Origin of the sequence: Ruminococcus sp. 1001136sp1, assembly GCF_039841815.1 — a bacterium.
Classification (GTDB): Bacteria; Bacillota; Clostridia; order Lachnospirales; family Lachnospiraceae; genus Blautia_A; species Blautia_A faecis.
In genome coordinates, this window is sequence record NZ_JBDPGY010000013.1 from 57,672 (window position 1) to 144,172 (window position 86,501).

The 86,501-nt window shown below is 43.8% G+C and carries 78 protein-coding genes and 2 pseudogenes; 72 read left to right on the top strand and 8 right to left on the bottom strand.

Annotated elements, in window-relative coordinates; translation table 11 throughout:
- The first annotated feature begins 36 nt into the window (after window positions 1–36).
- From ylqF to pgeF, 5 genes and pseudogenes are all read left to right on the top strand, one after another.
- Window positions 37–891, top strand: coding sequence for a ribosome biogenesis GTPase YlqF (ylqF, locus tag ABHC48_RS12865; RefSeq protein ID WP_195699324.1), 855 nt, complete (start codon window positions 37–39; stop codon window positions 889–891).
- 1 nt (window position 892) lies between these two features.
- Window positions 893–1,651 carry a ribonuclease HII gene (locus ABHC48_RS12870; RefSeq protein ID WP_173715523.1) on the top strand — a complete coding sequence of 253 codons (759 nt, stop codon included), beginning with the start codon at window positions 893–895 and terminating at the stop codon, window positions 1,649–1,651.
- A gap of 96 nt (window positions 1,652–1,747) precedes the next feature.
- A complete protein-coding gene (locus ABHC48_RS12875; RefSeq protein ID WP_118578485.1) occupies window positions 1,748–2,110 on the top strand; it encodes a YraN family protein in 363 nt (120 codons plus the stop codon).
- A 12-nt stretch (window positions 2,111–2,122) separates the two neighbouring features.
- Window positions 2,123–2,221: pseudogene (locus tag ABHC48_RS12880) on the top strand (DUF6783 domain-containing protein); the annotation flags it as partial.
- Between the two features lie 115 nt (window positions 2,222–2,336).
- Complete coding sequence (pgeF, locus tag ABHC48_RS12885; protein ID WP_187565687.1) at window positions 2,337–3,194, top strand: peptidoglycan editing factor PgeF; 858 nt, start codon at window positions 2,337–2,339, stop codon at window positions 3,192–3,194.
- 113 nt (window positions 3,195–3,307) lie between these two features.
- Here the strand turns inward: pgeF and ABHC48_RS12890 are convergent, their stop codons facing one another.
- Window positions 3,308–4,477: a ribose-phosphate pyrophosphokinase gene (locus ABHC48_RS12890; protein ID WP_148462606.1), complete on the bottom strand. Its 1,170-nt coding sequence runs from the start codon at window positions 4,475–4,477 to the stop codon at window positions 3,308–3,310.
- Between the two features lie 361 nt (window positions 4,478–4,838).
- Here ABHC48_RS12890 and ABHC48_RS12895 point away from each other — a divergent pair, with 361 nt between their 5' ends.
- The 4 genes from ABHC48_RS12895 to ABHC48_RS12910 are packed head-to-tail and all read left to right on the top strand — an operon-like array spanning window position 4,839 to window position 9,193.
- Window positions 4,839–6,236 carry a DUF512 domain-containing protein gene (locus ABHC48_RS12895; RefSeq protein WP_195699325.1) on the top strand — a complete coding sequence of 466 codons (1,398 nt, stop codon included), beginning with the start codon at window positions 4,839–4,841 and terminating at the stop codon, window positions 6,234–6,236.
- Window positions 6,199–7,524: a ribosome biogenesis GTPase Der gene (der, locus tag ABHC48_RS12900; protein ID WP_195699326.1), complete on the top strand. Its 1,326-nt coding sequence runs from the start codon at window positions 6,199–6,201 to the stop codon at window positions 7,522–7,524. The genes ABHC48_RS12895 and der overlap by 38 nt, the downstream gene beginning before the upstream one ends.
- A gap of 2 nt (window positions 7,525–7,526) precedes the next feature.
- Complete coding sequence (gene plsY, locus ABHC48_RS12905; RefSeq protein WP_195699327.1) at window positions 7,527–8,174, top strand: glycerol-3-phosphate 1-O-acyltransferase PlsY; 648 nt, start codon at window positions 7,527–7,529, stop codon at window positions 8,172–8,174.
- Window positions 8,175–8,188: 14 nt separating this feature from the next.
- Window positions 8,189–9,193, top strand: coding sequence for an NAD(P)H-dependent glycerol-3-phosphate dehydrogenase (locus ABHC48_RS12910; protein WP_195409957.1), 1,005 nt, complete (start codon window positions 8,189–8,191; stop codon window positions 9,191–9,193).
- 155 nt (window positions 9,194–9,348) lie between these two features.
- Here the strand turns inward: ABHC48_RS12910 and ABHC48_RS12915 are convergent, their stop codons facing one another.
- Entirely contained in the window at window positions 9,349–10,173 is an 825-nt protein-coding gene (locus ABHC48_RS12915; RefSeq protein ID WP_270413826.1) for an aldo/keto reductase, read from the bottom strand.
- A gap of 503 nt (window positions 10,174–10,676) precedes the next feature.
- On the opposite strand from ABHC48_RS12915, the gene ABHC48_RS12920 reads away from it, so the two are divergent.
- The 21 genes from ABHC48_RS12920 to spoIVA all read left to right on the top strand — a co-directional run bounded on the left by ABHC48_RS12920 (window position 10,677) and on the right by spoIVA (window position 35,775).
- Window positions 10,677–11,072 carry a cobalt transporter gene (locus ABHC48_RS12920; protein ID WP_118578445.1) on the top strand — a complete coding sequence of 132 codons (396 nt, stop codon included), beginning with the start codon at window positions 10,677–10,679 and terminating at the stop codon, window positions 11,070–11,072.
- Between the two features lie 12 nt (window positions 11,073–11,084).
- Window positions 11,085–11,267, top strand: a complete 183-nt coding sequence (locus tag ABHC48_RS12925) for a CooT family nickel-binding protein (protein ID WP_118578444.1) — start codon at window positions 11,085–11,087, stop codon at window positions 11,265–11,267.
- Window positions 11,268–11,457: 190 nt separating this feature from the next.
- Window positions 11,458–12,390 (top strand): methylenetetrahydrofolate reductase, encoded by a 933-nt coding sequence (locus tag ABHC48_RS12930; RefSeq protein WP_118578443.1) that lies wholly within the window; start codon window positions 11,458–11,460, stop codon window positions 12,388–12,390.
- Window positions 12,391–12,432: 42 nt separating this feature from the next.
- Window positions 12,433–13,203: an AAA family ATPase gene (locus ABHC48_RS12935; protein ID WP_195477514.1), complete on the top strand. Its 771-nt coding sequence runs from the start codon at window positions 12,433–12,435 to the stop codon at window positions 13,201–13,203.
- Window positions 13,204–13,389: 186 nt separating this feature from the next.
- Window positions 13,390–15,282, top strand: a complete 1,893-nt coding sequence (gene cooS, locus ABHC48_RS12940; protein WP_195477524.1) for an anaerobic carbon-monoxide dehydrogenase catalytic subunit — start codon at window positions 13,390–13,392, stop codon at window positions 15,280–15,282.
- A gap of 24 nt (window positions 15,283–15,306) precedes the next feature.
- A complete protein-coding gene (locus tag ABHC48_RS12945; RefSeq protein ID WP_195477526.1) occupies window positions 15,307–16,080 on the top strand; it encodes a carbon monoxide dehydrogenase accessory protein CooC in 774 nt (257 codons plus the stop codon).
- A gap of 18 nt (window positions 16,081–16,098) precedes the next feature.
- A complete protein-coding gene (gene acsB / locus ABHC48_RS12950) occupies window positions 16,099–18,228 on the top strand; it encodes an acetyl-CoA decarbonylase/synthase complex subunit alpha/beta (protein ID WP_195477528.1) in 2,130 nt (709 codons plus the stop codon).
- A gap of 253 nt (window positions 18,229–18,481) precedes the next feature.
- Window positions 18,482–19,423 carry an acetyl-CoA decarbonylase/synthase complex subunit delta gene (gene acsD, locus ABHC48_RS12955; protein WP_195477530.1) on the top strand — a complete coding sequence of 314 codons (942 nt, stop codon included), beginning with the start codon at window positions 18,482–18,484 and terminating at the stop codon, window positions 19,421–19,423.
- A gap of 24 nt (window positions 19,424–19,447) precedes the next feature.
- Complete coding sequence (acsC, locus tag ABHC48_RS12960; RefSeq protein WP_195477532.1) at window positions 19,448–20,794, top strand: acetyl-CoA decarbonylase/synthase complex subunit gamma; 1,347 nt, start codon at window positions 19,448–19,450, stop codon at window positions 20,792–20,794.
- A gap of 67 nt (window positions 20,795–20,861) precedes the next feature.
- Window positions 20,862–21,647: a carbon monoxide dehydrogenase/acetyl-CoA synthase methytransferase subunit gene (acsE, locus tag ABHC48_RS12965; protein WP_021926205.1), complete on the top strand. Its 786-nt coding sequence runs from the start codon at window positions 20,862–20,864 to the stop codon at window positions 21,645–21,647.
- Window positions 21,648–21,821: 174 nt separating this feature from the next.
- Entirely contained in the window at window positions 21,822–23,765 is a 1,944-nt protein-coding gene (gene acsV / locus ABHC48_RS12970) for a corrinoid activation/regeneration protein AcsV (RefSeq protein ID WP_195699328.1), read from the top strand.
- An 8-nt stretch (window positions 23,766–23,773) separates the two neighbouring features.
- Window positions 23,774–24,445, top strand: coding sequence for a DUF3786 domain-containing protein (locus ABHC48_RS12975; protein WP_195699329.1), 672 nt, complete (start codon window positions 23,774–23,776; stop codon window positions 24,443–24,445).
- Between the two features lie 209 nt (window positions 24,446–24,654).
- Window positions 24,655–26,340 carry a formate--tetrahydrofolate ligase gene (locus ABHC48_RS12980; protein WP_195699330.1) on the top strand — a complete coding sequence of 562 codons (1,686 nt, stop codon included), beginning with the start codon at window positions 24,655–24,657 and terminating at the stop codon, window positions 26,338–26,340.
- A 110-nt stretch (window positions 26,341–26,450) separates the two neighbouring features.
- Window positions 26,451–27,080 carry a cyclodeaminase/cyclohydrolase family protein gene (locus ABHC48_RS12985; RefSeq protein WP_118578433.1) on the top strand — a complete coding sequence of 210 codons (630 nt, stop codon included), beginning with the start codon at window positions 26,451–26,453 and terminating at the stop codon, window positions 27,078–27,080.
- A 125-nt stretch (window positions 27,081–27,205) separates the two neighbouring features.
- A complete protein-coding gene (locus tag ABHC48_RS12990; RefSeq protein WP_195699331.1) occupies window positions 27,206–28,060 on the top strand; it encodes a tetrahydrofolate dehydrogenase/cyclohydrolase catalytic domain-containing protein in 855 nt (284 codons plus the stop codon).
- 223 nt (window positions 28,061–28,283) lie between these two features.
- Entirely contained in the window at window positions 28,284–28,712 is a 429-nt protein-coding gene (locus tag ABHC48_RS12995; RefSeq protein ID WP_118578431.1) for an MOSC domain-containing protein, read from the top strand.
- Window positions 28,705–29,679 carry a GTP 3',8-cyclase MoaA gene (moaA, locus tag ABHC48_RS13000; protein ID WP_195699332.1) on the top strand — a complete coding sequence of 325 codons (975 nt, stop codon included), beginning with the start codon at window positions 28,705–28,707 and terminating at the stop codon, window positions 29,677–29,679. Before ABHC48_RS12995 ends, moaA begins: the two co-directional genes overlap by 8 nt.
- A 294-nt stretch (window positions 29,680–29,973) precedes the next feature.
- Entirely contained in the window at window positions 29,974–30,453 is a 480-nt protein-coding gene (locus ABHC48_RS13005; RefSeq protein ID WP_148462597.1) for an NAD(P)H-dependent oxidoreductase subunit E, read from the top strand.
- On the top strand, window positions 30,450–32,321 hold the full coding sequence (locus tag ABHC48_RS13010; RefSeq protein ID WP_118578429.1) for an NADH-quinone oxidoreductase subunit NuoF: 1,872 nt from the start codon (window positions 30,450–30,452) through the stop codon (window positions 32,319–32,321). The genes ABHC48_RS13005 and ABHC48_RS13010 overlap by 4 nt, the downstream gene beginning before the upstream one ends.
- A 12-nt stretch (window positions 32,322–32,333) precedes the next feature.
- Window positions 32,334–34,022, top strand: coding sequence for a [FeFe] hydrogenase, group A (locus ABHC48_RS13015; protein ID WP_118578428.1), 1,689 nt, complete (start codon window positions 32,334–32,336; stop codon window positions 34,020–34,022).
- Window positions 34,023–34,305: 283 nt separating this feature from the next.
- On the top strand, window positions 34,306–35,775 hold the full coding sequence (spoIVA, locus tag ABHC48_RS13020; protein WP_173718664.1) for a stage IV sporulation protein A: 1,470 nt from the start codon (window positions 34,306–34,308) through the stop codon (window positions 35,773–35,775).
- A 121-nt stretch (window positions 35,776–35,896) separates the two neighbouring features.
- On the opposite strand, the gene ABHC48_RS13025 is transcribed toward spoIVA, so the two are convergent.
- The gene (locus ABHC48_RS13025) at window positions 35,897–36,058 is read right to left on the bottom strand and encodes a hypothetical protein (RefSeq protein ID WP_195699333.1); all 162 of its coding nucleotides are present in this window, start codon (window positions 36,056–36,058) and stop codon (window positions 35,897–35,899) included.
- Between the two features lie 171 nt (window positions 36,059–36,229).
- Between ABHC48_RS13025 and ABHC48_RS13030 the strand changes: the two genes are divergently transcribed.
- The 12 genes from ABHC48_RS13030 (at window position 36,230) to ABHC48_RS13085 (ending at window position 47,676) form a co-directional block, all read left to right on the top strand.
- Entirely contained in the window at window positions 36,230–37,288 is a 1,059-nt protein-coding gene (locus ABHC48_RS13030; RefSeq protein ID WP_347505666.1) for a hypothetical protein, read from the top strand.
- A gap of 109 nt (window positions 37,289–37,397) precedes the next feature.
- Window positions 37,398–38,054 (top strand): hypothetical protein, encoded by a 657-nt coding sequence (locus ABHC48_RS13035; protein WP_237963486.1) that lies wholly within the window; start codon window positions 37,398–37,400, stop codon window positions 38,052–38,054.
- A gap of 49 nt (window positions 38,055–38,103) precedes the next feature.
- A complete protein-coding gene (locus ABHC48_RS13040) occupies window positions 38,104–38,856 on the top strand; it encodes a transglutaminase domain-containing protein (RefSeq protein WP_237963490.1) in 753 nt (250 codons plus the stop codon).
- A 38-nt stretch (window positions 38,857–38,894) separates the two neighbouring features.
- On the top strand, window positions 38,895–39,731 hold the full coding sequence (locus tag ABHC48_RS13045) for a hypothetical protein (protein WP_195699379.1): 837 nt from the start codon (window positions 38,895–38,897) through the stop codon (window positions 39,729–39,731).
- Window positions 39,732–39,859: 128 nt separating this feature from the next.
- Window positions 39,860–41,371 carry an MBOAT family protein gene (locus tag ABHC48_RS13050; RefSeq protein ID WP_195699380.1) on the top strand — a complete coding sequence of 504 codons (1,512 nt, stop codon included), beginning with the start codon at window positions 39,860–39,862 and terminating at the stop codon, window positions 41,369–41,371.
- On the top strand, window positions 41,358–42,332 hold the full coding sequence (locus ABHC48_RS13055) for a hypothetical protein (RefSeq protein WP_173769107.1): 975 nt from the start codon (window positions 41,358–41,360) through the stop codon (window positions 42,330–42,332). The genes ABHC48_RS13050 and ABHC48_RS13055 overlap by 14 nt, the downstream gene beginning before the upstream one ends.
- Window positions 42,329–43,846 carry an amino acid adenylation domain-containing protein gene (locus ABHC48_RS13060; protein ID WP_195699381.1) on the top strand — a complete coding sequence of 506 codons (1,518 nt, stop codon included), beginning with the start codon at window positions 42,329–42,331 and terminating at the stop codon, window positions 43,844–43,846. The genes ABHC48_RS13055 and ABHC48_RS13060 overlap by 4 nt, the downstream gene beginning before the upstream one ends.
- Entirely contained in the window at window positions 43,847–45,067 is a 1,221-nt protein-coding gene (locus ABHC48_RS13065; RefSeq protein WP_195699382.1) for an alanine racemase, read from the top strand.
- Complete coding sequence (locus ABHC48_RS13070) at window positions 45,051–45,275, top strand: acyl carrier protein (protein WP_118578418.1); 225 nt, start codon at window positions 45,051–45,053, stop codon at window positions 45,273–45,275. The genes ABHC48_RS13065 and ABHC48_RS13070 overlap by 17 nt, the downstream gene beginning before the upstream one ends.
- Window positions 45,276–45,309: 34 nt before the next feature.
- Complete coding sequence (locus tag ABHC48_RS13075) at window positions 45,310–46,293, top strand: transglutaminase domain-containing protein (protein WP_195699383.1); 984 nt, start codon at window positions 45,310–45,312, stop codon at window positions 46,291–46,293.
- Between the two features lie 254 nt (window positions 46,294–46,547).
- Complete coding sequence (locus ABHC48_RS13080; protein WP_173715567.1) at window positions 46,548–47,429, top strand: serine hydrolase; 882 nt, start codon at window positions 46,548–46,550, stop codon at window positions 47,427–47,429.
- Window positions 47,430–47,442: 13 nt separating this feature from the next.
- Window positions 47,443–47,676 (top strand): serine hydrolase, encoded by a 234-nt coding sequence (locus tag ABHC48_RS13085; RefSeq protein ID WP_118578415.1) that lies wholly within the window; start codon window positions 47,443–47,445, stop codon window positions 47,674–47,676.
- A 21-nt stretch (window positions 47,677–47,697) separates the two neighbouring features.
- On the opposite strand, the gene ABHC48_RS13090 is transcribed toward ABHC48_RS13085, so the two are convergent.
- Window positions 47,698–48,366, bottom strand: coding sequence for a DUF6198 family protein (locus ABHC48_RS13090; protein WP_118578414.1), 669 nt, complete (start codon window positions 48,364–48,366; stop codon window positions 47,698–47,700).
- A 151-nt stretch (window positions 48,367–48,517) separates the two neighbouring features.
- Here ABHC48_RS13090 and ABHC48_RS13095 point away from each other — a divergent pair, with 151 nt between their 5' ends.
- On the top strand, window positions 48,518–48,847 hold the full coding sequence (locus ABHC48_RS13095; protein ID WP_173769113.1) for a cupin domain-containing protein: 330 nt from the start codon (window positions 48,518–48,520) through the stop codon (window positions 48,845–48,847).
- Between the two features lie 212 nt (window positions 48,848–49,059).
- The gene (gene eno / locus ABHC48_RS13100; RefSeq protein ID WP_195699384.1) at window positions 49,060–50,358 is read left to right on the top strand and encodes a phosphopyruvate hydratase; all 1,299 of its coding nucleotides are present in this window, start codon (window positions 49,060–49,062) and stop codon (window positions 50,356–50,358) included.
- Between the two features lie 228 nt (window positions 50,359–50,586).
- Here eno and ABHC48_RS13105 read toward each other — a convergent pair whose 3' ends face one another.
- Window positions 50,587–51,963: an NCS2 family permease gene (locus tag ABHC48_RS13105; protein ID WP_173773234.1), complete on the bottom strand. Its 1,377-nt coding sequence runs from the start codon at window positions 51,961–51,963 to the stop codon at window positions 50,587–50,589.
- Window positions 51,964–52,147: 184 nt separating this feature from the next.
- Window positions 52,148–53,434 (bottom strand): chloride channel protein, encoded by a 1,287-nt coding sequence (locus tag ABHC48_RS13110; protein WP_187565678.1) that lies wholly within the window; start codon window positions 53,432–53,434, stop codon window positions 52,148–52,150.
- Window positions 53,435–53,675: 241 nt separating this feature from the next.
- Here ABHC48_RS13110 and ABHC48_RS13115 point away from each other — a divergent pair, with 241 nt between their 5' ends.
- The 3 genes from ABHC48_RS13115 to ABHC48_RS13125 all read left to right on the top strand — a co-directional run bounded on the left by ABHC48_RS13115 (window position 53,676) and on the right by ABHC48_RS13125 (window position 57,340).
- Window positions 53,676–54,512, top strand: a complete 837-nt coding sequence (locus ABHC48_RS13115) for a S8 family peptidase (protein WP_195699385.1) — start codon at window positions 53,676–53,678, stop codon at window positions 54,510–54,512.
- Between the two features lie 176 nt (window positions 54,513–54,688).
- Window positions 54,689–56,080, top strand: coding sequence for a 2-isopropylmalate synthase (locus ABHC48_RS13120; RefSeq protein WP_118578409.1), 1,392 nt, complete (start codon window positions 54,689–54,691; stop codon window positions 56,078–56,080).
- A 54-nt stretch (window positions 56,081–56,134) separates the two neighbouring features.
- Entirely contained in the window at window positions 56,135–57,340 is a 1,206-nt protein-coding gene (locus ABHC48_RS13125) for an NADP-dependent isocitrate dehydrogenase (RefSeq protein WP_118578408.1), read from the top strand.
- Between the two features lie 152 nt (window positions 57,341–57,492).
- Here the strand turns inward: ABHC48_RS13125 and ABHC48_RS13130 are convergent, their stop codons facing one another.
- The gene (locus ABHC48_RS13130) at window positions 57,493–59,406 is read right to left on the bottom strand and encodes an ABC-F family ATP-binding cassette domain-containing protein (protein ID WP_118578407.1); all 1,914 of its coding nucleotides are present in this window, start codon (window positions 59,404–59,406) and stop codon (window positions 57,493–57,495) included.
- Window positions 59,407–59,684: 278 nt separating this feature from the next.
- Here ABHC48_RS13130 and ABHC48_RS13135 point away from each other — a divergent pair, with 278 nt between their 5' ends.
- The 13 genes from ABHC48_RS13135 (at window position 59,685) to rlmH (ending at window position 74,571) form a co-directional block, all read left to right on the top strand.
- The gene (locus tag ABHC48_RS13135) at window positions 59,685–60,338 is read left to right on the top strand and encodes a redox-sensing transcriptional repressor Rex (RefSeq protein WP_173715574.1); all 654 of its coding nucleotides are present in this window, start codon (window positions 59,685–59,687) and stop codon (window positions 60,336–60,338) included.
- A 79-nt stretch (window positions 60,339–60,417) separates the two neighbouring features.
- A complete protein-coding gene (locus ABHC48_RS13140; protein WP_195699386.1) occupies window positions 60,418–61,974 on the top strand; it encodes an NAD(P)H-hydrate dehydratase in 1,557 nt (518 codons plus the stop codon).
- Window positions 61,975–62,048: 74 nt separating this feature from the next.
- A complete protein-coding gene (gene alr / locus ABHC48_RS13145) occupies window positions 62,049–63,215 on the top strand; it encodes an alanine racemase (RefSeq protein ID WP_195699387.1) in 1,167 nt (388 codons plus the stop codon).
- 211 nt (window positions 63,216–63,426) lie between these two features.
- Window positions 63,427–63,777: a type II toxin-antitoxin system PemK/MazF family toxin gene (locus tag ABHC48_RS13150; protein ID WP_021926628.1), complete on the top strand. Its 351-nt coding sequence runs from the start codon at window positions 63,427–63,429 to the stop codon at window positions 63,775–63,777.
- 159 nt (window positions 63,778–63,936) lie between these two features.
- On the top strand, window positions 63,937–65,292 hold the full coding sequence (locus ABHC48_RS13155) for a hemolysin family protein (protein ID WP_195699388.1): 1,356 nt from the start codon (window positions 63,937–63,939) through the stop codon (window positions 65,290–65,292).
- Window positions 65,262–65,990, top strand: a complete 729-nt coding sequence (locus tag ABHC48_RS13160) for a YebC/PmpR family DNA-binding transcriptional regulator (protein WP_118578401.1) — start codon at window positions 65,262–65,264, stop codon at window positions 65,988–65,990. The genes ABHC48_RS13155 and ABHC48_RS13160 overlap by 31 nt, the downstream gene beginning before the upstream one ends.
- Window positions 65,991–66,043: 53 nt before the next feature.
- A complete protein-coding gene (locus tag ABHC48_RS13165; protein ID WP_118578400.1) occupies window positions 66,044–66,778 on the top strand; it encodes an ATP-dependent Clp protease proteolytic subunit in 735 nt (244 codons plus the stop codon).
- Window positions 66,779–66,977: 199 nt separating this feature from the next.
- Complete coding sequence (locus tag ABHC48_RS13170; protein WP_118578399.1) at window positions 66,978–67,865, top strand: sulfide/dihydroorotate dehydrogenase-like FAD/NAD-binding protein; 888 nt, start codon at window positions 66,978–66,980, stop codon at window positions 67,863–67,865.
- Entirely contained in the window at window positions 67,865–69,262 is a 1,398-nt protein-coding gene (gene gltA / locus ABHC48_RS13175; RefSeq protein WP_148462574.1) for an NADPH-dependent glutamate synthase, read from the top strand. Before ABHC48_RS13170 ends, gltA begins: the two co-directional genes overlap by 1 nt.
- 267 nt (window positions 69,263–69,529) lie before the next feature.
- Window positions 69,530–70,405, top strand: coding sequence for an undecaprenyl-diphosphate phosphatase (locus ABHC48_RS13180; protein WP_118578397.1), 876 nt, complete (start codon window positions 69,530–69,532; stop codon window positions 70,403–70,405).
- Between the two features lie 70 nt (window positions 70,406–70,475).
- Window positions 70,476–73,637 carry a DNA translocase FtsK gene (locus tag ABHC48_RS13185; protein WP_195699389.1) on the top strand — a complete coding sequence of 1,054 codons (3,162 nt, stop codon included), beginning with the start codon at window positions 70,476–70,478 and terminating at the stop codon, window positions 73,635–73,637.
- Between the two features lie 151 nt (window positions 73,638–73,788).
- Complete coding sequence (locus ABHC48_RS13190) at window positions 73,789–74,091, top strand: Dabb family protein (protein WP_118578395.1); 303 nt, start codon at window positions 73,789–73,791, stop codon at window positions 74,089–74,091.
- Complete coding sequence (gene rlmH / locus ABHC48_RS13195) at window positions 74,092–74,571, top strand: 23S rRNA (pseudouridine(1915)-N(3))-methyltransferase RlmH (RefSeq protein WP_195699390.1); 480 nt, start codon at window positions 74,092–74,094, stop codon at window positions 74,569–74,571.
- Between the two features lie 241 nt (window positions 74,572–74,812).
- Here the strand turns inward: rlmH and ABHC48_RS13200 are convergent, their stop codons facing one another.
- Window positions 74,813–75,970 (bottom strand): aminotransferase class I/II-fold pyridoxal phosphate-dependent enzyme, encoded by a 1,158-nt coding sequence (locus ABHC48_RS13200; protein ID WP_195699391.1) that lies wholly within the window; start codon window positions 75,968–75,970, stop codon window positions 74,813–74,815.
- Window positions 75,971–76,380: 410 nt separating this feature from the next.
- On the opposite strand from ABHC48_RS13200, the gene ABHC48_RS13205 reads away from it, so the two are divergent.
- From ABHC48_RS13205 to ABHC48_RS13260, 12 genes and pseudogenes are all read left to right on the top strand, one after another.
- Window positions 76,381–77,322: a tRNA-dihydrouridine synthase family protein gene (locus tag ABHC48_RS13205; protein WP_195699392.1), complete on the top strand. Its 942-nt coding sequence runs from the start codon at window positions 76,381–76,383 to the stop codon at window positions 77,320–77,322.
- A gap of 79 nt (window positions 77,323–77,401) precedes the next feature.
- Entirely contained in the window at window positions 77,402–77,950 is a 549-nt protein-coding gene (locus ABHC48_RS13210) for a DUF2284 domain-containing protein (protein ID WP_118578391.1), read from the top strand.
- Window positions 77,951–78,024: 74 nt separating this feature from the next.
- Entirely contained in the window at window positions 78,025–78,291 is a 267-nt protein-coding gene (locus ABHC48_RS13215) for a YabP/YqfC family sporulation protein (RefSeq protein WP_195590208.1), read from the top strand.
- A 109-nt stretch (window positions 78,292–78,400) separates the two neighbouring features.
- Complete coding sequence (locus ABHC48_RS13220) at window positions 78,401–79,600, top strand: sporulation protein YqfD (protein WP_195699393.1); 1,200 nt, start codon at window positions 78,401–78,403, stop codon at window positions 79,598–79,600.
- 76 nt (window positions 79,601–79,676) lie between these two features.
- Window positions 79,677–80,696, top strand: a complete 1,020-nt coding sequence (locus tag ABHC48_RS13225; protein ID WP_118578388.1) for a PhoH family protein — start codon at window positions 79,677–79,679, stop codon at window positions 80,694–80,696.
- A gap of 171 nt (window positions 80,697–80,867) precedes the next feature.
- The gene (gene ybeY, locus ABHC48_RS13230) at window positions 80,868–81,365 is read left to right on the top strand and encodes an rRNA maturation RNase YbeY (RefSeq protein WP_243284495.1); all 498 of its coding nucleotides are present in this window, start codon (window positions 80,868–80,870) and stop codon (window positions 81,363–81,365) included.
- 220 nt (window positions 81,366–81,585) lie between these two features.
- Entirely contained in the window at window positions 81,586–82,599 is a 1,014-nt protein-coding gene (locus ABHC48_RS13235) for a DUF3048 domain-containing protein (protein WP_226814800.1), read from the top strand.
- 343 nt (window positions 82,600–82,942) lie between these two features.
- On the top strand, window positions 82,943–83,800 hold the full coding sequence (proB, locus tag ABHC48_RS13240) for a glutamate 5-kinase (protein ID WP_118578387.1): 858 nt from the start codon (window positions 82,943–82,945) through the stop codon (window positions 83,798–83,800).
- An 84-nt stretch (window positions 83,801–83,884) separates the two neighbouring features.
- Window positions 83,885–84,106, top strand: coding sequence for a DUF896 domain-containing protein (locus tag ABHC48_RS13245; protein WP_118578386.1), 222 nt, complete (start codon window positions 83,885–83,887; stop codon window positions 84,104–84,106).
- The gene (locus ABHC48_RS13250; protein ID WP_118578385.1) at window positions 84,084–84,644 is read left to right on the top strand and encodes a 5-formyltetrahydrofolate cyclo-ligase; all 561 of its coding nucleotides are present in this window, start codon (window positions 84,084–84,086) and stop codon (window positions 84,642–84,644) included. Before ABHC48_RS13245 ends, ABHC48_RS13250 begins: the two co-directional genes overlap by 23 nt.
- Window positions 84,645–85,895 carry a glutamate-5-semialdehyde dehydrogenase gene (locus tag ABHC48_RS13255; RefSeq protein ID WP_195699394.1) on the top strand — a complete coding sequence of 417 codons (1,251 nt, stop codon included), beginning with the start codon at window positions 84,645–84,647 and terminating at the stop codon, window positions 85,893–85,895.
- Between the two features lie 88 nt (window positions 85,896–85,983).
- Window positions 85,984–86,501 (top strand): annotated as a pseudogene (locus ABHC48_RS13260) (hypothetical protein); the annotation flags it as partial.

An 86,501-nucleotide genomic window follows, 5' to 3' on the forward strand; every position in this document is an offset into this window, starting at 1 on the left:
CGGTATCTGCTGAACAGCTGTAAGAATGAGGTAAATATGAACGTACAATGGTATCCTGGTCATATGACCAAAGCGAAAAGACAGATGCAGGAGGACATTAAGCTGATCGACCTGATCATTGAGCTTGTGGACTCCAGAGTTCCCCTTGCAAGCCGGAATCCGGATATTGACGAGCTTGGGAAAAATAAAGCAAGGCTGATTCTTTTGAATAAATCAGACCTTGGAGATGAACGCCAGAATGAAGCATGGAAAGCTTATTTTCAGGGGAAGGGGTTCTATGTGGTAAAAGTAGATTCCCGTAGCGGCTCTGGTATGAAAGCAATTCAGGCGGCTATTCAGGAAGCCTGCAAGGAGAAAACGGAGAGGGACAGAAGAAGAGGAATCAAAAACCGCCCGATCCGTGCTATGGTAGTAGGAATTCCTAACGTTGGTAAGTCTACTTTTATCAATACTTTTGCTGGAAGAGCATGCGCCAAGACGGGAAACAAGCCAGGTGTAACCAAGGGCAAACAGTGGATCCGCCTGAATAAGAATGTGGAGCTTCTGGATACTCCTGGGATTCTCTGGCCCAAGTTTGAAGATGAGGCAGTGGGAATGCGCCTTGCCTATATTGGCTCTATCAAGGATGATATTCTGAATATGGAGGAGCTTTCCCTTACGCTTATTGATTTTCTTCGGGAAAAATATTCTGGTGTATTGGAAAAACGCTATCAGATTCAGGAGGAAGGTACAGCTGTGCAGATATTAGAAGCAATCGCGCGTTCCAGAGGATGTCTGAAGAAGGGGGAGGAGCTGGACTATGCCAAGGCTTCTCTGATTCTGTTCGATGACTTCCGCTCTGGAAAGATTGGAAGAATCACTTTGGAGTGGGTGCTGGAAGAAGGTAAATAATATGCAGAAAATCGGAGAAATAAAGTGTGAAATCCAGGCTGCTGAACCGGGAGAATATGCCACTCTTTTTGAAAAATACAAAGAGGATACAAGAAGTGGAGTCAGGAAGCTTCTGGAGCAGCTTCATAAGAAAGAAGAGGCTTACCAGAAGGAACTTCTGCGCACAGAAAAGATGAAGGAATTTGAGCGCAAATACGAAGATTTGGGCTATGTGTGCGGAATTGATGAAGTTGGAAGAGGCCCGCTGGCAGGTCCTGTTGTAGCGGGGGCTGTTATTTTGCCAAGAGACTGCAAAATCCTGTATCTGAATGATTCCAAACAGTTGAGCGCTAAAAAAAGGGATGAATTGTATGATGTGATCATGGAGAATGCGGTAGCTGTTGGAATCGGAATGGCAAGTCCCCGGAGAATTGATGAGATCAATATTCTTCAGGCTACCTATGAGGCAATGCGTGAGGCTGTCAGCAAGCTGGAGCCGGTGCCGCAGATTCTTCTCAATGACGCAGTAACCATTCCCGACGTGACCATACCTCAGGTGCCGATCATAAAAGGGGATGCCAAGAGTATTTCCATTGCAGCTGCCAGCATTGTAGCTAAGGTCACAAGAGATCGGATGATGGTAGAGTACGATAAAGTGATGCCGGAATATGGCTTTGCCTCAAATAAGGGGTATGGAGCTGCAGCACATATTGAAGCCTTGAAAAAATATGGTCCAAGTCCGATTCACAGGGCAACTTTTATAAAGAATTTTATAGGATAATGTGAAATTTTGAAAAGGCTGATGGTCCGGATATGAATATGTTCTGCGGTTATGAATACAAAAGATACCTACACAGAAGTATATATGGGAGTTTTTATGCAGAAAAACAAGCGAAAAGTAGGTGCTTTTTATGAAGAAATCGCTGCAGATTATCTGGTTTCCCAGGGCGTGATGATTCTGGAGCGAAATTACAGGAACTGGCTGGGGGAAATCGACCTGATCGGAATGACTGCTGATGGATGGTTGATTTTTGTGGAGGTTAAGTACAGAAGTTCGGAACGCTCAGGAAGTCCGCTGGCAGCAGTGAACGGCAGAAAGCAGCTGGTGATTTCCAAGGTGGCAGTGGAATATTTGAAGAATCATTACAGAAGCATGGATGTGAGATGCAGGTTTGATGTGGTGGGAATCAACGGCGATAAGATTTGTTGGATAAAAAATGCCTTTGATTTCTGTCAGTGAGCCAGAGCCTGTTTGAAAAAATATTCCTGCAATCTGTATGCCTCACTTTGCGGTATACTATGCCAGAATTCTGTTGACGTAGCTCGCTGCGGCGCCCTTATCCGGACAAAATCTCCCACAAATTGTGACGCACATCTTGCAGAAAGCCTTTTTCAAACACGCTCTAGAGAATGAATTCTTAACAGGTTCGAGAAGAACTGTGAGATCAGAAGAAGAGGAGAATCAGATGAAGATTAAATGGCATAACGAAAATAAACTTCATATGCAAGTAAAAGAAAATAATGGAGTCACCTATCTTACTTATCCCTCTTTTGAACAGTTCCCGGATATTGTGCATTGTTTCAGTACAAGACTTGGCGGTGTAAGCCAGGGAATTTTTTCATCTATGAATCTTAGCTTTACAAGAGGTGATGAAGAAAACGCGGTAAAAGACAATTATCGCAGACTTAGTGCAGCGGTAGGCTTTTCTTTGGAAGATATTGTCACATCTGATCAGACACACACTACAAACGTGCAGCTGGTGGGGGCAGAAGACAGGGGGAAAGGTGTAACGCGTCCAAGAACATATAAAGATGTGGATGGAATGATCACCAATGTTCCAGGTGTTGTTTTATGCACCTTTTATGCAGATTGTGTGCCGCTGTATTTCGTAGATCCGGTTCACAAAGCCATAGGCTTGTCTCATTCCGGATGGCGTGGGACAGTTGGGAAAATCGGTAAGGTGACTATAGAGAAAATGGCAGAGCAGTTTGGCTCAGATCCGGAGGAGATTTTTACGGCAATTGGTCCCTCCATCTGTCAGGACTGCTATGAAGTAAGCGAAGATGTGATTCTGGAATTTCAGAAAGCTTTTGAAGAGAAATACTGGGAAAAGCTTTTTTATAAAAAGAAGAATGGTAAGTACCAGCTGGATCTTTGGGAAGCAAACCACATTATTTTTCTGGAGGCAGGAATAAAAGAAGAGCATATTTCCATGCCTGGAATTTGCACCTGCTGCAATCCGGAATTCCTCTTTTCCCACAGGGCATCCCATGGAAGGAGAGGAAATCTGGCAGCTTTTCTGGGCATTCGTCGGGAAAAATGATGTTACAGACAAGTGCAGATGCGTTTTACTGCCCATGTGAATAAGTAAATATAAAGAAGCCCTGTACCACAAACGAGATAATGTGGAACAGGGCTTTGTTTGCTTATTGTCTATTACTGATTTACACGCTTCATCAGATCCATGATCTTTTCATTGCTGGAACGAACCTTCTCAACAGAAACATCGTGGTTGATGATATCCATAATACTTGCAAGATATTTGCTCATATTTGCTTCCACATAGTAAGGTCTGGTAAGAAGCTCCGGAATACGGTAGTTCAGGTTGGTTGTGATAACCTTGTCAATCCAGCCTTTCTCATAGTAAGCGTCAAATTTATCCATACCTTCTGTGAACAGACCGTAAGTAGTGCAGATGAATACACGGTTGGCGTGACGTTCTTTGATCTGTTTGGCAACGTCAAGCATACTTTCTCCAGAAGAAATCATGTCGTCGATGATAACAACGTCTTTACCTTCTACAGAGTCGCCAAGGAACTCATGAGCTACGATGGGGTTCTTGCCATTTACCACTGTGGAATAATCACGTCTCTTATAGAACATGCCCATATCAACGCCCAGAATATTGGAAAAATATACGGCTCTGGACATAGCACCCTCATCCGGACTGATGATCATGAGATGATCATTGTCAACCTGGAAATTGTCAACGTTCTTTATCAGAGCTTTCAGGAACTGATAGGTTGGGAAAAAGTTGTCAAAACCATTTAACGGAATGGAGTTCTGCACACGCGGGTCATGAGCATCAAACGTGATGATATTGGATACGCCCATATCACTTAATTCACGAAGTGCCAGTGCGCAGTCAAGAGATTCTCTCTTCTTACGTCTGTGCTGACGGCCTTCATAAAGGAATGGCATGATTACATTGATACGATGTGCCTTACCTGTAGCTGCGGAAATAATTCTCTTCAGATCCTGAAAGTGGTTATCCGGAGACATGTGATTCTCGTGACCGCAGACAGTGTATGTGGAACTGTAGTTGGTAACGTCTACCATAATGTAAAGGTCGGTTCCTCGGACAGATTCCTTAATGATTCCCTTACCTTCACCGGTACCGAAACGCGGACATTCGCACTCCACGATAAAAGAGTCTTCGCTGTATCCCTGTGGAACATTGTCAAGGCCCTTCTTTTCTACAAGTTCCTTACGGAATTTTACCAGGTTTCTGTCTACCTCCTCTGCAAGTTCGCGGCAGCCCTCCAGCGCAGCGATACGAATAGGTGCGACAGGCATAGATTTCTCAAGCAATTCTATGTTCGGCATGATATTCCTCCTAAGTAGTATGCTAATTATCGATTCGATTATCTGCAAAAAAATGGGGACACATGTCCTTTACCTTTGCAGATCTCTTCTTTATATTTATAACATTTGCCCTAAATGCCGTCAAGGAATTTATTGATTTTTACTTGAAAAATTACCCGGACGTGAGCAGGAAATGAAAGTTTTTGTTGTGTTTTTCGGGAAAACTTGTTATATTAAAAATAATGGCTTTATTATGCTGAGCCAGAGATGGACGATCTGTGATGTTGTATTCGGGTCTCTGAATCTAAAAATGTATTTGAAAAATGATTTTTCAAACAGATTCTGGAACAGAGCTGACGCGACAGATCGCATTTGACTTATAATGGAGATAAATGTGAAGAAACAAAATAAACACGTGATTGCAATTGTGCAGGATGGAAGTATCGCACAGGAACTGGAGCTTGTGCCGGGAGATATACTGCTCACTGTAAACGGTCAGCCTGTGGAAGATATATTTGACTACCGATATCTGATGAATGAAGAATTCGTTGTTCTGGAAGTGGAAAAGGCAAACGGAGAGATCTGGGAGCTGGAGGTGGAGAAGGAATATGAAGAAGACCTTGGGATTACCTTTGAGAAGGATCTGATGGATGATTATCGTTCCTGTTCCAATCACTGCATTTTCTGTTTTATTGACCAGATGCCGCCTGGAATGAGAGATACTCTTTATTTTAAAGATGATGATTCCAGATTGTCCTTCATACAGGGAAATTATGTGACCCTGACCAATATGAGTGATCATGATATAGACCGGATCATCCGGTACCATCTGGAGCCCATTAATATTTCCATCCAGACCATGAATCCGGAACTGAGATGTAAAATGCTCCATAACCGCTTCGCCGGGGATGCATTGAAGAAGCTTCAGAAACTGTATGATGCAGGAATCACTATGAATGGGCAGATTGTTTTGTGCAAAGGAGTTAATGACGGTAAGGAACTGGATGACAGTATTCGCAAGATGTCTGCCTATGCACCAGTACTTCAGAGCGTTTCAGTAGTTCCGGTTGGTCTGACTAAGTTTCGTGAGGGGTTGTATCCGATGGAACAGTTTCAGAAGGAAGATGCATTAGAAGTTCTGGAGATTATTCATTCCTGGCAGAAGAAAATGATGGACCAGTATGGCATTCATTTTATCCATGCTTCAGATGAATGGTACATTCTGGCAGGGAAGGATCTGCCTCTGGAAGAGTCCTACGATGGCTATCTTCAGCTGGAAAACGGTGTGGGAATGCTTCGGCTCCTTGGCGAAGAAGTGAAAGAAGCTGTTGCAGGCAGGACAGGAGATGACCGAAGGATAAAGGCTGTCAGTGCTACAGGAGCTTTGGCGGCACCATTTATTAAGAAATATATGGAGATGATCCATGAGAAATTTCCAAAAGTAGAAGTGGATGTGATCTCCATAAGAAACGAATTTTTCGGAGAAACGATTACGGTGTCTGGTTTGATCACGGGACAGGATCTGATCAGACAATTAAGCGGCAGAGACCTTGGAGAGAAGCTTTTGCTTCCCTGCAACATGCTGAAAAATGAAGAAGATATTTTTCTGGATGATATCTCTGTGGAAGAGCTTTCCAGGAAACTGAACGTAGAAATTGTAATTGTGGATGAAGGTGGTTCAGACCTTGTGTCTGCAGTCCTTGATCCGATTGAACATAAGAAACAGAAAAGGAGACAAATGTATGAGCAAACCGGTAGTAGCAATTGTGGGCAGGCCTAATGTAGGAAAATCCACATTGTTTAATGTACTGGCAGGAGATAAGATTTCCATTGTTAAAGATACGCCAGGTGTAACCAGAGACAGAATTTATGCAGATGTATCATGGCTGGACAATGATTTTACTATTATTGACACAGGTGGTATTGAACCGGATAGCGGCGATGTGATTCTTTCTCAGATGAGGGAGCAGGCTCAGATCGCTATTGATACTGCGGATGTCATTATCTTTATTACAGATGTACATCAGGGACTTGTGGATTCTGATGCGAAAGTTGCAGATATGCTTCGCCGCAGCGGCAAACCAGTGGTACTTGCAGTGAATAAGGTGGACAGCATTCAGAAATATATGATGGATGTTTATGAATTTTATAATCTGGGAATCGGAGAGCCATTTGCCATTTCTGCAGCTAACCGTCAGGGACTTGGAGATATGCTTGACGAGGTCGTAAAACATTTCCCGGAGGATGCGAGAGAGGATGAGGATTCCGATATTCCGAAGATTGCTATTGTAGGTAAACCTAATGTTGGTAAGTCCTCTCTGATCAATAAGCTGCTGGGGGAAGACCGTGTAATCGTTTCAGATATTGCTGGAACCACTCGTGATGCAGTTGATACGAAGGTTACCTGGAACGAAAAAGATTATATTTTTATCGATACAGCCGGACTCCGCCGTAAAGCAAAAGTAAAAGAAGAAATTGAGCGCTTCAGTGTGATCCGTACTGTAACAGCTGTAGAACGTGCAGATGTTGTAGTTGTAATGATCGATGCATCAGAAGGCGTTACAGAGCAGGATGCAAAAATTGCCGGAATTGCCCATGAGAAAGGCAAGGGCGTGATCATTGCAGTGAATAAATGGGATGCTATTGAGAAAAATGACAAGACCATTTACAAACATACCAACCGTATTCGAGAGGTCCTTTCCTTTATGCCTTATGCAGAAATCGTGTTTATTTCTGCCCGAACAGGACTTCGGATTTCTAGAATGTTTGAGACACTGGATGCGGTAATTGAGAATCAGACTATGCGTATCCAGACGGGTGTGCTTAATGAGATCCTTGCAGAAGCAGTTGCCATGCAGCAGCCGCCGTCTGACAGGGGCCGCCGTCTGAAAATTTTCTACATGACACAGGTTGCGGTAAAACCGCCTACATTCGTAATCTTTGTCAATGACAAAGAACTTATGCATTTTTCCTATACCAGATATCTGGAAAATAAAATCCGGGATGCCTTTGACTTTGGCGGTACACCGCTGAAATTTATTGTAAGAGAGCGCGGAGAGAAGGAATAAAGATGGAACGTATTATTTGTCTGGCTATTGGATATTTGTTTGGAATGTTTCAGACGTCATACATTATCGGAAAAATCCATCACATGGATATCCGTCAATATGGAAGCGGCAATGCAGGAACTACCAATGCCCTTCGTACTCTTGGAAAAAAAGCGGGGGCAATGACTCTTATTGGCGATATGCTTAAATGTGTGATTGCCATTCTGATCGTGGATGCAGTATTTAAGAATCGGTATCAGGAAATTCTTCCATTGCTTGGCATGTACACGGCAGCAGGCTGCGTGCTTGGACATAATTTTCCATTTTATCTTGGATTCAGGGGCGGCAAGGGAATTGCAGCTTCTGCGGGAATGCTGCTGGCAATGGACTGGAGAGTATTTCTGATCTGCGCGGTGATCTTTATTGGGCTGGTAGCTATTACCCGCTATGTGTCATTGGGGTCAATGGCAGCATATGTAGGTGCGCTGACTTGTTTCATTGGGTTTGGCGCTGCGGGAAGTTATGGCATGGATTTCCCTCATACATTTGAGATGGATGTGATCATGGGACTTATGACAGCACTTGCAATTTACAGACACAGGGCGAATATTTACCGCCTTTTAAATGGAACTGAGAATAAGCTTGGTGCAGCGAAAACTGCAGCCAAATAAGATGAGGTGATAAAATGGCAAAAATCAGCGTAATGGGAACCGGAAGCTGGGGAACAGCACTTGCAATACTGCTTCACAACAATGGTCATCAGGTTATGTTGTGGTCTGCACATCCGGAAAAGGCAGCCAGTCTGAATCAGACCCGGGAGGATCCGAAAAAGCTTCCCGGAATTAAAATTCCAGATGGAATTGTGATAACCGGTGATGAAAAGACAGCTTTGGATTCACCAGATATAGTTGTATTTGCCTCGCCATCTGCTTATATGCGTGCTATCAGCAAACGACTTTCCCCATTGATTCGACGGGGACAGATTATTGTAAATGTGGCGAAAGGTGTAGAAGAAAATACGCTTATGCCTGTGTGTGATATTATTAAAGAAGAGATTCCTCAGGCAGATGTTTGTGTGCTTTCAGGACCAAGCCATGCGGAAGAAGTAAGCCGCGGACTCCCTACTACGTGTGTAGTCAGTGCCCGCAAAAAAGAGACCGCTGAATATCTCCAGGGCCTTTTTATGAGCCCTGTTTTCCGGGTGTATACGACACCGGATATGCTGGGGGTAGAGCTTGGCGGTGCCCTTAAGAATGTAATCGCCCTGGCAGCAGGGACTGCTGATGGCTTAGGGTATGGAGACAATACAAAGGCAGCTTTGATCACAAGGGGAATCGCAGAGATGGCGCGGCTTGGTGCCAAGATGGGCGCTAAACTGGAGACTTTTGCCGGCCTTTCCGGAATTGGTGATCTGATCGTTACCTGTGCCAGTGTGCACAGCCGAAACAGACGCGCCGGCTATCTGATGGGAAAGGGATACACCATGCAGCAGGCTATGGATGAAGTACAGATGGTTGTGGAGGGCGTTTATTCCGCAAAGGCAGCCAAAGCGCTGGCTGAAAAATATGATGTGGAAATGCCGATCATTATGGAAGTAAATAAGCTTCTGTTTGAAAACAAGCCTGCATCTGAAGCTGTGAAAGATCTGATGCAGAGAGAGAAACAGGGAGAAATTTCCTGGGAACTGTGAATGCTATATTCAGCAAATAAGCTGCTGCGAAATATAAAATACAGAAAATATAACTGAAAGAATAGAACCGTAAAAAACTGCCAGAGCAGTGAGCAAAAAAACAAAAGAGTATGCTCACTGTCCTGGCAGTTAATAATTTACAAAGGATGAAAAGATTAAAAAATAACATCCTTCAGATCATCCGGCACATGGGATGTATGGAGATCTTCGTTCAAAGTATCCATGATCGCCATATCTTCGTCCTCAATATTGAAATCAAAAATATTGGCATTGGAAACGATGCGGTCTGGATTGACGGATTTCGGAATTACAGAAATACCCTTCTGGATTGCCCAGCGAAGACCGACCTGAGCTGGGGTATGTGCATACTTGGTCCCGAGAACGCACATTACATCATTGTCAAGGTAAGCACCTCTGGCAAGCGGCGCATAAGCCTGAACCTGAATTCCTTCCGACTGGCAATATTCAATCAGTTCTTTCGGATAGCAAAGCGGATGACATTCGATCTGGTTGACGGCAGGTACAATACCGGAAATTTTCTTAAGCTCTTCCAGATGATGGATCTGGAAATTGCTGACGCCGATGGAAAGTACACGGCCGGTTTCAAGAAGCTTGGCCATCTCCATCCAGGTTCCGGTGTAGCAGCCAGGCACCGGCCAGTGAATCAGATAAAGATCCAGATAATCCAGCTTCAACCGCTCCATGCTTCTGTAAAAAGCACCATCTACATCTCCAAGGCGCTGCGCATTGTTCCAGATCTTGCTGGTGATAAAAAGTTCCTTACGGGGGATACCGCATTTGGCGATTGCCTTGCCTACGCTTTCTTCATTTTTGTATGCGGAAGCAGTGTCGATAAGACGATAACCTGCGTCCACTGCGGCTGTAATGGCTGTCTCTGCTTCGTTATCTGCTGTTTTATATACACCAAGCCCTAAAAGGGGCATTTCTCTGTCGGTATTCAGGAATACGGTTTCTCTCAAAGCTAATTCCTCCTCATTAAACAATAAATGCTGCTGCTCATGAAGTGATCAGCAACCAATAAATTTCATTCATTATAGCATATAATTACAAAACATTCACCTGTTTTTTACTTAAATACGCATTCGTTAATCTTTAGACAAACTTTAGAAAAAACTGGTAAAATTGTACAGAAATTAAAACATATATTTGTGTGGTAAAGCGTTGAAATTTGGTGAAATTTTATAATTATCTCCTTGCGTAATAATGAGAAAGGTTGTATAATAAAAGAAAAATTTGATAAATTTATGTCATAACTCTGCGATTTTTAGGTGGAAGAAAGAAAATGTGTTATGCATGAAGGTAAGAGGTATGCGGAATCTCATTATATTAAAAGGGAATAGAATATCTTTATATCCATTCTTACATGTTTTCTCACGTTGCCGGCGTGAGTTTTTTTCGTGCCTGGAAGAGAAACGATGTTATGATTTGTCTGCCACATTCAAGGCGGAAAGGAGTATTTACTATGCATTTGATCAAAGATGAAAACGGCAATCTGATCCAGCATGGTCATGAGCATACTCACCAGCATACCCATGCAGACGGAGTGAGCCATACACATGCGCATACCCATGACGGATCAGAAGGTCATGACCATACACATAATGAGGGACAGAATTGCAGTACAGACTGCGGCGGCTGTCAGGGAGGGGACTGCAAGAATGAGACAGTAGCTCTTCTTACCTATATGTTGCAGCACAATGAACACCATGCAGCAGAACTTGACCAGATGGCGGATAATCTTGCCAAGATGGGTATGGATGCCGCTGCGAAGACCATTAAGGAAAGCGTATCTGATTTCCAGAAAGGCAACATGCGCCTTGGCCTTGCCCTAACTCTTGTAAAAGAGGAAATGAAATAAGGAGGCATTATTATGTGTTTAGCAACTGTATATAAAGAAAATGACGATTCTGTAATCTTCAAGAATGTCAGCCGTATTAATGTAGATGGAAACAAACTTGTTCTCCGCGATATTATGGGTGATGAAAGAGTAGTAGAGGGAACCATCCTTATGGTAGACCTTGCGAACAGTATCGTTAAAGTAAAATGTGACTGACATGGATTTCCTGATTACGGTTCAGTGGAAATGTTTTACAAGGTGCGTTTGTGAACAAAATGCACAGTAACGTTTTCTACTGATGAAGAAAGATAAAAGCGGATTGCTTCAGCAACCCGTGACGCTTATCAGGTCTTGAGGCGTTATGCCTTTAGAATAAAAATTACTTAATACGTGGAGGTATGTAATTATGAAATTGTCAGAAGCAATGAGAGAAAGAATGCTTCTGTCTTTCGAGCTATTTCCGCCGAAGACAGAAAAGGGGATGGATAACCTTCCTGGGACGATCGATCATCTGATGAAATACAAACCTGCGTACATTTCCTGTACATACGGTGCAGGCGGCGGAAACGTTGGTGCTAACAGAGAAGTATGCCAGATGATCAAGAAAGCCGGAACAACACCGGTTACCCATTTCACAGTAATCAAGAACACGAAAGAGGGAATCAAAGAGCAGCTGGATCAGTACCTTGCAGAAGGTGTAGATCATATGCTTGCACTTCGTGGAGATATTCCGCTTGGTGAGACAACAACCTGCGGTGATTTCAACTACGCAACAGATCTTGTTAAATTTGTCCGTGACGAATTTGGTGACAAATTTGAAATCGCAGTTGCAGGATCCCCGGAGGGGCACATTGCATGCCGCAGCCTTGATGCTGATATTGCAGTTCTGAGACAGAAACAGGACAATGGTGCCGATTATATCATGACTCAGCTTTGCTGGGATATGGAGCAGTTTAAATACTGGCTGGATTCAATCCGTGAGGCTGGTGTTACAATGCCTGTAGACGTAGGAGTTATGCCAATCCTTGACATGTCCGCTACAATTAATATGGCACTTTCCCGTAACGGTTGTGTAATGGACCGTGAGCTTTGCAGACTCATCTCCAGAAACTGGCTGTTCCCGAATCCATTTGCAGCAAAAGATGCTGATGGCAAGCCGTTTGATATGTTCTATGATGATAAGATCAAGAGATTCAAAGAAGAGGGAATCGAGTACACGATCAGACAGATCGACGAGTACCGCGCTCTCGGCGTAGATGGCATCCATCTGTATGCTTTGAATAAATGGAAAGATGTATCCGAGATCATTGACAGATCCGGACTTTGTACTTTAATCTAATCGATTTTTACTTAAATTTTTCAGGAGGCAATTGATAGTATTATGGCACATGTAATTGCTGTCGCAGGTAAAGGCGGCGTTGGTAAAACCACACTATGCGGAATGCTGATCCAGTATCTCTGCGAGAAAGGCAAAGGACCGATCCTTGCAGTAGATGCTGACGCAAACTCAAATCTGAACGAAGTTCTTGGAGTAGAAGTGGAGACTACACTTGGTGATGTAAGGGAAGAAATTGCCCGCGCAGAGCTTGCAAGCGAGAATCCGATCCCGGCGGGAATGTCCAAGGCTGATTACGCTGAAAGACGTTTTGAGGATGCTCTGGTAGAAGATGATGATTTTGATCTTCTGGTTATGGGCAGAACCCAGGGAAAAGGCTGCTACTGTTTTGTAAACGGACTTCTTCAGACCCAGCTTGCCAAATACCAGAATAATTATCCTTATATCGTAGTTGATAACGAAGCTGGTATGGAGCACATCAGCAGGGGAGTACTTCCGTCCATGCAGACAGCGATTCTGGTCAGCGACTGTTCCAGAAGAGGTGTACAGGCTGTAGGCCGTATTGCAGAACTTATTAAAGAATGTGATATGCACCCGGATACAGTAGGACTTATCATTAACCGTGCTCCTGGCGGAAAGCTGAATGACGGAATCAGAGAAGAGATTGAGAAGCAGGGTCTTCATCTTCTGGGCGTAGTGCCGCAGGATGAGACTGTTTACGAGTATGACTGCGAGGGTAAACCGACTGCAGGTCTTCCGGAAGATAATCCGGTAAAGATGGCTCTTCGTGAGATCGTAGATAAGCTTGTTTTATAAGGGAAGTCCCCCTTACCCCACATGTTTATGTGATAAGAGGATAGAAACGGCATTATAATTCGCAGCAGGCAAGAACGCTGCTGCGGAATTTTTGCCAGGTATTTATCCCATGGGAGGGGATGGGTTCCGGAAAACGGAATATAAATAAATTTATCAAAAGTAACACATACTTAGAGGAGGTCAATAATGAGTGAATTCAAATTAACTACAGTGGAAGAATTCGAAGCTGCCACAGCCCGTCTTCTTGAGACTGGTGCAAAGGTAGGCGCTGATTCCTGGCAGATGCGTGTTAAGAATCAGACTCCACACTGTAAATTCGGTGAGCAGGGCGTATGTTGCCGAATCTGTTCAATGGGTCCGTGCCGTATTACACCTAAGGCACCGAGAGGTATCTGCGGATGCGATGTACATGGTATCGTAGGAAGAAACTTCCTTCGTTTCACAGCAGGCGGCGCAGCTACACACTCTGATCACGGACGTGAGATCTGTATCACACTTGGACATGCAAAAGAGGGCGGCGATTACCAGGTAAAAGATCCTGAGAAGCTGATCCGTATTGCAAAAGAGTGGGGCGTTGAGACAGAAGGCAAAGATATCTATGATCTGGCTCATGAAATGTCTGATCTGGCTCAGGAAGAGTACGGAAAAATCAGAGGATATTCCAGATGGCTTAAGAGAGCACCTCAGCATACACAGGATCTGTGGCATGCAGCTGGAATTGAGCCAAGAGCAATCGACCGTGAGGTTTCCTGTGCTCTTCATATGACTCATATGGGTAACACATCCAAACCGGAGGCTCTGATCCGTCAGGCGCTTCGTAACGGTCTTTCCGATGGATGGGGCGGTTCCATGTGCGGAACTGAGTTCTCCGATGTCCTTTTCGGAACTCCGAAGCCAATCGATACCGAGGCTAACCTTGGTGTTATGAATGCAGAGAATGTAAACATCGTTGTTCATGGACATGACCCGAGTCTTTCTGAGATGATCTGTGAGTATGCAGACAGCAAAGAGATGATCGACTATGCGAAATCCATGGGCGCTAAGGGAATCACTGTTTCCGGTGTATGCTGTACATCTAATGAGGTTGCAATGCGTCGCGGTATTCCGATGGCTGGTAACTTTTTACAGCAGGAGAACGTTGTACTGACAGGTGCCTGTGAGGCAATCGTAGTTGACGTTCAGTGTATTTTCCCAGCACTTGGACCTCTTTCCAAATGCTTCCATACAAAATTCATCACAACTTCTCCAATCTGCCAGATGCCAGATTCCGATTTCATTGAATTTGATGCAGGTACAGCAGGTGAGAAAGCAAAACAGATCGTAAAACTTGCATGTGAAAACTTCAAGAACAGAAAGCCAGAGCTTGTACATATCCCGGATCTGAAACATAAAGCTACTGTTGGTTACTCTGTAGAAGCAATCGTTAAGACACTTGACGGCGTAACAAACTCTCAGGTAGACGAGACCGGTACCACCAAACCTCTCCTTGAGTGTATTACATCTGGTGTTATCCGTGGTGCTGTTGCTATGGTTGGATGTAACAACCCGAAGGTCAGACCTGACACAGCTCACATCGAACTTATGAAGAAACTGATCGCAAACGATATCGTGATCATCGCTTCCGGATGTTCCGCACAGGCAGCTGCTCGTGCAGGACTTATGGACAAAGCTGCAAAAGATCTTTGCGGTGCTGGTCTGAAACGTGTTTGCGAGCTTGCAGATATCCCGCCAGTATTACATATGGGATCCTGTGTTGATATCAGCCGTATGCTGATCCTTGCATCTGAGCTTGCCAAGGATTCCGGACTGAACATTTCCCAGCTTCCAGTAGTAGGATGTGCTCCGGAGTGGATGTCTGAGAAGGCAGTTTCCATTGGAAACTATGTAGTAGCAACTGGTCTTGATACTTATCTTGGCGTAGAACCATATGTTTCCGGTTCTACAGAGGTTGCAAGCCTCCTTACAGAGGGTGTACGTGACTGGGTAGAGGCAGCATATACAGTTGAGAAAGATATTGATAAATTAGGCGATCTTATGATTGCGAGAATCGAAGAGAAACGTGACGCTCTCGGAATCTGATCGAAGGAAAGGCGCGATTAACTTATGAAAATAGCAGTAACCGGTAAAGGCGGAGTAGGAAAGACAACTTTTGCGGCAACACTTGCCAGATTATATGCAGATGAAGGGAAAAAGGTCCTTGCAGCTGATGTTGACCCGGACGCAAACCTGGGACTGGCGCTTGGATTCGATGAGGAAACATTGGATTCCATTGTTCCTATTTCCAAGATGCGTAAGCTGGTAGAGGAGCGTACCGGAGCCAACAGCCAGAATCAGTTTTATACACTGAATCCGAAGGTGGACGATATTCCGGACACCTACGGAAAGGTTTGTAATGGTGTAAAGCTGCTTGTCCTTGGAACCGTGGAAACAGGCGGAGGCGGATGTGTCTGTCCTGAACATGTCATGTTAAAAAGAATCATCAGCAACCTTGTAGTACACAGGGATGATGTGGTGATTATGGATATGGAAGCCGGTCTGGAGCATCTGGGCCGGGGAACCACGGAGAGCATGGATGAATTTATTGTGGTGATCGAACCAGGTGCAAGAAGTGTACAGACCTACAAGAACGTAAAACGTCTTGCAAAGGATCTTGGCATTACTCAGGTTAAGGTAGTGGCCAACAAAGTACGGAACGAAGAGGATGAAGAATTTATCCGAAACAAGATTCCGGCAGAAGATCTTCTTGGAATGATCCACTATAACGTAGAAGTTATGGACGCAGATCGCCAGGGAAAATCTCCCTATGATTTCAGCGAGACCGTAACAGCCGAAATCAGAAAGATTAAAGAAAAGATAGACAATGAAAACAGTCTGTAAATAATAGGAGGTACTACAGTGACTTTATTTGATAGAGTATTCAGCGGAAACGACGCTGTTTATGGATTAACAGAGGGCGCTATTGATGCAGCCATCGCACAGCATGGCGAAGACAAAGCAGTAAGCTTCCCTGATACCGCTTACAGCCTTCCTTGTTACTATTCTGTAACAGGAACCAAGATTACAACCTTAAAAGAGTTAAAAGAGGCTCTTGGCGTTGTAAAAACTCTTATGACAAGAGAGAAAAGACTGAACGACGCATTTATGTCCGGTATTGCTACCGCACTTTGCGCAGAGTTCATCGAAGTTCTGAAATATATTGACGGAGCAACACCATATGAGGAGCCATGCTATGGACACCTTGCAGATGCTGTGATCCGTGAACTTGGTGTACCGCTTGTAACAGGAGACATCCCTGGTGTAGCAGTTATCCTTGGAACAGCTCCATCTGTAGAAGAGGGTGTTGCACTTGTAAAGAGCTATCAGGCACAGGGTATCCTTGTAACACTGGTTGGCGGAATCATTGACCAGGTGAAAGAGGCTGGCATGAACACCGGAGCAAACGTACGTGTTATTCCTCTTGGAAAAGATGTTACAGCAGTTATCCACGTTGTATCTGTTGCACTTCGTGCAGCTCTGATCTTCGGTAACGTAACACCTGGAGATGCAGGTACACTTATGAAATACACCATGGACCGTGTTCCGGCATTCGTTAACGCATTCGGACCTCTGGATGACGTTGTAGTTGCTTGCGGAGCTGGCGCTATCGCACTTGGCTTCCCGGTAATCACAAACGAGACAGAGAACATCTTCCGCGTACCAAAGAGCCTTATTGTTCAGGAGGACGTAAGCAAATTCAACGCTACTTCCCTTGAGGCTCGTGATATTAAGATCAAAATCACAAACATTGATATCCCTGTTGCATTTGCATCTGCATTTGAGGGTGAGATCATCCGTCGTAAAGATATGCAGGTTGAGTTCGATGGTTCCCGTGTAGACTGTGCAGAGCTTGTACATACCTGTGATGCTTCTGAAGTTGAGGATCACAAGATTACAGTTGTAGGACCGGAAGTTGATGAGATGGAAGAAGGAAGCAAGAACAGCATCGCATACGTTGTTAAGGTTGCCGGCAAGAACATGCAGCCTGACTTCGAGCCTGTTATCGAGCGTAAATTCCATAACTACATCAACTGCATTGAGGGTGTATACCACACAGGCCAGAGAGATATGCAGCGTATCCGTATCAGCCATGCAGCATTTGATGCAGGCTTCCGTATCAAACATATCGGTGAAGTTCTTTACTCTCAGGTTAAGAACGAGTTTGACGCTGTAGTTGACAAGTGTGAAGTTGTGATCTACACAGATCCTGCTGAGTGTACCAGAATCCGTCATGAGGTTGCAATCCCGATCTTCGAAAAACGTGATGACCGTCTTGCAAACCTGACTGATGAGTCTGTTGATGTATATTACAGCTGTATCCTCTGCCAGGCATTCTCCCCGTCTCACGTTTGTGTTGTTACACCGGAGAGACTTGGACTTTGCGGAGCCGTTTCATGGCTGGATGCAAAAGCTACCAACGAGCTTGATCCGAACGGACCTTGCCAGGTAATCACAAAAGAGCGTCCGATCAACGAAGAGCTTGGATCTTATGAGGACGTTGATGAGGCAGTTCAGAAATTCTCCCAGGGTGCTCTTGAGCACGTTACCCTGTACTCCATCATGCAGGATCCTATGACCTCCTGCGGATGCTTCGAGTGTATCTGCGGTATCGAGCCATTCTCCAACGGTGTAGTTATCGCTAACCGCGAGTATGCTGGTATGACACCTCTTGGAATGACCTTCTCTGAGATGGCTTCCATGACTGGTGGTGGTGTTCAGACTCCTGGATTTATGGGACATGGTAAACACTTTATCGCTTCCAAGAAGTTCATGAAGGCTGAGGGTGGTATCGAGCGTATTGTTTGGATGCCAAAAGAATTAAAAGAGTTTATTGCTGACAGACTTAACGCTACTGCAAAAGAACTTTATGGAATTGATAACTTTACAGATATGATCGGTGATGAGACTGTTGCTACAGATCCTGAAACTCTGGTAGGATTCCTTACAGAGAAAGGACATCCGGCACTTGGACTTGATCCGATGATGTAATTTTGGGTAAATAAAGTTACTGTCGCATTGCGGCAGTAACTTTACTTGCCCTGTGATATCCGGTAGATTTATTGCAGGGCATGGATAAGAGTGCATTGAAATTCTGTGGAGAGGGAAAATTAAAATATTCTGCCATGGATCCGGAAATTTCAATGTATTTTTTACAGAATATGACAATACTGCATTGTAATGGAAGAAGAAAATGTAGTATAATATATTCTGATATTTACAATATTTAAGGAGGCTTTAAGAAATGCCATTTAATCAGAAACCACAGAAGTTCAACGCAAAGATCAACACTGTTACGGTTGGAACTGGCGATAAAGCGGTTACTATCGGAGGAAATTCTACATTTCCTTTCTATACCTTCGATGCTCCAACTGAGAACCGTCCGAAAATCGGTGTAGAAATCACTGACCTTGGACTGGATGACTTTGCACCAGGAATCAAAGCTTACTATGAAGGATGCACCACTATGGCTGATATTGCTAAGAAAGCAGCAGCTATGGAAGGTGGAGATTTTGTTGTACTCAATCTGGATGGCGGAGATCCAAACGGAGTTAACAAGTCTACAGAAGAGCTTATCGCAGTAGTAAAAGAGGTTGCAGAAGCAATCGACTGTCCATTAGTAGTTGAAGGCTGCAAGAACGTGGAGAAGGATGCGGAACTTCTTCCGAAGGTTGCAGAGGCTCTTCAGGGCAGAAACGTAATTGTTATGTCTGAGAAAGAGGAGAACTACAAGGCAATCGGTGCAGCAGCAGGACTTGCTTATAACCAGATCGTTGGTGCTGAGTCTGCTGATGATATCAACCTTGCAAAACAGCTGAACGTAGTTACAACACAGTTAGGTGTTGATGCGAAGAAGATCGTTATGAACGTAGGTACCGCTTCCGTTGGTTACGGATATGAGTACGTTGTATCTACTATGGACCGTATCAAAGGTGCAGCTTTATCCCAGAATGATAACATGCTGCAGATGCCGATTATTACACCAGTTTCTTCTGAGACATGGGGCGTAAAAGAATCAGTTGCTACTGAGGAAGATATGCCTGAATGGGGATCAGAGGATGAGCGTGGTATCAACATGGAAGTTATGACAGCAGCAGCAGACCTGGCAGCAGGTTCTGACGCAGTTATCTTAAGACATCCACAGTCTGTTAAGACCATCGCTAAGATGATTGACGCACTTGTGTAATAATTTTTAGGAGGAATAATTGATATGGCACTGAATGGTATTCAGATTTTTAAATTAACACCAAAGAAAAACTGTAAGGAATGTGGATGCCCGACATGTATGGCTTTCTCCATGAAAGTTGCACAGGGCGCTATGAAAATTGAGCAGTGTCCACATATGTCCGAGGATGCTTTAGCATCTCTTTCCGAGGCAACAGCTCCGCCAATGAAGACAATTAAGGTTGGCGCAGGCGCAGAGGAGCTTACCCTTGGTGGTGAGACCGTTCTTTTCAGACATGAGAAGACATTTGTAAACAAGTCCAGATATGCAGTTGAGCTTTGCACATGTATGGATGATGCTACAGTAGAAGCGAAACTTGCTGAAATCCCGAAGGTTGACTATGACCGTATCGGTGAGAGAATGTACACAGAGCTTGTATATGTAAACTGTGATGCTGATGCAGATGCAGACAAATATGTTGCTCTTGTTCAGAAAGCAGCAGGACTGGGACGTACACTTGTATTAGGATGTACAGATGTAGAAATTGCTAAAGCAGCTGTTGAAGTATGTAAAGACAGCAAACCGGTATTAAACGGAGCAAATGCTTCCAACTATGAGGCTATGAACGCAGTTGCAACAGCAGCTGGTGTTGTTCTCGGTGTATCCGGTAAAGATCTTAACGAATTATACGACACAGTAGCAGCACTTGAGAAGCTTGGAAACAAGAATCTGGTACTTGATGTAACAGGTGCAGATGTGAAAGAGACATTCGGAAATGCTGTTCAGGTTCGTCGTGCAGCTCTGAAAGATCAGGACAGAACCTTTGGATATCCTTCCATTGTTAACCTTGCAAAGATTGCTGGTGGAGATTATCACCTTCAGGCAGCACTTGCAGCTGTATTTACTATGAAATATGGTTCCATTATTGTTATGGAGCGTATGACATATGCAGAAGCTCTTCCATTATACGGACTGCGTCAGAACGTATTTACTGACCCGCAGAAGCCAATGCGTGTAGAGCCAGGCATCTACCCGATGAACGGCGCAGATGAGAACTCTCTTGTTGTAACAACAGTAGACTTCGCTCTTACATATTTCCTTGTAACAGGCGAGCTGGAGCGTTCCGGTGTTCCGCTTAACCTTGTTATCAACGATGCAGGCGGATTATCCGTACTGACATCCTGGGCTGCCGGTAAATTCTCCGGAAACAGCATTTCTGCATTCTTCAAAGAGAACGTAGAGCCTAAGGTTAAGAGCAGAAGACTTGTTATCCCAGGTAAAGTTGCCGTACTGAAGGGTGATCTGGAAGCTAAACTTCCTGGCTGGGAGATCATTGTTGGACCAAGAGAAGCTGTACAGCTTGTTAAGTTCTTAAAAGACCTTGACGCATAATGTGACTGTTTGATTTTTGAACAGCAGGCTTTATACAACTAAATCTTAAATAAAGGAGAACACTACAATGGCAAAATTTATTACTATTGGTGAGAGACTTTCCACAACAGCACCATCTGTAAACAAAGCATTTACAGAGAGAGATCCTGAGCCGATCTTAAAAAGAGCAAAACAGCAGCTTGATGCTGGTGCTGTATATCTTGATGTAAACATTGGACCAGCTGAGAACGATGGAGAAGACCTGATGAAATGGGCTGTTAAGCTCCTTCAGGAGAACTTCGACAATGTTCCGCTTGCACTTGATACTTCCAATAAGAAAGCTATCGAGGCTGGTATTTCTGTATACAACAGAAGTAAAGGAAAACCGATCGTTAACTCCGCAGACGCTGGCGGAAGAATCGAGAACATCGACCTTGCAGCAGCAAACGATGCTATCGTTATCGCACTTTGCTCAGCTGATGGTATCGCAGCAGACAATGACGAGCGTATGATGCACTGCCAGAACATGCTTGAAAGAGGTATGGGACTTGGCATGGATCCTTCTGATCTGTGGTTCGATCCGTTATTCCTGGTTGTTAAGGGAATGCAGGAGAAACAGATGGAAGTTCTGGAGGCTATCAAAATGTTCTCCGATATGGGACTGAATTCTACAGGCGGTCTGTCTAACAACAGTAACGGTATGCCGAAGAATATTCGTCCGATCATGGATTCCGCATTAGTTGCTATGGCTATGATGCAGGGTCTTACATCCGCAATTGTTAACCCTAACGACCTTCGTCTTATGGAAACAATCAAATCCTGCGATGTATTCAAGGGCAACACCCTGTATGCTGATTCCTATCTTGAACTGTAATTATCTATAGTTCATTTCTAATAGGGACGTAGATATAACGAGGGGCTGGGGCTTTGGCCTCAGTCCCTTTTTCTAACGGATAAGATGTAAAAAATGTCTGTTTTGGTTATTGTTCATGTGGTGAACAATAACCTGTTTTGGCAGATATGACCATATGAGAAAGGTGAGTGCCGGATGTTTAAGGTTACATTTTCTTTTGAAGATGGCAGTGTGGTAGAACATTTTGCCAATGCGGGGGACAATTTACTTGAATTAGCCAGAGAGGCCAATGTGGCCATCGATGCGCCGTGCTCCGGAAATGCTTCCTGCGGAAAGTGCCGGGTACAGTTAAAAAAAGGAGAACTGGACAGCAAGAAAACCTTGCATATCAGTGATGAGGAATATCAGGAAGGGTGGCGTCTTGCGTGCACGAGTAAAATCTGTGCAGACGTAACTGTGCTGGTACCTGATATTGCATCTGCCTATAAGAGCAGAATGAAGGTTGCAGATCTCAGCTCCAAAGAGGAAATTGCCATTTTTGAGAATTCCAAAAGAGACGTAGAAATGACCGGTATTGAGCTCAGAAACAGTCTGGATGTAATTGAACTTGATATGAATGAGCCAAGTCTTGATGACACCATGCCGGACAATGAGCGCCTTACAAGAGCATTAAAGAAATATATGAATCTGAAACAGGTAAGGATTCCTTATGCTGTATTAAGAAAATTGCCGGATGTACTCCGGGAAAATCATTTTAAGGTAAAATGTGTGGTTCGCACTGCACCCAATGATCTTTTTGTATACGATATTTTCGGAAAAGATGAAGAGGTGGTAGTGGGCGGACTTGCAGTGGATATTGGTACCACAACTGTTTCCGCAGTTCTGCTCAACATGGAGACTGGAGAGATTCTTGCCAAGGCTTCCTCTGGAAACGGACAGATCCGTTTTGGTGCAGATGTTATCAATCGTATCATCGAGCAGCAGAAGCCAGGTGGTAAGAAGAAACTACAGGATGCAGTAATTAAAGAGACAATCAATCCAATGATCGCACAGATGTGTAAAAGTGCAGGCATTCCTGCCAGTCATATTTACAGAATGTCTGTGGGAGCAAATACAACAATGAATCATCTGTTTGCCGGAATCAATGCGGATCCGGTCCGTATGGAACCGTATATTCCTGCATTCTTTAAGACCAATTCCCTTTTTGCTTCTGATGTGGGAATTGCTATTAATAAAGATGCGCATATTATCATTGCGCCGAATATTGGAAGCTATGTAGGCGGTGATATCACTGCCGGAACTTTAGTAAGTATGATCTGGAACAGACCAGAGTTTTCTTTATTTATCGACCTTGGAACTAACGGTGAGTTGGTATTTGGCAACTCTGATTTTATGATGAGCTGTGCATGTTCCGCTGGTCCGGCTTTCGAGGGTGGTGATATCAGCTGTGGTATGCGTGCAACTGATGGAGCTATTGAAGCTTGTACCATTGATAAGGAGACTATGGAACCAACTTATAAAGTAGTTGGAGAATCGGGAACCAAGCCGGTTGGACTTTGTGGTTCCGGAATCATTGATGTGATCAGCGAGCTTTTTATGTGCGGAATCATCAATCCTAAGGGCAAATTTGTCCGTGAGGGTGAGAGAATCCGTCACGATAAATACGGAATGGGAAGCTATGTGATCGCATTTGAAAAGGATGCAGGCTCTGTGAAGGATATTGAGATCACAGAGGTTGATATTGACAACTTTATCCGTGCCAAAGGTGCTATTTTCTCAGCAATCAGAACTATGATAAACAGTCTTGATTTTGACGTGAGCATGATCGATGACGTATACGTTGCCGGTGGTATCGGAAGTGGAATCAATATGAGAAATGCTGTAAATATCGGAATGTTCCCGGATATTCCTCTGGAAAAATTCCATTATATCGGCAACTCCTCCCTGACTGGTTCCTATCTGATGCTTCTTTCTACAGAGGCCGAGAAGAAGACCTATGAGCTTGCTGCCAATATGACATACATGGAGCTTTCCACAGTGCCAACTTATATGGACGAATTTGTAGGAGCGTGCTTTATTCCCCATACAGATACCGGAATGTTCCCTGATGTAATGAATGATTTACAGAACAGGAAGTAATTAATAAAATGCCATTTACAATTGATGACTTAAATTATGATAAAGACAGCAAAGAGAGAATGCCATGGGAGCACTATCTTGAGCTGTACGCAAAAGCTGATCCCAAGGAGATCACATCCAGACTTTCTATTCCATATGATGAAGAGGCTAAGGAATTTACTCTGACTTTCCTGGGCTCCGAATATAGGATCACATATCCGGATTTTCAGGTAAAACATGTGGCAGATGAGAAGAAATGTTATCCTCTGGAGGATATGATCTACGCAAAGATTCTTACCATTCGTTTTCTGTTAAATGGTTCCGCCTCTGTGGGGACTGGTAGGTTTAAAACTTACCGGGAAATGCCATGGGGAGAAGTATACCTGCGGCAGTTTGACGGACGCTGTATCAAAAGGCTTGCATTTACCTATGGAAACAGGCTGGACGATTTCCGGCTTGTAATGGATCATATGAAATGCAGTCCGGTGAAATTCGGAGATGTTGGATATGAATTATCTATTTATCCGGGCTATCAGATCCAGATGCTCCTTTGGGAAGGAGACGATGAATTTCCACCGTCTTCCCAGATTCTGTTTTCTGATAATTTTCCAGTGTCTTTTGCTGCGGAAGATATGGCGGTAATGGGAGATGTGATCATCGGTTCTTTGAAGGCTTTTCTGAAGGCTGCGAAAGAGCAGTAAGATTATAGTAGAACAGATTCTACATGAAAGTTAACTGAGATTTAAAATTTTTTAAATGTATAAGCTATATATTTTTAGATTAAAGCGGACTGGAGTGCGGCGGAGATATTTTTGTCAAATCTGCACCAGGATCCGTTTTGATAAATCCAAATTAAGCGGAGGCGTCTGGCTATTATACTAGCAGGGACGTAAAAAGGAGGTAAGTTACAATGGGATACAAGAGTGACATTGAAATCGCACAGGAATGCGAAATGCTGCCGATTACCCAGATTGCAGAGAAAGCTGGTATTGATGACAAATACCTGGAGCAGTATGGAAAGTATAAGGCAAAAATCGACTACAATCTCTTAAAAGAGAGCGACAAGAAAGACGGAAAACTGATCCTTGTAACAGCAATCAACCCGACCCCGGCTGGTGAGGGAAAAACAACTACAACAGTAGGACTTGCTGATGGAATGCAGAAACTTGGAAAGAGCGTTATGGTTGCACTTCGTGAGCCATCTCTTGGACCGGTATTCGGTGTTAAGGGTGGTGCCGCAGGCGGCGGATATGCACAGGTTGTTCCGATGGAAGATATCAACCTTCATTTCACAGGTGATTTCCATGCAATCGGAGCTGCAAACAATCTTCTTGCAGCAATGATCGATAACCATATTTTTCAGGGAAATGCACTGAACATTGACCCACGTAAGATTACATGGAGAAGATGTGTGGATATGAATGACCGTCAGCTTCGTAATGTGATCGACGGTCTTGGTGGAAGAACAAACGGTATGCCTCGTGAAGACGGTTACGATATTACAGTAGCATCTGAGATCATGGCAGTTCTCTGTCTTGCAAGTGATATTAAAGACCTGAAAGAGAGACTTTCCAGAATCATCATCGGTTATACATATGGCAAACCATCAGAGCAGAAGCCTGTAACAGCAGGTGACCTTCATGCAGAAGGTGCTATGACCGCACTTCTTAAGGATGCTCTGAAGCCAAACCTTGTTCAGACACTGGAGCATGTACCTGCAATTGTTCATGGTGGACCATTTGCAAATATTGCTCACGGATGTAACTCTGTAACAGCTACCAAGATGGCTTTGAAGCTTGCTGATTATGCGATCACAGAGGCTGGTTTTGGTGCAGACCTTGGTGCAGAGAAATTCCTTGATATCAAGTGCCGTATGGCAGATCTTCACCCAAGTGCTGTTGTAATCGTTGCTACTGTCCGCGCACTGAAATATAACGGTGGTGTTGCGAAGGCAGATCTGAATAATGAGAATCTTGAGGCTCTTGAGAAGGGGCTTCCGAACCTTCTGAAACATGTTGACAATATTAAGAATGTATACAAACTTCCATGTGTTGTTGCAATCAATGCATTCCCGACAGATACTAAGGCAGAGCTTGATCTTGTTGAAGCAAAATGTAAAGAACTTGGTGTTAATGTTGCTCTTTCTGAAGTATGGGCAAAGGGCGGCGAAGGCGGCCTGAAGCTTGCTGAGGAAGTAATCCGTCTCTGCGAGGAGCCAAATGATTTCTCATATTCTTATGAGCTTGAAGGATCTATTGAAGACAAATTGAATCAGATCGTTCAGAAAGTATATGGCGGCAAGAAAGTTGTTCTTACAGCAAATGCCCAGAAACAGGCAAAACAGCTGGAAACTCTTGGATTTGGCAACTGCCCGATCTGTGTTGCAAAGACACAGTACAGCTTAACAGATGACCAGACCAAGCTTGGCGCTCCAACTGACTTCGAAGTAACTGTTCGTAATCTGAAGATTTCAGCAGGCGCAGGATTTATCGTAGCTCTTACAGGTGAGATCATGACTATGCCAGGTCTTCCGAAAGTTCCGGCAGCTGAAAAAATCGATGTTGACGAGACTGGTAAAATTACAGGTCTGTTCTAATTAAAAGAAAGTGAAGATCAGGCGGGTGGAAGTGTTCGCCTGATCACATAAAAACACAGTTTATATATATTGTGATGTGAAGAACAAGAACGATTAAGGAGACAATGAAAATGGGATTTTCAACAAGTACATGTACAGAATTTGTAGAAGTTCTTGCTTCTAAAGCCCCGGTTCCAGGCGGCGGTGGAGCATCTGCACTGGTAGGTGCTGTGGGAACTGCACTTGGAAACATGGTAGGAAGCCTTACTGTTGGCAAGAAGAAATATGCTGATGTTGAGGAAGAAATGTGGGAGCTGAAAGGTAAATGCGACCAGCTTCAGAAAGATTTCCTTCGTCTGATCGAGCGTGACGCTGAAGTATTCGAGCCGCTTTCCAAAGCATATGGAATGCCGAAAGAAACAGAAGAAGAGAAAGCTGAAAAAGCAAGAGTTATGGCAATCGTATTAAAAGATGCCTGCTCTGTTCCTATGGAAATTATGGAGAAATGTTGTGAGGCACTTGACCTGATCAAGGAATTTGCTGCAAAAGGCTCCAAGCTTGCCATCAGTGACGCTGGTGTAGCTGCAACCTTCTGCAAAGCTGCATTAAAAGGTGCAAGTCTGAACGTTTATATTAACACAAAGTCCATGGCAGACAGAGAGTATGCGGAAGAATTAAATGCAAAGGCTGATGCAATGCTTGAAAAATACTGCAAGCTTGCAGACGAGACATTTGACAGCGTACTTGGAAGACTGAAATAAAGATAGAAAAGAACTGGCAGGAGCAAAATCCTGTAAGTCCTTTTGGCGGTCTCGAAATGCTGTATTACCATGAAACTGGTATGAGCATGACTGGATTTATCATAATATAAGGAGATTACTTAAAAATGGCAAAACAGTTATTAGGTAAAGAAGTAACTGCTGCATTAAACGAGCGTATCAAAGGCAATGTGGCAGCTCTTCAGGAAAAAGGCGTTAACCCCACACTTTGCATTATCCGTGTAGGAGAGAATCCAAGTGATATTTCCTATGAGAAAGGTGCAACAAAGCGTTGTGAGACATTAGGCGTTGCATGTGAGAAAATTCTTCTTCCGGAGGATGTTGCTCAGGACGAGCTTCTTGCAGTCATTGATAAGGTAAACAAAGACGATCATATCCATGGTGTACTTCTGTTCCGTCCGCTTCCGAAACATCTGGATCAGGCTGTCATCGAGAATGCACTTGCTCCTGAGAAAGATGTTGACTGTATGACAGACCTTTCCATGTCTGGTGTTTTTACAGGCAAGAAGATCGGTTTCCCGCCATGTACACCACAGGCATGTATGGAAATCCTTGATCATTACGGAATCGACTGCACAGGCAAGAAGGCAGTAGTAATCGGAAGAAGCCTTGTTGTAGGTAAACCGGCAGCTATGATGCTTGTTAAGAAAAACGCAACTGTAACCATCTGCCATACCAGAACCGTAGATATGCCATCTGTAGCACGTGAGGCAGATATCATTATCGTAGCAGCTGGCCGTGCAGGCGTTGTTGGTGCTAATTATGTGAAAGAAGGCCAGGTTGTAATTGATGTAGGAATTAATGTAAATGCAGAAGGAAAACTTTGCGGAGATGTTGATTATGCAGCAGTAGAGCCGATCGTAGATGCTATTACACCAGTTCCTGGCGGAGTTGGAAGCGTTACAACATCTGTCCTGGTTGGACATGTTGTAGAGGCTGCTATGCGCAAAGTGAACGCTTAATATTTAATTGGTTTAGAGTTAATAGAACGATGTACCTGAAGTACATCATGTGTACAAGCGGAAGAAAAACTCTTCAGGGTAAAAACTGGAGAGTTTTTTTGTTGCAGAAAACTTTATTGAAATCCTTATTGCGGCAAAAGTTTGTTTTGCTATTACAAAAAATTTGCTTTTCTCCGTAAGATATTGTACTATAGAGGGTACAGATATATGGAGGTAACTCATTATGGGAAAAGTGATGGCAGTGAACATCAGTGTTAAAAGAGGAACTCAGAAGGTCAATGTGCACACTGTAAAACTGATTGAAAATTATGGACTGGAGAATGACGCCCACGCAGGAAACTGGCACCGTCAGGTCAGCCTTCTGTCTTATGAAAAAATAGAAGAATTTAAGGCGAAAGGCGCACCAGTAAAGGATGGTGCTTTCGGGGAAAATCTGATCGTACAGGGATTTGACTTTAAGACCCTTCCAGTAGGAACCCGTCTGAAATGCAACGATGTGATTCTGGAAATCACGCAGATTGGAAAGCAGTGTCACAACGGCTGCGAGATTTTCAAAATCATGGGAGACTGCATTATGCCCCGCGAAGGTGTTTTTGCCAGAGTAATCAAAGGCGGTGTGATCTCTGAGGGAGATGAAATGGTTTATGCTTGACAGATACGGAAGAAATATTGACTATCTGCGGATATCTTTGACAGACAGGTGCAATCTCCGCTGTATCTACTGTATGCCGGAAGATGGAATCCGTCAGATTCCAAGGACAGAACTTCTGAATACAGATGAAATCGTGAGAATCTGTAAGGCAGCCAGTGAACTTGGGATTTCCAGGATCAAACTGACAGGAGGAGAGCCTCTTGTCCGCAGAATCTGCACCCCATTAGTAAAAGAACTGAAAGCCATTCCAGGGATCTGTCAGGTTACACTGACCACCAACGGAATCCTTTTGGGAGAACAGCTTCCGGGACTGATGGAGGCCGGTCTGGATGCCGTAAACATCAGTCTGGATACTTTAGAAGAAACCACATTTCGCAAAATCACCCGCAGGGACGATTTTCACCAGGTTTTAAAGGGACTTAGGGCAGCACTTTCTTACCCTTCCCTGAAAGTGAAACTGAACTGTGTCCCCACTTTTCAGTCGGACGAGGAACTTTTACAGGTGGCAGCTCTTGCAAGGGAGAATCCTCTTCATGTGCGTTTCATTGAAATGATGCCAATCGGTCTGGGCAAGGAGTTTACAGCCAGGGGAGAGGAACAGATAAAGGCTGTTCTGGAGAAGGAATACGGGTTAATGACACCGACGGAAGAGAAACTTGGAAATGGCCCCTGTCATTATTATACCTTGGAGGAGTTTACAGGCAGGATCGGATTTATCAGTGCTCTGTCCCACAAATTCTGTGACAGCTGCAACCGGGTAAGGCTTACTTCTACCGGATTTCTGAAAGGCTGCCTGCAATTTGAGGACGGAGCAGATCTGAAGGTTTTGCTTCGAAGTGGTTGTTCTGATGGGATACTTAAAGAAACGATAGAAAAAGTTATTTATGAAAAGCCTGTAGGCCACAATTTTCAGGAACATAAGAAGGGAAACGAAGAATCCCACATCATGGCTCAAATCGGTGGATGATTTTGAAAAACAAAAGAAAACACGACTTAGAAAAGTCGGATTTGCATGTTGTATTACTTGTACAACTTATGCAATCCGGCTTTTTGTATATTTCAATATAATTCCAGATGCGAAATTGTGCAAAAATATTGTTAATTAATAAACTTATTCATATTTACTTGCCAAAATGAACAAAAAAATATATAATTTCATTACAAAAATAGTCATGTCTGTTAAAAAATACGCAAAGCCGGAAGCTTTGGAGGACGGGGACAAAAGACCTGGAGGCATCTGGCAAGTAAGGAGGTTAACAAAATGGTAGATCAGTCATATTACAAGAAAGCAGATGAGATTATTGAGCATTATGAGCGGTGTGCTGCCTCATTAATCCCCATCATGCAGGATATCCAGGCGGAATATCGGTACCTGCCTGCAGAACTTCTGACCTACGTAGCCGGACAGATCGGCGTTACTGAAGCGAAGGCATTCAGTGTTGCAACCTTTTATGAGAACTTTTCTTTTGAACCGAAAGGAAAATACATTATCAAGGTATGCGATGGCACAGCCTGTCATGTAAGAAAGTCAATCCCGGTTAAAGAAGCATTCATGAAAGAACTGGGATTAAGCAATAAGAAGCATACCACAGATGACATGATGTTCACTGTGGAGACCGTATCCTGTCTTGGTGCCTGCGGGCTTGCTCCCACCTGTATGGTGAATGAAGAAGTGCATGCCAAGATGACACCGGAGAAGGTAGTAGAGCTTATTAACAGATTGAGAGGTGAGAACGGATGAGGATTAACAGTAAAGAAGAGCTGCAAAGCAAAAAAGCTGAGATCGAACAGAATATCCAGAGCTTCACATGCCGTGTTCTTGTCTGTTCCGGTACCGGATGTATGGCTTCCGGTGCGCAGAAAATCTATGATGAGATGGTAAGACTCTGTGAAGGTATTGATGGTGTAGAGATTGAAATGCAGAAAGATATCCCTCACGTAGGCGTTATCAAGACTGGCTGCCAGGGTCTTTGCGAGCTGGGACCTCTTGTAAGGATTGAACCATACGGATATCAGTATGTACATGTTCAGGAGGAGGACTGCCTGGAGATCGTGGAGCGAACTGTACGCCTTGGACATCCTGTAGATCGTCTGTTTTACCGCCATGGAGATGAAATCTGTCCGAAGCCTGAGGATATCCCGTTCCTTAACCGTCAGACTAGGATCGTTCTTGAAAACTGTGGTAAGATTGACGCGGAATCCATTGACGAATATATTGCAGCAGGCGGTTTTTCTGCTCTTGCCAAGGCAGTTACAGAGATGACTCCCCAGGATGTAATTGATGAAGTTACCAGATCTGGTCTTCGCGGACGCGGAGGTGCCGGCTTCCCGGCAGGCAAGAAGTGGTCTCAGGTAGCCAGACAGGCTGAGAAAACTCGATATGTAGTATGTAACGGTGATGAGGGTGACCCGGGAGCATTTATGGATGGTTCCGTTATGGAAGGCGATCCGTATAAGATGATCGAGGGCATGATCATTGCCGCTTACGCAGTTGGCGCTGAGAACGGATATATATATGTTCGTGCAGAGTATCCTCTTTCCGTAGCCAGACTTCGTCTTGCTATTTCCCAGGCTGAGAAATATGGTCTCCTTGGAGATCATATCCTTGGCAGCGGTGTGAATTTCCATCTGCATATTAATCGTGGTGCAGGAGCTTTCGTATGTGGTGAAGGTTCTGCCCTTACCTCTTCCATTGAGGGAAACAGAGGTATGCCTCGTGTAAAACCACCTCGTACTGTTGAGAAAGGTCTGTGGGGCAAGCCGACTGTATTAAATAACGTTGAGACTTACGCAAATGTTCCGAAGATTATCATACAGGGTGCTGACTGGTTCCACACCATCGGAACAGAGGGAAGCCCGGGAACCAAGACCTTCTCACTGACCGGAGCAATTGAGAATACAGGTCTTATTGAAGTTCCAATGGGAACAACACTTCGTGAGATTATTTATGATATTGGCGGCGGTCTGAAGAGCGGTGCTGCATTTAAAGGCGTTCAGATTGGCGGACCATCTGGCGGATGTCTTGTAGAAGACCAGCTGGATGCTCCTCTTGATTTTGATTCTGTAAAGAAGCTTGATGCTATTATGGGATCAGGCGGTCTAGTTGTCATGGATGAGAATACCTGTATGGTAGAGGTTGCCCGTTTCTTCATGAGCTTTACCCAGCGGGAGAGCTGTGGAAAATGCGTTCCATGCCGTGAGGGTACCAAGCGCATGCTGGAGATCCTGGAGAAGATTGTAGCAGGCAATGGGGAGATGTCTGATCTTGACGAGCTGGAAGAGCTTGCCAAAATGGTTCAGAGCATGGCTCTTTGCGGACTTGGAAAGAGTGCACCTCTTCCTGTCCTCAGTACCATGAAGCGTTTTCGCGAGGAATACGAAGAGCATATCCGGGACAAGAAGTGCCGGGCAAAGGTCTGCACAGCACTCCGTCAGTTCCACATTAATCCGGAATTCTGTATCGGCTGCGGAAAATGTGCCAAGAACTGTCCTGCCGGGGCAATTTCCGGCAAGATTAAATCACCTTATCATATTAATAATGATGTATGCATCAAGTGCGGCAGCTGTAAGGATAACTGTAACTTTGATGCAATATATGTGGAAATGTAGGGAGGACAGATTATGGGTACAATGACGATTGACGGCAGAAAAGTCGAATTTACAGATGAAAAAAATGTCCTGACCGTAATCCGCAAGGCAGGCATTAATATTCCTACACTTTGTTATCACTCAGAGGTTTCCACTTTTGGAGCCTGTCGTCTGTGCACAGTAGAGGATGACAGAGGAAGAACCTTCGCTTCCTGTTCTGAGGAGCCAAGGGATGGAATGGTAATTTATACAAACTCAGGTAAGATCAAAAAATACAGGAAACTGATTGTGGAACTGCTTCTCGCAGCACATTGCCGTGACTGTACAACCTGTGTAAAGAGTGGAGAATGCGTGCTTCAGGAGCTGGCTCACCGTCTTGGAGTACATAACATCCGTTTTCAGAATACAAGAGAGCAGTATGAGATTGATGACAGTTCACCATCTCTGATCCGTGACCCGAACAAATGTATCCTCTGTGGTGACTGTGTCCGTGCCTGCGAGGAGCTTCAGGGAATCGGAGCATTGAACTTTGCATACCGTGGAACAGAGGCTATTGTAATTCCTGCGTTTAATAAGAAAATAGCAGAAACCCAGTGTGTAAACTGCGGACAGTGCCGTGTATATTGTCCGACAGGTGCCATTTCCATTAAGACGCATATGGATGAAGTCTGGGAAGCTCTTGCAGATCCGGATGTACGTGTAGTAGCACAGATTGCGCCGGCAGTTCGTGTTGCGGTAGGTGATCATTACAGTCTTCCGAAGGGACGGAGCGTAATGGGCAAAATTGTCAATGCACTCCACAGAATGGGATTTGACGAGATTTATGATACTACTTTCAGCGCCGATCTTACTATTATGGAGGAGTCAGCAGAATTTCTAAAAAGAGTTGAGAAGGGGGAGAAACTTCCACTTCTTACCTCCTGTTGCCCTGCATGGGTGAAATTTATTACAGACCAGTATAAGGATTATATCCCGAATTTGTCTACCTGTAGATCCCCACAGGGAATGATGTCTGCAGTTATTAAAGAATACTTCCGTGATCCGGAGAATGCCAAGGGTAAAAAGACCGTTATGGTATCTATTATGCCATGTACAGCCAAGAAGGCTGAGGCAATCCGTCCGAACAGTTTTACTGATGAGAAACAGGATACGGATATTGTAATTACAACCACAGAGCTGCTGCGCATGATCGATAACTTTGGCCTTGATTTTGCACAGTTAGAGCCTGAAGCATGTGATATGCCATTTGGATTTGGCTCCGGCGGAGGCGTTATTTTTGGTGTTACCGGCGGTGTTACAGAGGCGGTTCTACGCCGCTTAAGCCCGGATCATTCCAAGGAGACCATGCGGGAGATTTCTGAGTGTGGTGTCCGTGGAGATGAAGGAATCAAAGAATTCACAGTTCCATACAAGGGAATGGATATCAATGTATGTGTGGCCAGTGGTCTTGCAAATGCAAGAACCGTTATGGAACGTGTAAAGAACGGCGAAGCAAACTATCATCTCATTGAAGTAATGGCATGCCGCCGTGGCTGTATTATGGGCGGTGGCCAGCCGGTACGGGCCGGTGACAGAACCAAAGCTGCAAGAGCGAAAGGTTTGTATAATGCCGACAATACAATGCTGATCAAGAAATCCGACGAGAACCCTATGGTTCTGGAACTGTATCAGGGACTGCTTAAAGGCAAAGAACACAAACTGCTCCATAATGATTTCTATTGATGCTGAAATATAGTAGCTGGACAGGCAATAATATGGTGCGCAAGAGCGCGCTTGAAAAGGCTCTTGAAAGCGGCTGCGTCAGCCACCGTAACCACCGCTACGCCTTCTTCCTCCGCCTTGCATATGAAGAGATCATCCTGCGTCAATATAGCAGAAACTTAATTTTCGATGTACAAGTATAATAAAAAGCCCGACTGCATATTATTTAGAGGAAGAGTATAAGCATTACGCTGTAAACAAATCTTGCAGACCTTTAAATAATCAGGCAGGAGGGCTTTTTTGTATGGAAAATTTTCAGGTTTACCGTGATATACAGGCCAGAACCGGAGGCGATATATACATAGGCGTTGTAGGCCCTGTCCGTACAGGAAAATCAACATTTATCCGCAGATTTATGGAACTGGTGGCTTTGCCCGGAATGGATGAAAAAATGCAGAAAGAGGTCAGGGACCAGCTTCCATTAAGTGGTTCCGGAAAAATGATCACAACTGTGGAACCCAAATTTATCCCAAAAGAAGCTGTATCAGTTGATCTTGGCGAAGACAGGAAGGCGAAAGTGCGGCTTATCGATTGTGTTGGTTTTCTTGTAAAGGATGCTGGAGGAAACGTTGAGGATGGTAAAGAGAGGATGGTAAAAACACCCTGGTTTTCCAGGGCAATCCCCTTTCATGAAGCTGCAAAAGCAGGAACAGAAAAGGTTATCCAGGAACATTCTACGATCGGTCTTGTGATCACCACCGATGGAAGCTTTGGAGAAATAGCAAGGGAAAATTTTGTTCCGGCCGAGGAACAGACTGTGGCTGAATTGAAAACACAGGGAAAGCCATTTCTCATTGTAGTAAACTCTCAGTTTCCCTATAAAGAAGAAACCACTCAGATGGTTAACGGGCTTCAGAAGAAGTACCAGGTACCAGTTGTTGCGGTTAACTGTGAGCAGTTGAAAAAAGAAGATGTCGCATTGCTCCTGGAAAAAATCCTATATGAATTTCCCATTACCCAGCTGCAGTTTTTTATTCCCAAATGGGTGGAAATGCTGCCTGCAGACAGCGAATTGAAAAGCCAGATCCTTTCCCAGATTAAAGTGTGCATGAAGAAGCTTTTACACATTCGTGATGTTACCAGGGAATCGGTAAAACTGGAAGGTCCTTATGTACAGGATACTCTTCTGGATCACGTAGGTCTTTCTGATGGAACCATTCAGATACGGCTTCAGATAGATGATAAATATTACTATAAGATGCTTAGCGATATGAGTGGAATTCCCATGGAAAGTGAGTATGAGCTGATCCATACGATGAAGGAGCTTGCTGCAATGAAGGAAAAGTATGTAAAGGTTAAAGATGCCCTGGATGCAGTAAATAGCAGCGGCTACGGTGTAGTTGTACCAGAGCTTTCCCAGATTCAGCTGGAAGAGCCGGCTGTAATCCGCCAGGGAAATAAATATGGTGTGAAAATTAAATCAAAGAGTCCGTCTATTCATATGATCAAAGCAAATATTGAAACTGAAATTGCTCCGATCGTAGGTACGGAGCAGCAGGCAAAAGACTTGATTACTTATATTGGAGAAAGTGATGCAAGAGGAGAGAGCATCTGGGAGACGAATATTTTCGGGAAATCCATTGAACAGCTGGTACAGGATGGCATCCGCAGCAAGCTGACCATGATCAGCGAGGAAAGCCAAGTGAAGCTTCAGGATACCATGCAGAAAATCGTAAATGACAGTAAAGGCGGTCTTGTGTGTATTATCATATAGGGATTTTTATGAAAAAAGGCAGTATTGTTATAAGCACTGCCTTTTTTTCATATATGAAAATACTTTATGGGTACTTACCAATATACGGAAAACTGTGGTGCTTCCCTTTCCTTATCAAAGATTATTTATATCCATGTTCTTTTTTCCAACGCGCCAGATATTCCACCTGCTCCTCGTCTGAAAGAAATTGTGAATAAGGATCATTTCCCGCCGCAACACAACTGAAAAGTACAAGCAGCTGCAACGCAAAAAATAAAACAATAAGTAAAATTACAGGCACCATAAAAACCTCCTTGTAAAGTTTATATAAAAGTCTTTACAGAAAAGTTAATTTTATACATTTTACGCAACAAACGTGGAAATTTGTATATGATTTTGGTATAATATGAGAAACTGCTTTTACAATCGAAGAAAAAAAGCTGTTATAATAAACAGTATCTGGAAGGGGAAGAATATGAAAAAGAGAAGTCACATTTTGACTTTGCTGCTTACGGCTATGCTTGCCGCAGAACCGGCTCAGATGATATTGGCAGAGACTGCAGGACCAGTGACGGCAGCCGGTGATATTACTTCTGGTGATCAGACACAGGGAGATACTGCTCCCCCAAATCAGGCGCAGGGAAATACAGATGATTCTGTAGTTGCCCCACCGAAGGTTGAGCCTGGCTGGATTAAAGTAGAGAAAGGCTACCAGTGGAGATTAGAAGATGGCACTTTTCTTAAGAAATCCGGATGGGTAACTCTTAATGGAAAGAAATACTTTCTGATTAAAGGTGTTCGCTACTCGGGCTGGCAGATGTACAAGAATAAGAGACGCTACTATCTGTCCAATGGTGACCGGGCGAAGAACAGATGGGTGAAAAACCAGGGAAAGTATTATTACATCCGTAAGAACGGTACCAGCGCTCCAAGTGGCAAATGGCTTACTGTGAAAGGCAGGGATTACTACATTGGCAAGAAGGGCTACCGCCTCACTGGCTTACAGACCATCAAGGGTAAGAAATATTATTTCAATTCTAAAGGTGTCCTGATCAAGAATAAAACAAGCTATAAGATAAAAGGCAAGGAATACGAGATTAATTCAGAGGGTGTTGCAATTCAGGTTTCCGCACTGAAAGCAGAATGCCTGAGAAAGGCGAAGAAATTTATAGAGAAGCATACTACCGCTAATATGTCCAATGCCCAGAAGTTCAGAACCTGCTTTAACTATCTTATGGGCTATACAGACTTTAAGCCTTGGATTTATCCTACTGATGCTGAATTTAAGACTCAGCTCTGGCCTTACCAGTCTGCGGTTTATATGTTTGACAATAATCTTTCAGGAAGCTGTTACGGAGTTGCAAGTGCAGTGGCAGCATGTGCCAAGGTTTTGGGCTATGAACCATACGTGATCGCTACTACCGGAGATCATGGATTTGTGATGATCGACGGACTTTATTACGACAATATGGGCCCGCTGTTTGGTGCATCCACTCATTTTGCCTATTCGGTAAGATCAAGAGTGAAATTTTAAAGCAGCATGCTGCTTTGAAAATATATAACAGCTCAGATGGCAGAAAAAGTTTTTGGTGTTGATTTTGAGCTGTTATAAGCGAATATTTTTATTAAAGGAGAATTATGAAATGAAAAAATGGAAAAAACTGCTTTTACCGGCGATGTGTGCATTTATGCTGCAGACACCGGTGATCGCTAATGCAGACAGTAATGGTAACACCGCTTCTGTAACAGAAGATTCAGCTGTAACGACTACACCTGGAACTGAGACTCCGACGGTAACACCTGCATTGCTAAATGGAATTATCAAGAAGGGTTCCAAGACATATTATTACAAAGACGGCGTAATGCAGAAAAACTGCTGGAGCCCGGATAAGAGACAGTATTTTGGCAAAAACGGAGCAGCCTATGCTGCACCGAAGGAATCTGGATATAAGAAAAATGTAGTAGTTAAGAAAATTGGCAAGAAGTATTACGGATTTGACAGAAACGGATACAAAGTGAAAAAGGGAGTGTATGCAGATATTAAAGGCACTCCTTATTACTTTGACAAGTATGGTGTCAGGGTAGCCAAGAAGAGCAGCCAGCTGAAAAAAGCCAGCAAATATATGGCAGATGGTGCGAAACTTCGCAAACTTCTTGGCAAACCCTCCAAGACCAAATCCTACTCTACCTGCATGACTGGCATAAGCAAAGATCTGAAATTAACCTACGCTAATATTTATGTATCACTTGGTAAGAAAATCGGCGGCGGAGAAATGGTATACGGCATTCAGTCCCGGTAACATTTTGGGTCGTTGAAAATAAAAGAAATATAAGATTGGAGAAAAAAGTATGAGAAAGTTCACCAAAACAATGGCTGCAGTCCTGTCACTTAGCATGACACTTACAATGGGCACTCCGGTATTTGCAGAGGAGACAGTTGCAGACACCAGCAATCGTGTGACAACTGTAGTGGAAAATCTGGCGGTTACGCCAACACCTGAACCGGAAAACAATCCTCCGAAAACCGGGTTCTACAAAAACGGCGGCAAAACCTACTATTACAAAAATGGTAAACTTGTAAAAGGCAAATATGGATATAAGATCAAGAACAAATATTACCATATTAACAAAAAAGGCGTAGTAACCACATCCTCCACAGCAGAGAAGCTGGCAGCCATCCGTCTTAAAAAATGCGGCGGAAACCTTAAGAAGGCATTTACCTGGAGTTCCACCAAGATTAAATATTTTGGTGGCGTTAAGAAACCTAGAAAAGGCAAGAACATAGTTGAATACTACGCAGCATACGGCTTTAAATACGGTAGAGGAGACTGCTACGTAATGGCAGCAACCTTCTGCATGATGGCGAAAGTAAAAGGCTTTACAAACGTGAAGTTTGTAAAGGGTTCTGTACCGCAGCGTAATGGCAAGAATGGTGAGCACGCATGGTGTGAGATCAAATCCGGTAAGACCACATACGTATATGATCCGAATTTTGCACATGATTACCGCAATAATCCAAAGGCAGGCAGTGGATATAAATTTAAATATGGTGATAAAGGAACCTATCAGTACAATAAAGAAAGAACAAAAATTAGCTTCTAATCTTTATAACTAAAAAGAATGACACAAGGAGATTTATCATGAAGAAAAAAGTATTAATGGCATTATTGACAGGCACATTAGCTGTTGCAGCCCCGGTAAGCTGTTTTGCAGCAGACGCATCAAAGACAGAAGCAGCAGATTCATCAGATGAGAATGCGGCTTCCGCTGAAGCTGAGGAAGAAGATACAGATGAGGCAGACAAAGAAGAAGCAGACGCTGCAAAAGAAGAGTCAGCTGCCAAGAAGAAAGAAGAATTAAAGAAAATTGGTGAGAAAACTGATGACTGCATTGCTTTTAAACTGAAAAATGGCACAGACAAAAGGATTACAGGACTTGCCATCAAGGCTTCTGATGAGACAGAATTTCCTGAGAATATGATGGAAGCTGATGATGCATTTGAGTTAAAAGAAAAGAAGAAAGTATACTTCGCCAAAGAAACAGATGAGACAACAGAAGAGAACACAGACGAAGTTTCTGAGGACGCAGCACCTACATATGATCTGCACCTTACATTTGAGGATGGAACAACTGCAGACGTTCATAGCGTAGAAATTGAGGATCTTGGCACTCTTACAATTCGCGAAAAAGAGGGAATTGTTTATGGTACTTATAAATTAAAGAGCACCAAGGAGAAGAAGAGTACTTACGACACTGAGAAAGCAATTGCAGATCAGGCAGCTGCAGATGCCGCAGCTGCACAGGCGGCAGCAGACCAGGCAGCAGCTGCACAGCAGACAGAGAGTTATGATTACTCCTACGATAACAATGATTATTCCTATGATTATGGCGGTGGGGATGATTATAGTGGCGGAGATGATTACAGCGGCGGTGATGACGGCGGAGACGGCTGCCTGGATAATGGTCTTTTAAATTAAAAAGATTTGCTTCCTATAGAGGGGCATACCATATAGGAATTTCAGTTGCCTTGCAACTCAAATACAGGACATGGCTCTTGCACTGTGAGGAGCAGTGCAGAGCCTGTTGTCCGGTTTAGGAGAAAAATATGTCGTTAGTATCCAACTTGTTTATCCTTTTTGTGGCGGCAAGTGTACTTGTCTTTTATCTTATTCCCCACAGATTTCAGTGGATCGTTCTTCTTGCTTTCAGCTACATCTATTATATTGCAGGCGGTCCGCGTTATGTTGTCTTTATTCTTTTTTCCACCCTTGTCACCTGGCTGATGGCTCTTCTTATTGAAAAAACAGAAATAAATGGAAATCATAAGGGTGCCAGGAAACTTCTGATTCTTGGTCTGATTCTTAACTTTGGTATGCTTGGAATCGTCAAGTACACCAACTTTGCAGTAGAAAATATCAATGCATTGCTGCATTTGAATCTGAGAGGGATACAGCTATTGCTTCCCCTTGGAATTTCCTTCTATACATTCCAGTCCTCAGGCTATCTTCTTGATGTATACTGGAAAAGATGCAAGGCAGAGAGACACCCGTTGAAATACGCATTGTTCGTATCCTTTTTCCCTCAGATTCTGCAGGGACCTATCGGCAGATATAGCCGCCTGGCAGATCAGCTTTATGCTGAACACAGGTTTGAGGGAAATAATATAATCAGAGGTTTTGAGCGGATTCTCTGGGGCTTTTTTAAGAAAATGATCCTTGCGGACTGGGCCGCTGTTTTTGCAGATGCTATTTTTGAAGATCCGGCAAAGTATAACGGGGTGGCACTTTTTGGAGTTTTGTTTTATACGATCCAGCTTTACGCAGATTTCTCTGGAGGAATGGATGTTGTGATCGGTATTGCCTCTATGTTTGGAATTGAACTGGATGAAAACTTCAAGCGCCCATTTTTTGCTGTATCTATCACGGATTTCTGGCATCGCTGGCATATCACTCTTGGAACCTGGATGAAGGATTATGTTTTTTACCCGGTGACCTTATCCGGCTGGATGGGTAAATTTGGAAAATGGGGCAAAAAGGTGTTTGGCAAGAAAATTGGCCGCACCCTTCCTATCTGCGTGGCCAATCTGATCGTATTCTTCGTTGTAGGCGTATGGCATGGCGCTGCGTGGAAATATATTGTATACGGTATGTATAATGGTATTATTATTGCCTTCAGCGGACTTATGGCAGAGAATTACCGTAAATGGAAAAAGAAGCTTCACATTTCCGGTAAGGAAACCTGGTATTATCTGTTCACTGTAATCCGTACTTTTGTATTGGTTGTGATCAGTATGTACTTTGATAGGGCAGACAGCGTTAGACAGGCATTTCATATGATGAAGCAGTCTATCACACAATTTGCTCCGGCCCAGCTGCTTTTGATTCCGGCAGGTAAACAGGGGACTTCTTTTACTCCATATGCTCTTGTGATTATAGCTGTTGGCTGTGTAATATTATTTGTGATAAGTCTCCTTCAAGAACGTGGCGTGAAGATTCGGGAATCTCTTGCCAGGCTTCCTCTTCCTGTTACAGTTGCCATTTATTTTTGCATGCTGATATCCATAGGTTTGTTCGGTTCCACAGCAGTAGCGAGAGGTTTTATTTATGCACAATTTTAAGAAAATTATAAAAACAATAGTAGTGGTTGCTGTGTGTGTGACGCTTCTTGCTGGATTGGATATGGCTCTTTATCCTTGTACCTTTATGAGAAATGACATTCATGCAGTGGTAAGTAACCAATATGATGACATTATTCTTGGAACATCCCATGGAATGACAGATATCGATCCGGCTGTGATGGAGGAAATCACAGGCAGAAGCGGTCATAATGTATGTGTAGGGGGAGAATATGGAATTGATGCCTATTATATTGCCAGACTGATTGCAGAGAAACAGAAGCCTGCAAGAATCATTTATGAGGTAGATCCGGGATATTTTGTTTCTGAGAAAGAAGAGGGAAATAACTATCTATTATTTTATCATGAGTTTCCATTTTCAAAAGCTAAGGTTGAATACTTCTGGAATTCTATTGCAAAATGCAATTTCCGCACTGTTTTGTTTCCCTGGTATGAGTATTCTCTTGGATATGAGCTTAGCAAGGTGAAAGAAACCTTCACTCAGAAATGGAATAAGGATTACGATATTGCCCATCTGAAAAGTGATACCCAGGAGTACCACGAAAGCGGTCTTATCGAGAGGTATCCGGTGGATACTACCAAGCTGAAAATGAAGGATTTGAAGCTCTTTGAGGAGGAACAGGTAAACCCTCAGAATATGGAATATCTTGGACGGCTGATCGATTTTTGCAGGGAAAATGATATCCAGTTTGTCGCAGTAACTACGCCGATTCCTATTAATACCTTACAGGCATATAGCGATAACTATAATGCTGCATGGAAATACTTTGGACAGTATTTTGATGAGCATGAAGTAACATATCTGAACTTTAATACCCAGTATTTTAAAGCATTTTCCCATGATCTTTCAGACTATACGGATTTTGATGGTCATATGAATGGAAATGCTGCAAAGGAGTATTCTAAGGTTCTGGCTAATATTCTGAAAGGAGAGGGTGTATGATAACAAGTATTTTGGAATATCTTGAAAGTTCTGCTTCCAGATATCCGGACAAAACAGCATTTGCAGATCTTGACGCTACATGTACATTTGAGGAATTACGCCTCCGGGCAAGAAGAGTTGGGACTGCCCTTGCAGAACATTTTGCTCCGAGAAATCCGGTGCCGGTTTTTATGGAAAAAAGTGTGGATACCATAGGTATGTTTATGGGGGCTGTTTATGCTGGATGTTTCTATGTGCTTCTTGATACTAAGCAGCCGGCTGCAAGAATTTCGCAGATTCTGGATATTCTTGACAGTAATGTGATTGTTACTTCCAGTAAGTACCAGAAGGATCTGGAAAAGCTGGAATTTAAGGGAACAATTCTTCTTACTGAGGAACTGGAAAAAACACCAGAAGACAGTTTTGTTCTGAAGAGTATTCGAGATCAGGCATTAGATACAGATCCGCTTTACGGCATTTTTACATCGGGATCCACAGGAGTTCCAAAGGGTGTTGTTGTGGGGCATCGTTCTGTAATTGATTTTATTGACTGTTTTACAGAGCTGTTTCATATTACAGGCGAAGATGTAATGGGAAATCAGGCACCATGGGACTTTGATGTTTCTGTAAAGGATATTTATTCAGGCCTGAAAACCGGGGCCACTGTGCAGATCATTCCCAAACAGTATTTTTCTATTCCTAAGAATCTTCTTGATTTTCTGGTTGAGAGAGAGGTTACCACGATCGTATGGGCTGTGTCTGCTATGTGCATTATCAGTACCCTGAATGGTTTTACCTATAAGGTGCCAGACAAGATTAAAAAGGTTTTGTTCTCTGGAGAGGTTATGCCTATTAAGCATCTTAATATCTGGAGAAAATATCTTCCAGATACTATGTTTGTAAATATTTATGGTCCTACAGAGATTACCTGTAATTGTACATATTATATTGTTGACAGAGACTTTGAACCGGGAGATGTGCTTCCAATGGGGAAAGCCTTTCCTAACGAAAAAGTCTTCCTTCTGGATGAAGAAGATCATCTGGTTACAGAAAAGAGGATAAACGGTGAGATTTGTGTGGCAGGTAGTGCGCTTGCACTTGGCTATTATAGAAATCCTGAACAGACAAATAAGGCATTTGTTCAGAACCCTTTGAATGACAGATATCTGGAGCCTATTTATCGTACAGGAGACCTTGCTTTCTACAATGAAAACGGGGAGCTTTGCTTCGCTACACGTAAGGACTTCCAGATTAAGCATATGGGACATAGAATTGAGCTTGGTGAGATTGAGACAGCAATGGATAAACTTCCTGAGATTCGAAGAAGTCTGTGTATTTACGATCAGGCAAAAAATAAAATCGTTGCTTTTTATGAGGGTGATATCGATCGTAAGCAGCTGTCACGTTCCCTTGTGAAATATGTACCAAACTTTATGGTGCCGAATGTATTTGTCCAAGTGGATACCATGCCTCTTACAAAGAATGGCAAGATTGACAGGAAAGAGCTGACAGCCAGATATCAGGAGGGAAGATAAATGGCGGATTATAATTTTTTGCAGAAATTTATAGAAGATAAGAATCCTACGCCTTCCTATGTATTTGATCTGGATGCTTTGGCTGTACATGTAAATAAGATTAAGGAGCTGCTTGTAGGAAAAGCAAGAGTCTGCTATGCTATGAAGGCCAATCCTTTTCTTACAAGACCAATGATGAAGCATGTAGATCTTTTCGAAGTATGCTCTCCGGGAGAATTTCGTATTTGTGAGCGTGTCTCTGTTCCAATGGAGAAAATCGTGCTTTCAGGTGTATATAAAAATCCTTCTGATATCCGATATGTACTTGAAACATACGGTGAAAAGGGTGTATATACAGTAGAATCTCTGGAGCATCTGAAGCATTTGCAGAGGATTGCGGGTGAACTGGGGCTGACTATTGATGTGCTGCTTCGTGTGACCAGTGGTAATCAGTTTGGTGTGGATGAAGAAGATATTCGCAAGATTATTTCCAGGAGACAGGAGTATACTGCACTTCACATTCTGGGACTTCAGTTCTATTCAGGTACTCAGAAGAAAAATCTTTCTCAGATGGAAAGGGAGCTTCAGAGTCTGGATGCCTTTCTGGGAGACCTTAAGAAGGATTATGGGTATCAGGCAGAGGAGCTTGAGTACGGACCAGGATTGTTTGCACCTTATTTTGTGAAGGATAAGGAGGAGTCTGTTGAGGAGCTTCTGGGTGGATTTGGAAGGCTTCTGGATAATCTTACCTTTGGGGGAAATGTAATACTGGAGATGGGACGATATCTTACCTATCTGTGTGGTTATTATATTACTTCTATCGTGGATATGAAGGTGAATCATGGTCTGAATTATGCTATTGTGGATGGCGGTATTAATCATCTGAATTATTATGGCCAGGCGATGGCTATGAAGCGGCCTCATTGTACACAGACCGATAATACGGGAAATATACGCATGGAGGGTGATGAGGAACAGTGGAATTTATGCGGTTCTCTTTGTACTGTAAGTGATGTGATCGTAAAGCTTTTTCCATTGAAAAAACCACAGATTAGTGATATGCTCATATTTGAACGTGTAGGTGCATATTCTGTGACAGAGGGGATTTATTTATTCCTGAGCAGACCGATGCCAAGAATTTATTTCTGGCATAAGGGAAATCTTACTTTGGTTCGGGAGGCATTACACACAGATGAATTTAATTCGGAAAGAGAGGAAATGAAAAATGGACAAATTAATTGAAATTCTTGAGGAAATCCAGCCAGATGCGGATTATGAAACCTGTGAGACACTGATCGATGATGGGATCCTTGATTCCTTCGCAATTTTATCTATTGTCAGTGAGCTTCAGGACGAGTTTGATATCACTATTACACCGGCTGATATCGTACCGGAGAACTTTAACTCAGCAGCAGCCCTTTGGGAGATGGTTTGCCGTCTGAAGGGCTGATTACAAGAGACTGATTTATTGGGAGAGAAAGAGTATGCGAAAGATAAGCAAATTTCTGGCAGTTATAGCAATCAGTATTATGGCTGTATGCGTACCTGCCCAGGCTTCTGAAATTACCCCAGAGGTGACTGCAGCTCCAACTGTGACTGCAGTTCCAGTTCAGCCTACGGCAGCACCGACTAGAAAGAAAGGCCTTGTAAAAGAAGGAAAGAAATATGTTTATTACGACAAAAAGGGTAATAAACTGAAAAATAAATGGAAAACCATTCACAAAAACCGTTACTATTTTGACGCGAACGGAAAGGCGGTTACAGGTGGGAAAAGAATTGGTAAATACATATATGTATTTAATCTGGAAGGCAAACTGATTCGTCCCACTAAGGCCAAAATTGTAAAAGTAGGAAAGACATCCTATTATGTAGACACAAAGGGTCATGCATATGTTGGATTCTTTAAACTTGGAAACCGTCTTTACCGGGGCGATGTAAAAGGTCGTCTTACCAAGAATAAAACAGTTTCCAATGTTACCTTTAACCGCAAGGGATATGCAGATAACGATGTAAATGCAAAACTAAAAATAGAGCTTATGAATGTTATTTCCAGGATCACCAATCCGGGGATGAGTAAATCCCAGAAAATGTATGCCTGCTGGTGTTATCTTACCAGCAGCAGTAATTTCTACTATTCCGGCTACTGGCCAGACTTTAATAAAAAAGGCTGGCAGCGAGAGGTAGCATACAATATGCTTGTTTCAGGTGGCGGTGACTGTTATGGCTTTGCCTGCACCTTTGCTGCAATGGCAAGAGAGATTGGCTATAATCCTTATGTAGTTCTTGGACGTGTATCCGGTACCAGAGATGGTGCAGCAGATGGCCTTACCAGTCATGGCTGGGTCATTATTGACGGATGCTACTATGATCCGGAGGCACAGTTTGCAGGATGGTACAGAGGTGTATACGGAAGCGGCAGCTACGACATCAATCATCAGATTAAGAGCATTGTGAGATTTGCGTCATAATTGACGGATACGTCACATCGGCGAAATGTGAAGCATTTTGAAGAGGGCTTTGAATAATTAAATATCTGACATCATGTAGAGCGGAAGAGAAGATATGCATTATTTCTTTTCCGCTCTTTGCGTATACAAAAATTCATTAGACTGCAACTTGATGAGAGCGTTCAGACAAATTTGTTAATAAATTGGGGTGTGCAGACGCGAAAATTACTTTCTGCATTAATTGTTTTGCATTGAAGTTACAGGGGAAAAGAAAAATGGGAAAGAGAATGGTAATACATAAATGGAAAGTCTGGGTTGTGCGAATTGCTTTTTCATGTGGACTTCTTATTATCTCACCAACATTACAGACAGAGGCTGCCACAAAGAACAGCTGGACAGTAAAAGTAAATAACGAGTACAAGGCTAAACTTGTAAAAAAGAAAGATCAATGGTATCTTCAGTCTACATCCATTCAGATGAAGAATAAGAAAGGGACGGAAAGAATCGCATATCTTTCAATTCCATCCAATGTGGGACTTGCCAGTGGTTATTATTATTTTTGGACAGATGGACGAATAGACAAAAGGAAAAAATTTCATGCTCTTGATACGAAAATTGGGACTACACGCTTTAAAGGCTCCTATTATTTTGGGGAAACAGCCGGACGGCTGAAACAGACGGCTGGTTGGATTGTGTTTAAGGGAAAGAAGCTCGCCCTGAACAAAAATGGAAAATTGTATACAAACCGCTGGTACAAAGGTTATTATCTGACGGAGCATGGCACAATTGCCACAAACCGCAAGATTTCCGGCACCTTGTATGTAGATGCAGAAGGGAAAAAATGCGCGAAGGAAGAGGTAAAGTTAAGCAAACTGAGAATAAAAATAAATGAAAAACTGAAAGGATACAGGGGGAACTGGTCTGTTTATGTGAAAGATTTAAAAACAGGAGATGTCCTTTCCATAAATGAGACCAGCATGTATCCGGCAAGTGTGATCAAGCTTTTTGTGATGGAGGCTGTTTATGCCGGTGCTGCAGAGAAAAAAATCAGTCTTAACAGCTATGTGAACGGTCTTTTGGACAGCATGATAACAATCAGTGACAATGAGAGCTACAATGAGTTGGTTCGGACTGTAGGACAGGGCAGTTTCGCGTAAGTATTCGAACCAGATGCTAAATCTTCTGCTGGCGCAGGAAAGGCGGTATAAAATTCCTGCAGGTCTCCCCTCAGGCGTTAAGTCTGGAAATAAGACCGGGGAGACAGACAGCTATCAGCATGATGCGGCGATTGTATATGGAAAAAAGACAGATTATGTGATTGTTGTGTTTGCACAAGTTGGCGAATATACAGGAATTAATGGGATAAAGGAAATATCCGGTATGGTATATGAGCGCCTGAATTAAATTAGTATGTATAAAATCCTGCTATTTCGCAAGAAACGAGGTAAAGTCCATATGTTTATCCAACCAGTTCCCTGCGATTCCGACGCCTTTTCCCATGGTAAAGGCGGCTACAACGGTACCAATTCCAAGTCCTTTGATATGCCCGAGACCGAATCCGGTGAGGGCAGCAGTGATAATCAGGCAGATTACATCGAAGCTGATCTTGATTTTTGGATATGCCACAGAAGTGATCTGGGACAGTTCCCTTGGGAAAAGGTCAGTAGGGACAATAGGCATTTTGCAGCGGTTGGAAATAGCGATTCCAATACAGATCAAAATGTAGCTTGCAATAAAATAAAAAATTCTCCAGCCAATTGCTGTAGGAAGAACATTTATCCATAATTCATGTACATCAAGCAGCTCCCCGAAAACGAATCCTACTACGAAGCTGAATAGATACTGGACTACGAATTTTTTCCGCAGGATCATCAGCGCCAGTACCAGAAGTCCCTGAAATATGTAGGTCCATGTTCCAAGGCTTATCTTCGGAAAGACGCAGGAAAAAGCGTAGGGAACACTGGAAATAGCGGAAATTCCTGTCCCGGAATAGAGCATAAGGACAACGCCGAAGCTGTTGATGGCAACCGCAAGAAGAAGTGCAAGCTCTCCCCGGTAGATTGGGAGAGATTTTTGTGTAGTTTGTGTATTCAAGTGAAAAGCCTCCTGTCATGTTGATTCTTGCATATTATACTACGGATGTGAAAAAATGCAATAAAAAACAGATTTGTTGTTATAATAACTGAATATCACGAAAATTTATAGTATAGTTACGAAAAACAGTTATAGCAGGAGGCTTTTTATCATGGATAAGATGAAAAATATAAGTAAAGCAGAAGTGCTGGTATTAAAGGACCAGGTAGCTTACCAGGAGGGACAGGTTGTGAGCCGCACACTTGCACAGAATGCGGCAGTGAGTGTTACCCTTTTCTCATTTGATAAAGGGGAGGAGATCAGTACACATGAGTCTGGCGGAGATGCATTTGTTACCTGTCTGGATGGTGTGGGGGAAATCACTATTGATGGTGTGAAGTACGAATTACATGAAGGTGAGTCTATTGTAATGCCTGCGAAGCATCCTCACGCAGTTATGGGAAAAGAGAAATTTAAAATGCTTCTTGTGGTAATTTTCTAGAGTATTTTTCAAATACGCTTTAGAACAGACAACTACTGAAAAATATTATCATGTAATCTTCTTGCAATCCCATGATGGTTAGCGTATACTAATCAATATAGTTAGGAATAGCTAACCTAACAGTGTAAATCATTTGGACTCCTTTATTATGGCAGAAAGACCGCTGGCATAATAAAAGGAGTTCCTTTGAAAATGAAAGGAGTATACATACCATGGATTACTTAGAAATTGAGAAAGTTATTGGAAGAGAAATTATGGATTCCAGAGGAAATCCCACAGTAGAAGCGGAGGTTTATCTGGTAGATGGAACTATCGGCAGGGGAGCTGCTCCCAGCGGTGCTTCTACAGGCGAATTTGAGGCTCTGGAGCTTAGAGATAATGATAAGGGCAGATACCTTGGAAAAGGTGTCACAAAAGCCGTAGAGAACATTAACACATCCATCAACGAGGTAATTTCAGGAATGGATGCATCTGACATATACGCCATCGACAAAGCCATGATAAAGGCAGATGGAACCAAGGACAAATCAAACTTTGGTGCAAATGCAATCCTGGCTGTTTCCATCGCATGCTGCCGTGCAGCTGCAACATCCCTTGATATCCCGCTTTATCGTTTCCTCGGTGGTATTTCCGGAAACCGTATGCCAGTACCGATGATGAACATTGTAAACGGCGGCTGCCATGCACTTTCCTCAGGACTTGATGTGCAGGAGTTTATGATCATGCCAGTTGGAGCACAAAGCTTCAAAGAGTGCTTAAGATGGTGTGCAGAAGTTTTCCATGCTCTTGCAGCTATTCTGAAATCAAGAGGACTTGCAACATCTGTTGGTGATGAGGGTGGTTTTGCACCAGCTCTGAAATCTGATGAAGAAGCAATTGAGACAATTCTTGAGGCTGTTAAGAATGCAGGCTATGATCCAGGAAAAGATTTTATGATCGCTATGGACGCAGCTTCTTCTGAGTGGAAGACTGGTAAACTTGGCGAGTACAAGCTTCCAAAGGCCGGTACTGTTTACACATCTGACGAGCTGATCGACCACTGGAAAAAACTGGTTGACAAGTATCCGATCATCTCCATCGAGGATGCGCTTGATGAGGAAGACTGGGAAGGATGGAAGAAGCTTACCAAAGAACTGGGAGATAAAGTGCAGCTGGTAGGTGATGACCTGTTTGTAACAAATACAGAGAGACTTTCCAAAGGTATTTCTCTTGGATGCGGCAATTCCATCCTAATCAAGCTGAACCAGATCGGATCTGTATCAGAGACTCTTGAGGCAATCAAGATGGCTCATAAGGCTGGTTATACAGCAATTTCTTCCCATCGTTCAGGCGAGACAGAGGATACTACGATTGCTGACCTTGCAGTAGCATTAAATACCTGCCAGATCAAGACCGGTGCTCCGTCCAGAACAGAGCGTGTTGCAAAATACAATCAGCTGCTCCGCATCGAGGAAGAGCTTGGAAATGCAGCAGTATATCCGGGAATGAGCGCATTCAATGTAAAACGCTAATGTTCCGCAAAGCGGTTACTGACTGCAAAGTGAACAGTAACAGATTTACGAGATGATTTCACAGATGTAATCTACCTTATACCCCCTTAAGTAGTGTTATAGAAAGATTCCCCTGCCAGGAAAGCGTGGTTCCATGGCAGGGGGATTTTTAGGATTATTTATTGCGATTTACAGGTGATATTCCGTGAATAATGTTACTGCAAACCGTACAATTATTTCATTCTGTTATTACAGGAATACATATTTCAGAACAAAGATAACAGCCAGTGCATACATAAGCGGGCTGATCTTTTTGTCCTTAGCTTTTCCGGTACAGACGTTGATGATAACATAAGAGATAACACCAAGTGCAATACCTTCGGAAATGCTGTACAGGAACGGCATTGCAATGATTGCGATAAATGCCGGAATCGCTTCTGTAAGGTCGTCAAAGTCGATCTTGGTAACAGAGGTCAGCATAAGGAATCCAACCACGATCAGAGCCGGAGCTGTGGCGAAGGAAGGAATCGCCAGGAAGATCGGGGAAAGGAACAGGGAAAGTGCGAACAAAATAGCGGAAACAAGTGAAGTAAGACCTGTACGTCCGCCCTCTGCAACACCAGAAGCGCTCTCAACAAACGTGGTAACAGTAGAAGTACCACACATAGCACCTACAGTAGTACCAACAGCATCGGAAAGAAGAGCACCTTTGATTTTTGGAAGCTTACCGTCTTTGTCCAGCATGTCTGCCTTGGAAGCAACACCGATCAGAGTTCCCAGAGTATCAAACATATCTACAAATAAGAATGCAAACATGATAACGATAAAGTCAAGTGAGAAAACTCCTGCGAAATCCATTTTCATAAAGGTAGGAGCCATACTCGGTACGGAAATTCCATTGGAAAAATCCGGGAGAAGACTGTAGAAACCTGCATCCGGATTTGGAACATAAAGTCCCACAAACTGACAGAGGATTCCAAGCGCCCATGTAATAAGGATGCCCCACAGGATACCGCCTTTTACATTCTTTACAAGAAGTATGCCGGTAACCAGTACGCCAATCAGGGCAAGAAGAACAGTGATTCCAAGATAATTGAAAGAACCATCTGACATGGAGCCCTTAAAGGAGAACATGCTTACCAGTGTGGAATCATTGTTTACAACGATCTTTGCATTCTGCAGACCAATAAATGCGATGAAAAGGCCAATTCCAACAGAAACTGCGTGTTTCAGTGTCATAGGAATGGAGTTAAAGATTGCTTCACGTACATTGGTAAGGGAAAGCAGGATAAAGATGATACCTTCCACAAATACAGCAACCAGAGCCTGCTGCCAGGAATAACCCATTCCAAGAACTACGGTATATGCAAAGTATGCATTCAGTCCCATACCGGGTGCCAGGACAAACGGGTAATTGGATAACAGTGCCATCAGGCAGGTTGCAATGAAGGATGAAAGTGCAGTAGCAGTAAAGACTGCACCGCGGTCCATTCCGGCAGCGGAAAGGATGTTGGGATTGACAGCGAGGATGTAAGCCATGGTCATGAATGTGGTAATACCGGCCATGATTTCGGTCTTCACGTCAGTGTGGTTTTCCTTCAGGTGAAAAAGTTTTTCAAGGTTCATAAATGTACCCCCTTCTTTTTACGGCAGCTTGTGTGCCGTTTTTTATATTTTACAGGAATGTTTTGGATGTTGCTTTGCCACGCCCGCAACGCGGATTCCTGCAAATTTCAGGTAGTGAACATTTGACAGAGGATAGAGCTTCGAAAAAATCTCTGCAAAATGAATATTATCATTTCAGGGCTTGTCACATCTTTGTGTGTTTGTTTATATATTTGGCTTTGTATTTAGAATATACAATTGTCTGATCTTTATACAGTCCATAATATCCAGAAGCCGCATAGCTGATAGAAACGGCGATCAGATAGAAGGACACTCCCTTAAAGCCAAACATTTCAAAGGCAATCAGAATAGAAGTAATCGGGCAGTTCGTCACACCACAGAAAACAGCAGCCATTCCGCAGGCTGCGCAAAGGGAGGGAGAAAGCCCTATCAGCTGTCCTGCCATGCATCCGAAAGTGGCGCCTACGCAGAAAGACGGAACGATTTCGCCTCCGCGAAAACCAGCCTTCATAGTCAGTGCGGTAAGGAGCATTTTCCAGAAGAAAGCCATATAATCGGTGTCTCCGGTCTCCACTGCTTTCTCAATAAGCTCAGCACCGGCTCCCATGTAATCCGTAGTTCCAAGAATCAGTGTAATAAAAATAACCAGAACGGCACCGGCCACTACCCGTGCATATTTATTAGAAAAAAACCGGCCGTAGAATCTGGCTGTCTCGTTTAAAATAATACAGAAGACAATACTGATCACTGCACATCCAAGGGCTACAACGCCCATTTTCAGCCCTGTTTCCAGAGAAAGTGCAGGAATATTTACTACGTGAAAAGCTTCCGGCGTAACGCCCATACCAGCCGCAAAACGGGATGCGATCAAAGATGCGATCATACAGGGCATAAGAGCTGTATAATACATAACCCCTACACTGACCACTTCCAAGGAAAAAACAGCTGCAGCCATTGGTGTGCCAAATAGTGCAGAGAAAGCAGCACTCATACCACACATAACGATCACATGACGGTCTTCCTCATCGAGATGGATCCATCTGCCAAGAAGATTGGCAATGCTGCCACCCAGCTGAATAGCTGCACCCTCACGTCCTGCTGAACCACCGGCAAGATGTGTCAATGCAGTCGAAATAAAAATCAGCGGACCGGATCTCCAGGGCACATCATCCTGGGAACGGACTGTAGAAAGGACTTGATTCGTGCCGCCATCGTCTTTTCCGAATTTTTCATAAAGAAATACGATGCAAAGTCCGAACAGGGGCAAGAGAAAAAAGGTCCACAGATGTGCCTTGCGGTAACCGGTCACTGCCTTCAGCACAAAAGAAAATAAAGTACTGAAAGCTCCCGCTATACATCCTACCACCACTGCCAGAAGCAGCCACTTAAGCAGGTTCCCCATGTCACGTCTGATAGCTCCGGAGTAATAGCGAAATTTGTCCTCCGGAGTCTGCCTGTTGTCTTTTTCCATAGTATTTTCGTCCTCTCATGTATAGTTGTGACTTACTCCATTTTGTCACCTGAAATAATTGTTTGATATTACTGGAAAATTCCTTTTATAAATACGAATTTATGCGTATTTTCATTATACTATATACGCTCAGAAAAAGCGACAAAAATTTTTGAGAATTTCAAAAATTGTCTATAATTTTAAAGCAGATTGGAAAATGGAAACATAATTTATTATAAGTTTCTTTTTATCGGGGAAAATAATGGAAAAATCCTTTTATACCGGAAAAGGAATCGGTGTGTGTATTCTGGATACCGGGATTTATGAGCATATAGATTTTACTGGCAGGATCTGGGCTTTTTATGATTTCCTGGCTTTTAAAAGGCGGCCTTATGACGATAATGGACATGGCACCCATGTAGCCGGGCTGGTGGCAGGAGATGGCACTGCTTCCATGGGAAAATACAGAGGCGCAGCACCAGGCTGCGGAATCATTGCCCTGAAGGTGCTTGACCGTTATGGAACGGGCAGTCAGGATGACGTGCTTCGGGCTCTTCGGTGGATTCGGGAATACAGGCAGCAGTACAGGATCCGGGTGGTAAATATTTCTGTGGGAACTACCTGTAACTCAAAAAGAAACCATGCCAGGCTTCTGGAAAGTGTGGAGCAACTGTGGGATGAAGGAGTGGTAGTGGTCACAGCTGCCGGAAACCAGGGACCAAGGCCGGGCAGTATCACAGCTCCGGGAAGCAGCAAAAAAGTGATCACAGTGGGCTCCAGCGATTTGTTGGAAGGGCGCAGTGCTATTTCAGGGAGAGGACCAACGGCGGAATGCGTGTGCAAGCCGGATATTGTGGCGCCTGGAAATAAGATCATGTCCTGCGTGCCTGGAAAACCTTATTCTTATGGTGTGAAAAGCGGCACCTCTATGTCTACGCCTCTGGTGACAGGTGCTATTGCTTGTGCTTTGGAAAAAAATCCTGCACTTACCAATACGGATATCAAAACTATGCTGATGAATAGCGCAGAGGATATGGGACTGCCTCAAAACCTGCAAGGGTGGGGGAAATTTAACCGCAGAAAGTTTCTGAAAATGTAAAAGCAGCCAATTGTGTGAAAAGGATTTCTGCTTAAGTGATTTGAAGAAATGTACGAAAAAGAATACACAAACTTTGATAAAGAATTATCACTTTACAGTATAAAAGCACTTGACGAAGTCGCTTTAAGTGAGTAAAATGGACAGCAAGAGTTCCAAGAGATGAGGAGGAAATATCTATGGAAAACAGACGTGTTTCTATGAATCGCCACACAAACCTGCTTCAGTTAGAGGAGCATATGTATCCGCTTGTGGATGTTGCAACTCCCAATGTATTCCGAAATCTTTTTCCATATTCTGAAGTACCGAAAATTGCATTCAACGACCGAGTTGTTCCACATCATATGCCAGATGATATCTGGATCACCGACACGACATTCCGTGATGGCCAGCAGTCCAGAGCACCATACAGCACTGAGCAGATCGTAAGGATTTATGATTACCTTCATAAGCTGGGCGGACCGGAAGGAAGGATTCGTGCTTCTGAATTTTTCCTTTACAGTAAGAAAGACCGTGATGCTGTTGAGAAATGTATGGAGAGAGGCTATGAGTTCCCTGAGGTTACCAGCTGGATCCGTGCAAATAAGAAGGACTTCCAGCTTGTCCGCGATATGGGTATGAGAGAGACCGGTATCCTGGTAAGCTGTTCCGATTATCATATTTTTTATAAGATGAAAATGACACGTAAACAGGCGATGGAGCATTATTTAAGCATTGTAAAAGAATGTCTGGAAATCGGTGTTTCTGTCCGTTGCCATCTTGAAGACATTACACGAGCTGATATTTATGGCTATGTTATCCCATTCTGCCTTGAGCTGATGAAGCTTCGCCAGCAGTACGGCATTCCGGTTAAGGTTCGCTGCTGTGATACCATGGGCTACGGTGTTAACTATCCTGGTGCCGTGATCCCTCGTTCTGTACCTGGTATTATTTATGGTATTATGGTTCATGCAGGCGTTCCTTCTGAACTGATCGAGTGGCATGGACATAACGACTTCTATAAGGCAGTCAGCAACTCCACAACAGCATGGCTGTATGGTGCGTGTGGTGTTAATACTTCTTTGTTTGGTATCGGAGAGCGTACCGGAAATACACCTCTTGAGGCAATGGTATTTGAATATGCACAGCTTCGCGGAAACCTTGGTGGTATGGATACAACGGTTATCACAGAGCTTGCTGAGTACTATGAGAAAGAGATTGGCTACCACATACCGGAAAGAACTCCCTTCGTTGGAAAGAACTTCAATGTAACAAGAGCTGGTATCCACGCCGACGGACTTCTGAAAAATGAGGAAATCTATAATGTATTTGATACCGAGAAATTCCTGAACCGCCCGGTTGAGGTTGCCGTTTCCAATACTTCCGGAGCTGCCGGAATCGCACACTGGATCGACAGCCATTATCGCCTGAAGGGCGACCAGAAGGTTGATAAGAACAGCGAGCTTGTAAAGATGATCAAGTCCTGGGTTGACCAGCAGTATGAGGATGGCCGTGTTACTGTGCTTTGCGATACAGAACTTGAAGCAATTGTAGCAGAGACTTGCCAGAGACTTGGAATTACGTTAAAATAGGGTTGCTGCGGACATAGTTCACAGTTACCACAAAACATATACTAGGAGGTAATAATGGGTAAAATTCAAATGCAGACCCCTCTTGTTGAGATGGATGGGGACGAGATGACCAGAATTCTGTGGCAGTTGATCAAGGATGAGCTTCTTCTTCCTTTTATTGATCTGAAGACAGAATACTATGATCTTGGACTGGAATACAGAAATGAGACTGATGACCAGGTAACCATAGATGCAGCGGAAGCCACCAAGAAATACGGAGTTGCTGTTAAATGTGCCACCATTACCCCGAATAAAGCCAGAATGTCTGAGTATAATCTGAAAAAAATGTACAAAAGCCCTAACGGAACTATTCGTGCAATCCTGGATGGAACTGTTTTTCGTGCTCCCATTGTGGTAAAGGGAATCGAGCCATGTGTGAAGAACTGGAAGAAACCTATCACCATTGCCCGTCATGCTTACGGCGATGTATATAAGAATGCCGAGATGTACATTGACAAACCAGGAGATGCTATGCTGGTATTCAAAGGAGAAGACGGCGAGGAGAGAACGGAGCTGATCCATCACTTTGATACTCCAGGCGTGATCCAGGGTGTTCATAACCTGGACAAATCCATTACCAGCTTTGCAAGATGCTGCTTTAATTATGCCTTAGATACGAAACAGGATCTGTGGTTTGGCGGCAAGGATACCATTTCCAAAACATACGATGGCAAATTTAAAGAAATTTTCCATAATATTTATGAAGCTGAGTTTAAGGAAAAATTTGAGGCCGCAGGCATTACTTTCTTCTATAGTCTGATCGATGATGTAGTAGCCCGTGTAATGAAAGCAGAAGGTGGATTTATCTGGGGCTGTAAGAACTATGACGGGGATGTTATGAGTGACATGATTTCCTCTGCATTTGGTTCTCTGGCAATGATGACTTCTGTACTGGTTTCTCCGGATGGATATTATGAGTATGAGGCGGCTCACGGAACTGTACAGAGACATTACTATCGTCATCTGAAAGGAGAGGAGACCTCTACCAACTCTGTAGCAACAATCTTCGCCTGGACCGGTGCTCTGCGAAAAAGGGGTGAGTTGGATCAGAATCAGGAGCTTATAGAGTTCGCAGATAAACTGGAGAAAGCAACCCTTTCCACTATCGAAGGCGGACAGATGACCAAAGACCTGGCACTGATTACTTCTTTAAAAGATGTAAAAGTCCTTAACAGCCGCGAGTTTATTCTTGCAATCAGAGAGAAGCTTGAGGCCATGTAATAAAACAGACAGCTTTAATAAGTTGTTTAAAGTAAAAATGTTAATATTGTTATAAAAAACAGGAACGGTTTCGGATATTTATATTCGAAATTCGTTCCTGTTTTTGAAATAAATATGAAATGTAAGGCTCAAAAGAACAGGTTACTGGTAATTTATGCCAGCTCCTCCCATTTTTCATAAAGTCCTTCCAGTTCTTCTGCTATAGCAGCTTTTTCCCGGCTGAGCTTCGTGCATTCTGCCACATTCGTACAGATATCTGGCAGAACCATGGTTTCATCAATTTCTTTATCCCTTGTTTCCAGTTCTTCAATCCGTGCTTCCACTTTCTTCAGCTCATTTTCCCGTTTTCTCTTCAGAGCCTGTTCCTCTTTCTGCTGCTGCCAGGTGAGTTTGGTTTCAGAGACGTTTTCCTTAACTTCCTGAGCGGCGGTCTCCTGAACAGGAGCATAAATCCGGGTCATCTCCTCCTTCTTTTCCAGGTAGTAATCATAATCACCGATATAATTGACAATGGCCTGGTTGGTCAGATCCATAATGCGGGTAGCAGTCTGGTTAATAAAATAACGGTCATGGGAAACGTAGAGGACAGTTCCTGTGTAGCTGTTCAGTGCTTCCTCCAGAATCTCCTTGGATGCAATATCCAGATGGTTGGTAGGCTCATCCAGTATCAGGAAGTTGGCTTCTGAGAGCATCAGCTTCGCCAGGGAAACACGGCCACGTTCACCACCAGAGAGAGAGGAGATCAGCTTAAACACATCATCTCCTGTAAAAAGAAAAGCAGCCAGCATATTGCGGATTTCAGTCTCAGTGAGAGTCGGATATGTGTCTGATATCTCCTGGAAAATAGTTTTCTCCATATGCAGAACATGGTGTTCCTGATCATAGTATCCGATCTGAACCTTGGAACCCAAGGCAAAGCGTCCTGCATCAGCATCCACAATTCCATTGAGAATCTTCAAAATTGTGGTCTTACCAGTACCATTGTTGCCAATCAGGGCAACACGCTCCCCACGTTTGATTTCAAAATTAATATCTGTAAACAAAGTCTGTCCCGGGAAAGCCTTGGAAAGTCCTTCTACAGTAAGTACATCATTTCCACTGATAAAACGTGGTTCCAGGGAAATACGCATCTGGTTATCAATTTCAATTGGTTTCTCAATGCGCTGGATTTTGTCCAGCATTTTTACACGGCTCTCAGCACGCTTAATGGATTTCTCGCGGTTAAAGGAGCGGAGCTTGGTGATAACAGCCTCCTGATGTTTGATCTCTCTTTGCTGGTTCAGGTAAGCCTTGTACTGGGCGTCACGCAGCTGCGCTTTTTTCAGGGCATAAGCGGAATAGTTGCCTTCGTACATTCTCATCTGGGCAGCCTCGATCTCCACGATCTTGGTAACTACCTTGTCCAGAAAATAACGGTCATGGGAAACGATAAATACAGCACCCGGGTAGTTGAGAAGATAGGTCTCAAGCCATGCAATGCTCTCCATATCCAGATGGTTGGTAGGCTCGTCCAGAAGGAGAATATCCGGTTTGGAAATCAGAAGCTTGCCAAGTGCAACCCGGGTTTTCTGACCTCCGGAAAGGTTCTCAATCTGTTTGCCGTAGTCTTCTTCTTCAAATCCAAGACCTTTTAAAACACCTACGATTTCACTTTTATAAGCGTAGCCGTTTTCCAGCTCAAACTGGTGAGTCAGGCGGGTGTAGCTGTTCATCAGGCTCTCAAGTTTGTCTCCTGCTACGTATTTCATTTCCTGCTCCAGAGAACGGATCTTGTCCTCCATATCCAAAATGTACTGCTTGGTGGTCATCAGTTCTTCGTAAATGGTGTGATGACCGTGGATATCCTGGTACTGGGCCAGATAACCGATCTTCTTATCCTTGGCAATGACCACCTGACCGGAATCCGCGGAAATCTCCTCCATGATAATACGAAGAAGAGTTGTTTTCCCCGCACCGTTATTGCCGATGAGAGCGGCCTTTTCCCGTTCTTCTATGTGAAAAGAAGCATCCTGCAGGATCACCTTTTCCCCAAAAGATTTGCAGATGCTCTGACATGATAAAATCATAAGTTCCTCCTTAAAAAGGCGGTTCTGTATACACAGAAACAGCATTATTAGAATGTTCAATAGTATATTATACTTGAAAAATTTATTTTTTGAAAGAATAATTGTCAAATCACAAAAAAATTTGCAAAAATTTGTAATTCTGCACAACTTTAATTGACAAGAAAATAACATTTCGGTATAATTGACATAGTGTTACGCGGGCTGCCGTTTACAGGTAATGTTCCGCGATGCGTTTTTAGCGGAAAAATACAGGCAGCGGAAACAAGGAGGGGAACATTTTGGATGCAAAAGAGATCTCAAAGGCGGTAATTAAGAGATTGCCAAGATATTATCGCTATCTGGGGGAGCTGATGGAAGAGAAGGTGGAACGTATATCTTCCAACGACCTGAGTAAAAAAATGCATGTGACTGCTTCACAGATCCGACAGGACTTAAATAATTTTGGCGGTTTTGGACAGCAGGGATATGGATATAATGTAGAATATCTTTATACAGAAATTGGTAAAATACTGGGATTGGACACCATTCATCCCATGATCATCCTGGGCGCAGGTAATCTGGGACAGGCACTTGCCAATTATGGAGACTTCGAAAAACGTGGCTTCCGTCTGGTTGGAATTTTTGATATAAACCCGGTTCTGGAGGGAATTTCCGTTCGCGGGATTGAGATTCGGATGATCAACAGTCTCCCGGAATTTATCAGGGAGAATCAGGTGGAGATTGCTATTTTAACCCTGCCGAAGAATAAGGCCAAGGAGATGGCGAAGGTTCTTATTGACAATGGAATCAAGGCAATCTGGAATTTTGCCCATACAGATCTTGACGCCCCGGAGGATGTGATCGTGGAGAATGTTCATCTGTCCGAGAGCCTGATGGCTCTGTCTTACAACTTAAGCCAGTATCGTAACGAACATAAAGAAAACAAAGAATAAAAGTCAAAGAGGACTGCTGCTTGTCTCGCTGAAGGATTTACAGGAGACCGGGCGGCAGTTTTGCATTAGGAGTGGTCTTATGAAAAAAGTTGTAACCTGCAGTCAGATGAAGCTGCTTGACCATGGCACCATTCATAATATGCATGTTCCCTCACTGGTTCTCATGGAGAGGGCAGCACTTGCCACAGCAGAAGAGATCCGGAAATATCTGGAAAAGAAAAACGGTTCTGGAAATTTGAAAAAAGAACGGATTCTGACCGTCTGCGGATCTGGCAATAACGGAGGTGACGGCATTGCCATTGCAAGACTTCTGCATCTGGCAGGGATCCGTTCTGAGATTTATCTTGCAGGAAATCTGGATAAAATGACAGAAGAAACCCGACACCAGTGGGACATTGCCATGTGCTACCAGGTACCGGTAATGAATAACCCTGTATGGGATGAATATACTGTTATAGTAGACGGAATTTTCGGCGTTGGACTTTCCAGGGAGATTACCGGGAATTACAAAGAGATAATTGACCATATGAATGAAGCTCCTGCATATAAAGCAGCGGTGGATATTCCGTCTGGCATTCATGGAGATACGGGAGCTGTTCTTGGAACTGCTTTTGAGGCAGATCTTACCGTAACATTTGCGTATAAAAAACGTGGGCTTTGTCTATATCCGGGAAGAGCTTATGCTGGCAGAACTGTGGTGGCGGATATTGGAATTTATGACCGGGACCGTGATGGCAGTGAGCTTGCAAGCAAGGCTGCCTGGCATATAGAAAAATCTGATATGAAAACTCTTCCGGCAAGAAAACCATGGGGAAATAAAGGAACATTTGGCAAGGTTCTTCTTGTGGCGGGTTCGAAGGGAATGTGCGGAGCAGCCTGTCTGAGTGCCAGTGCAGCACTTCATGGAGGTGCCGGGATGGTGAAGATCCAGACTGTGGAAGAGAACCGGATTCCTTTACAGAGCCTTTTGCCTGAGGCAATGCTGACCAGCGAATTTGATGAGGAAGCCAATAAGAAAAATTTAAACTGGTGTGATGTGCTGGTGATCGGTCCAGGACTTGGAACTGAAGGCTCAGGAAAGGAAAGAATGCTTTGGTTCCTGGAAAACGGAGCAAAAGCAGGAAAGCCTGTTATACTGGATGCAGATGGTCTGAATATTCTGGCAATGCATCCACAGTGGATGAAATTCATAGGGGAACAGACCATTCTCACACCCCACATGGGCGAGATGAGCCGTCTTTGCGGCTTGGATGTATCAGAACTAAAGGAAGACCCTGTAGCACGTGCTTATCAGTATGCAGAGAAAAGTAGCGGTGTTCTGGTACTGAAAGACGCATGTACAGTAGTGACTGACCGGAATGAAAAGCTGTATCTGAATCTTTCTGGTAATTCGGGAATGGCCACAGCAGGAAGCGGAGATGTACTTTCCGGTATTATCGCAGCTGTTCTCTGCATGTATTTAAGTTGTGAGGAAGAACAGGAACTTTCCTATAAAGCTGCCATGGCAGTGTATATTCACGGTCTTTGCGGTGATATTGCCAGAGAGAAAAAAGGATCTCACGGCATGACGGCGAAGGATATGATCGAAGCCCTGCCGGAAGTTTTGAAACTGGCAGAAGTTCAAAGTAAAGTATGAGAATTGTGACGTACATTTTGCAGAACGCCTTTTGAGGCATGCTCTGATAAATTTAGAAAATCGAGGAAAATGTTATGGAAAAATACAGCAGAATCAAAGCATTGATTTCTCTTGATGCAATCAGATATAATTTTGAACAGATGAAGAAGAACATAAAAGAGGGAACAAAGATCATCGCAGTGATCAAAGCAGACGCATATGGTCACGGTGCAGTACCTATTGCGAGAATGCTTGAGGAATTTGATTATATATGGGGATTTGCTGCGGCTACAGCCCAGGAGGCATTACAGCTTCGAAAAGCCGGGATCACAAGACCGATTCTGATCCTGGGGCTGGTATTTGAAGAATATTATAAGAAACTTGCCGAAAATGATGTGCGCATGGCCGTCTGTGATTATGAGACTGCCAGGAAATTTAACAAAGCTGCTGAAGCAGCGGGCAAAAAAGGTCTGATCCATCTGGCTGCGGATACAGGCATGACCAGGATCGGATTTAAGGACAGAGAGGAGAGTCTGGAGGAAATCCGCAGGATTGCAGCTCTTCCCAATGTGGAAATTGAAGGTTTATTCACTCATTTTGCAAGAGCAGATGAATACGACCGCACCCCGGCAATGGTTCAGCTGAAACGATATCTTGATTTTTCGGATCTTCTGGAAAAAAATGGAATCCATATTCCACTGCATCATTGTTCTAATAGTGCCGGAATAATCCGTGTACCGGAAGCCAACCTGAACATTGTCCGTGCCGGAATTACCATTTATGGAATTTATCCCTCTGAGGAAGTGGAAAAAGACATTGTAATGCTGAAACCTGTAATGTCCCTAAAGAGTCATGTTTCCTACGTGAAAGATGTGGAGCCGGGGGTTCAGGTAAGCTACGGTGGAACCTACACGACAGATCATGTTACAAAGATGGCGACGATTCCTGTTGGATATGCAGATGGATACCCAAGAATGCTTTCTAATAAAGGCTGGGTTCTGATTCATGGAAAAAAAGCGCCGATCTGTGGCAGAGTCTGTATGGATCAGTTTATGGTAGATGTGACAGAAATCCCGGATGTAAAGACAGGGGATGAAGTGACACTGCTTGGAAAAGATGGGGATGAGGTTATCAGTGCAGATACACTGGGAGATCTGTCCGGCCGTTTTTCTTATGAATTTGTATGTAATATCAGCAAACGTGTGCCAAGAATCTATATCCGCGATGGGAAAGAGTGCGGCGAGCTGACATATTTTGACTGAGCATACCCAGACAAATTGTGACGCGTATCCTTTGGAAAGCCTTTTGCAGGTATGCGTCAGGTAAGAACAATATAGACGGAAAGGGTTCCGTTACCGGCTTTTATAAGAACCCGTAACGAATTGCGGGAAAAATACCACACATGTATACACATGAAAAAAGTTGGAAATACTTATTTTCAGAAAAGTAAAAGTAAAACGGAGTGTGAATTGTGTGGTAATTAAAAGAGGGGATATTTTTTATGCGGATCTTCGGCCCGTGGTGGGAAGCGAGCAGGGAGGCATCCGACCGGTACTTATTATTCAGAATGATGTAGGCAACAGACACAGTCCTACCGTGATCTGCGCAGCGATTACATCCAAAATGAACAAGGCGAAGCTGCCCACCCATATTGAGATTGATGCATCGGCCTATGGAATTGAAAAAGATTCTGTAATTTTGTTAGAACAGCTTCGCACCATTGACAAGAGAAGATTAAAAGATAAAGTATGTCACCTGGATGGTCCTATGCTTGACAAGGTGAACCATGCTCTTGAAATCAGCCTGGAGCTTACATTCTCTTGACGAAAAGAAACTTTAGTGATATAGTTGTAAAGTCTCAGCGGCATTGACTGCCGCAATTGCACATTCGTGCTGCTGTGGAATAAGGAAGCAGCAGTATGTTTTCGTTACTGCGAAGGTAATAAGCAGTAACGCTGTCTAGGAGGAACAAAGGTTTAATATATGGAATCTGGCAGTAGTATGCCCCTGGCGGGCTTTGTCATTTTATTATTGCTTTTGTGGCTGAATGGTATTTTTTATGGATTTTCAGCTGCAGTGCACAATCTGAGCGAAAACGAAGTGGAGAAACGGGCGCAGGAAGGAGATAAGAAAGCAGTCTTTCTTCTTTCCCTGATCAACAATCCTGTTTCATTTGTCAATGCGATTCCGCTGATTGTTATGGCTTCCGGAGTCTGTTTCGGAGCATTTATCGTTCCATGGGCTACCGAGACCTTTTATCCCTACATAAAGCATTTGGCTGCATTGATCCTGGTGCTTGCACTGGTGATCATTCTGCTTGCGTCTCTTGGTATTCTTACATTCAGGAGAATCGGAACCTATCACCCGGAAAAATATGCATATCGGTATATGAAGATTGTAGGATTTTTTACCAGGATCCTGTATCCTTTTACTATGTGCGTAACCTTTATTGCCAAGCTGGCAGCAAGGCCATTTGGTGTTGCTTTTAATCAGTCAGAGGATCCGGTGACGGAGGAAGAGATCATTTCCATTGTAGATGAAGCCCATGAGCAAGGTGTCATTGAGGAAAACGAAGCAGAGATGATCCAGAATATCATGGAGTTTACGGACACTGAAGCCAAGGACATTATGACGCATCGCAAGAATGTGATCGCATTTGATGAGGAGGACAATCTTCAGACCATTGTGGATACCATGCTTGAGGAAGGAAATTCCCGTTATCCTGTATTTAGAGAGACGATAGATAATATAGTAGGAATTATTCATTATAAAGATGCTTTGAAATTTCTCACCAGGAATTCCTGGGCGAAGTTCAAACCCCTTAAGGATCTGCCGGGATTGATCAGAGAAGCTTCTTTTATTCCGGAGACAAGGGGAATCAGTGATCTTTTCAAATCCATGCAGATGAAGAAAATTCATATGGCAGTGGTAGTGGACGAGTATGGACAGACTTCAGGAATTGTCTCAATGGAAGATATTCTGGAGGAAATCGTAGGAGATATTCTGGATGAATACGATGAAGACGACAGTACGTTCCGGACGCAGAAGGATAACAGTGTGATCATTGACGCACTGGCGTATCTGGAAGATGTAGCGGAAGAGCTTGGAATTGATTTCGGTAAAGTGGAATTTGAGACCTTAAATGGTTATCTGACGAATCTTCTTGGACATATTCCCACAGAAGATGATCTGGATAAAGAAATTGTTGTAAACGGCTACCGTTTCAGAATTCTTTCCCTTGGCAACAAAACCATCGGAAAGGTGCGGGCCGAAAAGATAAAAAAAGAACCAAAAGGAGAGGATAAGAAATGTCAGGACATTCAAAATTCGCAAACATAAAGCACAAGAAAGAAAAAAACGATGCTAAAAAAGGAAAAATCTTTACCATCATCGGTCGTGAGATCGTAATGGCTGTTAAAGCAGGTGGTCCGGATCCGAACAACAATGGTAAGCTTCGTGACGTTATTGCAAAGGCAAAGGCAAACAACATGCCAAACGATACCATTGAGCGTGGTATTAAGAAAGCAGCCGGTGCTGATTCCGCAGACAGTTATGAGAAAGCTGTATACGAAGGATATGGTCCGAATGGTGTTGCCATCATCGTTGAGACTCTGACTGATAACAAGAACCGTACAGCCAGCAACGTAAGAAACGCTTTTACAAAGGGTAACGGAAGCATTGGAACCCAGGGCTGTGTATCCTATATGTTCGATCAGAAGGGTCAGATCATCATCGACAAGGAAGAGTGCGAGATGGACGCTGACGAACTGATGATGACCGCTCTTGATGCAGGTGCTGAGGATTTCAACGAAGAAGAGGACAGCTATGAAGTTCTCACTGCTCCGGATGATTTAGGTGCAGTACGCGAGGCTCTTGAGGCCGCAGGTGTTCCGCTTCTTGAGGCACAGGTTGCCATGATCCCGCAGACAACTGTTGAACTGACAGATGAGAAATCCCTTAAGGATATCCAGAGAATCCTTGATCTTCTGGATGATGACGACGATGTAACAGATGTATGGCATAACTGGGACGAATAATTTAATCAGATTTGCAGATACTACCTCCATACGATTGTGTGGAGGTATTTTTTATGCAGCAAAGAGAGGATAATGAAGCAGAAAGTGAAAAAAAAGAATCTGTAGAAAAAGAAGAACAGCAAAATAAGCAGATCCGTGATATGGGACAGGTTATTTTAAATGAGAATTCCAATAAATACAAAGTGGAACTTCTGACGATCATCGGTGAGGTAGAGGGGCACGAATCGGCGCCGTCTCACAGCAAAACTACCAAATATGAGCATGTTTTGCCAAAGCTTGCCATGATCGAGGATGACAAGTCTGTGGACGGGCTTCTGGTTTTGCTTAATACTGTGGGCGGTGACGTGGAAGCTGGTCTTGCCATTGCAGAGATGATCGCCTCTTTAAGCGTGCCCACAGTGTCCCTGGTACTTGGAGGCGGTCACTCCATTGGTGTTCCCATGGCTGTATCTGCAGATTATTCTTTTGTAGTTCCCAGTGCCACCATGGTGATCCACCCTGTTCGCACAAATGGCATGTTTATTGGCGTCGCCCAGTCCTACCGCAACATGGAGAAAATCCAGGACCGGATCACCACCTTCATTTCCAGTCACACTCACATGTCCCAGGAAAGACTGGAAGAACTAATGCTGGACACTACGCAGCTGGTAAAAGATGTGGGAACTATGTTAGAAGGTCCGGAGGCAGTGAAAGAAGGTCTAATCGATGAAGTTGGAGGAATGAAAGAAGCTCTTGGGAAATTATATGATTTAATTGGGAAAGAGAAAAGCAAATCCCCTGAAAAATGAAAAATTATACATTTTTTGGAAAAAATATAAGAAAAACAGGAGAATTTTATTTTACTAACCTGTCTTTTTGTGCTATAGTGTTATAGGATATGACCGACACAAGTGTCCATACAGCGGACATATACATGAAGTGACGGTTAAATATAGGTTACTGCCCGCGGAGTGAGCAGCAACAAATATAGTACTTCAGGAGGGAACTATGTATAAGATACTCAACGCAGAGAAACTTTCTGCAAATGTTTTTCTTATGGATGTGGAAGCTCCTCGTGTGGCTAAGCATTGTCTGCCTGGCCAGTTCGTCATCGTGAAAATGGACGAAGTAGGAGAGAGAATTCCGCTTACAATCTGCGACTATGATGCAGAGAAAGGTACTGTAACAATCGTTTTCCAGCCGGCTGGTGCTTCAACAACCAGAATGGCCCAGCTGAAAGCAGGCGATTACTTCGAAGATTTTGTTGGACCTCTGGGACAGCCATCTGAGCTTTGCCATGAAGATCTCGAAGAGCTTAAGAAGAAAAAAATCGTTTTCGTAGCAGGTGGTGTTGGTACAGCTCCTGTATATCCTCAGGTGAAATGGCTTCACGAGCATGGCATTACCGCTGATGCGATCGTTGGTGCCAAGACAAAGGATCTCCTTATTCTTGAGGACAAGATGAAAGAAGTATGTAATCTGTATGTTACTACAGATGATGGTTCTTATGTACGTAAAGGTATGGGTACAGATGTACTTCGTGACCTTGTGCAGAATCAGGGCAAAGAGTATGATCTCTGCGTTGCAATCGGACCGATGATCATGATGAAATTTGTCTGCCTGTTAACAAAAGAACTGAACATTCCTACAGTTGTCAGCATGAACCCGATCATGGTAGACGGAACCGGTATGTGCGGAGCCTGTCGTTTAATGGTTGGCGGCGAAGTGAAATTTGCCTGCGTAGACGGACCGGAATTTGATGGACATAAAGTTGATTTCGACCTTGCCATGAAGAGACAGCAGATGTATAAGACCGAAGAGGGACGTGCTCTTCTGAAGCTTCAGGAAGGCGATACCCATCACGGCGGATGCGGACATTGTGGAGGTGACAAATAATGGCAGATGTATTAAAGAAAGTACCAGTCAGAGAGCAGGCTCCTAAGGTTCGTGCTACTAACTTTGAAGAGGTTTGCCTTGGTTACAATAAAGAAGAGGCAATGGAAGAAGCAAACAGATGCCTTGGCTGTAAGAAAGCAAAATGTATGGAAGGATGCCCGGTATCTATCAATATCCCAGGCTTCGTTCATGAAGTAAAAGAAGGAAACTTTGAAAAAGCTTACCAGATCATCGGTGAGTCCAGTGCTCTTCCGGCTGTTTGCGGACGTGTATGTCCTCAGGAGACACAGTGCGAGGGTAAATGTATCCGCGGTCTGAAAGGGGAAGCTGTTTCCATTGGTAAACTGGAGCGTTTCGTTGCTGACTGGGCGAAGGAGAATGGTATCAAACCAGTTCCGGCTGCACAGAAGAACGGACATAAAGTTGCAGTGATCGGTTCCGGTCCTTCCGGACTTACCTGCGCCGGAGATCTTGCAAAGATGGGTTACGATGTAACAATCTTCGAGGCACTTCACAAAGCTGGTGGAGTTCTTGTTTATGGTATTCCGGAATTCCGTCTTCCAAAAGACAAAGTAGTTGCAGCAGAGGTTGAGAACGTAAAATCTCTGGGTGTTAAGATTGAGACCAACGTTATCATTGGTAAATCCGTAACAATCGACGAGCTTCTTAAAGATGAGGGCTTTGAGGCTGTATTTATCGGATCCGGTGCCGGACTTCCTATGTTCATGGGAATCCCGGGTGAGCAGGCTAACGGTGTATTCTCCGCTAACGAGTACCTGACACGTAACAACCTTATGAAAGCATTCCGTGAGGATTATGATACTCCGATCGCACATGGCAAGAAGGTTGCTGTTGTTGGTGGTGGTAACGTTGCTATGGACGCTGCAAGAACTGCACTTCGTCTTGGCGCAGAGGTACATATTATTTATCGTCGTTCAGAAGCAGAGCTTCCTGCACGTAAAGAGGAAGTTCATCACGCAAAAGAAGAGGGCGTACAGTTTGATCTTCTCTGCAATCCTGTTGAGATCCTTACAGATGACAAAGACTGGGTAACCGGTATTAAATGTATCCGTATGGAGCTTGGCGAGCCGGACGCTTCCGGAAGAAGACGCCCTGTTGAGATTCCTGGTTCTGAGTTTACCATCGACGTTGATACTGTTATCATGTCCCTTGGTACAAGCCCGAACCCGCTGATTTCTTCTACAACCATCGGTCTTGATGTAAACAAGAGAAAATGTATCATTGCTGACGAAGAGTTTGGTAAGACTTCAAAAGAAGGCGTATATGCTGGTGGAGATGCTGTTACAGGTGCTGCCACTGTTATCCTTGCTATGGGAGCAGGTAAAGCAGGTGCACGCGGCATCGATGAGTATATTAAGAGCAAATATGCAAAATAAAAGCTGCTGGCCTCAAAATGGACAGTAACAAATATATGCACCTTTTTTCTGAGAAGTAAGAAGGTATGAGTTCCCTGTCTGGGATTTCGGTTTGAAATCTCAGGCAGGGTTTTTTCTATTAGAGCGTGTTTGAAAAATCATTCCTGCAATCTGCAGACAAAACAGTCGTTCGATTAAAGTTGTATCTTTGCCTGCTTTGTGGTATAATAGGTACGCTTGACGGGTTTTTGCGGACCGTCTTATCCCAAAGAAAAGGAAATATTGAATATGTCAGTTTTACAGGCGATTTTATTAGGAATTGTTCAGGGAATCACGGAGTTTCTTCCTGTGAGCAGTTTCGGACATCTGGCAGCCATAGAAAATGCAATGGGAATTACACGAAACACTGCAGTCCTTTTTGAAGTGCTTCTTCACATAGGCACGATGGTGGCAGTTTTTTTTGCATTCCATGAGGATCTTCGCCGGATCGGAGAGGAGCTTCTGGGCATGATCATGGATATAATCGGGAATGTAAATATCTATTTTCACAACAGGAAAACCGGTGAGAATCTCCACTATGCCAGAGTGGTGCACGGAACATACCGTAAATTTACAGCGATTATGGCTGTATCATTTATTCCCACAGCATTGCTTGGATACATTTGCAGAAGACTGGTGACAAGAGCGGCGATTTCCCCGCTTCTTCCAGGAGCATGTATCCTTGTGACAGGAGTGTTTCTTCTTGTGACAGACCTCAGTAATATCGGTGGAATCAAGACACCGAAAGATGTGACTTATGACAATGCCATGTGGATTGGAATTTGTCAGGGGATTTCCGTATTTCCAGGTATATCCAGATGTGGAATGACGATTTGTGCAGGCTTATTATGCGGTTTCAGCAGGAAATTTGCAGTGAAATATTCTTATCTTATCAGCATTCCGGCAGTTCTGGGCTCTCTTTTTCTGGAGCTTGGACAGTTTACCACGCCAAAGATGAGTGTGTCTCTTGGATTTACCTATGTCTTTGGTATGATCGTGGCGGGAGTAGTTGGATATTTTATGATACGCAATCTGCTCCGCATTTTGCAGCATGCGAAACTGCGCTATTTCGCATTTTACTGTTTTGTGGCAGGGGCCATAGCGCTTATTAGCAATTTTGCATAACTGTCCGGCAGGAAAGCTTACAGAAACACGGATCGGTTACAAATTTGCCTGATGAAGGGGGAACTTTTTAATGGCAGCGTCTAATACGCCGAAGAAATCAACAACCAAACGTGGTACATCCGCGAAGAAAAAATCTTCCGCACGTACCCAGTCTAAAAAGAATACAGCAGGAAAGCAGTCAATATCCAGCGGCTTTCAGACGGAAATCATACTTCTGGTGCTGATGGCGGCAGCAATCATTCTTATGGTAAGTTGTGTCGGACTTGGTGGAAATGTCGGAGGAAGCATCAGCAAGGTACTCATGGGAGTAATGGGACTGATGGCTTATATTTTTCCCGTTGTACTTTTTATTATGGCAGCATTTCTGATCTCCAATAAGGGAAATGTGCTTGCTTATAAAAAAACAGCCGCCGCCGCAGTTCTGTTTCTGATCTGCTGTGGACTGGCACAGCTTTTTACAGAAGGCTATACAGAGAGTACAACTCTTGCAGAATATTACAGGATCAGTTCTGAGTATCGTACTGGTGGCGGAGCCATTGGAGGCGCAATCTGTATTTCTACAATCTCCGCATTTGGAACCATCGGTGCTTATGTGATCATTGTACTTGTGATCCTGGTATGTTTGATCCTGATCACGCAGCATTCTTTCCTGGGATTTTTGTATAAAGTTTATGATAAGATCCTGGAAGCTGTGAAGGGGCAGCAGGCGCTCTATCAGGAGGGAGCACCGGAGCGTCAGCTGAAGAAGCAGCTGAAAGTCCAGCAGCGCCAGCTGGCAGCCCAGGAGCGCCGTGAGAAAAGGATGCAGGAGCTGGAAGCTGCACTTGCCGAAGAAGGGATTGCTTCAGATATGGTGGAAGAACCATCCCGTTTTGAGAAAAAGGCAGCCAAACAGAAAGGGAAAAAGGCTTCCAGGACAGCTGGAAATGATTCCAGGGCAAATTCCCGGATGAGAATGCGTGGAAATAACCAGACCCGGGGCAGAAGAGGAGAAAACCTGGATTCTACAAGCTTTCTTGCAGGGACAGATTTATTTGAAGATAGAAATTCCGAGGAAAGCGGGGAATCTGTGGATCAGGAATTTCCTTTAAATCCAGAGAATGCCATGAATCCGGGAGATGCAGGATCACTGGAGAATATGACTACAGTGAATGGAGAATTTTCCGAGAGTGCTTCTGCTCAGAATCTTCCGATTAATACAGGAAAGTATGTGGATATCAGTGAGTATCGGGTCCAGGATGATGATCTGTCAATTGATGACAGAGAATCACAGGAGGAAACACAGCTGCAGTTTGCAATTCACCGTTCTGAGCCAGAGCAGTCAGACGAGCCAGATCTGAATACGAGCGCCTCCTCTGGACAAGATGATCCTGTACCGTCATATTCTATGGAAAAGGATACCACGGAAGAGGACGGTACTGTCTATATGAAAAATCCAGTTAGCAGTGACCAACCAGCTGAGGCAGAGGAAGAAGAAAACAGTTATGATGGAGTGGATTTTAATGAAGCTATGGCTACCATGCAGAATGCAGTTGCTTTGACGAGAGATACTTCTGGCGCAGCAGGTGGCGCTGCCCATGGATCTCCGGCAACTTCTGGCTTCCACTCTTCTGAAGCTTCTGACGAAATGGCAGCGGGGAATGGAGTTTCGGATGAAACTACTTCCCGTCAGTCGGCGAAGAATCCTAAGTCTTCCAGGCAGGAGATTGCCAACGGAATTGTAAATATCCAGCATGAGATCAAAACCCAGGAAGCGGCGGTGAAAAAGGAATATCAGTATCCGCCTGTGAATCTTCTGAAACGTGGAAATGGGAAATCCCAGGGAGATTCTGATTCCCATCTTCGAAAGACAGCTCAGAAATTACAGGAAATCCTGTATAATTTCGGAGTAAATGCCAAGGTTACAAACGTAAGCTGCGGACCTACAGTTACCAGGTATGAGCTGCAGCCGGAAATGGGTGTAAAGGTAAGCAAGATCGTAGGTCTCTCTGATGATATCAAGCTGAATCTTGCCGCGCCGGATATCCGTATCGAAGCTCCGATCCCGGGTAAAGCAGCTGTAGGTATCGAGGTACCAAATAAAGAACACAGTGCGGTTATGCTCCGTGATCTGATCCAGAGTCCGGAGTTTATGAATGCCAAATCCAAGCTGGCTTTTGCTGCTGGTAAAGATATTGAGGGTAAGACGATCGTGGCAGATATTGCCAAGATGCCCCACCTTCTAATCGCAGGTTCCACCGGATCTGGTAAATCTGTTTGTATCAATACACTTATTATCAGTATTTTATATAAAGCCAAGCCAGACGAGGTTAAGCTGATCATGATTGACCCGAAAGTGGTAGAGCTTAGTGTTTATAATGGTATCCCGCATCTGTTCATTCCGGTTGTCACAGATCCGAAGAAAGCTGCGGGGGCTCTGAACTGGGCAGTAAATGAGATGAGTAACCGTTACAATACTTTTGCAGAGTATGGGGTACGAAATCTGGAAGAGTTTAACCGCAAGATTGAGAAGATGAAGTTCCCGGAGGGAGAGCAGCGCCCTGAGAAAATGTGTCAGATCGTCATTATCGTAGATGAGCTTGCAGACCTTATGATGGTTGCACCAGGGGATGTGGAGGACGCTATTTGTCGTCTGGCCCAGCTGGCCCGTGCTGCAGGCATCCATCTGGTTATTGCTACCCAGAGACCGTCTGTCAATGTTATTACCGGTCTTATTAAGGCGAACATGCCGTCACGTATTGCCTTTGCTGTCACTTCCGGTGTGGACTCCAGAACCATTCTGGATATGAACGGCGCAGAGAAGCTTCTTGGTAAAGGAGATATGCTGTTTTATCCGCAGGGCTACCAGAAGCCTGCCAGACTGCAGGGAGCCTTTGTTTCAGATGACGAAGTCAGTAATATTGTGGATTTCCTTGCAGATAAAAATCCACGGACAGATTACGACAATAAGATTGAACAGCAGATGAACAATGCGGTTCTTACAGCTGGCGGAAGCTCCGGCGGCAATGAGCGGGATGTCTATTTCGAGCAGGCGGGTAAGTTCATTATTGAGAAGGAAAAGGCTTCCATAGGTATGCTGCAGAGAATGTATAAGATTGGATTTAACCGCGCAGCCCGTATTATGGACCAGCTGTGCGATGCAGGGGTTGTAGGACCGGAAGAGGGCACCAAGCCACGTAAGGTACTTATGTCTATGGAGGAATTCCAGACATATGTGGAAGAACATTTATAGGAAATTAATTCATGTTATGAAAATCTGTATATGAATAATAGCACAGAGCCTGTCTAAATACGTTTAAAATAAACTATGAGGACGGATTATCAGAAGTATGAATTGGAGTAATAGTTAAGAAAATATAATACATGTAAAGGAGACAATAAAAATGGTAAAACATATGGTAATGTGGTCATTTAAAGAAGAGATTCCTGAGGAGAAGAAGCCTGAATTAAAAGCACAGATCAAAGAACATCTTGAAGGTCTGGTTGGTGTTGTGCCAGGGCTCATTAAGGCAGAGGTTGTTACAGACCTTCTTCCATCCAGCACACGTGATTTGTGCCTGATCACTGAGCTGGAGAGCGCTGAGGCACTGGCTGCCTATGCAGTAAATCCGAATCATGTTCATGTTGCAGACACTTACGTAAGACCAAATGTATGCGACCGTGTAGCAATGGACTTTGAGGTGTAAATGGAAATTCGTATTATCACAGTTGGAAAAATTAAAGAGAAATACCTGAATGACGGAATTGCAGAGTACGCCAAGCGCCTTGGCCGCTACTGTAAGTTGAATTTTATCCAGGTGCCAGATGAGAAGACTCCGGATAAAGCTTCCGATGCGGTGAACCGTCAGATCAAAGAGACGGAGGGCAATCGGCTTCTTAGCCATATTCGCGATACAGATTATGTGATTGCACTTGCTATAGAGGGTAAAATGCTGGATTCTGTAGAGCTTTCTGACCTGATTGCCAGATTAGGCGTTCAGGGAAAAAGCAGCATTGCCTTTGTGATCGGAGGATCACTTGGGCTTTCTGATGCTGTTTTGAAACGGGCAGATTATAAGCTCAGTTTTTCAAGAATGACGTTTCCGCATCAATTGATGCAGATGATTCTGTTGGAACAAATTTACAGGGGATATCGGATTATGAATCATGAGCCTTATCATAAATAATGAGATTTCATTTTTGTAAAGTTCCATAAATGATAATTACAGACACAAGAACTCCCAGATGTTAGAGCATGTTCGAGGCAGCTAACATCCGGGAGTTTATTAGTTTACACGAGCAATCAGTCAAAACCTAAAGCCGACGTTTGTGTAAGTTTCTGGTGATTGCTGCCATAACGCGCAAAACGTGTGGTGTACGGTTTGTTAAAGCTTGCAATATATTTGAAGATAAATTTGGAAGTGGTACTTAAATTCCACTTGTACGGATAGATTCCACAGCCTCTTTGATTTTCTCTGGTGGAAGTACCAGCGCGAAGCGCACATATCCTTCCCCATGAGGACCAAAGCTTGCGCCAGGAGTAACGATGACACCGGCTTTTTCCATTAATTCCATACAGAATGCCATGCTGTCCGTGCGTTTTCCCGGAAGCTTTGCCCATACGAACATAGTTCCTTTGCCGTTTGGCTTCTCCCAGCCAATGGAAGCAAGTCCGTCGCATAGAGCATCACGGCGTGCCTGGTATTGTCTGCATTGTTCTTTTACGCTGTCCAGAGGTCCCTCCAGGGCAGCGATAGCAGCTTTCTGGATTGGCAGGAACATACCGAAATCGATCTGGCTGCGAAGCTTTTTAAGAGCAGAGATGATTTCTGGATTTCCAATGAGAAAGCTGATTCTGGCGCCGGTTACGTTAAAGGATTTGGAAAGGCTGAAAAATTCAACACCAACCTCCCGCGCACCAGGAGTGGCAAGAAAACTTCCACCTTCCACGCCATCAAAGATAATGTCGCTGTATGCATTATCATGGATAATTAAAATATCGTATTTTTTTGCAAATGCAACAATTTCTTCATAAAGTCCTGGTGTAGCAATGCTGCCTACCGGGTTGGATGGAAGAGAGACTACCATGTAACGGGCCTTGCGAGCCACATCTTCCGGAATATTCTTTACATATGGCAGGAAATCATGCTCTGCTACAAGCGGGTAGTAGTAAGGAACTGCGCCTCCTAATTTGCTTCCTGCTGCGAAAACCGGATAGCACGGATCTGGAAGAAGAACCACGTCTCCCTCGTCGCATAAAGTCATGCCAAGATGTCCCATGCCTTCCTGACTTCCATAAACGGACATTACCATATCCGGCGTGATTTCCACATGGAAACGCTTCTTGTAATATGCACAGACCGCATCCAGAAGCTCAGGCAGATCGCGGAGACTGTAACGCCAGTTCTGATCGTCAGCAGCAGCTTCCATCAGTGCTTTCTTAATATGATCCGGTGTATGGAAATCCGGCGTTCCAACACTCATGTTGTAGATCTTCTTTCCCTGTTTCTCAAGTTCAAGCCGCCTTTCATTGAGCGCGGCAAAAATTTCATCTCCAAATAAATCCAGTCTTTTGGAAAAATTCATCGTAAGTAAGCCTTCTTTCTCTCAAAATGCCAAACCAATAGGTTTATGCTAAAATCCTGTTTATTTTATCACAGTACTACAACAGAGTGCAAGACAAAAATGTATTTTCGGGCAAGACATTTGTATTGCTAATAGCAAACGAAAATGGATGGCTGCCGTGCACTGCCAGATTTAGGGGTAAAGTTCTTTTTTGTATAAATTTTAGAAAAAAATAGCAGCAGACACTTAAGAGGGCATTGTCTAAAAATAGAGAAACGTGTATAATTGGCTATATCAAACCAAGGGAGGAAAAGAAAATGAAGAAGTTTCTCGAAGAATTTAAGGAATTTTTTGCATGGTGAAAGCTCTGAATAAAGCAGCTGAGAAAATCCCCCCCCTTGATTTGAATAAAAAGACATGCGAGGATATAAATGAAAGACTACATGGCCCCTATGGAGGGCGTGACAAACTTTGTATACCGCCGGACTTATCACCGGTTTTATCATCCCATGGATAAATATTTTACTCCGTTTATTTCTGCCAAGCCGAAGAAAAACCTGAGCTTCCAGGAAATTTGCGAGGTGTCACCGGAGCGGAATGAGGGAATGTACGTGGTTCCCCAGATCCTGACCTGCAATGCAGATGATTTTATCCGTACTGCCCAGCTTTTGAAAGATGATTACGGACACCAGGAAGTGAACCTGAATCTTGGTTGTCCTTCTGGAACAGTTACAGCGAAGGGAAAGGGTGCCGGATTTCTGGCAGAGCCCCAGAAGCTGGATCAGTTCCTGGATCAGATTTTTTCGAAACTTGATATGAAAATTTCCATAAAGACCAGAATTGGAACTCACTACGAGGAAGACTGGGAGTATCTGCTGGCCATTTATGAAAAATATCCCATTCATGAACTGATCATCCACCCAAGGATTCAGACAGATATGTATCGCGGAGTGCCGCGGCTCGGAGCTTATGAGAAGGCTGTAAACCGTCTGAAAATGCCACTTTGCTATAATGGGAATCTGTTTTCTGCAGCTGATTATAAGCGGATTACAGAGCGTTTTCCAGACACTTGCTGCTTCATGTATGGAAGAGGGCTGATCACGAATCCGGGGCTGGTAACTGAGATCCGGAAAGGCATTCGTCCGAATAAAAAGACAGTAAGAGAATTCCATGATTGTCTTTTCGAAGAGTATCGGGAACTTCTTTCCGGCGAACGGAATGTGCTGTTCCGTATGAAAGAATTATGGAGCTATATGGCCGTTAATTTTACAAATTATGAGAAATATGCCAAGAAAATCAAGAAATCCCAGCATCTGTCAGAGTATTCGTCTGTGGTATCCAGTTTATTTGCAGAGCAGGATTTGATAGATTAAGTATTTTGGATATTTAGAACGCTGAAAGGATCCCCCTTGGCGGGCTAAATAGCAATAAATAATTCGAAAGAGGAATAACATGTTAAATACCGATCGTTTTGAAGAATTTATATCTCAGTATCCCATTTATGAATACCGCCTTGTGGATACTGCTGAAATAGAGGTAAGGGAGCGGGTGCGGATCATCTGCAAACAGGAGTGTGAGCGCTATGGCACCACCTGGGCCTGTCCCCCTGCTGTGGGCAGCCTGGAAGAATGTGGGAAGCGAATCCACAGTTATCCAAATGGAATTCTTTTTTCCAGTGTGGCAGAGGTTTCTGATGTGATGAACATGGCGGAAATGCTTGCCACCCGAGATGCTCACGAGGAGCTGACTACAGAGGTAGCCGGATTTTTAAAAGGGGAGGGATTTGAGACATTTACCCTGTCCACTGAATCCTGCGATCTTTGCGAGCATTGTGCCTATTTAGACGGAAAGCCCTGTCGCTTCCCGGAGAAAATGCATCCCTGCCTGGAAAGTCACGGTGTAGTGGTAAATGAGCTGGTAGAGCATCATTCCATGGAATATAATCTTGGCGGAAATACCATTCTGTGGTTTTCTCTGGTGCTTTTTCGCCAGAGAGCGTGATCTGTTAACTGTAAATCAGAATGAAAAGAAAACCTCCCGCATAAGCTAGAGATAAAGAACGGGAGGCTTTTTTTATGTCTGTATCAGAACGTTTTATGACAGCTATGGAACTTCCTGGTGACCTGTCTTGTAAAGCCCCTATTATAACGATTACCGGACCGTCGCAGGTACAGATTGAAAATTATAAAAGCATCTTATCCTATACAAGCGAGAAATTAATCGTGGTTACCTGCCAGGGACGCGTGATCCTTCAAGGGAAAAATCTGGAAATATTTCATTACACTACTTGGGAAATGGAAATAAAAGGGCAGGTTTTGTCGGTAATGTTAGAGCGTGTTTGAAAAATCATTCCCGCAGTCTGCCAGCTCCGGTTTGCGGTATATTTCACCTGAATTCGGTTGCCGTCCGGCAGTACATCGTAAATCCAATATAAATGGAGGCGAGATTAAAATGAATAACCCCGAAAAAATACTCCATGGATTTTTAGAACTTTCAGTATCCGGTGACCAGCTGGAACGCTTCCTGAATTTGTGCCACGCCAGAGCTGTCTCTTTGGAAAGAATCCGTTATCTGTCAGAAAAAAACATAACAACTCGCATTTCCATAAATGATTTCCGAAAACTCCTTCCCATACATAGAAAGACCAGAGTCCGTATCCATATTCTAAAAAAAAGAGGTTTGCCGTTTTTGCTGCTCAGAATCCAAAAACGTAAGTGCTTTACAGCCGGGTTCCTTCTTTGTGTGGTCTTGCTGCTCTGGCTCTCTGGCCACATCTGGAATATCCACATTGATGGAAATGTAAAAAATTCCACCCCTCAGCTTCTGGAATTTCTGGACCAGCAGGGAATTACCCATGGGATCCGTAAAAATCAGGTTAACTGTACCCGGATTGCCGACCTTCTCAGGAAAAACTATCCGGATATTACTTTTGTTTCTGCCAGGGTTCAAGGTACCCGGCTTCTTCTTACCATTCAGGAAGAAAACCTCACAGAAGATATCCAGCAAACCAACTCCCCATGCAATCTGATTTCCGACCTGGATGGAAAAATTGTGAATATGGTTATCAGAAATGGAACTCCACTTGTTAAAACTGGAGACATTTGCAAACAGGGTGATATTCTGGTATCTGGCGAGGTGCCGATCCTGAACGACAGTCAGGAAGTTGTACGTGTGGAATACGTTCCGGCAGACGCAGACATCTATGTGCGTCATCAGATTGCCTATTATCAGGAGGTCCCCCTTTCCTATGAAAAAAAGGTTCAAAGCGGCACTTCAAAAACCAGCTGGTATTTTCGTGTTGGTGACTTCGTTTTTGGCGCAGATACAGGAAAAAAATCCAGATATATAACCTCAACGGAAGAAATCCCTTGGAAACTTACCGAGAATTTCGTCCTTCCTTTTTCCCTGGGAAAAATCACCCGAACACCTTATAAGATACAGAGCACAGTTTACACGAAAGAACAGGCTCAGAAGAAAGCAGTACAGCAGCTGAGAATATATGAACAAAAACTTCTGAATAAAGGAATCCGGATTGCAGATTCCCGGTTGTCAGTCACATTTGACAGTACAAATTGTACTGTGCAGGGTACATTGACAGTAGACGAAAAAAGCGGAAAGAAGCAGAATATAGAATTCAGTCAGGAATCATAAGTGTTGAAAAACAATCTTTAGAGTGGTATACTTTTACCCAGAGATATTTTTGAACAGACACAAGGAGGAGCAGTTTTTGAAATCCACGAATATAGAGATTGACTCATTAGATATTTTACAGGAGCTTTTTGGAATCAATGATAAGCTGATCAAGGTGATTGAGAATCGTCTTGGCGTATCCATTACCCAGAGAAATTCCTGCATTACCGTAAGTGGGACTAATGACGGCAGGATACATTCAGCTGTGAATATTATTGAAGCCATGAAGGAAGCTCTTGAAAAACAGCAGCAGCTTTCCGTGGATATGATCCATCGTTTTCTGGATGAGACCGAGGAAGAGGATGACAGCGAGGAGGATATTGCAGACAGCACCCGCAAGGTGCTGGGGGATGCAGTGACTTTGAATTATAAGAATATTCCAATTCGAACTAAGACAATCGGACAGAAAAATTATATCACTGCTTTGAAGAACAATACGGTTACTATCTGTATCGGACCTGCCGGTACAGGTAAAACATACCTGGCAGTTGCTTATGCGGCAGAGCTGTACCGGAATGACGAGATTGAGAGAATCATTCTCAGCCGTCCGGCCATTGAAGCGGGCGAGAAGCTTGGTTTCCTCCCGGGAGATTTACAGGAGAAGGTTGATCCTTATCTGAAGCCGCTTTACGATGCACTAAATGACGTATTCGGGCCGGATCAGGCTGCGAAGTTAAGAGAACGGGGAATCATTGAGGTTGCACCTCTTGCATATATGCGAGGCCGTACTTTGAATAACAGTATGATCATCATTGATGAGAGCCAGAATGCCACACTTCCTATTTTGAAAATGGCACTTACCCGTATTGGTACTGGTTCTAAGATGATTCTTACCGGCGATGTAACACAGATCGACCTTTCCAAAGAGACGGATTCCGGACTTCAGAAGTGTGCTTCTATTTTGAAAAATGTAGACGATATTGCTACTATTTCTCTGACGAACCGTGATGTTGTCCGCTGCAAGATCGTGAAGGACATTGTTAAAGCATTTGAGAAAGAGGAAGCGAAAGCCCAGGAAAAGACCCAGAAGCGGGCAGTTCGGAGGACAAGCCGGTAATTGGGAAGCCAGGACAAAATTTTCAGTAAATGACAATCAATATCCTGTGGGAAGATTAATTTGAAACTGAAATGTGAATTTTACAGAATAATTCAAACAAAATAGTAAAATTGAACATATGGTGTCGCCTGTTTGAGAAATCAGGCAGATGTCATACAGGAGGAATAAGTTTTGGTAACAATAGAATATGAATGCGAGACCGATTTTGACCTTGGACTTGACTGTCCGTCTCTTGCTAAATTAGTTGCAGAGAAGGTGCTTGACATGGAGAAATGTCCATGGGATGCACAGGTAAATCTGGTTCTCACAGATAATGAAGAGATTAAAAGGGTAAATACAGAGTTCCGTGGCATTGAGAGAGCTACTGATGTTCTTTCTTTTCCAATGCTGCCATTTGAGACACCGGCAGATTATTCTGTGGCTGAAGATGATGAGTCCTGCTTTGATCTTGACAGTGGAGAGCTTCTTCTGGGAGATATTATGATTTCTGCAGAACGTGCTGCTGCCCAGGCAGAAGAGTATGGACACAGTGTAAAGAGGGAATTTTGCTTCCTAGTTGCACATAGTATGCTACACCTTCTGGGATACGATCACATGACTCCGGAGGAAGCCGCAGATATGGAAGCACGCCAGGCGAAGGCACTGGAGGAACTTGGAATTACCCGTTAAATTTTTTTGTGCATGACCCTATAGCTGGAGAGGCTTTTGCTGTTTGCCGTGAATAAGTTACTATGAAAGTTCCGGATGGCAGTTGCAAAGCGACTGATTTTCATATAAGGTGATGTCATCAGCAGGTGGCATTACCATTCCGGATGTATTTATAAGTGGCGGTTTCTGCAGTTTCTGTTCAGTTAGAAGGTTAAATATATATGCATAAGGAGGAGAAGACATGAAGAAAAAAATATTTAAACTTCTCACAGGAATGTTGCTTTCCTGCGCACTTGCAGGATCCACAGTAGCGGTACAGGCAGAGGAAGCCGGGACAGATACCGTGAAGAGTTATCTTACCGGAGAGGATGTATCTGTCGGCATTGGCCACAGACGTCCCATCGCAGTTATGCTTGGCAACGATACCAATGGCGCTCCACAGAGCGGAACTGAGAACGCAGGAGTCATTTATGAAGCACCGGTAGAGGGAAGCATCACCCGTCTCATGGCGATCATCGAGGACTATGACAATATTCCAAGGATCGGTTCTGTGCGAAGCTGCCGTGATTACTTCCTGTTCTATGCAAATGAGTATGATGCCATCTATTCTCATTATGGACAGGCTGTATATGCACTTCAGTATCTGGACCAGCACCTGATCGACAATCTGAACGGACTTACCCTTGGAAATGCTTACTATCGCAGCACTGACCGTGTAGCACCGCATAATGCTTACACTGATTTCTCCCATCTTCAGGCAGGAATCCAGAGCCAGGGCTATAGCCAGGATTATAAAGAGGACTATAATGGTCATTTCCAGTTTGCACCGGAAGGAACTGAGACAACCCTGGATGACGGAGTTTCTGCAAATGTTGTGAAGCTTGATAATTTCGCTTATAACCATCCGTGGTTTGAGTACAATGCAGAGACTAAGGAGTACAGCCGCTTCCAGTTTAATGCACCGCATATTGACCAGAACACAGGCAATCAGCTGACATGTGAGAATATTATTTTACAGTATTCCAACTATGTTCCATATGATCCAAATGGTTATCTGAACGTAGATACCCAGTCCGGAGGTGAGGGCAAATACATCACCAGAGGCAAGGCAATCGACATCCACTGGACAAAGGATTCCCAGTGGGGAATCACTCATTATTATGATTCCAATAATCAGGAGATTCAGCTGAATCCTGGAAAAACATGGGTCGAGATCGTGCTGAATGATTCTGTAGGTTCTGTGTCTTTACAGTAAAATAAATTAAAAATGGAGAGGGACGTCATAAGATAAGGCGTTCCTCTTTTGTATTTACGTGAAAAACATGCGCTAGAGCCTGTCTGCACCAGCGCATGATGCAAAAGAACGCGTTTTGACTTGATTTGCAAAAGTGATAGGACGATCAAAACACGGTAGAGCTCTTTCAGACTATGCAATATCTTACAGAAACAATAATTCTACACGTTAAAATGTGAAATTTTTCTGAAATTGAGAACTGTTTACCTGAAACCATGGACGAAATGAAAAAAATGATGTAAGATAAGAAATTGATATGTATGAAAAACTACATGGAAACATAATAACGGAGTTGACAAATAAAATGAATGATCGGGAAAGACTGAAAGATAAAAAACGTATTGTAATCAAGATTGGAAGTTCCTCTCTTACCCATGCTGAAACTGGCAAGCTGAATCTTCGGAAACTGGAGATTCTGGTAAGGGAATTGGGCGATCTTCGAAATCAGGGTAAAGATGTGGTTCTGGTATCTTCAGGTGCCATCGCTGTTGGAGCAGCAGCTCTTGGATTTAAAGAGAAGCCACAGGAGCCTCGTCAGAAACAGGCATGTGCAGCGGTTGGACAGGCCAGACTTATGATGATTTACCAGAAGCTGTTTGGAGAATACAATCAGATGGCAGGTCAGATCCTGATGACCAAAAATACCATGGTAAACAACGCCAACCGCAAAAATGCAGAGAACACGTTTAATGAGCTTTTATCCATGGGTGTGATCCCTATTGTTAATGAGAATGACTCTATTTCCACCTATGAGCTTCAGTCTCTGGAAAAATTCGGAGACAACGATACCCTTTCTGCAGTGGTAGCTGCTCTTATAGGGGCAGATCTTCTGATCCTTATGTCAGACATAGACGGACTTTTTACAGATGATCCGAATACAAATCCAGATGCGAAATTTATTGACACGGTAGAAACATTGGACGATGAACTTCTTAACATGGGAAAATGCTCCTCCGGAAGCAAAGTGGGCACTGGAGGAATGGCTACCAAGCTTACAGCTGCCAGAATTGCCACAGCTGCCGGTACCGACATGGTAATTGCCAATGGCGGCGATTTTCATAATATTCACCGCATTGTGGAGGGCGACCCCTGCGGTACATTGTTTGTTGGAAAGAAAAAGGAAGAATTTTTCCTGATCGATTATATTGAAAAATTGCTGTAACTGTTCAGTATCTTCACAGTTACAATTGCTTTAAGTTTTTGTATAAATTAAAATTACACAGAACATTCTCAGGAGGAGTATATTATGGACAGCACAAAAATCGACAGAATCAACACGCTTCACCATAAGGCACAGAGTGTAGGCCTTACAGAAGAAGAGAAAAAAGAACAGGCAGAGCTGCGCAAGGAGTATATTGCCACCATTAAGATGAACCTTAGAAATCAGCTGGATAATATTGATGTAAAGGAAGCCGATGGTACGGTTGTGAATCTTGGAGAAAGATATGGAAGAAAAAAGACTCATTAGAAAGCAGATTTTTGCAGCCAGAAAGCAGTGCAGCGATGCGCAGGTAGAAGAATGGAGTCATCAGATTACAGATCAGGTGCTGAAACTCTCAGAGTTTGTGAAGGCTAAGCATATTCTGGCTTATGCAGATTACAATCATGAAGTAATGACCAGATATATCATTGAGGAAGCCTGGAAAGCAGGAAAAGAAGTAGCAGTCCCGAAGGTTGTGGGAAAGGATATGGTTTTTTACCGCCTTACTGATTTTTCTCAGCTAGAGCCTGGATATTTTGGAATTCCGGAGCCTGTCAGAGGCGAGATCGTGAAGTGGGAGGATGCTCTTATGGTCATGCCTGGTGTAGCTTTTGATCCTGAGAACAACAGAGTGGGATATGGCGGCGGCTTTTATGACCGCTTTTTAGAAAAACATCCTGATATTACCAGACTGGCAGTGGCTTTTGATTTTCAGATCCTTGATCTGGTGCCCACAGAACCTACGGACATTTGTCCTCAGATCATTGTGACACAGAGTAAAGTTTACCGGAGGGAGGACTTATAAATGAATGAAATGCTGGAAACTCTTGGCAGGAATGCCAAAGAGGCAGAAATCGTTCTTCGAAACCTTGATACAGCTAAGAAAAATCAGGTTCTGGAGGCTGTTGCAGACAGCCTTGTTGCAGATTCGAAAGCACTTCTTACAGCAAATGCCATTGATGTAGAGAATGGCAGGAAGAATCAGATGCCAGAAGGACTGGTGGATCGTCTGATGCTGACAGAAGCCAGAATTGCAAGCATGGCAGAGGGGCTTCGTCAGGTTGCGGCACTGGAAGATCCTGTCGGGGAAGTGACCGGGATGAAAAAACGTCCCAACGGACTTCTCATCGGACAGAAGAGAGTCCCTCTTGGAGTGATCGGAATCATCTACGAGGCAAGACCAAATGTGACAGCAGATGCTTTTGCCCTCTGCTTTAAAACTGGCAACGTGGTGATCTTAAAGGGTGGTAGTGATGCCATCCATTCCAATACTGCTATTGTGGATTGCATCCGCAGAACCCTGGATGAGAATGGAATTACGAAAGATGCGATCCAGCTGATCTCTGATACTTCAAGAGAGACTACCGGAGAATTCATGAAGATGAATAAATATGTGGATGTACTGATTCCACGAGGGGGCAAAGGTCTTATTAAAGCAGTTGTAAATAACAGCACGATTCCTGTAATCGAAACTGGTACCGGAAACTGCCATATTTATGTGGATGAGAGCGCAGATCTTCAGATGGCGGCAGACATTGTGATGAATGCCAAGACACAGCGGGTGGGTGTCTGCAATGCCTGTGAGTCTCTTCTGGTGCATGAGAAAGTGAAGGATGCTTTCCTTCCGGTTCTTGCAGAGCGCCTTCGGACAAAGAATGTGGAGATGCGTGCTGACGAGGAAGCGAAGGCTTTGATCCCAGACGCAGTTACTGCCACTGAGGAAGACTGGGGTACAGAATATCTGGACTATATACTTTCTATAAAAGTAGTTGGATCTGCAGATGAAGCGATTCGCCACATCAATCGCTACAATACAGGCCATTCAGAGGCAATTATTACCAGAGATTACAACAATGCCCAGAAATTCCTGGATGAAGTAGATGCAGCTGCTGTATATGTGAATGCTTCTACAAGATTTACGGATGGTTTTGAGTTTGGTTTTGGTGCCGAGATCGGAATCAGCACCCAGAAGCTTCATGCCCGTGGCCCCATGGGACTTCTGGCACTTACTTCCACAAAATATATCATTTATGGAAACGGACAGATTCGTCCTTAGGTTTGATTTTTGAACCGAGATATGTTATACTAGACTTCGATGTTAATATTTAATATGGGGGACTCATTTATAAGGAGGACTTTTTAAAATGAAGAAAAAGCAACTTTTGGTATTCATTATGGCGGGAAGCCTTGCAGCCGGAATGTCTCCGGTGACAATGGCATTTGCAGAGGCAGATACCCAGACCGTGACAATAGAGGACACAGTAGCTGTTGCCGCAGAGTCAGAAGAAGGAGAAGCAGCAGCTGAACCAGTGCAGGATATTTCAGATGCCGCAGCAGATACACCTGTGGAAGAACCTGCACAGGCAGCAGATACGCCGACTGCAGAACCAACCCAGGCAGCTGCAGATACACCGGCAGCAGAACCAACCCAGGCAGCTGTAGACACACCGGCAGCAGAACCAGCTCAGGCAGCGGATGCGGTTGTGGATGATGGCTTTAACAGCGGAGATACTGCTGAGCTGACTTTGGAGGAAGAGGAGAGTGCTACCCCTACTCCTGAGACCACTGGTCAGATTATCCTGAAGGCAGCAGATGGAACCCAGACATCCTATTCCACATTAGCAGAGGCAATTGCGGCAGCACCGGTTAATATTGGCAAGGA

Coding starts and splice junctions, on each gene's coding strand:
- ABHC48_RS13205 (WP_195699392.1), top strand. CDS start 76,381: ATGAAAGACTACATGGCCCCTATGGAGGGCGTGACAAACTTTGTATAC.
- ABHC48_RS12910 (WP_195409957.1), top strand. CDS start 8,189: ATGGCAAAAATCAGCGTAATGGGAACCGGAAGCTGGGGAACAGCACTT.
- pgeF (WP_187565687.1), top strand. CDS start 2,337: ATGAAGATTAAATGGCATAACGAAAATAAACTTCATATGCAAGTAAAA.
- ABHC48_RS13110 (WP_187565678.1), bottom strand. CDS start 53,434: ATGGAAAAAGACAACAGGCAGACTCCGGAGGACAAATTTCGCTATTAC.
- acsV (WP_195699328.1), top strand. CDS start 21,822: ATGTTTAAGGTTACATTTTCTTTTGAAGATGGCAGTGTGGTAGAACAT.
- eno (WP_195699384.1), top strand. CDS start 49,060: ATGGATTACTTAGAAATTGAGAAAGTTATTGGAAGAGAAATTATGGAT.
- ABHC48_RS12985 (WP_118578433.1), top strand. CDS start 26,451: ATGGGATTTTCAACAAGTACATGTACAGAATTTGTAGAAGTTCTTGCT.
- ABHC48_RS13220 (WP_195699393.1), top strand. CDS start 78,401: ATGAATAACCCCGAAAAAATACTCCATGGATTTTTAGAACTTTCAGTA.
- ABHC48_RS13050 (WP_195699380.1), top strand. CDS start 39,860: ATGTCGTTAGTATCCAACTTGTTTATCCTTTTTGTGGCGGCAAGTGTA.
- ABHC48_RS12990 (WP_195699331.1), top strand. CDS start 27,206: ATGGCAAAACAGTTATTAGGTAAAGAAGTAACTGCTGCATTAAACGAG.
- ABHC48_RS13235 (WP_226814800.1), top strand. CDS start 81,586: ATGAAGAAAAAAATATTTAAACTTCTCACAGGAATGTTGCTTTCCTGC.
- ABHC48_RS13025 (WP_195699333.1), bottom strand. CDS start 36,058: ATGGTGCCTGTAATTTTACTTATTGTTTTATTTTTTGCGTTGCAGCTG.
- ABHC48_RS13255 (WP_195699394.1), top strand. CDS start 84,645: ATGAATGAAATGCTGGAAACTCTTGGCAGGAATGCCAAAGAGGCAGAA.
- ylqF (WP_195699324.1), top strand. CDS start 37: ATGAACGTACAATGGTATCCTGGTCATATGACCAAAGCGAAAAGACAG.
- ABHC48_RS13185 (WP_195699389.1), top strand. CDS start 70,476: ATGGCAGCGTCTAATACGCCGAAGAAATCAACAACCAAACGTGGTACA.
- ABHC48_RS12930 (WP_118578443.1), top strand. CDS start 11,458: ATGAAATTGTCAGAAGCAATGAGAGAAAGAATGCTTCTGTCTTTCGAG.
- ABHC48_RS12920 (WP_118578445.1), top strand. CDS start 10,677: ATGCATTTGATCAAAGATGAAAACGGCAATCTGATCCAGCATGGTCAT.
- ABHC48_RS13075 (WP_195699383.1), top strand. CDS start 45,310: ATGCGAAAGATAAGCAAATTTCTGGCAGTTATAGCAATCAGTATTATG.
- ABHC48_RS13170 (WP_118578399.1), top strand. CDS start 66,978: ATGTATAAGATACTCAACGCAGAGAAACTTTCTGCAAATGTTTTTCTT.
- ABHC48_RS13035 (WP_237963486.1), top strand. CDS start 37,398: ATGAAAAAATGGAAAAAACTGCTTTTACCGGCGATGTGTGCATTTATG.
- ABHC48_RS13210 (WP_118578391.1), top strand. CDS start 77,402: ATGTTAAATACCGATCGTTTTGAAGAATTTATATCTCAGTATCCCATT.
- acsD (WP_195477530.1), top strand. CDS start 18,482: ATGCCATTTAATCAGAAACCACAGAAGTTCAACGCAAAGATCAACACT.
- ABHC48_RS13060 (WP_195699381.1), top strand. CDS start 42,329: ATGATAACAAGTATTTTGGAATATCTTGAAAGTTCTGCTTCCAGATAT.
- ABHC48_RS13045 (WP_195699379.1), top strand. CDS start 38,895: ATGAAGAAAAAAGTATTAATGGCATTATTGACAGGCACATTAGCTGTT.
- ABHC48_RS13055 (WP_173769107.1), top strand. CDS start 41,358: ATGCACAATTTTAAGAAAATTATAAAAACAATAGTAGTGGTTGCTGTG.
- ABHC48_RS13070 (WP_118578418.1), top strand. CDS start 45,051: ATGGACAAATTAATTGAAATTCTTGAGGAAATCCAGCCAGATGCGGAT.
- ABHC48_RS12945 (WP_195477526.1), top strand. CDS start 15,307: ATGAAAATAGCAGTAACCGGTAAAGGCGGAGTAGGAAAGACAACTTTT.
- ABHC48_RS13115 (WP_195699385.1), top strand. CDS start 53,676: ATGGAAAAATCCTTTTATACCGGAAAAGGAATCGGTGTGTGTATTCTG.
- acsE (WP_021926205.1), top strand. CDS start 20,862: ATGGCAAAATTTATTACTATTGGTGAGAGACTTTCCACAACAGCACCA.
- ABHC48_RS12975 (WP_195699329.1), top strand. CDS start 23,774: ATGCCATTTACAATTGATGACTTAAATTATGATAAAGACAGCAAAGAG.
- ABHC48_RS13030 (WP_347505666.1), top strand. CDS start 36,230: ATGAAAAAGAGAAGTCACATTTTGACTTTGCTGCTTACGGCTATGCTT.
- proB (WP_118578387.1), top strand. CDS start 82,943: ATGAATGATCGGGAAAGACTGAAAGATAAAAAACGTATTGTAATCAAG.
- ABHC48_RS13085 (WP_118578415.1), top strand. CDS start 47,443: ATGCTAAATCTTCTGCTGGCGCAGGAAAGGCGGTATAAAATTCCTGCA.
- ABHC48_RS13250 (WP_118578385.1), top strand. CDS start 84,084: ATGGAAGAAAAAAGACTCATTAGAAAGCAGATTTTTGCAGCCAGAAAG.
- ABHC48_RS13215 (WP_195590208.1), top strand. CDS start 78,025: ATGTCTGTATCAGAACGTTTTATGACAGCTATGGAACTTCCTGGTGAC.
- ABHC48_RS13065 (WP_195699382.1), top strand. CDS start 43,847: ATGGCGGATTATAATTTTTTGCAGAAATTTATAGAAGATAAGAATCCT.
- cooS (WP_195477524.1), top strand. CDS start 13,390: ATGAGTGAATTCAAATTAACTACAGTGGAAGAATTCGAAGCTGCCACA.
- ABHC48_RS13120 (WP_118578409.1), top strand. CDS start 54,689: ATGGAAAACAGACGTGTTTCTATGAATCGCCACACAAACCTGCTTCAG.
- ABHC48_RS12870 (WP_173715523.1), top strand. CDS start 893: ATGCAGAAAATCGGAGAAATAAAGTGTGAAATCCAGGCTGCTGAACCG.
- gltA (WP_148462574.1), top strand. CDS start 67,865: ATGGCAGATGTATTAAAGAAAGTACCAGTCAGAGAGCAGGCTCCTAAG.
- ABHC48_RS13040 (WP_237963490.1), top strand. CDS start 38,104: ATGAGAAAGTTCACCAAAACAATGGCTGCAGTCCTGTCACTTAGCATG.
- ABHC48_RS13190 (WP_118578395.1), top strand. CDS start 73,789: ATGGTAAAACATATGGTAATGTGGTCATTTAAAGAAGAGATTCCTGAG.
- ABHC48_RS13160 (WP_118578401.1), top strand. CDS start 65,262: ATGTCAGGACATTCAAAATTCGCAAACATAAAGCACAAGAAAGAAAAA.
- ABHC48_RS12980 (WP_195699330.1), top strand. CDS start 24,655: ATGGGATACAAGAGTGACATTGAAATCGCACAGGAATGCGAAATGCTG.
- ABHC48_RS12925 (WP_118578444.1), top strand. CDS start 11,085: ATGTGTTTAGCAACTGTATATAAAGAAAATGACGATTCTGTAATCTTC.
- ABHC48_RS13010 (WP_118578429.1), top strand. CDS start 30,450: ATGAGGATTAACAGTAAAGAAGAGCTGCAAAGCAAAAAAGCTGAGATC.
- ABHC48_RS13080 (WP_173715567.1), top strand. CDS start 46,548: ATGGGAAAGAGAATGGTAATACATAAATGGAAAGTCTGGGTTGTGCGA.
- ABHC48_RS12895 (WP_195699325.1), top strand. CDS start 4,839: ATGGAGATAAATGTGAAGAAACAAAATAAACACGTGATTGCAATTGTG.
- rlmH (WP_195699390.1), top strand. CDS start 74,092: ATGGAAATTCGTATTATCACAGTTGGAAAAATTAAAGAGAAATACCTG.
- der (WP_195699326.1), top strand. CDS start 6,199: ATGAGCAAACCGGTAGTAGCAATTGTGGGCAGGCCTAATGTAGGAAAA.
- ABHC48_RS13005 (WP_148462597.1), top strand. CDS start 29,974: ATGGTAGATCAGTCATATTACAAGAAAGCAGATGAGATTATTGAGCAT.
- ABHC48_RS13140 (WP_195699386.1), top strand. CDS start 60,418: ATGAAAAAAGTTGTAACCTGCAGTCAGATGAAGCTGCTTGACCATGGC.
- ABHC48_RS12890 (WP_148462606.1), bottom strand. CDS start 4,477: ATGCCGAACATAGAATTGCTTGAGAAATCTATGCCTGTCGCACCTATT.
- ABHC48_RS13105 (WP_173773234.1), bottom strand. CDS start 51,963: ATGAACCTTGAAAAACTTTTTCACCTGAAGGAAAACCACACTGACGTG.
- ABHC48_RS13165 (WP_118578400.1), top strand. CDS start 66,044: ATGCAGCAAAGAGAGGATAATGAAGCAGAAAGTGAAAAAAAAGAATCT.
- ABHC48_RS13015 (WP_118578428.1), top strand. CDS start 32,334: ATGGGTACAATGACGATTGACGGCAGAAAAGTCGAATTTACAGATGAA.
- ABHC48_RS13245 (WP_118578386.1), top strand. CDS start 83,885: ATGGACAGCACAAAAATCGACAGAATCAACACGCTTCACCATAAGGCA.
- ABHC48_RS13180 (WP_118578397.1), top strand. CDS start 69,530: ATGTCAGTTTTACAGGCGATTTTATTAGGAATTGTTCAGGGAATCACG.
- spoIVA (WP_173718664.1), top strand. CDS start 34,306: ATGGAAAATTTTCAGGTTTACCGTGATATACAGGCCAGAACCGGAGGC.
- ABHC48_RS12935 (WP_195477514.1), top strand. CDS start 12,433: ATGGCACATGTAATTGCTGTCGCAGGTAAAGGCGGCGTTGGTAAAACC.
- alr (WP_195699387.1), top strand. CDS start 62,049: ATGGAAAAATACAGCAGAATCAAAGCATTGATTTCTCTTGATGCAATC.
- ABHC48_RS13200 (WP_195699391.1), bottom strand. CDS start 75,970: ATGAATTTTTCCAAAAGACTGGATTTATTTGGAGATGAAATTTTTGCC.
- acsC (WP_195477532.1), top strand. CDS start 19,448: ATGGCACTGAATGGTATTCAGATTTTTAAATTAACACCAAAGAAAAAC.
- ABHC48_RS13155 (WP_195699388.1), top strand. CDS start 63,937: ATGGAATCTGGCAGTAGTATGCCCCTGGCGGGCTTTGTCATTTTATTA.
- ABHC48_RS12875 (WP_118578485.1), top strand. CDS start 1,748: ATGCAGAAAAACAAGCGAAAAGTAGGTGCTTTTTATGAAGAAATCGCT.
- ABHC48_RS12995 (WP_118578431.1), top strand. CDS start 28,284: ATGGGAAAAGTGATGGCAGTGAACATCAGTGTTAAAAGAGGAACTCAG.
- ABHC48_RS13125 (WP_118578408.1), top strand. CDS start 56,135: ATGGGTAAAATTCAAATGCAGACCCCTCTTGTTGAGATGGATGGGGAC.
- moaA (WP_195699332.1), top strand. CDS start 28,705: ATGCTTGACAGATACGGAAGAAATATTGACTATCTGCGGATATCTTTG.
- plsY (WP_195699327.1), top strand. CDS start 7,527: ATGGAACGTATTATTTGTCTGGCTATTGGATATTTGTTTGGAATGTTT.
- ABHC48_RS13130 (WP_118578407.1), bottom strand. CDS start 59,406: ATGATTTTATCATGTCAGAGCATCTGCAAATCTTTTGGGGAAAAGGTG.
- ABHC48_RS13095 (WP_173769113.1), top strand. CDS start 48,518: ATGGATAAGATGAAAAATATAAGTAAAGCAGAAGTGCTGGTATTAAAG.